This window comes from Rhodococcus sp. DN22 (assembly GCF_036669995.1).
Taxonomy (GTDB): domain Bacteria; phylum Actinomycetota; class Actinomycetes; order Mycobacteriales; family Mycobacteriaceae; genus Rhodococcus_F; species Rhodococcus_F erythropolis.
The window spans coordinates 4,841,849-4,955,782 of record NZ_CP133326.1 but is presented as its reverse complement, the minus strand read 5'-3'; the positions used below and the strand labels follow the sequence as shown (position 1 = coordinate 4,955,782).

General features: G+C 62.8%; 113 protein-coding genes (2 of these 113 only partly in view). 61 read left to right on the top strand and 52 right to left on the bottom strand.

Annotated features, from left to right (window positions below; all coding sequences use genetic code 11):
- Positions 1-273, bottom strand: the 5' end (the start) of a protein-coding gene (locus RA302_RS22590; RefSeq protein ID WP_030535364.1) for a hypothetical protein. Its footprint begins 276 nt before the window's first position; the window shows 273 of its 549 coding nt (coding positions 1-273); its start codon is at positions 271-273; the stop codon falls past the left edge of the window.
- A 70-nt stretch (positions 274-343) separates the two neighbouring features.
- On the opposite strand from RA302_RS22590, the gene RA302_RS22585 reads away from it, so the two are divergent.
- Genes RA302_RS22585 through RA302_RS22575 form a run of 3 tightly spaced genes read left to right on the top strand, consistent with a single transcriptional unit; the run spans position 344 to position 2,046 of the window.
- Entirely contained in the window at positions 344-934 is a 591-nt protein-coding gene (locus RA302_RS22585; RefSeq protein ID WP_030535365.1) for a TetR family transcriptional regulator C-terminal domain-containing protein, read from the top strand.
- A 48-nt stretch (positions 935-982) separates the two neighbouring features.
- A complete protein-coding gene (locus tag RA302_RS22580) occupies positions 983-1,789 on the top strand; it encodes an RNA methyltransferase (RefSeq protein WP_003939731.1) in 807 nt (268 codons plus the stop codon).
- Positions 1,786-2,046 carry a DUF2537 domain-containing protein gene (locus RA302_RS22575; protein WP_030535366.1) on the top strand — a complete coding sequence of 87 codons (261 nt, stop codon included), beginning with the start codon at positions 1,786-1,788 and terminating at the stop codon, positions 2,044-2,046. Before RA302_RS22580 ends, RA302_RS22575 begins: the two co-directional genes overlap by 4 nt.
- Before the next feature lie 20 nt (positions 2,047-2,066).
- On the opposite strand, the gene RA302_RS22570 is transcribed toward RA302_RS22575, so the two are convergent.
- The 4 genes from RA302_RS22570 to RA302_RS22555 form a co-directional block, all read right to left on the bottom strand.
- Positions 2,067-2,852, bottom strand: coding sequence for a hypothetical protein (locus tag RA302_RS22570; RefSeq protein ID WP_030535367.1), 786 nt, complete (start codon positions 2,850-2,852; stop codon positions 2,067-2,069).
- A 52-nt stretch (positions 2,853-2,904) separates the two neighbouring features.
- A complete protein-coding gene (gene sepH / locus RA302_RS22565) occupies positions 2,905-3,846 on the bottom strand; it encodes a septation protein SepH (RefSeq protein WP_030535368.1) in 942 nt (313 codons plus the stop codon).
- Positions 3,847-4,046: 200 nt separating this feature from the next.
- A complete protein-coding gene (gene serC / locus RA302_RS22560; RefSeq protein WP_007733484.1) occupies positions 4,047-5,168 on the bottom strand; it encodes a phosphoserine transaminase in 1,122 nt (373 codons plus the stop codon).
- A 63-nt stretch (positions 5,169-5,231) separates the two neighbouring features.
- Positions 5,232-6,359, bottom strand: a complete 1,128-nt coding sequence (locus tag RA302_RS22555; RefSeq protein WP_003940025.1) for a citrate synthase 2 — start codon at positions 6,357-6,359, stop codon at positions 5,232-5,234.
- 244 nt (positions 6,360-6,603) lie between these two features.
- Here RA302_RS22555 and pdxH point away from each other — a divergent pair, with 244 nt between their 5' ends.
- From pdxH to RA302_RS22530, 5 genes are all read left to right on the top strand, one after another.
- A complete protein-coding gene (pdxH, locus tag RA302_RS22550; protein WP_007733483.1) occupies positions 6,604-7,317 on the top strand; it encodes a pyridoxamine 5'-phosphate oxidase in 714 nt (237 codons plus the stop codon).
- On the top strand, positions 7,314-8,579 hold the full coding sequence (locus RA302_RS22545) for an MFS transporter (protein WP_021332219.1): 1,266 nt from the start codon (positions 7,314-7,316) through the stop codon (positions 8,577-8,579). Before pdxH ends, RA302_RS22545 begins: the two co-directional genes overlap by 4 nt.
- Before the next feature lie 41 nt (positions 8,580-8,620).
- Complete coding sequence (locus tag RA302_RS22540; protein ID WP_003939677.1) at positions 8,621-9,568, top strand: aldose 1-epimerase family protein; 948 nt, start codon at positions 8,621-8,623, stop codon at positions 9,566-9,568.
- A 358-nt stretch (positions 9,569-9,926) separates the two neighbouring features.
- Positions 9,927-11,225: a citrate synthase gene (locus RA302_RS22535; RefSeq protein ID WP_003940509.1), complete on the top strand. Its 1,299-nt coding sequence runs from the start codon at positions 9,927-9,929 to the stop codon at positions 11,223-11,225.
- A 37-nt stretch (positions 11,226-11,262) separates the two neighbouring features.
- A complete protein-coding gene (locus tag RA302_RS22530; protein WP_003940440.1) occupies positions 11,263-11,625 on the top strand; it encodes an FKBP-type peptidyl-prolyl cis-trans isomerase in 363 nt (120 codons plus the stop codon).
- Positions 11,626-11,717: 92 nt separating this feature from the next.
- On the opposite strand, the gene RA302_RS22525 is transcribed toward RA302_RS22530, so the two are convergent.
- Together RA302_RS22525 and RA302_RS22520 are read right to left on the bottom strand one after the other, a co-directional pair.
- Positions 11,718-12,479 carry an ABC transporter permease gene (locus RA302_RS22525; protein WP_007733480.1) on the bottom strand — a complete coding sequence of 254 codons (762 nt, stop codon included), beginning with the start codon at positions 12,477-12,479 and terminating at the stop codon, positions 11,718-11,720.
- Positions 12,476-13,429 (bottom strand): ATP-binding cassette domain-containing protein, encoded by a 954-nt coding sequence (locus tag RA302_RS22520; protein ID WP_030535369.1) that lies wholly within the window; start codon positions 13,427-13,429, stop codon positions 12,476-12,478. Before RA302_RS22520 ends, RA302_RS22525 begins: the two co-directional genes overlap by 4 nt.
- A 93-nt stretch (positions 13,430-13,522) precedes the next feature.
- Between RA302_RS22520 and RA302_RS22515 the strand changes: the two genes are divergently transcribed.
- The gene (locus RA302_RS22515; protein ID WP_007733476.1) at positions 13,523-14,326 is read left to right on the top strand and encodes a TetR/AcrR family transcriptional regulator C-terminal domain-containing protein; all 804 of its coding nucleotides are present in this window, start codon (positions 13,523-13,525) and stop codon (positions 14,324-14,326) included.
- On the opposite strand, the gene RA302_RS22510 is transcribed toward RA302_RS22515, so the two are convergent.
- Positions 14,261-15,244 (bottom strand): sugar-binding domain-containing protein, encoded by a 984-nt coding sequence (locus tag RA302_RS22510; RefSeq protein WP_007733475.1) that lies wholly within the window; start codon positions 15,242-15,244, stop codon positions 14,261-14,263. The genes RA302_RS22515 and RA302_RS22510 overlap by 66 nt on opposite strands.
- Before the next feature lie 239 nt (positions 15,245-15,483).
- Between RA302_RS22510 and RA302_RS22505 the strand changes: the two genes are divergently transcribed.
- The 3 genes from RA302_RS22505 to RA302_RS22495 all read left to right on the top strand — a co-directional run bounded on the left by RA302_RS22505 (position 15,484) and on the right by RA302_RS22495 (position 19,648).
- Complete coding sequence (locus tag RA302_RS22505; RefSeq protein ID WP_003940085.1) at positions 15,484-16,311, top strand: MIP/aquaporin family protein; 828 nt, start codon at positions 15,484-15,486, stop codon at positions 16,309-16,311.
- Between the two features lie 64 nt (positions 16,312-16,375).
- On the top strand, positions 16,376-17,884 hold the full coding sequence (gene glpK, locus RA302_RS22500; RefSeq protein ID WP_003939742.1) for a glycerol kinase GlpK: 1,509 nt from the start codon (positions 16,376-16,378) through the stop codon (positions 17,882-17,884).
- Between the two features lie 48 nt (positions 17,885-17,932).
- Positions 17,933-19,648, top strand: a complete 1,716-nt coding sequence (locus RA302_RS22495) for a glycerol-3-phosphate dehydrogenase/oxidase (protein ID WP_030535370.1) — start codon at positions 17,933-17,935, stop codon at positions 19,646-19,648.
- A 67-nt stretch (positions 19,649-19,715) separates the two neighbouring features.
- Here the strand turns inward: RA302_RS22495 and RA302_RS22490 are convergent, their stop codons facing one another.
- Genes RA302_RS22490 through RA302_RS22475 form a run of 4 tightly spaced genes read right to left on the bottom strand, consistent with a single transcriptional unit; the run spans position 19,716 to position 22,892 of the window.
- Complete coding sequence (locus tag RA302_RS22490; RefSeq protein ID WP_030535371.1) at positions 19,716-20,993, bottom strand: HAMP domain-containing sensor histidine kinase; 1,278 nt, start codon at positions 20,991-20,993, stop codon at positions 19,716-19,718.
- Entirely contained in the window at positions 20,990-21,667 is a 678-nt protein-coding gene (locus RA302_RS22485) for a response regulator transcription factor (RefSeq protein WP_030535372.1), read from the bottom strand. Before RA302_RS22485 ends, RA302_RS22490 begins: the two co-directional genes overlap by 4 nt.
- A gap of 12 nt (positions 21,668-21,679) precedes the next feature.
- Positions 21,680-22,243, bottom strand: coding sequence for a hypothetical protein (locus tag RA302_RS22480; RefSeq protein WP_007733471.1), 564 nt, complete (start codon positions 22,241-22,243; stop codon positions 21,680-21,682).
- Complete coding sequence (locus tag RA302_RS22475; RefSeq protein ID WP_003939689.1) at positions 22,236-22,892, bottom strand: hypothetical protein; 657 nt, start codon at positions 22,890-22,892, stop codon at positions 22,236-22,238. Before RA302_RS22475 ends, RA302_RS22480 begins: the two co-directional genes overlap by 8 nt.
- 253 nt (positions 22,893-23,145) lie before the next feature.
- On the opposite strand from RA302_RS22475, the gene RA302_RS22470 reads away from it, so the two are divergent.
- From RA302_RS22470 to RA302_RS22440, 7 genes are all read left to right on the top strand, one after another.
- Complete coding sequence (locus tag RA302_RS22470) at positions 23,146-23,712, top strand: hypothetical protein (protein ID WP_030535373.1); 567 nt, start codon at positions 23,146-23,148, stop codon at positions 23,710-23,712.
- Between the two features lie 63 nt (positions 23,713-23,775).
- Entirely contained in the window at positions 23,776-24,237 is a 462-nt protein-coding gene (locus RA302_RS22465) for a hypothetical protein (RefSeq protein WP_003940038.1), read from the top strand.
- Between the two features lie 236 nt (positions 24,238-24,473).
- Complete coding sequence (locus RA302_RS22460; protein ID WP_042451488.1) at positions 24,474-25,397, top strand: thiamine pyrophosphate-dependent dehydrogenase E1 component subunit alpha; 924 nt, start codon at positions 24,474-24,476, stop codon at positions 25,395-25,397.
- A gap of 10 nt (positions 25,398-25,407) precedes the next feature.
- Complete coding sequence (locus RA302_RS22455) at positions 25,408-26,457, top strand: alpha-ketoacid dehydrogenase subunit beta (protein ID WP_007733466.1); 1,050 nt, start codon at positions 25,408-25,410, stop codon at positions 26,455-26,457.
- Between the two features lie 2 nt (positions 26,458-26,459).
- The gene (locus RA302_RS22450) at positions 26,460-27,977 is read left to right on the top strand and encodes a 2-oxo acid dehydrogenase subunit E2 (protein WP_030535375.1); all 1,518 of its coding nucleotides are present in this window, start codon (positions 26,460-26,462) and stop codon (positions 27,975-27,977) included.
- A gap of 6 nt (positions 27,978-27,983) precedes the next feature.
- A complete protein-coding gene (gene lpdA, locus RA302_RS22445; protein WP_030535376.1) occupies positions 27,984-29,381 on the top strand; it encodes a dihydrolipoyl dehydrogenase in 1,398 nt (465 codons plus the stop codon).
- 106 nt (positions 29,382-29,487) lie between these two features.
- Positions 29,488-30,726, top strand: a complete 1,239-nt coding sequence (locus RA302_RS22440) for a helix-turn-helix domain-containing protein (protein WP_030535377.1) — start codon at positions 29,488-29,490, stop codon at positions 30,724-30,726.
- Positions 30,727-30,736: 10 nt separating this feature from the next.
- Here the strand turns inward: RA302_RS22440 and RA302_RS22435 are convergent, their stop codons facing one another.
- Positions 30,737-31,948 carry a low temperature requirement protein A gene (locus tag RA302_RS22435; RefSeq protein ID WP_030535378.1) on the bottom strand — a complete coding sequence of 404 codons (1,212 nt, stop codon included), beginning with the start codon at positions 31,946-31,948 and terminating at the stop codon, positions 30,737-30,739.
- 192 nt (positions 31,949-32,140) lie between these two features.
- Between RA302_RS22435 and RA302_RS22430 the strand changes: the two genes are divergently transcribed.
- Positions 32,141-32,365 (top strand): flavin reductase, encoded by a 225-nt coding sequence (locus tag RA302_RS22430; protein ID WP_230587458.1) that lies wholly within the window; start codon positions 32,141-32,143, stop codon positions 32,363-32,365.
- A gap of 10 nt (positions 32,366-32,375) precedes the next feature.
- Positions 32,376-32,666, top strand: coding sequence for a hypothetical protein (locus RA302_RS22425; RefSeq protein WP_030535380.1), 291 nt, complete (start codon positions 32,376-32,378; stop codon positions 32,664-32,666).
- A gap of 9 nt (positions 32,667-32,675) precedes the next feature.
- On the opposite strand, the gene RA302_RS22420 is transcribed toward RA302_RS22425, so the two are convergent.
- The gene (locus RA302_RS22420) at positions 32,676-35,093 is read right to left on the bottom strand and encodes a lysylphosphatidylglycerol synthase transmembrane domain-containing protein (RefSeq protein WP_007733454.1); all 2,418 of its coding nucleotides are present in this window, start codon (positions 35,091-35,093) and stop codon (positions 32,676-32,678) included.
- Between the two features lie 210 nt (positions 35,094-35,303).
- Between RA302_RS22420 and ppk2 the strand changes: the two genes are divergently transcribed.
- A complete protein-coding gene (gene ppk2 / locus RA302_RS22415; RefSeq protein ID WP_003940295.1) occupies positions 35,304-36,269 on the top strand; it encodes a polyphosphate kinase 2 in 966 nt (321 codons plus the stop codon).
- Positions 36,270-36,282: 13 nt separating this feature from the next.
- On the opposite strand, the gene mgrA is transcribed toward ppk2, so the two are convergent.
- Positions 36,283-37,314: an L-glyceraldehyde 3-phosphate reductase gene (gene mgrA, locus RA302_RS22410; protein WP_007733451.1), complete on the bottom strand. Its 1,032-nt coding sequence runs from the start codon at positions 37,312-37,314 to the stop codon at positions 36,283-36,285.
- 324 nt (positions 37,315-37,638) lie between these two features.
- Between mgrA and RA302_RS22405 the strand changes: the two genes are divergently transcribed.
- Positions 37,639-39,915, top strand: coding sequence for a bifunctional SulP family inorganic anion transporter/carbonic anhydrase (locus RA302_RS22405; protein WP_030535382.1), 2,277 nt, complete (start codon positions 37,639-37,641; stop codon positions 39,913-39,915).
- Between the two features lie 4 nt (positions 39,916-39,919).
- Here RA302_RS22405 and RA302_RS22400 read toward each other — a convergent pair whose 3' ends face one another.
- Genes RA302_RS22400 through RA302_RS22390 form a run of 3 tightly spaced genes read right to left on the bottom strand, consistent with a single transcriptional unit; the run spans position 39,920 to position 42,580 of the window.
- Positions 39,920-41,263, bottom strand: a complete 1,344-nt coding sequence (locus tag RA302_RS22400) for a HAMP domain-containing sensor histidine kinase (RefSeq protein ID WP_030535383.1) — start codon at positions 41,261-41,263, stop codon at positions 39,920-39,922.
- On the bottom strand, positions 41,260-41,964 hold the full coding sequence (locus RA302_RS22395) for a response regulator (RefSeq protein ID WP_003939853.1): 705 nt from the start codon (positions 41,962-41,964) through the stop codon (positions 41,260-41,262). The genes RA302_RS22400 and RA302_RS22395 overlap by 4 nt, the downstream gene beginning before the upstream one ends.
- Positions 41,965-42,004: 40 nt before the next feature.
- Positions 42,005-42,580, bottom strand: a complete 576-nt coding sequence (locus tag RA302_RS22390) for a TetR/AcrR family transcriptional regulator (protein WP_029256004.1) — start codon at positions 42,578-42,580, stop codon at positions 42,005-42,007.
- 89 nt (positions 42,581-42,669) lie between these two features.
- Between RA302_RS22390 and RA302_RS22385 the strand changes: the two genes are divergently transcribed.
- Positions 42,670-43,665: an ABC transporter permease gene (locus tag RA302_RS22385; protein ID WP_338478047.1), complete on the top strand. Its 996-nt coding sequence runs from the start codon at positions 42,670-42,672 to the stop codon at positions 43,663-43,665.
- On the opposite strand, the gene RA302_RS22380 is transcribed toward RA302_RS22385, so the two are convergent.
- Positions 43,662-44,039, bottom strand: a complete 378-nt coding sequence (locus RA302_RS22380) for a DUF952 domain-containing protein (protein ID WP_030535385.1) — start codon at positions 44,037-44,039, stop codon at positions 43,662-43,664. The genes RA302_RS22385 and RA302_RS22380 overlap by 4 nt on opposite strands.
- A 76-nt stretch (positions 44,040-44,115) precedes the next feature.
- Here RA302_RS22380 and RA302_RS22375 point away from each other — a divergent pair, with 76 nt between their 5' ends.
- Complete coding sequence (locus RA302_RS22375) at positions 44,116-44,703, top strand: TetR/AcrR family transcriptional regulator (RefSeq protein ID WP_030535386.1); 588 nt, start codon at positions 44,116-44,118, stop codon at positions 44,701-44,703.
- 10 nt (positions 44,704-44,713) lie between these two features.
- A complete protein-coding gene (locus RA302_RS22370; protein WP_030535387.1) occupies positions 44,714-46,060 on the top strand; it encodes a deoxyribodipyrimidine photo-lyase in 1,347 nt (448 codons plus the stop codon).
- A 4-nt stretch (positions 46,061-46,064) separates the two neighbouring features.
- Here RA302_RS22370 and RA302_RS22365 read toward each other — a convergent pair whose 3' ends face one another.
- The 3 genes from RA302_RS22365 to RA302_RS22355 all read right to left on the bottom strand — a co-directional run bounded on the left by RA302_RS22365 (position 46,065) and on the right by RA302_RS22355 (position 48,409).
- Positions 46,065-46,433, bottom strand: coding sequence for a VOC family protein (locus RA302_RS22365; protein ID WP_003939994.1), 369 nt, complete (start codon positions 46,431-46,433; stop codon positions 46,065-46,067).
- A gap of 156 nt (positions 46,434-46,589) precedes the next feature.
- Complete coding sequence (locus RA302_RS22360) at positions 46,590-47,036, bottom strand: hypothetical protein (protein WP_021332236.1); 447 nt, start codon at positions 47,034-47,036, stop codon at positions 46,590-46,592.
- Between the two features lie 134 nt (positions 47,037-47,170).
- Positions 47,171-48,409 carry an MFS transporter gene (locus RA302_RS22355; RefSeq protein WP_003940229.1) on the bottom strand — a complete coding sequence of 413 codons (1,239 nt, stop codon included), beginning with the start codon at positions 48,407-48,409 and terminating at the stop codon, positions 47,171-47,173.
- Positions 48,410-48,522: 113 nt separating this feature from the next.
- On the opposite strand from RA302_RS22355, the gene RA302_RS22350 reads away from it, so the two are divergent.
- Positions 48,523-49,113: a TetR/AcrR family transcriptional regulator gene (locus RA302_RS22350; RefSeq protein ID WP_007733425.1), complete on the top strand. Its 591-nt coding sequence runs from the start codon at positions 48,523-48,525 to the stop codon at positions 49,111-49,113.
- On the opposite strand, the gene RA302_RS22345 is transcribed toward RA302_RS22350, so the two are convergent.
- Positions 49,071-49,691, bottom strand: coding sequence for a GNAT family N-acetyltransferase (locus RA302_RS22345; protein WP_051720802.1), 621 nt, complete (start codon positions 49,689-49,691; stop codon positions 49,071-49,073). The genes RA302_RS22350 and RA302_RS22345 overlap by 43 nt on opposite strands.
- A 57-nt stretch (positions 49,692-49,748) precedes the next feature.
- The gene (locus RA302_RS22340) at positions 49,749-50,333 is read right to left on the bottom strand and encodes a TetR/AcrR family transcriptional regulator (RefSeq protein WP_030535389.1); all 585 of its coding nucleotides are present in this window, start codon (positions 50,331-50,333) and stop codon (positions 49,749-49,751) included.
- Positions 50,334-50,420: 87 nt separating this feature from the next.
- Between RA302_RS22340 and RA302_RS22335 the strand changes: the two genes are divergently transcribed.
- Complete coding sequence (locus RA302_RS22335; RefSeq protein WP_030535390.1) at positions 50,421-50,807, top strand: DUF1304 domain-containing protein; 387 nt, start codon at positions 50,421-50,423, stop codon at positions 50,805-50,807.
- A gap of 7 nt (positions 50,808-50,814) precedes the next feature.
- On the opposite strand, the gene RA302_RS22330 is transcribed toward RA302_RS22335, so the two are convergent.
- From RA302_RS22330 to RA302_RS22320, 3 genes are all read right to left on the bottom strand, one after another.
- Positions 50,815-51,324, bottom strand: a complete 510-nt coding sequence (locus RA302_RS22330) for a hypothetical protein (protein ID WP_230587459.1) — start codon at positions 51,322-51,324, stop codon at positions 50,815-50,817.
- Between the two features lie 301 nt (positions 51,325-51,625).
- The gene (locus tag RA302_RS22325) at positions 51,626-52,471 is read right to left on the bottom strand and encodes a mycofactocin-coupled SDR family oxidoreductase (protein WP_020970454.1); all 846 of its coding nucleotides are present in this window, start codon (positions 52,469-52,471) and stop codon (positions 51,626-51,628) included.
- A 92-nt stretch (positions 52,472-52,563) separates the two neighbouring features.
- On the bottom strand, positions 52,564-54,480 hold the full coding sequence (locus tag RA302_RS22320; RefSeq protein ID WP_030535392.1) for a propionyl-CoA synthetase: 1,917 nt from the start codon (positions 54,478-54,480) through the stop codon (positions 52,564-52,566).
- Between the two features lie 177 nt (positions 54,481-54,657).
- Between RA302_RS22320 and RA302_RS22315 the strand changes: the two genes are divergently transcribed.
- On the top strand, positions 54,658-55,929 hold the full coding sequence (locus RA302_RS22315) for an MFS transporter (RefSeq protein WP_037125810.1): 1,272 nt from the start codon (positions 54,658-54,660) through the stop codon (positions 55,927-55,929).
- Positions 55,930-55,933: 4 nt separating this feature from the next.
- On the opposite strand, the gene RA302_RS22310 is transcribed toward RA302_RS22315, so the two are convergent.
- From RA302_RS22310 to RA302_RS22285, 6 genes are all read right to left on the bottom strand, one after another.
- A complete protein-coding gene (locus tag RA302_RS22310) occupies positions 55,934-56,974 on the bottom strand; it encodes a hypothetical protein (protein ID WP_007733419.1) in 1,041 nt (346 codons plus the stop codon).
- Complete coding sequence (locus RA302_RS22305; protein ID WP_003940141.1) at positions 56,971-58,458, bottom strand: carboxyl transferase domain-containing protein; 1,488 nt, start codon at positions 58,456-58,458, stop codon at positions 56,971-56,973. The genes RA302_RS22310 and RA302_RS22305 overlap by 4 nt, the downstream gene beginning before the upstream one ends.
- 94 nt (positions 58,459-58,552) lie before the next feature.
- On the bottom strand, positions 58,553-59,746 hold the full coding sequence (locus tag RA302_RS22300; RefSeq protein WP_007733417.1) for an ABC transporter permease: 1,194 nt from the start codon (positions 59,744-59,746) through the stop codon (positions 58,553-58,555).
- Positions 59,743-60,639, bottom strand: a complete 897-nt coding sequence (locus RA302_RS22295; RefSeq protein WP_003939757.1) for an ATP-binding cassette domain-containing protein — start codon at positions 60,637-60,639, stop codon at positions 59,743-59,745. The genes RA302_RS22300 and RA302_RS22295 overlap by 4 nt, the downstream gene beginning before the upstream one ends.
- A gap of 43 nt (positions 60,640-60,682) precedes the next feature.
- A complete protein-coding gene (locus RA302_RS22290) occupies positions 60,683-61,228 on the bottom strand; it encodes a hypothetical protein (RefSeq protein ID WP_003939943.1) in 546 nt (181 codons plus the stop codon).
- The gene (locus RA302_RS22285) at positions 61,221-61,544 is read right to left on the bottom strand and encodes a helix-turn-helix transcriptional regulator (protein ID WP_003940147.1); all 324 of its coding nucleotides are present in this window, start codon (positions 61,542-61,544) and stop codon (positions 61,221-61,223) included. The genes RA302_RS22290 and RA302_RS22285 overlap by 8 nt, the downstream gene beginning before the upstream one ends.
- Before the next feature lie 109 nt (positions 61,545-61,653).
- On the opposite strand from RA302_RS22285, the gene RA302_RS22280 reads away from it, so the two are divergent.
- The 3 genes from RA302_RS22280 to RA302_RS22270 all read left to right on the top strand — a co-directional run bounded on the left by RA302_RS22280 (position 61,654) and on the right by RA302_RS22270 (position 63,134).
- The gene (locus RA302_RS22280) at positions 61,654-62,070 is read left to right on the top strand and encodes a hypothetical protein (protein WP_003940252.1); all 417 of its coding nucleotides are present in this window, start codon (positions 61,654-61,656) and stop codon (positions 62,068-62,070) included.
- Between the two features lie 74 nt (positions 62,071-62,144).
- Positions 62,145-62,558, top strand: coding sequence for a VOC family protein (locus RA302_RS22275; RefSeq protein WP_021332241.1), 414 nt, complete (start codon positions 62,145-62,147; stop codon positions 62,556-62,558).
- Positions 62,559-63,134, top strand: coding sequence for a TetR/AcrR family transcriptional regulator (locus tag RA302_RS22270; RefSeq protein WP_007733408.1), 576 nt, complete (start codon positions 62,559-62,561; stop codon positions 63,132-63,134).
- A gap of 12 nt (positions 63,135-63,146) precedes the next feature.
- Here RA302_RS22270 and RA302_RS22265 read toward each other — a convergent pair whose 3' ends face one another.
- From RA302_RS22265 to RA302_RS22255, 3 genes are all read right to left on the bottom strand, one after another.
- Positions 63,147-63,986: an aldo/keto reductase gene (locus tag RA302_RS22265; RefSeq protein WP_030535394.1), complete on the bottom strand. Its 840-nt coding sequence runs from the start codon at positions 63,984-63,986 to the stop codon at positions 63,147-63,149.
- Positions 63,987-64,131: 145 nt separating this feature from the next.
- Positions 64,132-65,763: an ABC-F family ATP-binding cassette domain-containing protein gene (locus tag RA302_RS22260; protein WP_030535395.1), complete on the bottom strand. Its 1,632-nt coding sequence runs from the start codon at positions 65,761-65,763 to the stop codon at positions 64,132-64,134.
- 66 nt (positions 65,764-65,829) lie between these two features.
- On the bottom strand, positions 65,830-66,426 hold the full coding sequence (locus RA302_RS22255) for a class I SAM-dependent methyltransferase (RefSeq protein WP_030535396.1): 597 nt from the start codon (positions 66,424-66,426) through the stop codon (positions 65,830-65,832).
- Positions 66,427-66,556: 130 nt separating this feature from the next.
- Here RA302_RS22255 and RA302_RS22250 point away from each other — a divergent pair, with 130 nt between their 5' ends.
- Complete coding sequence (locus tag RA302_RS22250; protein WP_030535397.1) at positions 66,557-67,405, top strand: aldo/keto reductase; 849 nt, start codon at positions 66,557-66,559, stop codon at positions 67,403-67,405.
- 64 nt (positions 67,406-67,469) lie between these two features.
- Here RA302_RS22250 and RA302_RS22245 read toward each other — a convergent pair whose 3' ends face one another.
- On the bottom strand, positions 67,470-68,621 hold the full coding sequence (locus tag RA302_RS22245) for an NADH:flavin oxidoreductase (RefSeq protein ID WP_007733403.1): 1,152 nt from the start codon (positions 68,619-68,621) through the stop codon (positions 67,470-67,472).
- Positions 68,622-68,823: 202 nt separating this feature from the next.
- Here RA302_RS22245 and ctaD point away from each other — a divergent pair, with 202 nt between their 5' ends.
- From ctaD to RA302_RS22230, 3 genes are read left to right on the top strand one after another with little or no spacing between them, the layout of a single operon-like run.
- Positions 68,824-70,578, top strand: a complete 1,755-nt coding sequence (gene ctaD, locus RA302_RS22240) for a cytochrome c oxidase subunit I (protein ID WP_243617291.1) — start codon at positions 68,824-68,826, stop codon at positions 70,576-70,578.
- Positions 70,579-70,623: 45 nt separating this feature from the next.
- Positions 70,624-71,097 (top strand): MarR family transcriptional regulator, encoded by a 474-nt coding sequence (locus tag RA302_RS22235; RefSeq protein WP_003939892.1) that lies wholly within the window; start codon positions 70,624-70,626, stop codon positions 71,095-71,097.
- A 55-nt stretch (positions 71,098-71,152) separates the two neighbouring features.
- On the top strand, positions 71,153-71,572 hold the full coding sequence (locus RA302_RS22230) for a DUF5313 family protein (RefSeq protein ID WP_042451127.1): 420 nt from the start codon (positions 71,153-71,155) through the stop codon (positions 71,570-71,572).
- 9 nt (positions 71,573-71,581) lie between these two features.
- On the opposite strand, the gene RA302_RS22225 is transcribed toward RA302_RS22230, so the two are convergent.
- Positions 71,582-72,604, bottom strand: a complete 1,023-nt coding sequence (locus RA302_RS22225) for an NAD(P)/FAD-dependent oxidoreductase (protein WP_030534952.1) — start codon at positions 72,602-72,604, stop codon at positions 71,582-71,584.
- Positions 72,605-72,643: 39 nt separating this feature from the next.
- Between RA302_RS22225 and RA302_RS22220 the strand changes: the two genes are divergently transcribed.
- Both RA302_RS22220 and RA302_RS22215 read left to right on the top strand, forming a co-directional pair.
- The gene (locus RA302_RS22220; protein ID WP_007727793.1) at positions 72,644-73,270 is read left to right on the top strand and encodes an XRE family transcriptional regulator; all 627 of its coding nucleotides are present in this window, start codon (positions 72,644-72,646) and stop codon (positions 73,268-73,270) included.
- A gap of 56 nt (positions 73,271-73,326) precedes the next feature.
- Positions 73,327-73,785, top strand: coding sequence for a GNAT family N-acetyltransferase (locus RA302_RS22215; RefSeq protein ID WP_030534950.1), 459 nt, complete (start codon positions 73,327-73,329; stop codon positions 73,783-73,785).
- A 12-nt stretch (positions 73,786-73,797) separates the two neighbouring features.
- Here RA302_RS22215 and RA302_RS22210 read toward each other — a convergent pair whose 3' ends face one another.
- The 6 genes from RA302_RS22210 to RA302_RS22185 all read right to left on the bottom strand — a co-directional run bounded on the left by RA302_RS22210 (position 73,798) and on the right by RA302_RS22185 (position 79,440).
- A complete protein-coding gene (locus tag RA302_RS22210) occupies positions 73,798-74,334 on the bottom strand; it encodes an AAA family ATPase (protein ID WP_007727786.1) in 537 nt (178 codons plus the stop codon).
- A 63-nt stretch (positions 74,335-74,397) separates the two neighbouring features.
- Complete coding sequence (locus RA302_RS22205; protein WP_003939865.1) at positions 74,398-75,192, bottom strand: MHYT domain-containing protein; 795 nt, start codon at positions 75,190-75,192, stop codon at positions 74,398-74,400.
- Between the two features lie 40 nt (positions 75,193-75,232).
- The gene (locus tag RA302_RS22200; protein WP_003940118.1) at positions 75,233-75,820 is read right to left on the bottom strand and encodes an ATP/GTP-binding protein; all 588 of its coding nucleotides are present in this window, start codon (positions 75,818-75,820) and stop codon (positions 75,233-75,235) included.
- The gene (locus RA302_RS22195; RefSeq protein WP_007727785.1) at positions 75,801-76,175 is read right to left on the bottom strand and encodes a DUF742 domain-containing protein; all 375 of its coding nucleotides are present in this window, start codon (positions 76,173-76,175) and stop codon (positions 75,801-75,803) included. The genes RA302_RS22200 and RA302_RS22195 overlap by 20 nt, the downstream gene beginning before the upstream one ends.
- Before the next feature lie 5 nt (positions 76,176-76,180).
- A complete protein-coding gene (locus tag RA302_RS22190) occupies positions 76,181-76,597 on the bottom strand; it encodes a roadblock/LC7 domain-containing protein (protein ID WP_003940329.1) in 417 nt (138 codons plus the stop codon).
- Positions 76,594-79,440, bottom strand: a complete 2,847-nt coding sequence (locus RA302_RS22185) for an ATP-binding protein (RefSeq protein WP_230587430.1) — start codon at positions 79,438-79,440, stop codon at positions 76,594-76,596. The genes RA302_RS22190 and RA302_RS22185 overlap by 4 nt, the downstream gene beginning before the upstream one ends.
- A 378-nt stretch (positions 79,441-79,818) precedes the next feature.
- On the opposite strand from RA302_RS22185, the gene RA302_RS22180 reads away from it, so the two are divergent.
- Positions 79,819-80,328, top strand: coding sequence for a hypothetical protein (locus tag RA302_RS22180; RefSeq protein WP_030534948.1), 510 nt, complete (start codon positions 79,819-79,821; stop codon positions 80,326-80,328).
- 4 nt (positions 80,329-80,332) lie between these two features.
- Here the strand turns inward: RA302_RS22180 and RA302_RS22175 are convergent, their stop codons facing one another.
- A complete protein-coding gene (locus RA302_RS22175) occupies positions 80,333-81,775 on the bottom strand; it encodes a phospholipase D-like domain-containing protein (RefSeq protein ID WP_030534947.1) in 1,443 nt (480 codons plus the stop codon).
- Positions 81,772-82,875 carry an NAD(P)-binding domain-containing protein gene (locus RA302_RS22170; protein ID WP_020970433.1) on the bottom strand — a complete coding sequence of 368 codons (1,104 nt, stop codon included), beginning with the start codon at positions 82,873-82,875 and terminating at the stop codon, positions 81,772-81,774. The genes RA302_RS22175 and RA302_RS22170 overlap by 4 nt, the downstream gene beginning before the upstream one ends.
- Positions 82,876-82,987: 112 nt before the next feature.
- Here RA302_RS22170 and RA302_RS22165 point away from each other — a divergent pair, with 112 nt between their 5' ends.
- The 3 genes from RA302_RS22165 (at position 82,988) to RA302_RS22155 (ending at position 87,478) form a co-directional block, all read left to right on the top strand.
- The gene (locus RA302_RS22165) at positions 82,988-83,719 is read left to right on the top strand and encodes an enoyl-CoA hydratase (protein ID WP_003940192.1); all 732 of its coding nucleotides are present in this window, start codon (positions 82,988-82,990) and stop codon (positions 83,717-83,719) included.
- A 62-nt stretch (positions 83,720-83,781) separates the two neighbouring features.
- The gene (locus RA302_RS22160; protein WP_030534946.1) at positions 83,782-84,897 is read left to right on the top strand and encodes an MBL fold metallo-hydrolase; all 1,116 of its coding nucleotides are present in this window, start codon (positions 83,782-83,784) and stop codon (positions 84,895-84,897) included.
- Between the two features lie 76 nt (positions 84,898-84,973).
- Positions 84,974-87,478, top strand: a complete 2,505-nt coding sequence (locus tag RA302_RS22155; protein ID WP_030534945.1) for an HAD-IC family P-type ATPase — start codon at positions 84,974-84,976, stop codon at positions 87,476-87,478.
- 6 nt (positions 87,479-87,484) lie between these two features.
- Here RA302_RS22155 and RA302_RS22150 read toward each other — a convergent pair whose 3' ends face one another.
- Positions 87,485-88,627, bottom strand: coding sequence for a GGDEF domain-containing protein (locus RA302_RS22150; protein WP_003940053.1), 1,143 nt, complete (start codon positions 88,625-88,627; stop codon positions 87,485-87,487).
- Between the two features lie 180 nt (positions 88,628-88,807).
- Here RA302_RS22150 and RA302_RS22145 point away from each other — a divergent pair, with 180 nt between their 5' ends.
- From RA302_RS22145 to RA302_RS22090, 12 genes are all read left to right on the top strand, one after another.
- Entirely contained in the window at positions 88,808-88,999 is a 192-nt protein-coding gene (locus RA302_RS22145) for an antitoxin (protein WP_003940164.1), read from the top strand.
- Between the two features lie 121 nt (positions 89,000-89,120).
- Complete coding sequence (locus RA302_RS22140) at positions 89,121-90,767, top strand: Na+/H+ antiporter (RefSeq protein ID WP_003939739.1); 1,647 nt, start codon at positions 89,121-89,123, stop codon at positions 90,765-90,767.
- A gap of 15 nt (positions 90,768-90,782) precedes the next feature.
- A complete protein-coding gene (locus RA302_RS22135) occupies positions 90,783-92,000 on the top strand; it encodes a lipase family protein (protein ID WP_030534944.1) in 1,218 nt (405 codons plus the stop codon).
- Positions 92,001-92,004: 4 nt separating this feature from the next.
- Entirely contained in the window at positions 92,005-92,391 is a 387-nt protein-coding gene (locus RA302_RS22130) for an MmcQ/YjbR family DNA-binding protein (RefSeq protein ID WP_007727762.1), read from the top strand.
- On the top strand, positions 92,388-93,605 hold the full coding sequence (locus tag RA302_RS22125) for a histidine kinase (protein ID WP_030534943.1): 1,218 nt from the start codon (positions 92,388-92,390) through the stop codon (positions 93,603-93,605). The genes RA302_RS22130 and RA302_RS22125 overlap by 4 nt, the downstream gene beginning before the upstream one ends.
- 12 nt (positions 93,606-93,617) lie before the next feature.
- Positions 93,618-94,448: a LytTR family DNA-binding domain-containing protein gene (locus tag RA302_RS22120; protein ID WP_202425847.1), complete on the top strand. Its 831-nt coding sequence runs from the start codon at positions 93,618-93,620 to the stop codon at positions 94,446-94,448.
- Complete coding sequence (locus tag RA302_RS22115) at positions 94,445-94,816, top strand: membrane protein (protein WP_003939880.1); 372 nt, start codon at positions 94,445-94,447, stop codon at positions 94,814-94,816. Before RA302_RS22120 ends, RA302_RS22115 begins: the two co-directional genes overlap by 4 nt.
- A gap of 10 nt (positions 94,817-94,826) precedes the next feature.
- The gene (locus RA302_RS22110) at positions 94,827-96,578 is read left to right on the top strand and encodes a cation acetate symporter (protein ID WP_030534942.1); all 1,752 of its coding nucleotides are present in this window, start codon (positions 94,827-94,829) and stop codon (positions 96,576-96,578) included.
- Between the two features lie 162 nt (positions 96,579-96,740).
- Complete coding sequence (locus tag RA302_RS22105; RefSeq protein ID WP_003939976.1) at positions 96,741-97,103, top strand: DUF485 domain-containing protein; 363 nt, start codon at positions 96,741-96,743, stop codon at positions 97,101-97,103.
- Positions 97,100-98,737, top strand: coding sequence for a cation acetate symporter (locus tag RA302_RS22100; RefSeq protein ID WP_003939876.1), 1,638 nt, complete (start codon positions 97,100-97,102; stop codon positions 98,735-98,737). The genes RA302_RS22105 and RA302_RS22100 overlap by 4 nt, the downstream gene beginning before the upstream one ends.
- Positions 98,738-98,811: 74 nt before the next feature.
- A complete protein-coding gene (locus RA302_RS22095) occupies positions 98,812-99,243 on the top strand; it encodes an SRPBCC family protein (RefSeq protein WP_003939735.1) in 432 nt (143 codons plus the stop codon).
- A 120-nt stretch (positions 99,244-99,363) separates the two neighbouring features.
- Positions 99,364-101,016: a substrate-binding domain-containing protein gene (locus RA302_RS22090; protein ID WP_338478017.1), complete on the top strand. Its 1,653-nt coding sequence runs from the start codon at positions 99,364-99,366 to the stop codon at positions 101,014-101,016.
- Between the two features lies 1 nt (position 101,017).
- Here the strand turns inward: RA302_RS22090 and RA302_RS22085 are convergent, their stop codons facing one another.
- Positions 101,018-101,923: a transporter substrate-binding domain-containing protein gene (locus RA302_RS22085; RefSeq protein WP_030534940.1), complete on the bottom strand. Its 906-nt coding sequence runs from the start codon at positions 101,921-101,923 to the stop codon at positions 101,018-101,020.
- Positions 101,924-101,988: 65 nt separating this feature from the next.
- Positions 101,989-102,261, bottom strand: coding sequence for a WhiB family transcriptional regulator (locus RA302_RS22080; RefSeq protein ID WP_050654722.1), 273 nt, complete (start codon positions 102,259-102,261; stop codon positions 101,989-101,991).
- 115 nt (positions 102,262-102,376) lie between these two features.
- On the opposite strand from RA302_RS22080, the gene RA302_RS22075 reads away from it, so the two are divergent.
- Positions 102,377-104,659 (top strand): ATP-dependent DNA ligase, encoded by a 2,283-nt coding sequence (locus RA302_RS22075; RefSeq protein WP_030534939.1) that lies wholly within the window; start codon positions 102,377-102,379, stop codon positions 104,657-104,659.
- Here the strand turns inward: RA302_RS22075 and RA302_RS22070 are convergent.
- Positions 104,559-106,100: an MFS transporter gene (locus RA302_RS22070; RefSeq protein WP_030534938.1), complete on the bottom strand. Its 1,542-nt coding sequence runs from the start codon at positions 106,098-106,100 to the stop codon at positions 104,559-104,561. The two genes, RA302_RS22075 and RA302_RS22070, sit on opposite strands and share 101 nt — an antisense overlap.
- Positions 106,101-106,177: 77 nt before the next feature.
- Here RA302_RS22070 and RA302_RS22065 point away from each other — a divergent pair, with 77 nt between their 5' ends.
- Positions 106,178-106,825, top strand: a complete 648-nt coding sequence (locus RA302_RS22065) for a TetR/AcrR family transcriptional regulator (RefSeq protein WP_003940096.1) — start codon at positions 106,178-106,180, stop codon at positions 106,823-106,825.
- Between the two features lie 4 nt (positions 106,826-106,829).
- Here RA302_RS22065 and RA302_RS22060 read toward each other — a convergent pair whose 3' ends face one another.
- Positions 106,830-107,552, bottom strand: coding sequence for a MerR family transcriptional regulator (locus tag RA302_RS22060; protein ID WP_030534937.1), 723 nt, complete (start codon positions 107,550-107,552; stop codon positions 106,830-106,832).
- A gap of 107 nt (positions 107,553-107,659) precedes the next feature.
- Here RA302_RS22060 and RA302_RS22055 point away from each other — a divergent pair, with 107 nt between their 5' ends.
- Complete coding sequence (locus RA302_RS22055; RefSeq protein WP_080712667.1) at positions 107,660-108,883, top strand: erythromycin esterase family protein; 1,224 nt, start codon at positions 107,660-107,662, stop codon at positions 108,881-108,883.
- Positions 108,884-108,888: 5 nt separating this feature from the next.
- Here RA302_RS22055 and RA302_RS22050 read toward each other — a convergent pair whose 3' ends face one another.
- Complete coding sequence (locus tag RA302_RS22050; RefSeq protein ID WP_030534935.1) at positions 108,889-110,013, bottom strand: serine hydrolase domain-containing protein; 1,125 nt, start codon at positions 110,011-110,013, stop codon at positions 108,889-108,891.
- Positions 110,014-110,263: 250 nt separating this feature from the next.
- Between RA302_RS22050 and RA302_RS22045 the strand changes: the two genes are divergently transcribed.
- From RA302_RS22045 to RA302_RS22030, 4 genes are all read left to right on the top strand, one after another.
- Positions 110,264-110,797 carry an NlpC/P60 family protein gene (locus RA302_RS22045; RefSeq protein WP_029255974.1) on the top strand — a complete coding sequence of 178 codons (534 nt, stop codon included), beginning with the start codon at positions 110,264-110,266 and terminating at the stop codon, positions 110,795-110,797.
- A gap of 65 nt (positions 110,798-110,862) precedes the next feature.
- The gene (locus RA302_RS22040; RefSeq protein WP_003940586.1) at positions 110,863-111,549 is read left to right on the top strand and encodes a response regulator transcription factor; all 687 of its coding nucleotides are present in this window, start codon (positions 110,863-110,865) and stop codon (positions 111,547-111,549) included.
- Complete coding sequence (locus RA302_RS22035; RefSeq protein ID WP_007727705.1) at positions 111,546-112,541, top strand: HAMP domain-containing sensor histidine kinase; 996 nt, start codon at positions 111,546-111,548, stop codon at positions 112,539-112,541. Before RA302_RS22040 ends, RA302_RS22035 begins: the two co-directional genes overlap by 4 nt.
- 107 nt (positions 112,542-112,648) lie before the next feature.
- Positions 112,649-113,934, top strand: the 5' portion of a protein-coding gene (locus RA302_RS22030; RefSeq protein ID WP_030534934.1) for a DUF4173 domain-containing protein. 217 nt of this gene lie beyond the right edge of the window; 1,286 of the gene's 1,503 nt are visible here — the first part of the coding sequence; it begins with the start codon at positions 112,649-112,651; its stop codon lies off the right edge, out of view.

Here is a 113,934-nt window from a genome sequence, read left to right as displayed (position 1 = left end):
GGCGAACCTGGCGTCGGCCCAGGAGATGAGGCTGTGTCCGAACGCGACGGAGAATCCGATGTAGGCCGCGGCAAGCCCATGGGTGAAGTTCGCCTCGCCACCGCCACGAAGATCGAGGGCTGTGGCGACGAGCAGTACGACATCCACCAGGGGCGCGCAGATGAGCAGTGCGGCGCCCAGCGTTTTGCGGCGCAGTAGATAGCGGGCCGCGAGACCTGCGGCGATGAACACCCAGAACATGATTTCGCACGCGATGATCAAGTGGACGATCATGACATCAGCTCATTTCTAGTACGACTGTGTTAGTGATTGAAAACTAGCACAGCTGTGTTAGTTTTGTGAAGTGGTGAAACGTAGCAGTCCGGATGAGCGGCGTGAAGAGATCGCCGAGGCCGTGTGGCGTGTGATCCGTCGAGACGGTGTGGCGAGCGCCAGCGTCCGGGCGGTCGCGGACGAGGCGAAGATGTCGACGGGGTCGCTACGGCACTTCTTCGCGACGCAGTCCGAACTCTTGCTGTTCGCGATGACGCTCGTGACCGTCCGGGTGGAGGAAAGGATTGCCGGCATCGACTTCGATCCCGACATCCGCCGCGCGATACGTCAGTTCACCGATCAGTTCGTTCCCCTCGACCAAGATCGGCGTGAAGAAATGCAGGTTTGGGAGGCCTTTGCTGCTGCCGCCCAAGCCGATTCGGCGTTGACGGCCGTGCGTGACGAGACAGACCGGACCTTGTTCGAGCACTTTCGTTCGTTCGTGGAAGCGGCGCATCGAGCGGGTTTTCTACGGCCGGGTGCCTCGGTCGACATCGAGGCGATGAGATTGCATGCGCTCGCCGACGGGCTCGCGTCGCACGGCGTCGACAATCCCGAGCGAACCAATCCAGAGGTGATCAGCCAGGTGCTCGACGCGCATTTTGTCACGCTGTTGCGTTAGGTCGGGAGTAGTGGTGGGGGCTCGCGGTGCGTACGGCACGATAGACCCGTGGTTCACGTCATCGACATCTCAGATCCCGCCGACCCCCGGCTGGATGACTTTCGCGATCTCAACTCTTCGGATCGGCGCCCCGACCTCCCGGAGGGCAAGGGACTGGTCATCGCCGAGGGAGTGTTCGTCACTCAGCGACTGCTGACTTCGCGGTTCGAGCCGATCAGTCTCCTCGGCGTCGAACGACGGCTCCTGGAGCTCGCTGACGATCTCGACGGGGTGGACGTGCCGTTCTACCGTACGAGCGCCGAAGTGATGGCCGAGGTCGTCGGATTTCACCTCAACCGCGGCGTCCTCGCTGCAGCAGCACGCCCGGCACCGCTCGCGGTCTCGGACGTGTTGAAGGACGCGAAGACCGTCGTGGTTCTCGAAGGCGTCAACGATCACGAGAATCTCGGCTCGATGTTCCGCAACGCGGCGGGGCTCGGTGTCGATGCAGTTCTGTTCGGGAAGGGTTGTGCCGACCCGCTGTACCGGCGGTCGGTCCGTGTGTCGATGGGGCACGTGCTGCGAGTGCCCTTCGCGCATGTGGCAAAGTGGCCACACGACTTGGATGAGCTGCGTGGCAACGGTTTTCAGCTCATTTCCTTGACTCCGAATCCGGAAGCGGTCACTTTGGCCGAAGCGATGACCGGGGAGAAGGTAGCGCTACTGCTGGGCGCCGAGGGGCCAGGTTTGACCGAACATGCGATGCGGGCCACCGACATTCGTGCCAAGATACCGATGGCGCCCGGCACCGACTCGCTCAACGTCGCGACCGCAGCGGCGATGGCCTTCTACGAACGTGTCAGGACCGGCCGGTGACTCAGGACCGCACGCCCTGGTTCACCGGAATCGCGGTGTCGGTGTTCGCAGCCATGCTCTCGACCAGTGCCGTCGCGGCGTTCTGTGTCGCGCTGGGCAACGTGAACGTGCTCCTGGCGGTTGTCGTCAATGTCATTGCGGTAGGCGGACTTGCGCCGACCGTCTGGCGCTGGCGAGCCGTCCCCGTCTGGCGATGGGTGGTCTACGGCGCGGTAGCCGGCGTACCGCTCGGGTGGATCGCAGCGATAGCCGCGTGAACCTGTGAGGCTGCTCGGCGCTACTTGAAGCCGAAGTACCGAGCGAGGCGGCCGCGCGGCTTGGCCACCGGTGCGTCGTGGATCGGCGGCATGTTTTCGGGCATGGGTACCTCTGTCGGCGCCTGCTCGGGCATCGGCGCGGGGGCTGGTGGTGCAGGTTTGGGTGCCTCGCCGGGTCGGTGAATCTTGAAGCCCCACAGGAGAATCTGCGTTGTGTCGAGTTCGTGTTCTCGCGGCGCGCCGGTGTATCGAAATCCCAGCCACTCGAGGTTGGCGGACTCCGCGAACTGTTGCGGGTGGAACGGAAGTGACTGCGGATCAGGCAGGATCCCGGGCGGGTAACGCAGGGGATGGTTGCCGGCCCAGAATTCCAGTTCCCAGGTCTGTGGGATCCCCAGATTTTCGACGATGTCGATCGGGATGGCACTGAACGAGCGTCGTAGCTCGCCGTCCTCCCACAGTGCAAACGAACCGTGCGCGGTTTCGGGGACGGAGCTGATCAACAGCGTCGAGCCCCCCTCTGCCGAAAGGTGCCAGGAATCAGGCAGTTTCGAGGGGACGAAGGTGCTGAGTTCGGAGCTGCAGACGACACTCACTCGACCGTACGCGCCGACGAAGACGTAGCCGGGGCTCACCGTCGCGGCCATCGACAGCGGCTGAGGCCCGAGCGACTCGAACTCCTTGTCCGGGTACAGCGACATGGCGATTTTCAGGGCCTCGGTCTGATCCGGCTGTGGGTACCTGCTCAATTCGGTGCGAGCGTCTGCGCCGCCCAGAAACCAGATCGTCGATACCCGTGCAGCCACCGGCAGCCCTCTCTCCTCAGCCTCGCTCGAAAGAAGAATACTTTCCTTCGGGTCAGCGACCGCTGCTGCGGACCCCGAGGAGTACGTCGTCCCACGAGGGAAGAGCAGGCCGTCCGCGCTTGTCCTTGGTCTGCGTCTGCTGCGGAGCGGTTTTCGGGGTCACATCCGGTGCGGGTTCGGGAACCTCTTCGGTGACGACGGTTTCCGGCTCGACAGCAATCGGTTCGGGCGCCACGATCCGTTCCGCCACCACCGTCCGCTCGGGGACTACTGTGCGCTCGGAAACTGCTGTCCGCTCGGAAACTGCTGCGGGCTCGGGCTCGATCTCCGCCACCGGCTCGACGTCGAATCGGGACAGTTCGAGCTGCTGCGGCTCGTTCGAGACCACCGGTACCAGGCCGCGGAGTGGGCGACCGAAGTCAGGATCGATCAAGTCGAATGCCGCGTCGTCGAGTGCGACGATCGTTCCGCCGTGCGCGTCGGGCTGGTAGCGCCAGTGCGCGGCGTTGGTGGTGCGGCCGGCCTGCCACTGCAGCTGGGCGACCCACTGATTGTCCTCGTCGCGCCAGGCATCCCAGGTGGCCTCGTCGATACTGTGGCCGCGGGCGCGGAATGCGTGGGTCACGATTTCGGAGAGGGTGGGAACTGTCGGACCGTTGTCGCGCACCGGGTGTCCGCCCTGCGCCATTTCCGCGGCGCGGGAGCGCTCGAGCAGAACGGGGTACGCAAAGCGCTCGACCTTGCTGATGGGGATCTTCGCTTCTTCGGCGACCTGCTCTACGGAGGCACCGGAACGAATGCGCGCCTGAATTTCGCGGGGACGGAGTTGGCTTTCCATTTCGATCTCAATCTGGCCGAGTCGAGCCACGTCTCCGCGGGAAGCTGCACGAAGTTTGTCATCGGCGGGAAGCCGGAATTTCTGGCCGGTTTCAGCATCTGCGCACACCACATGCGATCCATCGGGTTCAAGTCCGATCACTCGAAGCTCTCGCACATTGACCTCCTTATCGCGCCGGCTCGCGACTTTGCGCCGCGCTCAACTGTAATTCATTCGTGACCATGGACTCGGCAGGACACGCAGGGCGAGATGACCTCGGATCCGCCCACCGGTGTGGTAGCTCACAAGGCCTGGCGCAAACGACGCTCGGCCCCCGACGTCATGCCGGGGGCCGAGCGGTGAAGCAAATGTGAAAATCAGCCGAGCTGAGAAACGACCCAGTCGATGCTCTTGGTGAGAGCGGTGACGTCATCGGGGTCGATGGCCGGGAACATGCCGACGCGCAGCTGGTTGCGGCCGAGCTTGCGGTACGGCTCGGTATCGACGATTCCGTTGGCGCGCAGGATCTTTGCCACCTCGGCAGCGTCGACGTCGTCGTTGAAGTCGATGGTGCCGACAACCTGCGAGCGGTGTGCCGGATCAGCGACGAACGGCGTTGCGAACTCACTGGCCTCGGCCCAGTTGTACAGGCGCGAGGACGAATCCGCGGTGCGAGCGGTAGTCCAGTCGAGGCCGCCGTTGCTGTTCATCCACTCGATCTGGTTGGCGAAGAGCAAGAGGGTGGCCAGGGCCGGGGTGTTGTACGTCTGATCCTTGGAGCTGTTGTCCACGGCGATGGGCAGCGAGAGGAAGTCAGGCGTCCAGCGTCCCGAATCCTTGATCTCCGCGACGCGTTCGAGGGCGGCCGGGCTCATCAGCGCGATCCACAGTCCGCCGTCTGCAGCGAAGCACTTCTGCGGAGCGAAGTAGTAGACGTCGGAATCGGCGACATTGACCGGAAGTCCGCCGGCGCCCGAGGTGGCGTCGATGGCGATCAGTGCGTTCTCCGAACCCGCGGGACGCGAGACGGGGATCGACACACCGGTGGAGGTCTCGTTGTGCGCCCAGCCGATGAGATCGACGGACGGGTCGGAGACCGGCACCGGTGCGCTGCCCGGATCGGCGGAAACGACGATCGGGTCACCGATGAACGGGTTGGCCTTGGCGACCGAAGCGAACTTGGAGCTGAATTCGCCGTTGGTCAGGTGCAGCGACTTCTCGCGGATGAGGCCGAATGCGGCCGCATCCCAGAACGCAGTGGTTCCGCCGTTGCCGAGGACGACCTCGTAGCCCTCGGGCAGTGAGAACAGATCGGCGAGGCCGGAACGAATGCTGGCCACAACGTTCTTGACCGGCTTCTGGCGATGGCTGGTGCCGAACACCGAAGCGCCCACCTCGACCAGGGACTGCAGCTGCTCGGGGCGAACCTTGGAAGGACCGCAGCCGAAGCGTCCGTCGGCGGGCTTGAGGTCGGCGGGGATGATCGGTGTGGAGGTCATCGCTTCTTTCTGTTCCTTCACTTGTGTTCTGTACTACCGTGATTGGCGAATTCGAGCGGGGTACTACGCGTGGCTGATCTGGTCCCAGCCCTCGACCGACTCCGGAGTACGGGGCGCCGGGCCGGTGTAGATGGCGGCCGGGCGTACCAGTTTACCGAGACGCTTCTGCTCGAGGATGTGTGCACACCAGCCGGCGGTGCGGCCACAGGTGAACATGGCGGGCATCATGTGCGCGGGAACCTCGGCGAAGTCGAGGATGACGGCGGCCCAGAACTCGACGTTGGTCTCGATCGCGCGATCGGGACGACGCTCACGCAGTTCTGCCAGTGCAGCCTGCTCGAGAGCTGCGGCAGCCTCGTAGCGGGGAGCGTTGAGGCGCTTCGCCGTGGCGCGGAGCACGCGTGCACGGGGATCTTCGGCGCGGTAGACGCGGTGTCCGAAGCCCATGAGCTTTTCCTTGCGGTCGAGGATTCCCTTGACCAGTGCGCGGGCGTCGCCGGTCTTCTCGGTCTCTTCGATCATCGGAAGAACTCGGGCCGGTGCGCCGCCGTGCAGCGGGCCGGACATCGCGCCGATGGCGCCGGAAAGCGAAGCCGCGACGTCGGCGCCCGTGGAGGCGATGACGCGGGCCGTGAAGGTGGAGGCGTTCATGCCGTGCTCGGCTGCCGAGACCCAGTACGCGTCGATTGCCTCGACGTGTGCCGGATCGGGCTCACCCTTCCAGCGAACCATGAAGCGTTCGGTGACGGTCTTGGCCTCGTCGATGCGGCTCTGCGGGACTGCCGGCTGGTAGATGCCGCGAGCGGACTGCGCGACGTACGACAGCGCCATGACGGATGCGCGGGCGAGCTGGTCGCGGGCGGTCTCGTCATCGATGTCGAGGAGCGGCTGGTAGCCCCAGATGGGAGCCAGCATCGCCAGTCCGGCCTGAACGTCGACACGGACGTCGCCGGTGTGAATGGGGAGGGGGAACGGCTCGGCCGGCGGGAGGCCGGGGCCGAAGCGGCCGTCGACGAGAAGGGCCCATACGTTGCCGAAGGTGACCCTCTGGCCGACCAGGTCTTCGATGTCGACTCCGCGGTAGCGCAGTGCGCCGCCGTCCTTGTCGGGTTCTGCGATATCGCTGGTGAAGGCGACGACGCCTTCGAGTCCGCTCACAAAATCGTCCGGTATTGCTGCGCTCGCTGCCATTCTCGTGGACTCTCCTCGTTCGAGTGCGCCAGGTCTACAGTCGCACTGCCTCAGCTTCAGTGACTGCGCCTCGGTGCTCGCAGGGATGAGCACGCACCGTGTTTTGTACTGCGCAATCGTCTCGTCCCGATTCGGCGCTGTCGCTGGTGCGGCTCGCGGTCCGGGTCGGGTCTAGCCACGGCAAACTTTAGCGCGTGCCGCGTAGCCGTTGGCCAGTGAGTACCCGGGAGTAGCGTTCTCGGCTGTGTCGAATGAACGTCAGGACCCGCAGGCGGTGGACAACGAACTCGCGGCCATGCGTGTGGGCTATCCGCAAGCAGGCAGCGAATCGGAGTCCGTCGAGGACCGCATGAGTGCGGAATTGGATACTTCGGTTGTCGAAACCGGTTGGCTGCCCCTCATGCGCCAATGGCTCGTGGACGCCGTCGAAGCTGACGCGCCGGAGCCCAACGCCATGACTCTGTCGACGGTGGACGACGGTGGCCGTCCGGCGTCGCGCACCGTGCTCTGCAAAGGGCTCAGCGAGGACGGCGTCCTCTTCTTCACCAACTACGGATCCGACAAGGCTCGTCACCTCGACGCCCACCCGTACGCGTCGGCGAACTTCACGTGGCTGACCCTTGCCAGGCAGGTGATCGTCCGCGGCACCACCGAGCGGGTGAGTGCTCAACTGACGCAGGAGTATTGGCGAACCAGGCCTCGAGGTTCACAGCTCGGCGCGTGGGCGTCGTCGCAGTCTCGTCCGATCGACTCGCGTGCCGATCTCGACGAGCAACTGCGTGAGGTCGCTGCTCGATTCGGCGTGGACGGTGAGATTCCGGTGCCACCGAACTGGGGCGGGATTCTGATTCGGCCCGAGTCTGTCGAGTTCTGGCAAGGACGCGCGAACCGCATGCACAATCGAGTTCGCACGAGCCTGGTCGACGGACAGTGGTCCGCCGTCCGTCTCCAGCCGTGAGCCGGCTACTCGCGGACACGACTCCGCTCGAGAATCGCGACTATCGACGGCTGTGGACGGCCGGCATCGTCACCGTCATCGGCGCTCAGCTCAGCGTGGTCGCCGTACCGCAACAGGTGTACGAGATCACCCGAAGCTCGGCCTACGTCGGTCTGACGGGAATCTTCGGTCTGGTCCCGCTGGTCGTTTTCGGTCTGTGGGGCGGCGCACTGGCCGACGTCATGGATCGACGACGGCTGTTGATGATCACCTCGATCGGACTCGGCGTCACGTCGGTGCTGTTCTGGATCCAGGCTGCCCTGAACGTGAACAACGTGTGGTTGGTGCTCGGATTGTTCTCGGTTCAACAGGCGTTCTTCGCGGTGAACCAGCCGACGCGAGCGGCGATCATCCCTCGGTTGATTCCGGGCAGGCAGTTACCTGCCGCGAACTCGCTGAACATGACTGTCGTGCAGTTCGGTGCGATAGCCGGCCCGCTACTGGCGGGTGTCCTCATACCGTCGGCCGGTCTGCAACTGCTGTACCTGCTCGACTCGATCTTTCTTCTCGCCACACTGTGGGCGGTATGGAAGCTCCCGGCGATTCCGCCGACCGGAACGTCTCGGCGAGCCGGATTGAGCGAGGTCCTCGGCGGTTTCACGTATCTCGCGACGCAGAAGGTTCTGCTCGCGTCGTTCGTGGTGGACATCATCGCGATGGTGTTCGGGATGTCGCGAGCACTGTTCCCGGAGATCGCTCACGAATCCTTCGGTGACCCCGCCAGCGGCGGTTTTGCGCTGGGACTGCTGTTCGCGGCGATGTCGGTGGGAGCCGTTCTGGGCGGAGTCTTCTCGGGTTGGTTGCCACGGGTTCAGTACCAGGGGCGAGCCGTTCTGGTCTGCATCGCGCTGTGGGGGCTGTCCATGGTCGGCTTCGGCGTTGCCGTGTACTTCGCGAGTCCCGGTTCCAGTGTGATTCTGCTCTGGGTGGCGGTCGCATTCCTGGCATTCGGCGGAGCCGTCGACATGGTCTCGGCGGCTTTCCGCAGCACGATGCTCCAGCAAGTGGCAACCGACGACATGCGCGGACGACTGCAGGGCGTGTTCATCGTGGTCGTGGCGGGTGGTCCGCGTATCGGTGACGTGCTGCACGGCGGTGCAGCCTTCCTGTTCGGGACCGGTGTCGCGGCAGCGGGCGGCGGCTTCCTGGTGATTGTCGGTGTTGTCCTTTCTGCCCTCGCATTTCCGGCATTCGTTCGCTACAAGGTGGGACGCGCCGTCTGACGTCCTGGTTAACCGGTCGCTCGTGGTGGAAACTGGTACGTATGACTGCGCCGCACAGCACGGGTAGGGGAGGGTTCGAGATCCGTGGTGGAGGCTATCGAGCCGAGATCGCCGCGGCCGGTGCCGGGTTGCGGCTACTCGATCACGAAGGACCGAACGGTCAGCGCGCGCTGACCGAGACCTGGGCACTCGGATCGAAGCCACCGCTGTCGGCCGGATTGGTTCTCGCGCCGTGGCCCAACCGAATTCGCGACGGGCACTTCATGTTCGACGGGATCGAGCATCAACTCGAGATCACCGAACCTGCGCTGGGGAACGCGAGCCACGGGTTCGTCCGGCGTCGCAATTGGAGCCTCGTGGACCACACGTACGAGCGCGTCGAACTGTCGGTCGACGTGGGACTTCACAAGGGTTGGCCCTATCCGTTGCAGCTGACGGTCGCCTACGAGGTCGGTGCCGACGGACTGACCGTCACGCACACGGCCACGAACAAGGGTGCGACCTCGTCGCCGTTCGGGCTCGGAATGCACACCTTCATTCGCGCCGGCGACTTTCCGCTCGACGAATGTGCTCTGCATCTGGCAGCAGGCACGCGGTTGCCGATCGATCCGGCGAGGATGCTGCCGAACGCGTATTCGCAGGCAGTCGCCGGTACGGACTACGACTTCCGGACACCGAGACTGCTTGCCGGGGTGCAGTTGGACACTCCGTACAGCGCATTGGACGTCGTCGACGGCAGTGGTCGCACGCAACACGAGCTGCTGGCTCCGGATGGAACGGGCACTGCCCTGTGGACCAACCGCGAGTTCCCGTGGATTCAGGCCTTCATCGCAGATCCCGCCAACGACAAGGGGTATCCCGATCGCGGCCGCGCATTGGCTTTGGAGCCGATGACCTGCCCGCCTGACGCCTTCAACTCGGGCATCGATCTCCTGGTGCTTCATCCGGGTCAGACCTGGACGGGTAGCTGGGGCATCAAGGCGCTGTGATCCGGCTCTCATACCGTGGGATCGTGTAACACCAGGTAGGCATCAGCCGATAACAATAGGTTTTCGGTACCCCGTGTCAGTGGTCCGGAAGGTCCGACGTTGCTCCCGTTCTTGAATTGCAGCCGAGATTTGCAGATCAGTGTGGGTAAATGCGCGATTCCGTAGACTGGAGTACCGGTCACGCGAATGGGAAAGCCCAGACTGGAACATGTTTCAGTTTCGGTGGGTATGTCGGGTTCGTGAGTACCCGAAAAATAGCCGTGGAGCGACCCTCCTTCGGCACGATCTCTCCCGTGCGACTAGTTTCTAGTTGATCGCATGTAGTTACTCGTTGGTTCGAGCTTGAGAGGGATCCTTCGTGCCCGCTGACAATGACACAAAGCCCACGCTTACTTACCCCGGTGGTGAGTACACGATGTCCATTGCCAGGGCAACAGAGGGCAATGACGGCATCGAGCTGGGAAAGCTGCTGGCCACAACGGGGTACACCACCCTTGACCCCGGTTTTGTGAACACTGCATCCACCAGTTCTGCAATCACCTACATCGACGGTGAGAAGGGAATCCTGCGTTACCGTGGATATCCCATCGAGCAGTTGGCAGGTAAGTCGACGTTCATCGAGGTCAGCTACCTGCTGATCTACGGCGAACTGCCGACCGACGCCCAGCTCGAGTCCTTCACGGACCGCATCCGTCGACACACCCTGCTTCACGAGGACCTCAAGCGGTTCTTCGACGGATTCCCGCGCAACGCTCACCCGATGCCGGTTCTCTCGTCCGCAGTGAACGCATTGTCGGCGTACTACCAGGATTCGCTCGATCCCGAGGATCCGGAGCAGGTGGAACTGTCCACCATCCGTCTTCTCGCGAAGCTGCCGACCATCGCTGCGTACGCGTACAAGAAGTCCGTCGGACAGCCGTTCCTGTACCCGGACAACTCGTTGAACCTGGTCGAGAACTTCATGCGTATGACGTTCGGCTTCCCCGCCGAGCCGTACCAGGGTGATCCCGAGGTCGCCAAGGCACTCGACATGCTGCTGATCCTGCACGCCGACCACGAGCAGAACTGCTCCACGTCGACCGTGCGCATGGTCGGCTCGTCGGACGCCAACCTGTTCACCTCCGTCTCGGCCGGCATCAACGCACTGTGGGGCCCGCTGCACGGCGGCGCCAACCAGGCAGTGCTCGAGATGCTCGACGAGATCAAGGCCAGCGGCAGCACCGCAGCCGAGTTCGTCCGCAAGGTCAAGAACAAGGAAGACGGCGTGAAGCTCATGGGCTTCGGGCACCGCGTCTACCGCAACTACGATCCGCGCGCTGCGCTGGTCCGCGAAACCGCGCACACCATCCTCGCCAAGCTCGGCGGCGACGACGAACTGCTCAACATCGCAATGCAACTCGAAGAGGCCGCCCTCACGGACGACTACTTCATCGAGCGCAAGCTCTACCCGAACGTCGACTTCTACACCGGCCTCATCTACCGCGCGATGGGCTTCCCGCCGCGCATGTTCACGGTGCTGTTCGCCATGGGCCGTCTGCCCGGCTGGATTGCGCACTGGCGTGAAATGCACGAGGATCCGGCTACGAAGATCGGCCGCCCGCGCCAGATCTACACCGGCTACACCGAGCGTGACTACAGAGACATCACGTCCCGCTAGCCCCTGCCCCCAATTTTCGCCTCAACGAGGAGGACCCATGAGTAGCAAGCCCGTAATCGAGTTCCAGGAAGGCCCCGCGCCGACCGATCTGGTCATCAAGGATCTGGTTGTCGGAGAAGGCGCCGAAGCCGTTCCCGGTGGCACCGTCGACGTTCACTACGTCGGTGTCGAGTTCGAGTCCGGCGAAGAGTTCGACTCTTCCTGGAGCCGTGGCGAGTCCATTCAGTTCCCGCTTCGTGGCCTGATCAAGGGCTGGCAGGACGGCATCCCGGGCATGAAGGTCGGCGGACGCCGTCAGCTCACCATTCCGCCGGAGCTGGCATACGGCCCCGCCGGTGCAGGGCACCAGCTTTCCGGCAAGACCTTGGTCTTCGTGATCGATCTGCTGGACGCCAAGTAATCCACTGTGCGCCTTTACTAACCCCCCGCGGTTAATAAAGGCGCACAGCACAAGCAGCCCCGCACCGTCAGGTGTGGGGCTTTCTTGTGTGGTCAGCTCGCGGTCTTTCGTCGGTAGAGCCAGTTCGACCACACGAATCCCACGGCGGCGATGCCCAGGCACCACGCGAGGGCGATGGCCGCGCTGTTCCCGATCGGCGTGCCCATCAGGAGTCCGCGCACAGTCTCGATGATCGGAGTCACCGGTTGGTGCCGGGCAAACCCCTGCAGCCAGGACGGCATGGTCTCAGCCGGTACGAAAGCAGTGCTGACGTAGGGCAGGAACATGATGGCGAAGGTGAATCCGCTTGCAGCCTCCGGGTTCTTGGCCAAGAGTCCCAAAGCTGTCGAGAGGTACGACATGGCAAAGACGAAGGCGACGATCACAGCGGCGACGCCGAGCCAGCGCAACGGATCGCTGGTCGGGCGAAATCCCATGATCAGCGCAACCACGACCACGATCGCCGTAGTCAGGACGTTGCGGACGACGCTGGCCAGTACATGACCGGTCAGGACCGACGGCGGAGATATCGCCAAGGTCCGGAAACGGTCGATGATCCCGTCCTTCATGTCGCTCGAGACGCTGACCGCGGTGGTCGAGGCGCCGAAACCGGCGCACAGAAGGATGATTCCGGGCACTACGTAGTCGATGTACTCGCTACCGGTGTTGATGGCGCCGCCGAAGACGTAGACGAACAGCAGCATGAGCATGACCGGAAGGGCTATCGCGGTGATCATCGAATCCGGACTGCGCAGAACGTGTTTGAGATTCCGGCGGAGCATCACCGCGGAATCGATTGCAATGGTGGAGGTCATCGAACGCTCGCAATCTCGGGTTGGCCTGATCCGGTGAGCGCGAAGAACACGTCGTCCAGATCCGGAGTGTGAACGGAGAACTTCTCGACGGTGATCGACGGATCGTCGATCGAGTCGAGGATCGCTTTGATCGACGGAACTGCCCCGTCGGAAGGGATGTGCAGGGTCAAGGTCTCGGCATTCGAATGCGCCTGCGGCAGTGATGCCGCGGCGAGTTCGAGTTGGGCCAGGTTCTCGAATTGCAGTGCGACGTGGCCGCCGGGAACAAGGCGTTTGAGTTCGTCCGGTGTTCCCTCGGCGACGATGCGGCCGCCGCTCAGCACGCCGACCGTATCGGCCAATTCGTCTGCCTCGTCGAGGTATTGGGTGGTGAGGAAGATGGTGACGCCTGACGCTGTGAGTCCTCGAACGATCGACCACATGTCGTGGCGGCTTCGCGGGTCCAGGCCGGTGGTGGGTTCGTCGAGAAAGACGACGTCCGGTCGGGCGACGAGGCTCATTGCGATGTCGAGTCGTCTGAGCATGCCGCCCGAGTAGTTGCCGGCGCGTTTGTCGCCGAAGTCCGTCAAAACGAACTGGTCGAGCAATTCCTCGGCACGGCGACGGGAGTTCTTCCGGCCCAGGTGATTCAGTTCGCCCAGCAGGGTGAGGTTCTCGAATCCGGTCAGCAAGGTGTCGACGGCTGCGTACTGCCCGGTCACGCTGATGCGCCGCCGAACGTTCTGTGGATCTCCGGGCAGTGAATGCCCCGCGACCATGACCTCACCTCCGTCGAAGGGGATGAGGGTGGTGAGAATTCTTACGGCCGTGGTCTTTCCGGCGCCGTTCGCGCCGAGGAGGGCGTACACCGATCCGGCCGGGACCGACAGGTCGAGTCCAGCCAGTACCTGTTGATCGCCGTAGCGCTTACGGAGTCCGCGGACCGAGATTGCGGGGATCGTTCCTGACATCGAGACCTCCAAGTAAGAACTGTGTATGTAATAAACTCGTGTTTATAGCGTACACAGTTCTAGGATGATGGCAAGAGTGAAGAGTGGGAGCTTATGGATCGCGGAGCGCTACCGAGAGCAGTTGAACTGGCCTGGGGACTGGACCAGCCGGGAACGCGGGGTCCGAAGAAGGGGCTCAGTCTCGAGCAAATTCTCGACACCGCGATCGAATTGGCCGACGCAGAAGGCGTCACCGCTCTGTCGATGGGCCGCGTGGCCAAAGCGCTCGGGTTCACGACCATGTCGCTCTACCGCTACGTGGCAAGCAAAGACGAACTGATCGAACTGATTTCGGATCGGGTGATCGGGCCGCCGCCGGTAATTCCCGACGGCGTGACCTGGCGCGTCAAGCTCGAGGCGTGGGCGAATCAGGAGTACGCCACGATGCTGAGTCGACCGTGGTGGCTCAAGCTGCCCATCACGGCTCCACCGACCGGGCCCAACAACATGGCGTGGCTCGACGCGGGTCTGAGCGCCCTCGACGGGGTCGCCCTGAGCGCCGCGTCGAAGTTCCAGGTGGTGACCAACGTGTCGTTGTTCGTCATCGGCCGCGCTCGATTCTCGGCTGACCTGGCGTCTCGTTCAGCGCAGTCGGCAGACGACGACGTCGCATACGGTGCTCTCATTGCTCGTGTCATCAATCGGGAGGGATTCCCCTACCTGAGTGCCGCAATCGAGGAAGGCGGCTTCGAGGACGGCAGCCCGGAGGGTGAGGCCGCCGGCGACGATGCCTTCGATTTCAGTTTCTCGCTCGGCTTACTTCTCGACGGAATCGAGAAGCTGGTGCAGCGGTCAGGACACCAGCGCGGTGGCGCTGACGTCGTCGATGATCAGATCGGTGATCAGCCCGCCCCGTAGTGCTCCCTCCAGGGCCGGCAGTTTTGCTGTTCCGGCGACGATGCACACGCGTCTGGCGACCTTCTCGAAAAGGTCCAGTCGCGGGCCGCTCGCGCGCTCGTTGAGTTCGATTCCGCGGTAGCTCCCGTCCGACCGGAAGAAGACGGTTGCGATGTCGCCGACCACTCCGTCGCGTCGAAGTGCTTCTGCTTCATCGGGTTCGAGGTATCCGGCGGTGTAGACGTGACTCGGTACGTTGCCGCCCGGTACGCCGATGCTGAAGACTGCCAGGTCCATTCGCTTCTGCATGTCCAAGACGCGTTTGATGCTTCGTTCGCGCCACAGTTGCTCCCGGGTTTCCGGGTAGTCGAAGAAGGCAGGCACCGGAAATCCTTGTGGCAGAGCACCGTAGGCGTCGGCGATGGTTCTGATGATGTCGCTGGCGTAAGAGATTCCGGTGGTGCGAGTATTCGCGGCGCCGTTGAGTTGCACGACGTACGAGTTGTACGTGCGTTTGGGGGCAAGGTGCTTGCTGACTTCACTGAGTGTGGTTCCCCAGGCGATCCCCATCACCATGTCGCTGTCGAAGAACGACGCCAGCAGGCGTCCTGCAAAGGTTGCGACCTTTTCGAGTCGCTCGAGATCTCCCACCAGTTCCGGCACGGTCACCACGTGGGCGCGCACTCCGTACCGTTCCGAGAACTCGCGTTCGATGCGAGGAGCCTGGCCGTGCGGGGTGCTGATCTTGATCTCGACGAGACCCGAGGTGCGCGCGTAGGTGATCAATCGGGAGACGGTGGATCGGGACACCCCCATGTCGCGGCCGATGGCAGCCATGGTCTGGTCCTGGAAGTAGTAGAGGCGTGCGGCCTGAACTGCGTCGGCGATGCGCGGGTCCGCCGGATCGGAGGTAGCGGAGTCCGAAGTGGGAGTTTCCATGGGTTCGTCCTGTCTGCACGTACGTGCAAGAGCATTGAACCGAATCTTATCCGAGTAGGCCCAGGCCGAGGCGCTCGATCACGCAAAGTCCCAGAAGTGTGTCTGTTACCCGCGTTACGGTGCGCAAATGGGGCATTTGCACATATGTGCACGAGCTATGCGTGAATGTGCAAACGGCCTTACGCTACGGGTGCAGCAATCCAAACTATGACATGCATCACAACGAAGTGAGGGTGGGGATGGAGAAAGCCAAGCGATTAGGGCTTCCAGGCGAGTTGGCAGCCGAGTTCGCCGGAACGATGATCTTGATCTTGTTCGGCGTCGGAGTTGTGGCGCAGGTTGTGTCCGGCGGGAGCGGTGGGGGTCTCGGCGGACACGACAGTATCGCGTGGGCCTGGGGACTCGGCGTCATGTTCGGCATCTATGTCGCAGGCCGGGTGACGGGTGCTCATCTGAACCCCGCAGTGACCTTCGCCTTTGCGATCTTCCGGGGATTCTCCTGGCGCAAGGTCCTGCCCTACACGCTGGCGCAGACCGCTGGAGCCTTTGTCGCGGCCCTGATCGTCCGGTGGAATTACAACGACATGCTCAATGCCATCGATCCCGGACACACAACGGCGACTCAGACGATCTTCTCGACGATGCCCGGAAACGGAACGCTCCCGGTCAGTCTGGGATCAGCGCTGATAGATCAGATCATCGGCACGGCGATCCTGTTGTTCCTCATCGTTGCGGTGACCGATACTCGGGGAACTCCGCCGCTCGCGAATCTTGCGCCCTTCGTCGTCGGTTTGATCGTGGTGGCAATCGGATTCGCATGGGCGACCAACGCGGGTTACGCCATCAATCCGGCCCGTGACTTCGGTCCGCGGCTGGCGTCGTATCTCACCGGTTACGGCAGCGCCTGGCGAGATCAGTACGGGAGCCTGTATTTCTGGGTGCCCATCGTGGGGCCGCTGATCGGCGCTCCGATCGGGGTGTTCCTCTACGACAAGCTGATTGGTCGATTCCTGCCTGACGAGTCGGTGGAGAAGGCAGCCGAGGAGCCGGCCACGATACCGGCCTGATGGCGAATCATCATCTCTGACAGTAAATCTTTCGCACTTTCTTCGACACCAAAGGGGTAGCACGATGGCGCAGTTCGTAGCCGCGATAGACCAGGGAACCACCTCCACGCGATGCATGATCTTCGATCACAGTGGGCACGTAGTCGCTGTCGAACAGCACGAGCACACACAGATCTTTCCGCAGGCAGGCTGGGTCGAACACGATCCGATCGAAATTTGGGACAACGTCCGCAACGTCACCGCGGGCGCCTTGGCCAACGCAGATCTGACCGCGGCCGACATCGCATCCGTCGGCATCACCAATCAGCGTGAGACGGCAGTGGTCTGGGAACGAGCAACCGGAAAGCCCGTTTACAACGCCATCGTCTGGCAGGACACACGCACCGATCGAATCTGTACTGCACTCGCCGGCGAAGACGGCCCCAGGAAGTACACCGAAGTCACCGGATTGCCGTTGGCCACGTACTTTTCGGGCCCCAAGGTCAAGTGGATTCTCGACAACGTCGAGGGCGCGCGTGAGAAGGCCGAAGCAGGCGAGTTGTGCTTCGGCACGATGGACACCTGGGTGCTGTGGAACATGACCGGCGGCGTCGACGGCGGAGTGCACGCTACCGACCCCACCAACGCGTCGCGCACTCTGTTGATGGATCTCGACACTCTCGCTTGGGATTCGGCGATCTGCGCCGACATGGGCATCCCCGAATCGATGCTCCCCGAGATTCGCAGCTCGTCCGAAACTTTCGGATTCGTGCGCGAACGCGGAACGTTGTCCGGCGTGCCGATCGCCGGAATCCTCGGCGATCAGCAAGCAGCGACTTTCGGTCAGGCCTGCCTCTCGCCCGGAGAAGCGAAGAACACCTACGGAACCGGCAACTTCGTGCTCCTCAACACCGGCACCGAAAAGGTGATGAGCAAGAACGGCTTGTTGACGACGGTCTGTTACAAGATCGGTGAGCAGCCAACGGTTTACGCACTGGAAGGATCGATCGCCGTGACCGGTTCGCTGGTCCAGTGGCTTCGGGACAACCTCGGCATGATCGACAACGCGGCCGACATCGAGGTGAACGCGCGCTCTGTGGACGACAACGGTGGCGCGTACTTCGTGCCCGCGTTCTCGGGCCTGTTTGCACCGCATTGGCGCGCGGATGCACGCGGTGCGATCGTCGGTCTGACAAGGTTCGTGAACAAGGGGCACCTTGCCCGGGCGGTGCTCGAAGCGACTGCGTACCAGAGTCGTGAGGTGATCGAGGCGATGAACCTCGACTCGGGTGTCGACTTGAAGGTTCTCAAGGTCGACGGCGGAATGGTCGCGAACGAACTCCTCATGCAATTCCAGGCCGATCTGCTCGACGTCGAGGTGATCCGCCCTGTCGTTGCGGAGACCACGGCATTGGGCGCTGCGTACGCCGCTGGTCTCGCGGTCGGGTACTGGGAGAGCGAGGACGACATTCGCAGCAACTGGGCGAAGGACAAGAGCTGGACGCCGTCGATGGATTCGGCCGAGCGTGAGCGCCTGTATGCAGGCTGGCAGAAAGCCGTCACTCGGACACTCGACTGGGTCGACGCAGACTGATCGCGGCGCCCCCATTTCTACCTATTTTCAAGTGAAGGAACAGTTTTCATGAGCACAGCACAAGCATTGAGTCCGTCCTCGCGGGCGGAGTCGCTGAAGAAGTTGGAAGAAACCGAACTCGACGTCCTCGTTATCGGCGGTGGCGTGGTCGGAGCGGGTAGCGCGCTCGACGCCGCAACTCGCGGTCTGAAGGTGGGCTTGGTGGAGGCTCGCGACTTCGCGTCCGGAACCTCGAGCAGGTCGAGCAAGCTGTTCCACGGCGGACTGCGTTACCTCGAGCAGTTCAATTTTGCGCTCGTGTTCGAGGCACTGCGTGAGCGGTCGCTGGTTCTGAATTCGCTGTGCCCGCATCTCGCGAAGCCGGTGCCGTTCATCTACCCACTCGAGAAGTTGATCGACCGGCCGTACGTCGGTCTGGGCATCGGCGTCTACGACGTGATGGGCGCAGGCCGCGGGGTTCCCTCACACCACAAGCATGTGGGCAAGAAGAAGACTCTCGAATCGTTCCCGTCCGGAAAGCGCTCTGCTATCCGGGGTTCGGTCAAGTTCTACGAGGGTCAGGTAGATGACGCCCGCCACACGATGATGCTGGCGCGCACGGCGGCCGAGTACGGTGCGCTGTGCGTCAACAGCACCCGCGTAATCGGCTTTCTCCGTGAGGAGGACCGCGTAGTCGGGGTGAAGGCCGTGGATCTGGAAACAGGTCGCGCGTTCGAGATCCGTGCTCGTCAGGTCATCAACGCCGCCGGTGTGTGGACTGACGAGATTCAGGAAATGGTCGGTGGTCGAGGACAATTCCAGGTTCGCGCTTCGAAAGGTGTGCATTTGGTCGTCCCGCGAAACCGCATCAACTCTGCGACCGGAATCATCACGCGGACCGAGAAGAGTCTGCTGTTCGTGATTCCGTGGGGAAGCCACTGGATCATCGGTACGACGGACACCGACTGGAACCTCGACCTCGCCCATCCGGCAGCGAGCCGAAGCGATATCGACTACATCCTCGGACATGTCAACAAGCTCCTTCAGGACGAGTTGACGCACGAGGACGTCGTCGGTGTGTACGCGGGGTTGCGTCCGTTGCTGTTCGGCGAATCGGATTCGACCAGCACTCTCTCGCGTGAGCATGCGGTGTCGAGTCCGGTCCGAGGTTTGACGGTGGTCGCCGGTGGCAAGTACACCACTTACCGCGTGATGGCCAAGGACGCTGTCGATTCCGCGGTGCACGGATTGGAACAGAAGGTGCCGAAGTCCTGCACCGAGCGTATCCAACTTGTGGGTGCCGACGGCTACTTTGCCGCGCACAACAATCGGCATCTCACCGCTGAGCGCACGGGACTGCACGTTTCGACCATCGAGCACCTACTGGGTCGGTACGGCACTCTGGCTGACGAGTTGTTCGAACTCGTCGAGGCGCGACCGGAACTGGGGCAGCCGTTGGACTCCGCCCCCGAGTACCTCAAGGCGGAGATCCACTACGCTGCGAGCCATGAGGGTGCGCAGCATCTCGACGACATCCTCACCCGTCGTACCCGCATCTCCATCGAGGTTACCGATCGCGGCGATGCGGCAGCTACCGAAGTGGCGGAACTGGTTGCGCCGGTGCTGGGTTGGACTCCCGAGCACATTGCCGAGGAGATCGAACACTACCGGTTGCGTGTTGCAGCCGAGCGGGAATCTCAGGAGCAGCCCGATGACCTGACCGCTGATGCGGCGCGCCTCGGTGCACCGGACGTTCGAACCGGAGTCACTGTCGGACAGGTTTGAGTCCGGGACACCACCAATGATCGGCCGGGGCACTGCGTCCCGGCCGATCGGCAGAACTGGCTCGGTGTCAATCGAACTCGTCTGACGGGCATTCAGGGAGGTCGATCGTCACCACCGCGCCCCCGTTCGGATGGTTCGAGAAGTTGATACGAGCGCCGATGACCGCCGCTTGTCCCACTACGATCGTCAAGCCGAGGCCCAGGCCTGAGTTCGGGCCGCGTTCGACGGAGTTGGTCTGAAATCTCCTCGGCCCCTGACGAAGCCACTCTTCAGTGAACCCGATGCCCCGATCCCGCACCGTGACGCGGGAGTGGTCGACGTCGACATTGATCGGCGGCTTACCGTGATTTCGAGCATTCAAGATCAGGTTGGCGATGATCCGCTCGAGCCGACGTGCGTCGGTGTGCGACACAGGGGTCCCGTGAACTCTCACTTTGCACTCCACCCCGGTGGTGGAAATCGCGTGGTGAACCACCGGTGCCAGTTCCACCGATTGGATGTCAGCCTGCTCGGAGGTGGTGTCGAGGCGGGCCACTTCGATGACGTCCTCGGCGAGCCTCCTGAGTTTGTGGACGCCGTCGCGCACCAATTCGGTTGGCCTACCGGGTGGCAGGAGCTCTGCGGCGCCGACCAGTCCGGAGATGGGTGTTCTGAGATCGTGCGCGATGTTGGCTGTCACGCGCTTCTCGGCGTCCAGTTGTCCCCGCAGCGCATCCGACATTGCGTCGACCGCATCCGCCAGCTCGGTGATCTCGTCGTCGAAGAGTGACCAGGTGACCGAGCGGACGCGGATGTTCGCTCCGGTAGACACTTTGCGGGCCGCACGGGCGGCCGAGCGCAATCGATACGACATCGCGAGTCCAAGCAGCACACCCAGGACGGCACCCGCTGCGATCACTGCGATGGTGGCGTTGCGAAGTGTCCGATCGACGCTGGCGATCGATTCCCGCTGCGCGGTGTACGGGACGCGAATCGCCACCACCTGAGTGTTGACGTCGGCAGCAGCCCAGACAAATGGCTGGTCCCCGCTGTCGACAAGGTAGGTGGCACGTTTGCCGCCCGCCACGGCCTGACGCAACTCTTCCGGAACGTCGAGACCATCTGTGGTGGCGCGGAACAGCGCACGCATGCTGCCCGTTTCGTCCTGCAGCACCAGTTGGAGATTGCGATCAGCTGCCGCCCGCGCTGCATCCTCTTGGTTGTGTGAAAAGGTTTGATGCATCACGGTACTGAGCGTGATCGAGGCGACGGCGATCACGAACGTGATGGCCGCCGCGATCTTCCACTGAAACGACAACCGCCTCCCGGTGGACGGGAGCTTGGCGGCGAGATCCCGCGATCTCACCGATGGTTGTCCATCGTGTAGCCGAACCCCCGGACGGTCCGGATCTGTTCGGAGCCGATCTTCGTGCGCAATCGCTGAACGTGAACGTCGACGATGCGCGTATCGCCGCCCCAGTCGTAATCCCAGACGTCCGAGAGCAGTTCGGAGCGAGACCAGACTTTGCGCGGCACACTCACCATGACCAGGAGCAGCTTCATTTCGGTGGGCGTGAGAGCCACTTCGGCGCCCGAACGCGTGACGGTCACCAACTCGCGATCGATCTCCAGATCGCCGAGAGTCACGATGTCTTTCTCCGTACCGGAATGGGATTCGACCCGCCGGAGCACACTTCGGATACGGGCCACCAGGACACCGCTGTCGAAGGGCTTGGTGACGTAGTCGTCGGCACCGGCTTCCAATCCGAGAACGATGTCGACCGGGTCGTCGCGCGCGGACAGCATGATGACCGGCACCGACAGTTCCTCACGAATGCGTCGGCACAGGCTGATTCCGTTCAGGTCGGGAAGCATCACGTCGAGGACGGCGATATCCGGCTTGGTGTCGACCGCCATATCCATTCCGGTCAACCCACCCGATGCGGTGATCACCCGAAACCCGTTGCGTTCGAGATTCAATTGCGTTGCTTCGCGTATGACAGCGTCGTCTTCGACCAGCAAAATCAACGGATCGGTCATCGGCCTTCGCTTTCATGGGAACGGAACACTCTCAAACCCTTCACCGGTCCACTTGTATGCAGTCGACGATTGACAGAACTCCGGAATGCCGGGGTCTTTGCACAGGTCGACCATGACCGACAATCCTCCGGTTGAGCCGACGACGTAGCGTCCTGGGTCTTGCACTCCGAAGACTTTGTGAGCGCCCGATTCGTCGATCTGGTAGACGAATCCGGCGACCATGAAGCTGACCGGTGGGGCCGGTCGTCCCCAGATGCCGACAGACTCGCAGGTGAAGACATTGACGACGGCATCTTGCCAAACGGCGCCTGTCACGGGGGAATACCGGATTTCGAAGGGGAAGTTCGCATCACCGCACAGTCGGAGACTGTCCTTGACCGCATCGGACACTTCCGGGTCTGCTCTGAGGAGGGCAACAGGATCGATGCTCAAGCCCTGTGAGAGATCCGAGGGGTCGAGTGATGCTGCGATATTCGGAGTGGGTTCTGATTCAGGCTCGGTGGAACAGGAGGCGAGAGCAAACGCGACCGGCAGGCAAACACCGGCGAGCATTGCGCGGCGACGGCGATCAATCACGGATGAACTCCATTCCATCCCAGTGGAACTCGGTCCGAAGCGGTGGACGGGGGCAACATTCGAACTCCGGTGGCCGCGGATCCGTTTCCAGGACAGACAAACTCGCGGCGCGTTGACCGCTGACGATGAACTTTCCGCGCTCTTCGACGGAGAACAGGCGCTCACCCAGTTCGGGATCGTCTTCACTCGAACCGGCCTTGCCGCTGCGGTAGACGTAGCCGGCAAGGTTGACCGAAATCGACACTCCGGTCCCGGGTTGGTGGGCCGGTTGGCACGGATACACATTCATGACGACGAGTTCGGTCTCCGGCACGATACGCGGTGCGCCTGGATCGAGAAGGATGGACCCGACCGAGATCGGATACCAGTCAGGGCACGACCGAAGTTCTGTCTTCACTCCCTCGGACACCCCAGGATCGTCGAGGAGCGCCCGGCCCAACCTCGAGTTTTCGGCAACCCGTCTGGCCAGGTCTGCAGGTTGTGTGACGGGCAACCCGGTGGAAGCGACATCGCCTTCGATCACAACGCCCTGGGTGGACGCGCAGCCGGTGATCACGGACGCTCCGAGGGTTGCTGCCGCGAGCGCTGTACCGAACAGGCTGCGAGTACGGTCTGATCGACCGCCGCAGATGTCACTCCGATACAACACGTTCCCCTCCCCGGCCGCTGCGAACCCTCTCATCGGCATGTGCGTTTTCATACGATCACAGGTGATCTCGATATCGGAGTTTTGCCACCCACCGTTACGTAATCGTATGAATGTCAGGACCGTCGAGAGTTGGTACGCGACCGACGGAATTCTGTTACGAAACCGATGGAATCAGGCTCCTAGAGTGAGTCACGTCGGTGTTCACCGCTTGGGCGGAACGAGCTGATCCGCGTATCGAGGAGTGTGAGAGCAAATGCCTGAAGTATTGCTGACCAACAAGACTCGGCGTCTGCGAGTGCTGCTCGCCGTACTGACGATCGGGGTGGTGTGCGCGATGACAGGGTGTTCGAGTGATGACAACAGCGCTCCAGGAGACGAACCGACGACTACATCGGTGGTTGCGGCGTCTACGACCCCACCGCCGCTGACCGCAGCGACCACTTCGGAGACAGTCGAAAGCTCCAACTCGGTGGGCGGCGGTACGGACGCATCCACCCCCGGAGTCCCGGCGGGCGGAGCAGCGCCGGCCTGGACCCCGGTCTCGACCAGCGCGGTTGCCCCTGCGGCCCCTGGTCCGGCTACCGAGTCGACCAAGTGCACCGATCAGATCAATTATGTGGGTGACCCTCGTTCGAATGCGGAGATCAACAGCATCGGAGAGCAGATGGGTTCATGCCCGGCGCCGCTCCCGCCCGATGCCGTCGAGCCCTCCGAGAAGTGCACCGACCAGATCAACTACGGCGCTGACCCTCGTTCCAACGCCGAGATCAACATCATCGGGGAACAAACCGGGATCTGCCCCGAGCCGATACGCCCCTAGCGAGTTCAAAACCTGAGCAGTAGTCGGGAATTCGACCAAGAGCCGAAGCAGGGGGAGATCGGAATGACAAGCAGGGCAGGTGGACGTTCGATCGACAGTGTTGCCGACGATGCGTCCCGAGGGGATCGGGACGCGATTGCAGAACTCCTTCAACGCATCGTGCCTCTGGTGACGCGGCGCTGTCGTGCCGAGCTGCGACCGCTCGACGCTGATCGTATTGCCGTCGGTATCTGCCGATCCGTCCTGTCCGACATTCGGCGACGTAGACGTGCCGGAGAAGCGTTCCTCGCGCATCTGTACGACGCGATCAGTCGCGAAATCGATTCGCTACCCGCCTCCAGTCGACTCACTCTGCCCTTCGGTGATCTGTCGGCCGCAGAACGCAACGTCTTGGTAGCTCGCATCGTTGTCGGCTTCGACGTGCGCGAGACGGCGCTGTCACTGAGAACGACAACGAGCGCCGTCGAACTCGCCCAACACCGCGCGCTGGCCAAGATCAGACGCGGCAGCCTGAGCGGCGCCTGAATCAACGCTCGAAAGTTAACAGCTGCAACCCTTCGCAACTCCCGGCAACCTCACGCAACTCTTTCCCTTCGCCCGTGACCTACACGACACTGCATGGCGACGAGTGATCGAGAACGAGGAGTGTGACTGTGGTTCAACGGACGGCGCAGAAGCCGACAACCCCAGGATCGAAAAAGACCGGGGCCAAGCCTCATTCAGGGCTGGACCGGGATGCATTGCTGAAGGCGTACGAGAAGATGTCGCGCATCCGCGCGTTCGAGGATCGATTGCACGAAGAGAATGCAACCGGTGACATCCCCGGCTTCATTCACCTCTACTCGGGCCAGGAAGCCATCGCGGTGGGAGTGTGCGAGAACCTGAGCGACGCCGACTACATCGGATCCACTCACCGCGGTCACGGGCACTGCATCGCCAAGGGCTGCGATCTGAACGGCATGATGGCCGAGATCTTCGGCAAGGACGACGGCTTGTGCCGCGGTAAGGGTGGGTCGATGCACATCGCCGACCTGTCCGTGGGAATGCTGGGTGCCAATGCGATTGTCGGCGGAGCCCCGTCGTTGGCGATCGGCGCTGCACTGAGTGGCAAGACACTTCGAAACGGCGTCATCGCAGCGTCGTTCACGGGAGACGGTGGATCCAACCAGGGAACCGTCTTCGAGGCGATGAACATGGCTGTGGTGCTGGACCTTCCGATCGTCTTCGTGATCGAGAACAACGGATTCGGTGAGGCCACCGGAACCGACTACGCAGTTGGTGCACCCGACATCGCCGCGCGCGCCGCATCCTTCGGCATGCCTGCCGTCAAGGTGGACGGCACCGACTTCTTCGCGGTCTACGACGCGATGGCGGAAGCATCCGAGCGCGCCAGGATCGGCGGCGGCCCCACCACGATCGAGGCGGCGGCATTCCGTTGGCACGGTCACTTCGAGGGTGACGCGCAGCTGTACCGCACGGCGGAACAGGTTGCGCAACTACGGGAAACCAAGGATCCGCTCAAGAATTTCCGTAGCAGCGTGGATGTGAAGAAGGTCAGCACCGCTGATCTGGACGCGGTGGACGAGCAGTCGCGAGTGCTGGTGGACGAGGCGGTAGCGAAGGCGCGTGCCGCGGCGTATCCACCCGTCGAGAATCTGCTGACCGATGTCTACGTGTCGTACTGAGGAGCCCGAGATGACAAGCGTGGAAGCCGAGAACGTGTCGAAGAAGACCTACCGCGAGGCCGTCAAAGAGGCCATCGCCCAAGAAATGCAACGCGACCCGAGCGTCGTTCTCATCGGTGAGGACGTACGGGGTGGGCATGCCGGTACCAATCCCGATCTGGAGACGAAGAAGATCGAGGCATTTGGCGGTGTCCTGGGTGTCACCAAGGGATTGTGGACGGAGTTCGGATCGGAGCGTGTAATCGATACCCCGATCACCGAATCCGCGATCATCGGAATGGCTGCCGGAGCCGCACTGACCGGACTGAGGCCGGTCGCCGAGCTGATGTTCATGGACTTCTTCGGAGTCTCCTACGACGCGCTCTACAACCAGGCTGCCAAGTTCCGCTACATGTTCGGTGGCAAGGCCAGAACCCCGCTGGTGGTGCGAGGCATGATCGGCGCAGGGTTCTCCGCCGCTGCACAGCACTCTCAGTCTCCGTACAACGTGTTCGCGGCGGTGCCTGGTCTGAAGGTAGTCGCGCCGTCCAATGCCTACGACGCCAAAGGCCTTCTCATCCAAGCCATCCGGGACGACGATCCCGTCGTCTTCTGTGAGCACAAGGTTCTCTACGACCTCAAGGACGAAGTGCCGGACGAGCCGTACGCGATTCCGTTCGGCGTCGCCAACTACACCAGGCAGGGCGACGACGTCACGATCATCGCGTTGTCCGCAATGGTGAACCGCGCCAACGACGTAGCAGACAAGCTGGCCGCCGAGGGTATTTCGGTCGAGGTTGTCGATCCTCGTACCGTCTCTCCCTTGGACGAGGACGGCATCCTCGAATCCGTCGCATCGACTGGAAGGGTCGTGATCGTCGACGAATCCGCCGCCCGCTGCGGTTTCGGGCACGACGTAGCCGCGCTGATCGCCACCAAGGGATTCAACTACCTGAAAGCGCCGATCGAACTGATCACGCCGCCGCACACGCCGGTTCCGTTCTCCCCAACCCTCGAAACTGCCTGGCTGCCTGACGCGGCGCGCATCGAAGAGTCGGTTCGCAAGCTGGTGAGAGCCTGATCATGGCTGACATCAAAGCTATCGACATCCCCAAATGGGGGCTCTCCATGGAGGAGGGGTTGGTCAACGCGTGGCTCATCGAGGAAGGTGACTCGTTCACCAAGGGCCAGTTGATCTGTGAGATCGAGACCAGCAAGATCACCAACGAGCTCGAGGCGCCGTTCGACGGTGTTCTCCGCAAGATCGTCGGCACGCCTGGGCAGACTCTGCCCGTCGGCGCCGTGATCGGTGTATCCGCCGATGCGTCCGCGACGGATGCGGAGATCGAGCAGTTCCTCGCCGCCCGCGGCGCAACCGCGCCGGCGGAAGAGCCGGCACCGTCACCAGCTGCTGCGCCGGCGGCTCCCGTGACACCTGCGGCTACACCGGCTGCGAAGGTGGTTGTTGCACCGAAACCTGCAACAACCGGTTCCACCGTCGTACCGAGCGTTCTGCAAGGCACGACGCAGGACGATGTGTTTGCGAGTCCTCGCGCACTCCGACGTGCGGAATCGCTCGGAATCGATCTCGCCGCCGTAGTGGGTACCGGTCCCCTCGGGCGGATCAGTGTCCGCGACATCGACGACGCGATTCGTGACGCCGGTGGCACTGTTGCGCCGGTAGTGCCGGCCGCGAGATCCGGCCTCCCGCTGCGATCGACCGCCGACGACAGTGCCGTGCCTGCCACCCCGGTCGCACGCAGAACTGCCCGATCACTGGGGGTCAACCTGCATGACTGTCGTCCGACGGGTTCGCGGGGGCGCGTCTGCGTCGCCGACGTGCACGACGCCGCTCGTTCCGCGCAGCTCCTGCCCGAGGCGGCGGCTGAGACCGAATCTGTTGCGGCCGAACCCGAGTACGACACAATTCCTTTCACCCCCATGCGATCGGCAATCGCCGGTAGGTTGCAGGCGTCCAAGCAGCAGGCACCCCATTTCCGGCTCACCGCAGACCTCGAGCTCGATGCGCTTCTCGCTCTGCGCAAGGAGATCAATTCGACCGTCCCGGCGGTCAAGCTGTCGGTCAACGACTTCATCGTGAAGGCTTGCGCCGCTGCACTGATGAAGGTGCCGGACGTGAACGTCCAGTTCGATGCCGCGAACGAATCGGTTCTTCGATTCGCGTCGGCGGATGTCTCGGTGGCAGTTGCACTTCCGACCGGGCTGATCACGCCCATCGTGCGTAGCGCGAATACCAAGTCGTTGGCGGACATCTCGGGTGAGGTGCTCTCGTTGGCCACCAAGGCGAAGACCGGCAAACTTCGTCCCGAAGAATTCCAGGGCGGAACCTTCACGGTGTCCAACCTCGGCATGTTCGGGATCAAGGCATTCGACGCGATCATCAATCCGCCCCAGGGAGCGATCCTTGCCGTAGGTGCGGGGGAGAAGCGCGCGGTGGTGGTCGGTGACAGTGTTTCTGCCCGGACCGTGATGACCGTGACCCTCTCGTGCGATCACCGGGTTATCGACGGAGCCCTGGGTGCGACCTTCCTTCGGGAGCTCCAGCGCTTTGTCGCTTCTCCCGCGCTGATGTTGGTGTAAGGGGCTGTGGTGGAAAACAATACGTCGCATAAGTATGACGTTCTTGTCATCGGTGGCGGCCCCGGTGGTTACGTGGCGGCGATCCGGGCTGCCCAGTTGGGGTTGAACGTCGCGCTGGTAGAACGTGATCGCCTCGGAGGTATCTGCCTCAACTGGGGTTGTATCCCCACCAAGGCGATGCTGCACGGCGCGGACGTCGCGCATACCTTGAGTGAACTCGACACATACGGATTCAGTTCGGCGTCTGTCCAGTTCGACATCTCGAAGTTGGTATCGTTCAGCCGAGGGGTTTCGGAGAGGTTGTCCGGCGGTGTTGCCTATCTGATGAAGAAGAACGGCGTCGACGTCATCTCAGGCGCCGCGAAGTTGGTGGACAAAGGCGTCGTATCCGTGGGAGGACAGACGTATCGAGCCGACCACGTGATCATTGCAACCGGTGCCCGGCCGCGTTCGATTCCCGGCGTTGCCCCCGACGGTGATCGGGTGTGGACCTACTTCGACGCGCTCGTCCCGAAGGAACTGCCGAAGTCGCTGCTCGTGATCGGGTCCGGCGCGATCGGAGTCGAATTCGCCAGCCTGTACCGCGATCTCGGAACCGAGGTGACCATCGTCGAGATGGCACCACACATCATGCCGGTCGAGGACGAAGAGATCTCGGCCTTCGTTCGCAAGCAGTTCGAGAAGCGTGGCATCACGATTCACACCGGAGCCTCGGTGTCGGCGGTGACCGTCGGCGACGACGCCGTCCAGGTGAATGTGCAGACGAGCGACGGTGTCGAGTCGTTGACCGTGGACCGGGTGTTGGTGGCGGCCGGAATCACCGGCAACGTCGAGGATCTGGGGTTGGAGGCTCTGGGCGTCGAGATCGAGCGCGGTGCGATCGTCACCGACCAGTGGTGCCGTACCAGCGCTTTCGGGATCTATGCGATCGGTGACGTCGCGGGCGCTCCATGTCTGGCGCACAAGGCAAGTCACGAAGCTGTCCTGTGCGTCGAAAAGTTGGCAGGCGTGCCCGACGTTCATCCGCTCGATCGCGACTACGTTCCGGGATGCACGTATGCCCGCCCACAGGTGGCGAGCCTGGGTCTGACGGAGAAGCAGTGCGCCGGTACTGGTCGCGCGCTGCGGGTCGGACACTTCGACCTGCAGGCGAACGGCAAGGCACTGGCGATCGGCGAGGCCGAAGGCTTCGTCAAGACGATCTTGGACGCCGATACCGGGGAACTTCTCGGCGCGCACATGGTCGGTCCGGATGTGACCGAGCAGATTCAGGGTTTCGGTATCGCTCGATCCCTCGAAGCCACCGGCGAGGATCTCGCCGAGGTCGTGTTTGCTCATCCGACGCTCTCGGAGGCAATGCACGAGTCTGTGCTCTCGGCGCTGGGGAGACCCCTCAACGCGTGAGCACCGTTCGCGTGCGTGAACGCCGTCCTTTCGTTCACGCACGCGAACAACTCTGCAACCGGGTGCAACGCTCGCTTTCGATGACCCCGTCACATAGGACTGGAGTGTGATCGGCGAAACGAATCGACTCGAACCGGCCCTGGCCAGTGGTGAAGACCCGGCGCAGTACGCACGTGTTCTCGAATCCGTGTATGAAGCAACGATGTCGGGACGCAAGCCGCCTGCGCGTCCGCGCTCCGTCATCGCGAATTCGTGGTCGCGTTTGCGTGCGCTCGGACTCGATCCGGACCGGTGCTCGATCACCGAGACGGGCCGCGAATCCGAGATCGAAGAAGGCAGACGCGCAGCCGGCATGGCGGAGATCTTCGACGAGGCGGTGCACGGTCTGGCACCACTCGTCGGCCCGGACGACGCGAATCTGATCGTGGTGGCGGACCGCTACGGACGCATCCTCTGGCGACACGGGTCCAGTCGAATGCTGGATCGGGCCGAACGGCTCGGGATGATCGAGGGTGCGTCGTGGACCGAGGAAGCTGTCGGTACCAACGGGATCGGTACTTCCTTGGCATCAGGTTCGGCAGTGCAGGTGTTCTCGGCCGAGCACTACTCGCGCTCGCAGCATCCGTGGACCTGCTCCGGGGCGACGGTTCGAGATCCGCGTAGTCGCCGGGCGATCGCCGTCGTGAACGTCGCCGGCGCAGCAGACACGGTCCACCCGTCGACTCTCGCTCTGGTGGACAGTGTGGCCAGGCTGGCGGAATCCGCACTGCGGGAGAAGCATCGAATCGGATTGGATCAGCTCCGGATGATCTCGGCATCGACGCTGGCTCGTGCGAGTCAGCCGACAGTGGTCGTGGACCGCAGTGGCTGGGTCGCGGCGGTGGACTCGATGGCGCCGATCTACAGAATCGCACTGCCGAAAGTGATGAGCAGCGGCGAGCATTGGCTCCCGTCGCTCGGACTATGTATGTGCGAGCCGCTTCCGGGTGGTTGGCTCGTCCGCCCTCAGATGGATCCGGCGTCCGGAACGGTTTGTGCAGAAGTCGAATTGGATGTGCAAGATCCGAATGCGATGGAATTGCGGTACTCCTCGGCAATGGGGAGCTGGAGTATCGACCTCAGCCCGCGCCATTCGCAGATCCTCGTGGCTCTGGCACAGGCGCCCGAGGGCCTCACGGCCTCGCAGCTCGCCTCACAGTTGTTCGGCGATCCACGCAAGACGGTGACCGTCCGGGCCGAGATGTCGAGGTTGCGTAAGCGATTGGCCGGAATCCTGTTGGCTCAGCCCTATCGCTTCGACCCGGCGGTGCGGGTAAAAACCGCCCCTGCTGTGCGCCTTTATTAACCGCGGGGGGTTAATAAAGGCGCACAGCAGAGCGGCGCGAACGCCGCACCTGCGCGTACTCGTAGCCGTTCTGCCAGGTCACGGTGGCCACCAGCACCCAGATGATCCACGTGGCGCTCATGTGCGTGCCGACGATGCCCATGACGATGGGGACGGCGGTGCACGGGAGCGCCCAGCCGAGCAGCCACCGTCGGTCCGATCGCGCGAACAGCCCTGCCACCAGGCTGATTCCGAAATAGACTGCGATGCTTCCGCACAACAACCACCGCAGGTTCGCGGGCGTGTGCTCCGCGCCGTGTTCGGTTGCCGCTCCGAGCCCCGCGACCAGAACCGCGATAGCGCCGGTGGTGAAACAGTGCAGCGCCATGTCGATGCGAGCGGGAAACTTCTCGGGCTGCAGGTGCGGAACACCGGCGTGGCCGTAGAGAAGCGAGAGTGCCCACATGCCCGAGAGCAGGACAAACGATCCGACTGCGAGGCTGACCACCGTCGAGTCCCAGGTGAGCTTCGAGGCCGCAGAAATCACGAGGATCACACCCTCGCCCAGCACGATGATGACGTACAGGCCCAAGCGCTCGGCAAGGTGAGCCCGATCGGAGTGCAGGGCTTCGAGTTCGGGCATCCGGTCGTCCTTGAACCCCCGAACCTTGATGATGCGGTCGAGCTTTTCCTGCGCGTCTTCCATGATCGCACTGCCGGAGACGACGAACATGATCAGCAGGTCGATGGTCACACCGGCGGTCCAGAGCCAGAACCGAGTTTCGCCCTCGAACCAGAACGAGACGATCCACGGGATCACACCGAGAGACATCTGGGCGATCGGCCAGTCCACGACTATCTGGCCGTTGTGCCACACCCGACTCGCCAGCAGACGTACGGCCACGTAGGCGACAGCGAAGGCCAGCGCATGGTTGTCGTGGATGCCGGCCACGGCCGCCATCATGACGGCCAGTCCGAACATGGCGATCAGCATGCTCGGAATTCGGACCCGGTCGCCGGCAACGTTGCCGTACATCGTGAACGTCGCCCACGCGGTCCAGAACGCGAGATAGAGCAACGCGTAGAGCGCGACATCCGACCACGACGGCGAACCGTGGAGCAGGTGAGCCAGCTGACCGATACCGGCAACCACGACGAGGTCGAAGAACAATTCGATCCATGACGCGTGTCGCTCGAGCACCGCCTTCTGCTTCGAGTCTGGTTCATTTCCGAGTTCCGACATACAGCTCAGTATCGGCTATCGGCATCAACAGTGCTGGTAGGCGGCGAAGTTGTCCGTTTTTTCGAAGTAGTGTTTATGCTGTCCGCGCTCACGCGCGCGCCGTCAGGGAGGGGCATGCGAAGGCGCAAGTCGACGCCGTCGACCACATGACAAAGAAGTACGCACAAGAGTTGGCAGACAAGGGCTGACATCGTGAATGTCCCACAGGGCAACCGGGCGTTGTGTTTTCGAGAAGCCATGGCGCACGTGTGCTCACCGAGACTGCCGGACGCTCCCATCTGGATCGTGTGCACCGTGGACGGTGGTGATCACAAGATCGTGACAGGATCGGTGGACGAGGTCGAGCACCGCGAGTCGAATCCACTGACCTACCACCGGCGTGTATTCGGTACGCACGCACCGACGTCAGTGCTCTAGGAAGGAAGGCATGTATGTACTGGTGGACGACGGCCGCGTCAGCATCCACGATGTGGACAACCTGAAGGCCTTTCACGTCGAGGTGAGTGCCCACATCTCCGAAGCCGAACTGGACGAACTCTTGCGCCTTCAGGATTACGGATACGTCAGCGGTGGTAGTGCATTCGTCTCGGTAGCCCGCGTTCGCGAGAGCACCACGGACGTCGAAGGTGTTGCCGCGATGGTCGACTACGCCCAGAGCAAAGGCTGGGTGGACGAGGACGGCGAAGCACTGCAGGCTCACGTCGTTCGCCAAAAGTAGCGGAACGGCTCAGACCATGTCGTTCTTCTGCAGCCACCGCAGTGTCGGCCAACCGCAGAACACCGGGAGCCAGCAGGTCAGCACTCGGTAGAGCAGGACCGACGGGACCGCGATACTTGCCGGCAGTCCGAATGCGGACAGACCACCGATGAGGGCGGCCTCGACGGCTCCGACGCCACCCGGTGTCGGAGCCGCCGAGGCGAGCGTCCCACCGATCATCGTCACGATGGTGACGGTGATGAACGTCGTTCCGCCGCCGAATGCTTCGACGCTCGCCCACAGAGCCAGGGCGGCACCGAGAGTTGTTGCGGCGCTGCCGCCCACGATGATGAGGAAGCGGGTCGGGTTTCGCGCGAGTTGGCTCAGTTCACCCAACACCTCGGTGATCTGAGGACGCAGATCGTCGCGCAGCCACCCACGGAGTTTCGGAATGAACATAAATGCACCGAGAACTCCGAGTGCTACGCCGCCCGCCAGGTACAGAACAGTGGATCCCGGGATGAAGTGCGAGAGGTTCGTATCACGTCCGGCGACGATCGAGAAGAAGATCAGCAAGCCGACGTGGGTGACCACCTGAACCGTCTGTTGCAGCGCGACTGCGGCCGTTGCGCGGACGGTACCGAGCCCGCCCTTCTGCAGGAACCGCACGCTCAGCGCTAGCCCGCCGACTCCGGCCGGAGTTGTCGTCGCCGCAAAGGTGTTGGCCACCTGCATGATCAAGAGGTTGCGGTAACTGACCATCGACGACGCACAGGCCCACAGGGCCGCTGCCGCGCCGACGTACGTCAGTGCGGAGACGCCGAGGCCGAGCAGTGCCCACCACCAGTTGGCCGTCTTCAGTTCGGTGATGAACGCGGGGACCTGGCTGATGAAGGGGTAGGCGACGTAGACCAGACCGATGAGCAGAACGAGCTGGATCAGCTGGTTGCGACTGAATCGGGTGACCTGTGCGGGAGCGACCTTTTCGATCCCGTTCTTGGCACCGACCTCGTCTCGGATCTCGGTCATCAGTTTCGCGGAATCCGTGACCGTTCGCCGAATTCGGTTGGGCAATGCAGCGGTGGTCAATCGGCCGGAGGCGGCGAGAATCGTGTCTGCGCCTTGCGCTCGAATCGCGGCGTCCACCGCTGCATCGACCCCGAACAATGATGCGGTGGCGAAGAGAAGTTGTGCGTTGTCGGACTGCATCTGAACTTCGGTGGCGCCGAATTCGGAGTACGCGTACCCGCCGAAGAGGATGGTTCCGCCTTCGACACGAATCTCGGAAGCGCGCAGGTCGCCGTGCGCCATCTGGTGCACGTGAGCGGTATGCAGTGTTTGCCACAGCGCGTCGATCAGTTTGGTGGATTCTTCCTCGCCCGCCTGGTTCTCGACGGCGACGGCAAGGGGGATGCCACGAGGACTCGGGCGCGCGTACATCTCCCACCCGCGATCGAGTACCGAGATTGCGACGGCCTTGGAACTGGCCAGACCGATGTCGGCGAACGCGATACCCATGAGCGCTCGGTGTTCGACGGCGCGACGAAGTGATCCGTAGGGCGGCGGAGTTTCACGGTTCCGGAACGAGATCCAACGGAACGTCTGTCGAATTGCTCCGCTGCTTCGCTGGTTCTGTCCGTACAACTCGACGACGAGTTCGTCGAAAGGTTCGTCGTCCGGTGCTTGGTCGATGGCTGCGGACATGACAAGAGGCCCGATTCCCGAGGGACTCACGACGCGGAACGCGGTGACGCGGTAACCGCGCCGCGCGAGTACGCGTACTGCCGAGTCCAACGGCACTTCGAGGGCAGGGGTGCCGACGGCGAGAACGATCACCGCGCCGATCAGGTAACCGACGGCGAGACCCAGCATCGATCGTGCGGGAACGATCGAGCTGACGATCAGATGGATGGGAGCGAAGAGCAGAAGCAGCGTCCACCAGGCTCGTCGCCACTTCTTCGGAAGCCACGGGCCCGAGACGGTGAGCACCGCCGCGAGCATCGCGATCCATCGCGGATCGTCGAGGAATTGCGACAGGAAGGTGGCGTCGAGTCGGTCCGGCACGTCGAGGTGCCATTTCGGTGCCGCCAGGCCTGTTCCGGTGAAGGACAGCGCGACACCGGCGCACAGGCCGGCGGCGGCGTATCCGGCCAGCAACTTCCACCGGCGCCCGACGATCAGGCCGATCAGGATGGCGAACGGTAGCGCCAGAATTGCGATGCCGTAGAGCAGGTACACAGTGTCTGACAGGCTCGGCGACAGAACACCGACGATGTTGGACACCGACGTTTCGAGCGCGTCCCACTGACTTCGAGTGATCAGAGATCCCGCGATCACGCCGCCGAGCAGCACAGCAGCGATCGCAACCCGCATGATGTCGCTCGTACGGCGGTGCAGTGGTGGCAGGAGGCTTCCCGTTACCGGGATCTCCCGTCCGTCTACTCGCATCTCGCCAGAACTCTCTTCTCTCGGGGTTACCGACCGTCTCAGTTACCTCGATCAAGGTACCGCGTGTGGGTTCGGCGACTGGGAAGCCGGACCTGTCGTTACCTCCTCGATGCCAAGCAACATTCTCTTCGGACCCGCGGGAGCGGGCTTCGGCGCGTAAAATTCACTTTCCGGACGTTCGTTCATTTCGACGACAGGGAGTGCGTATTCATGAGCCCCGACGCCAGCGGTGTGGACGGTCGGGTTCCTGACCTGCCGACCCCGTCGACCAGAATTTCCGTCACCGAGGATTACGCGGCCGAGATCGACGAGCTGTCGAGTCTCAAGCACAAGCTCGGCGTGCTGGAGCCTTCGGAGTTCGCGGATGCCTGGAAGCAGGGTTACCCCTACGAGAAGAAGATGTCGCGCCGCGAGTACGAGCGGAAGAAGCGGCGTCTGCAGATCGAGCTGCTCAAGCTGCAGTTGTGGGTCAAGGAAACCGGTCAGAAGGTGCTCATCATCTTCGAAGGTCGCGATGCTGCCGGTAAGGGCGGGTCGATCAAGAGATTCACCGAGCATCTCAATCCCCGTGGAGCCCGCGTGGTCGCGCTCGAGAAGCCCACCGACATCGAGCGGACGCAGTGGTATTTCCAACGCTATGTCGCACACCTACCCAGCGGCGGCGAGATAGTGATGATGGACCGGTCCTGGTACAACCGCGCCGGCGTCGAACGAGTGATGGGTTACTGCACGCCGACGCAGTATCTCGAGTTCATGAGAGAGACCCCGGACTTCGAGCGGATGCTCGTCAACTCCGGGATTCATCTGCACAAGCTGTGGTTCTCGGTCAGCCGCGAAGAGCAGTTGGCGCGGTTCGCGGCCCGCCGAACGGACCCGGTGCGTCAGTGGAAGCTCTCACCGACCGATCTGGCTTCGCTCGACAAGTGGGACGACTACACCCAGGCCAAGGAAGCCATGTTCTTCTACACCGATACCGGGGATGCGCCCTGGACGGTGATCAAGAGCAACGACAAGAAGCGCGCTCGCCTCGAGGCGATGCGTCACGTGCTCGCCAGCTTCGACTATCCCAACAAGGATCACCGGGCTGTCGGTACTCCGGATCCCTTGATCGTCGGGCCGGCGTCGGCCGTATTCGAAGAGGGCGAGCACGTGAACGTGGAGTTGCCTCAGCTCTAGCGCAGGTGATCGCTCAGATCGAACTGGCCTCTGCCCACAGATTGATTCCGCTGTCCTTGGCGTGCTGATCTATGGAGGCCAGTTCGGCTGCGCTGAATTCGAGATTGTCGAGCGCGCCGACGTTGGCTTCGAGTTGGGCGACACTGGACGCACCGATCAGTACCGAGGTGACCCGCGAATCGCGGAGTGCCCAGCTCAGTGCCAGCTGAGCCAGCGACTGGCCGCGGTCTGCCGCGATGTCGTTGAGCGCGCGGATGTGGGTGAGAGCGTCGTCGGTCAACCACGACGGATCCAGTGACTTACCTTGAGCTGCACGGGAATCCTCGGGGACGCCGTTCAGATAGCGATCGGTGAGCATGCCTTGAGCGAGTGGTGAGAACGCGATGACGCCGACGCCGAGATCGTCGACAGCCGACAGCAGGTCCTGCTCTATCCAGCGGTTCAGCATCGAATAGCTCGGCTGGTGGATCAAGAGCGGAACCCCCGCAGCGGCGAGCAGTGCGGCGATTTCACGGGTGCGCTCCGGCGAGTACGAACTGATACCCGCGTACAGGGCCTTGCCCTGCTGGACAGCGCTGATCAGGGCGCCTGCGGTCTCGTCGATCGGAGTTTCGGCGTCAGGGCGATGGCTGTAGAAGATGTCGACATAGTCGACGCCGAGTCGTCCGAGCGACTGATCGAGGGACGACAGCAAATACTTGCGGGAACCACCGAATCCGTAGGGGCCGGGCCACATGTCCCAGCCGGCTTTGGACGAGATGACCAATTCCTCGCGGTACGAAGAGAAATCCTCACGCAGGATCCTGCCGAAGTTCGTCTCGGCGCTTCCGTACGGGGGACCGTAGTTGTTCGCAAGATCGAAGTGGGTGATTCCGAGATCGAATGCCCGCCGCAGAACTGCGCGCTGGTTCTCGATCGGTACGTCGTCGCCGAAGTTGTGCCAGAGGCCCAGCGAGATGGCCGGGAGTTTGAGACCGCTCCGACCGGTTCGGCGGTACGGCATGGCTTCGTAGCGGTCCTGCGCGGCGACGTACTGATCGGACATGGTGCCTGCCTTCACATCGTTGTGTTTGCGGTTGAGCGTTCACTCCCGACCATTATCGCCGACGGCGCTCAGGTGTGCCGGCCGCTGGAGGTGTGTCAGTCAAAATGCTTGCGGTTTAAAGCAATTCGATCGATATTTTGGACCGATGTTCAGGTTCGAGTCACAGTGCCGGGCGGCGGTGACGTCGACCACGTCTGGGCTCGCATCTAAGGGAACGGTAAGGAATCGCGGTTACCATGGTCACAGTCGATCGGCGATACCGATCGCCGATTCGCTTCGAACATGTTGCCCAGCAGCCGGATCCGGGGTCCGGCGAGGAGATCTATGTCGACGCAGTCCGTAGTGCACGCACAATCATCCGCAGACGAGAGCGTCGTGGGGGATTCGTCTCCGCCGGGTGGTGGAAGCCGGCGATATCTCGAGCAACTGATCAGATACGACGTGCCGGCGTCGCTGGTCGTATTCCTGGTGGCGCTTCCCCTGTCATTGGGAATTGCGATCGCCTCCGGGGCGCCGATCATGGCAGGTCTGATCGCCGCAATCGTCGGCGGAGTGGTGGCCGGAGCTGTGGGAGGTTCACCGCTGCAAGTCAGTGGTCCCGCAGCCGGCCTGACCGTGGTGGTCGCCGAACTGATCGGCAAGTTCGGGTGGAAAGTCACCTGCCTGATCACCGTCGGCGCCGGAATTCTGCAGATCGTGTTCGGGCTCAGCCGAATTGCCCGTGCGGCGCTGGCTATTGCTCCAGTGGTGGTGCATGCGATGCTCGCCGGTATCGGCATCACCATTGCGCTACAACAGGTTCACGTGTTGTTGGGTGGAAGCTCGGCCAGCTCGGCGCTGGACAATCTACGGCAGTTGCCCGCACAGATCGGTGCCTTGCATGTCGAGGACCTGATGATCGGACTCGTCGTCATCGCCACCCTTCTCGGGTGGCGCTATCTCCCTGCCGGTGTCCGCAAGGTTCCGGCGGCGTTGGTGGGCATCGTATTGGCAACTCTCGCTTCGCTGGCGCTGCCGATCTACGTCGAGCGTATTGCTCTCGACGGATCTTTGCTGGACTCGATCGGACTCCCCGCTCTGCCCGACGGCCAGTGGCTCGGCGTCGCAACCGGCATCCTCACCATCGCCCTGATCGCCAGTGTGGAGAGTCTGCTCTCGGCCGTGGCCGTGGACAAGATGCACTCGGGCCCGCGGTCGAACTTCGATCGCGAGATGCTCGGCCAGGGCACCGCGAACATGGTGTCCGGGGCCATCGGCGGCCTTCCGGTCACCGGGGTGATCGTGCGCAGTGCGACCAATGTCGAGGCCGGGGCGAAGTCCCGCGCGTCGTCGATCATGCACGGCCTGTGGATTCTGCTGTTCTCGGCTGCGCTCGCCGGGTTGGTCCAGCAGATTCCGAAGTCTGCATTGGCCGGACTGTTGATTGTCATCGGTATTCAACTGGTCAAGCTGGCGCACATTCGGTTGGCGCGACGGACCGGTGATCTGTGGGTGTACGGCATCACGGTGGTCGGCGTCGTGTTCTTGAATCTGCTCGAGGGCGTCCTGATCGGGTTGGCGCTGGCCATCGCCCTCCTGGTGTGGCGTGTCATCCGCGCAACTGTCACCGCAGAAGAGTTGGGCGACAACGATTCCGGGAAGTGGCGCGTCCTGGTCGAAGGCTCGTGCACCTTCCTGGTGCTGCCCAAGCTGACGTCGGTGCTCGCCGGACTCCCACCGCGGTCGGACGTCACCGTCGAGCTGTCTGTCGACTTCCTCGACCATGCCGTCTTCGACGTCATCGAAGAGTGGGCGAGGCAGTACGAGTTGGCAGGTGGTTCGGTGATCATCGACGAAGTCGGCTCGGTGAGTATGGAGAGCGCGACCACCGGTCCGCCGAAGCGCGGCGCCGCAGTCACCGACCTGCGCGGCTTGCTCGCGCCGTGGGGCAGTTGGCAACCACAGGCTTCGGGGAGGAATCTGAGCAGCCCGCCGGCCTTGCGGCCCATTCTCGACGGGGTGTCCAACTATCATCGCCATCGCGCCGAAGCGATACGGCCGCACATGGATCAGTTGCGCGACGGGCAGAACCCCGACTCCCTTTTCCTCACCTGCGCAGATTCGCGAGTGGTGCCGAACATCATCACGAGCAGTGGCCCCGGTGACCTGTTCACCGTGCGCAATGTCGGAAACCTGGTTCCTGCCGGCGGCCGCGATACGTCGGTGGAAGCGGCACTGGCCTTCGGGATCGACGAGTTGGGTGTCAGTTCGGTGGTCGTGTGCGGACATTCGGGCTGCGGCGCGATGCAAGCACTCCTGACCAACGGTCCGTCGGAATCGGGAGTCGTCGGTGAATGGCTGCGGCATGCGGAGACGAGCTTGCAGGCCTATACGAGTGGCCATCCGGTCGCGCGTGCTGCGGCCGAGGCAGGTTTCTCGGAGGTCGATCAGCTCGGAATGGTCAATGTCGCAGTCCAATTGCAGACTCTCGAACGCCATCCTCTCGTCGGTCAGGCCCGTGTGGATGGTCGCCTGCGTATCGCCGGACTGTTCTTCGACATCGGCTCGGCTCGGGTCATCGAAGTGACAGCGTCGGGGATCGGCCAGTTGATCGAGACCTGAAGGGCTATTCGGGTCCGGGCTGATCCCTGAGTTCGACCAGCAGGCGAGCCCCGCCGAGTGGACTGTCGTGAAATGTCGTCCGTCCGCCGTGCAGGGCCGCCTGCTGCGCCACCAGCGCCAGGCCCAAACCGGAGCCTGTCTTGCCTGCCGTCGATCCGCGAGTGAAGCGCTCGAACACGCTCGAGCGTTCCTCGGCCGGTATTCCGCAACCGTTGTCGTCGATCGTGATCGTGACGGTGTCCGGTGAATCGGCCGGGCGAGCGAGGGTGATGCGCACCGCGCTCGCGCCGCCGTGGCGGACTGCATTGGTGATCGCGTTGTCGAGGATCAACCGGATTCCGCCGGGAAGGGCCCGGATGCAATAGGGGAGTGGGGAATCCACCGTGACGACGCCGACGTTGAGCCCAGGATGATGTCGGCGTGCGTCGTCGGCAGCGATGTCGCAGACCTCGGTCAAATCGGTGTCCTTGAAATCCTCGGCCGTCGAGAGTTCACCCTTCGCCAGGCGCTCGAGGTCTCTCAGAGTTGACTCGACGCGGCCCTGCGCGCGGGCCAGATCTGTGAGGATCTCGCGTCTTTGTTCGTGATCGAGGTCGTGAATGGACAACACTTCGATGTCGGTTCGCATTGCTGTCAACGGAGTTCGGAGTTCGTGAGCCGAGGCGGACGCAAAATCTCGGGCGGCGGCAAGGGCGGAGTTGGTTGCGGCTTGCGCTCGAGCGACGTCGCTGAGCATCGATTCTGCTGCTGCGGCAAGCTCGTCCGCTTCACGGATTCCGGAAACCTCGGTGGCGAGATCGGGATCGCGCCTGGCGATCCGGCGGGTCAACTCCACGAGGGGGCGCACCGCCGGGCCACCGAACAACCATCCCAACGCAGCTGCGGCCGCTACGGCCCCGACGCCGAAGAACGCAACCTGTCGCTGTTGGTCGACTGTGATGTCTCGCGCTTCGGCATAGGGAACCGCCAGCGAGACAAGGGCATTGATCCCGTCGGCCTCGGCGGTATATGCCCGGTACTTCGTACCGTCCACGTCGACGGTCGCCGAGCCGACCGGTAGTTCGGGCAGTCGCGTCGGGGTACTGGATTTGACGGTTCCGTCGGTATCGGAGCGGATGGTCACGGAAAAGGCGCCGCCGTCTCCGAACGCGCCGAGAAAAGGTCCCGCTGTAGCCGCATTGGCCACGATGACCGTCGATGCCGTCTCGAGTCGGCGGTCCAATTGCGCTAGATTATTTCGTGCGATAGCCAGTGCAACGACCACACCGAGTGCGATGACGATGAACGTCGCCCCCAGTGCCGCGGCCGCGGCAACGCGAGTTCGTAGTGAGAAGCGGCGACGCTTCACGGGTTCTCCCGAAGCACAAACCCGACGCCGCGAACCGTATGCAGCAGACGAGGTGAACCACCGGATTCGAACTTTCGACGCAGATAGCCGATGAAGACGTCCACGACGTTCGTGTCGGCGACGAAGTCGTAGCCCCACACCAGTTCGAGGAGACGTTCGCGAGTGAGCACGATGCCTGAATTGTGTGCGAGCACTTCGAGTAGCTCGAATTCGCGTTTGGTGAGCGGTACTTCCTTGCCGTCGACACGAACCCGGCGACCGGAGAGATCGATGTCGAGGTTTCCGACCCGCAGGGTATTCGTACCCTCGGAGTGATCGCCGGCCGGAGTGTTGCTGCGACGGAGCATTGCGCGGATCCGTGCAACCAGTTCGGCAAGAACAAACGGTTTGACCATGTAGTCGTCTGCACCGGATTCGAGCCCGGCGATGCGATCGTCGACCGAGTTGCGCGCACTGAGCACGCAGATCGGGATTTCGTTGCCGGCGGCACGAAGCGCCGTCACCACACCGGTGCCGTCGAGCACCGGCATGTTGATGTCGAGGACTACCGCGTCCGGTCGTTTGTCGGAGATCACTCGGAGCGCGTCGGCGCCGTCCACCGCCGTCAGTACGGTGAATCCCGAGAGCCGCAATCCGCGTTCGAGTGAGGTCAGGACGTCTGCGTCGTCGTCGACTACGAGGATTTTCGGTATCTCGGTCACAGCCCCATTGTGCCTTGCCTGGTACGTCGGGTTTCGCCGATCAGACCGGCAAGTCGGTACCGTCCGGACGCAGACCGGCCATGAACACCGCGACCAACCGCGGGACCAGGTTCGGCATGGCTTCGTCGGACAACTCGATTTGCGGGCGCGTCAGTTTGGCCAGAGCCATGACGAATTCGAGCGGTTGCAGATCGGCGCGGACCAGTCCGGCGCTCTGAGCGGCGCCGATCGTCGCGGTCATCTTCGTTTTCGTCACCTCACGCACCGCGAGAACTTCGGGCGCCAGCTCGGTGAAACTGCGTTCCACCAGTGCAGGAATGAGCGCACCCAGGCGCAGTTCCACGAGGCGGTCCACCAGCGTGTGCCACGCGTTTGTCGGATCGGTGGACATTGCCGTGAGTGCGATGTCGGCAGCCTCGCGGACATCGGTCAGTGTTGCGACGGCGACGGCGGTCACGAGGTCCTCGCGCGTCGGAAAGTTTCGATACAGCGTGGCGATGCCCACTTTCGCGAGTTCTGCGACTGCATCGAGCGGCGCGTCGTGCCCGCGTTCGGTGAACACCGCTCGTGCGGCGTCGACTATTGCGTTTCTGCGTTCACGTGCATCGGCTCGCACATCCACCTCCGGTATTGACAGTTCATCATAACCGGAGGAATATCTTCCACAAATAGTGGAGGAAAAACTTCCACTTAGGGAGGGTAGTTATGAACGCCGAAGTTGAAGCACAGGACCGCAAGAAGTTGGTGGCTGTGGTGTTGGGCTTGTCCGCCGTGATCGGGCTGATGCTGCTTGCCTTCGTACTGCCCTCGGTCAACAGTGGCCCGCACGAACTGAAGTTGGGCATCACCGGTCCAGTTGCGGCAACCGAACAGATCAGCACCTCGCTCGAGGCGAGTAAGCAAGGCGCCTTCGATACTCGAGAATTCGCCGACGCCGACGCCCTGCGTGACGCGATTCGGAATCGCGACGTGGTCGGCGGAATCGCCGTTGATGCCAACGGTCCTCACGTGTTGATCGCGACTGCAGGCGGAACCCCGATCGCCCAGACCCTGACCGGGGTGGCCAACGGCCTCTCGGAGGCCTCGGGGGCAAAGGTTCCCGTCGAAGACGTTGTGCCGTTGACGGCGGACGACCCGACCGGTGCTGGGCTCACGGCATTGGCCTTGCCCTTGATGTTCGGCGGAATCATGCCCGCTGTTGTTCTCGTGCAACTGTTTCCGCGCAGCATCGTCAAGCGAGTGTTGGGCGCTGCCGGCGTCGCGGTGGTCGCGGGTTTTGCACTGACTGCCATTCTGCAGTTCGGCACCAACAGTCTTGACGGAAACTACCTGCTCACCGCGCTCGCACTCACCATGGGCATGTCGGCCATCTCGCTTCCCATTTTGGGGCTCGAATCCCTGCTCGGGATGAAGGGGTTCGCGTTGGGCGCCGTCACGATGATGTTCATCGGAAACCCACTCTCGGGGATGGCGACAACTGCCGCGTGGTTGCCCGCAGGCTGGGGCGCATTGGGGCAGCTGCTCCCACCTGGCGCCGCAGGAGCATCCGTCCGTTCGATGGCGTTCTTCGACGGCCATGGCGCCACCACGCCACTTCTGGTGCTGGTGTGCTGGATTGCCGTCGGGATCGCGCTGTGCGTGGCTGCCGGCCGGAAGAAGGCGTCGGCGCCGGTTATCGAACCGGAGGCTGCGCTGGTCTAGCCGGCGCAGCTTGCGTACGGGGTCAGGTCGGGAATCGGCCAGACCCCGTCAACGCGTTCCACGGCCAGTTCGGCGACCACGGTGTCCTCGTCCATCGGTAGAGGTCGGAGGATTCGGGGCTTTTCCGCCTCCCATTCGACGTCGATGCCCGCGGAGGTCAGGGCGTCCTGATCGATGACGGCGACGACCAGCGGCAATGTGAGGTCGCCGAACACCAGATCGAGCACCGAAGTGAGTGCGTCCGGGGTCGTTGCGCGAATGAATCCTGCCTCGTCGTAACTGATTCCGCGCGTCGAGACCTCGTACTCACCGAAACGCTTGCATGCTTCCCAGTCGTCGGCGATAGCGACGTGGACGAGTCGTTGTCCGGTCATGCAGTGCTCCTGTAGTATTCGAATTAATGAAACGTCAACGTAGCATTAATTTACCGGCACGGTAACAGGGGACTTTATGGAGCAACCGCGCAGACGTGGGAGAACCAGTGACGCCGAACGCGCCGAACGACGCAACGAGATTCTCGACGTCGCTGTCGACTCGTTTCGAGATGTCGGGTTCGCCCGAACTACCATCGAGGGCATTGCCACGGTGGCCGGCGTCGCCAAGCGGACCGTGTACAGCTACTTCGGCGACAAGTCTGCGGTCTTTGCAGCTGCGGTTGCGCGTCAGCACGCGTACGTCGACAATGCCGGCGAGGGCCAGTCCGACCTGCTCGCCGCTGCAGTGGACATCGTCATCGCCCTGCACAGCGAAAACTCGATTGCGCTGCACCGCATGATGATCGGCGAGGCCGTGCAGTTCCCTGAATTGGCCGCAGCGTTCTACAAATCCGGCCCGGCCAAGTCGATTGCCTTTCTGGAGAAGATTTTGATCGATCAGCACGGCCAGAAGGCTGCGCTGTGCGCGGATCAGTTGTACACCTTGCTGCTCGGGGAGGAGCACCGGCGGCGACTGCTCGGGCTCACCTCCGAACCGACAGCCGAAAGAGCGGCGCAACTGGCGGCCCGCGCGGTGGGATGCGTTCTGAGATCTGATCGGTAGGCTCGACTGGGTGAGTAACTCTGTGATCTGGTTTCGACGCGATCTGAGGGTCGGTGATCTTCCGACTCTGACTGCAGCGGCGGATGCCGGCGGACAGACGTTGGGTTTGTTCGTCCTCGACGAGAAGTTGCTCGGACCGGCAGGCTCACCCCGCCAGAATCAACTGTTCGCCAACTTGTCGGCACTCGACAACCAGCTCGACGGACGATTGATGGTTGTTCGAGGTGATCCGGCAGACGTGGTGCCCCGCGTGGCGGAATCCGTTGGCGCCGAAGAAGTTCACATCAGTGCCGACTACGGGCCCTACGGCCGACGGCGCGACGCGGCCGTGGCCGAGAAGGTGGAGTTGATCGCCACCGGGTCACCATATGCCGTGGCGCCCGGACGCGTCACCAAGGCGGACGGTGATCCGTACAAGGTGTTCACGCCGTACTTCCGTCAGTGGATGGAACATGGTTGGCGGGGCCCCGCGTCGACCGATGCGGGGACGGTCCGTTGGTTCGATCCGAGAGAGAAGGACGGTGGCCCGCGCCGGGTGAGTATCCCCGCGCCGTCCGGCACCGTCAGCGATGTCGTCGGTGAGACCGGTGCGCTCGAACAGTGGAAAGAATACTGCGAGAACGATCTTGACCGGTACGATGACGAACGAAATCGCCCCGACCTCGACACCACGAGCCGGATGTCGATCCCGCTCAAGTACGGCACGATTCATCCGAGAACCATGTTGGCAGATCTCTCCAAGCGACTCGGAGACGGCGCTCAGGCGTACCGTCGCCAGCTTGCTTGGCGAGACTTCTACGCAGACATCCTGTTTCAGCGCCCCGACAGCGCGCGGAAGAACTACGACGACAAGTTCGACCGTTTACGTCACGACGAGGGAGTCGACGCAGACGCCGCCTTCACGGCCTGGTGTGAAGGCAAGACCGGCTTCCCGATCGTGGATGCCGGCATGCGGCAACTCGCCGCCGAGAACTGGATGCACAATCGGGTCCGAATGATCGTCGCGTCATTCCTGGTGAAGGACCTGCACATTCCGTGGTGGCGCGGCGCACGGTACTTCATGTCGCAACTGGTGGACGGTGACTTGGCCTCCAATCAGCACGGGTGGCAGTGGACTGCCGGGTCGGGTACGGATGCTTCGCCTTTCTTCCGCGTCTTCAACCCGATCACGCAAGGGGAGAAGTTCGATCCCGACGGCACATACGTCCGTCGGTGGGTCCCCGAACTTCGCGATGTTCCCGGGAAGGCCGTCCACTCGTTGAAGGCGATGCGCCCAGTCGACTACCCGGACCCGATCGTCGATCACGCGCACGAGCGTGAGGAAGCCTTGCGCCGGTACGGCGAGATCAAAGGCTGAGTGCTCAGTGATCTGCGGGCGCTACGCGGACGCGGTTTCCGTCCAGATCTGAAATGACGAACGTCAGACCGAAGACATCTTCGTTGGGTTCTTCGACGACCTCGACTCCCTTGGCCACCCACTCGTCGTGGATCGCCCGAATTTCGTTGCTCCCGCCGTCGACCAAGATGCCGACTTCGAAATTGCGCGGTGTCGCGGGATCGAGGTCGCGGGACTTGCCGCTCCACAGTGCAAGGACCACACCGCCGCCGAGGTCGAAGGTCATGTACCGAGGGCTGAGGACCTCAGGCTTCGCGTCGAACAATTCGCCGTAGAACGCTGCTGCGGAGGCGGCATCGCTGACGTAGATCAGAAACTGGTTGGGTAGTCGCACTGTGGTTTTCCCTCTCCCGTTGATGTTCGGGCCACCGGCAACGGGGCGTGTGCCTGGTCGTGCGGGGCTGCGTTCAACAATCCCCGCGCGCCGGACGAATGTCCAAGAACAAGTGCGTCTGAGAGGCAGATGGATTACTTATGACGACTGCTGCAGTCACACCGCACTGAGGTGGTACCCGACGCTCAGGTTCGGGTAGTAGCCGTCGATGTAGCTCGAGATGAAGTAGTGATCAGGGTCGGTGGTGCGGGTTCCGTCGGTGTCGAACTGCGGATAGTCGTTGGCCATGAAGACAGCTTGTCCGCCGCCGGGAGTGGAATAGACGACGTCGACCGTCAGGCCGCGCGGGTCCTGGTTGTACGCCGTGACGATTTCGGTCTCGTGGGGCGCGAGCGACTGGCGTGGGCTCTGCATCCACTGTCCGTAGGGGTTGTCGGCGCCTTCGAGATGAATTGTCTGTTCGGTGTCGTTGCTGATCGTCATCGTGATGCTGTTGCCGGTTGTGGGAAGGGTTCCGGCACTGGCGATTCCGCTCAATCCCAACGTGAGGGCGCCGGCGGCCAGAGCTGTGATTGCGGCAACTACGTAGCGTGGGTTCGTCATCGACGGTGTCCTTTGTCCGGGTGAGCGTTCGGTTGGCTCTCTCGAAGACAACTATGTCGGAGCAGATCGATGTCGTATGTCCACTCCCCGGACCCTGTGCAGGCGGAACGGTGTGTCCACCGATCGGGGGACACCTACTCCGACACCGAGACGGCTTCGACCTTTCGCTCGCCGGTGACCAGCAGTCCGATCAGTGCGGCCGCCGCGAGCACCATGACGAGTGCTCCGTAGCCACGCGTCGTATCCACCAATCCGACCTTGCCGACCAGGTAGCCGGCCAGCAAGGCGGGAAGACTGTTGGCCAGATATGCGATGACGTAGACGGTGGACAACAAACCCGCGCGTTCGTGGTTCTCGGCCAGCGGCATGACGGTGAGGATAGTTCCTTGGAATCCTGCTCCGAAGCCGATACCTGCAACAGCCGTACCGACCAGAATCAATACGGCAGAGGATGTTTCAGCACCGATGAGTGTGACGGCCACCCCGAGCACCAAGGCGGTGGTTCCGATCAGCATCACGGTCCGGCCGCCGAGTTTGCGGAAGGTGAGTACTGCTGCCGCTCCGAATCCTGTCAGTGTTGCAACCATGATGGCACCGATGAGGGAGCTGTGAACGTCAAGTGCGTTGCGCGCCAATGCAGGTCCGAGTGAGAGGTAGAAACCTCCCAGCGCCCAGACCGCGATCAGGCACGGTGCGGTCAGGGCAATCATCGTGCGCGCCTGACGAGGAACGGCCAGTGTGGGGCGCAGGGACTGCCAGGCTCCGGGGCGTCCGCCCGAAGTCTCGGGAGCGGCCCATACTCCGAAGATCTCGAGAATGACAAGCACGAGAAGGACCAGGTAGACAGTGCTGGTGGGCCGGGGCAGGTGCTCGCTGATGAGGCTCGAACCCACTGCTCCGACTGCAAGCCCCATCGTCGGAGCGACGCTGTTGATGATCGATCCTCGGCCCGGAGTGCGTTCGAGGTCGATCAATGCCGAACCCAGAGCACTGATTGCAGCGCCGGTGGCAACACCCTGTACGACCCGGGCGATGAGCAGGATGGTCAACCCGTCGGCCGAGGCGAACAGCGCGAGCGAGACTGCCTCGAGCGCGAGTGCTCCGAGCAGGACCGGGCGCCTGCCGATGTGATCGGACAGGGATCCGGCGGTCAGGAGCGTGGCGAGCAATGCGAGAGCGTAGATGCCGAACACGAGCGTCGACGCCAGCGAGGAGAATCCCCACAACTGTTGATAGTGCTCGTACAACGGTGTCGGGGTCGCGGATGCGCCCAGGAACGTAGCGATGATGACGGCGATGAGTGTGAAAGCGACGCCTCGCCCAAGGCGTGGGCGTGAAGTGCTCTCGGTCTGAGGTGAAACGGTCGTTGTCATTGTCGTAGCGCTTCCCGTGCGGGTGGTGAAGACTTCAAACGCAAATACTTTGCGTTTGGGACGCTACGCCTGGCCGTAGCCTAATGCAACATCTTTGCGTTAGTATTGGATTTATGAGTCCGTCCGCAGGTCCGCGCCCCGGTGGCCGTAGTGCGCGCATCCAACAGGCCGTGCATGCGTCGGCGCGCAAGTTGTTGGAACAGCGTGATCGGGCAGAGATCACGGTGCCGATGATCGCGACCGATGCGGGAGTGACCCCGTCGACCATCTATCGGCGGTGGGGTGACATCAACGAAGTCTTTGCCGACGTCTCGATCGAGAGATTGCGCCCGGACGCCGACCCGCGTGAAACGGGCTCGCTCCGAGGGGATCTGACGATTTGGGCGCAGGAGTACCTCGAGGAGATGTCTGCGCCTGTCGGTCGTGCTTCGTTGCGTGACGTGTTGATGAGCGACGATCAGACGCATGCACCGGACGGTACGAAGAAGTTCAAGTGTGCCTTCTTCTGTCGGACGCAGATCGACGTGATCCTCGCGCGTTGGCCGGAAGCTGCCGGCGTGGATGGTGATTCGGTGGTCGACCATGTAGTGGCGCCGATCATCTACCGAATTCTGTTCGACCTCGAACCGGTTGTGCCGCAGCGAGTTGCGGAATTGGTGGATCAGACGCTTGCCCTCGCGGCGCGAGTCGTTGCCGAAGGCTGATCGCTACGTAGTCGGGCGTGGACGTGCATGTCGTGCCAGCCGTCGGCGTGCCTGGCGGAGCTTCGTCGAACACCTTCTTCGCTGAACCCTGCTTTGGTGGCGACTCGGCACGATCGTGGGTTGTGGATCGAGTGCTCGAGTTCCAGTCGATGAAACCCCGCTTCGCGGAATGCCCACTCGGACAGTGCGGTTACAGACTGGGTGCACAGTCCGCGGCCGCGCGCCGCTGGGGTCACCCAATACGCGAGCTCGGCAGTGCCGTCCCACAAATTCACCCCCTTTGCTGCGATTCGGCCGAGGAGTTCATTTGTCTCGGGAGCGGCGATCGCCCAATGGCATTCGGATTCGCTTGCCCACCCGTCTCTCCACTGGGTGAGCCAACCCAGTGCTTCGTCGATCGAGTCGGCGCGGCGGATGTGCCAACGCTGAATCGACGGATCGCGAAAGGCTTCCATGACGGCCGGTGCGTCGTCGCGGGTCCAGGGTCGGAGAATCGCGAAAGTCCCGACGTGGATCGAGGGTTGGTCCATTCCCCGGAGATATCCAGCGGCGATAGCGGGCGTGGTCAACTTGGGCACGTGAAGCATCATCGCCTACCCGCCTGATGGCGGGCAATGGCGTGAGCTCTCCGGTCATTATCCCTGCCACTCTGCGTTCAGTCGGCGCGCAGATTCGAGAGTTGCGATGGCCTCTTCGGTGTCAACTCGTGCGAGTACCAATGCACTTACCGTGCAGGAGAGAAGGATTCGAGTGCGATCTGAGAGCGTGGCGTCTGTCTCGGTTGGAAACGCGGCGTGTAATCCACTGTTGATCGCGTCGGCGAGTTCTCGGCGGTACGCGCGGATCACTGCGGCCGCCGCATCGTCGTGCGCGCCGAGTCCGGCAGCCGTATTGAGAAGTAGGCAACCGCGCCGAGGCGAGTCGGCGGTCATGGTGCCGATCGCTTGCGCAAGCGAGGAAAGGTAGTCGTCGACTGCGTCTGCCCCGGGATTTGTCGTGAGGCTGCGCAGACGTGGCCGGATGACATGGTCGAGGTACATCTGCACGGCGGCGTCGAACAATCCGCGCTTGTTGGTGAACGAGTTGTAGAGACTTGACCGACTCAGCCCCGTCGCGGATTCGAGGTCGCCGAGTGAGGCACCTTCGTATCCGCGTGCCCAGAAAACGTCCAAAGCGGCAGCGACCACGGCTGTTGTGTCGAATTCTTGTGATCTGCCCATCAAAGCCTCGCTCTTTCTGTATCGTTCGGTCCAGTATATATTGGACCGAACGATACAGAATTCACTCGAAGCAACAGGAGCTCACCGATGAACGTCGCCGGCTACATCTTCGCGGGACTGGCCGCAGCAGTGCACGTATACATTTTTGTCCTCGAATCGATTCTCTGGACGGCCCCGAAGACCCGCGCCGCGTTCGGCGTGAAGTCCGAGGAAGAGGCGATCACCACGCAGCCGCTGGCCTTCAACCAGGGCTTTTACAACCTTTTCTTGGCGATCGTATCGGCGGTCGGCATCGTGATTGCGGCGACCGGCTCCGCGTCGGTCGGAATTGCCCTCGTCCTGGCAGGCACAGGATCGATGGTTGCCGCGGGATTGGTGCTGATTCTCTCGTCTCCCGACAAAGCCCGCGCAGCCGTCGTACAGATGCTTTTCCCAGCTATTGCCGTTGTTCTGCTGGTAATCCACCTGCTTTGAGTGGTCTCTATCCGCCGCCGAGCACCAGTGATTCGATCAACGCAAAAGCCCCGTTGAGTGCTCCGCAATCGAAGGCTTCGGCCAGGGCGTAACCGATGACAAGTTCGTCGGTGCTCGGCGTGCTCGACCAGACTGCGTCGGTCTGTCTGGGATCGGATTCCTCGTTCTTGGAGAAGTGCCCGATCCGCAATCCGTCGCGGGTGAATGCACTGTTCGCGTCGTCGACTGGGGCGAAGTTCAAACTCACGCCGTCGACGAGTGCCGAGACAGAGTACGAGCGACGGGACAGAAACCCTTTGCCGACAGTGAGTTCGACTTCGTCGCCACCGACAGTGAAGAACAAGTCGGCGGTGGCGCGCGTTCCGATGGGTGTGCCTTCACGGCGCGGGGCATCGACTCGACGCGTCAACAGAGCGTGTGAGTTGCCGTTTCGGACGTCGACGACCCCCGTGTCGACATCGAACGAGATCTCGACTTTTCCGTGAATCGGGTCCATTACGGCGTATTTGACCGTCACTGTGCCTACCCCCTGTAAGTGTGAACTCGGGTCCATAATACGTGGTGGGAGCGTTGTCCAGTATGCCCGAATCCAAAAAAATAGTGCCGAATGACGCGCGTTTGCGGCCAAATGCTTCTACGCTGGGTCTTGGGTTTGTTGCGCATCCCACAACGGTTTTTCCCACGCCAGACGAGGAGCGCCTATGAGGTTGTCGACTACTTGTTCTGTTGCTACGAAGGCTTGATCAAGCCGGAATTGCCTCTGCCGGATGGTGCTCGAGACCCATCCGGCAGAGGCAATTCTGCATCAGTTCGGGCCTTCAGCCGCCGGCGAATTTTTCCGAGGTGCCGAGATCGATCGGCAACGCGATGCCGGTGATCCCGCGCCCGGCCGGCCCCACCAGATAGAACACCGCATCCGCAATCACTTCGGGGTCGACCCACGGGTGGGGCAGCAGATTCAGCTTCGACATGATCGGAGCGGTATCGGCGAGGACAGGATTCTCCAAGTCTGGACGGAACGCACGAACCATCGGTTCGTTGTCGATCATCGTCGTACGCACATTGCCCGGGTGTACGGAGTTGACTCGGATGTCTGCCCAGCCGAGTTCGTTGGCCAGAGACTTCGCCAACCCCCGAACGGCGTGCTTGGACGCGGAGTAATGGGCAATCCCCGGCACGCCTCGAAGCCCGGCCATCGAGCTGATCAACACAATGGATCCACCTCGATTGCCGTTCATGATGTGCGGAATCGACACCTTGGTCGTCAACCAGACGCCGGTGACGTTGATGTCCATCAGCTCGCGGAACTCTTCGGCGCTCAGGTCCCAGGACAATTTCGCCGACGCCGCGATTCCCGCGTTGGCGATCACGATGTCCAGTCGGCCGAGTTTCTCGACTCCGGCGTCGACCGCTGATTTCAGGGCATCAAGGTCGCGAGTGTCCGCGACGGACGCGACGATGCGCCGGCCCTGAGCTTCGACCAGGGCGACGGTCTGGGCGAGGTCGGCTTCGGTGGCCATGTCGTACCCCGCCGTTGCGACCGGCGCGCAGAGATCCACCGCGATGATGTCCGCGCCCTCGGACGCGAGCTTGACGGCATGCGCGCGCCCTTGACCACGCGCCGCTCCGGTGATGAATGCGACCTGACCGTCCAAATTGCCCATCGAACTTCCCCTGCCCGTGTGAATCGCCGAAACTGGAACGTGTTCATACTGCTACGTCCGGAGGCAGACAGACAGGGGAATTCGCTGAATCCTTATCCGCGAAGGAGTTTGGACAACTCGTCCAATACGCTCGCGTCCTCGATGGTCGACGGGACCGTGTACTCCTCGTTGTCGGCGATCTGCCGCATGGTCTTGCGGAGGATCTTGCCGGAACGAGTCTTCGGTAGTGCGGCGACGACGGTGACGTCCCGGAACGTGGCGACGGCACCGATCTGGTCTCGCACCCGCGCGACCAGTTCCTGTCGGAGTGTTTCGGGATCGATGTCGACGCCGGACTTGAGCACGACGTAACCGCTCGGCCGTTGCCCCTTGAGTTCGTCGTGAATGCCGATGACCGCGCATTCGGCGACAGCCGGGTGGCCGGCGACGACGGCCTCCATGCTTCCGGTCGAAAGGCGATGTCCGGCAACGTTGATCACGTCGTCACTTCGTCCGAGCACGAAGACGTAGTTGTCCTCGTCGATGTACCCGGAGTCGCCGGTGAGGTAATACCCTTCGAAAGTCGACAGGTAGGACTTCACGTACCGGTCCTCGTCACGCCACAGTCCGGCGAGTGTTCCGGGAGGAAGCGGCAGGCCGATCACGATGTTGCCCTCGGTGCCCGGACCCACGAGTTCGCCCTTGCCGTCGACGATTTCGACGCGGTATCCGGGGCAGGCGACGGTGGGTGAGCCCGCTTTGATCTCCATCGGTTCGAGGCCGCGCAGATTCGCGCAGATGGCCCAACCGGTTTCTGTCTGCCACCAGTGATCGACCACCGGGCGATCGAGAATCCGAGTAGCCCACTCGTAGGTGTCGGGATCCAAGCGCTCGCCGGCCGCGAAGAGTGTGTCGAGCGACGAGATGTCGTACTTGGCAAGCTCTTTTGCGTCCGGGTCGGCCTTGCGGACCGCGCGGATCGCTGTCGGAGCGGTGAAGAGTGCCGACACGGTGTATTCGGAAATGATGCGCCAGAACGCACCGGCGTCGGGGGTGCCGACGGGCTTGCCTTCGTACATGACCGTCGTGGCTCCGGCGAGCAACGGTCCGTAGACGATGTAGGAGTGGCCGACCACCCAGCCGACGTCGGAGGCGGTCCACCACACCTGTCCTGGGCTGATGTCGTACAGATTCTTCATGGTCCACGTCAGCGCAACGGCATGGCCACCGTTGTCCCGGACGACGCCCTTGGGCTTACCGGTCGTTCCCGAGGTGTAGAGGATGTAGAGCGGATCCGTCGCGGCGACCGACACCGGGTCGGCCGGGGTGGCGTCGGCGATCAGCTCGTCCCAGTCGAACCAGGCTGCGGCACTTGACTTGTAGTCGGAAGCTGCACCGGGAATCTGCTCGCGATTCTTCACGATCACGGTGTGCGCGGGAGTGGCGGACAGTTGCAGAGCCTTCTCGACCATCGGCAGGTACTCGATTGTTCGTCCGGGTTCGAGGCCGCCGGACGCCGTCACGAGCACCACTGGACCGGCGTCGTCGATACGGGTTGCGAGCTCCTTGGCCGCAAAGCCGCCGAACACCACCGAATGCACCGCGCCGATTCGCGCACACGCGAGCATCGCGATCGCAGCCTCGGGGATCATCGGCATGTAGATGATCACGCGGTCGCCCGCCACCACACCCTGATCTTTCAAGACGCCGGCGAAGAGTGAGACCTGCTCGAGCAATTCGGCGTAGGTGTACGTGGCCTTGGTGGGGACCATCGCGGAGTCGAAGATCAACGCGGTCTGATCGCCGCGGCCGTCGCGGACGTGCCGATCGAGGGCATTGAAGCTGGTGTTGAGCGAAGCATCCGGGAACCAGCGATAGATCGGCGCGGCAGAGTCGTCGAGAGCCTTGGTGGGCGCGACATCCCAGTCGACGGCCCGCGCAGCGTCGAGCCAGAACTTCTCCGGCTGATCCATGCTCTCGCGATATGCGTCGGCATACGTGGTGTGGGACGCCTGCTCGGAAGAGCTCATCGACGTGTGTCCTCTCGTGAACTTCGCTTACCGGTGACCTGAAACACCTTAGGTCACCGTCAGTGCGGTGCGCCTCAGTAGCGGTGGGGGTACCGTCCCTTTGCGCCGGGCGGGCCTGTCCCGTCGGCCAGTGGCGCGTAGGGGTGGGATAAGCCAGGGACGGAAAGGGGGATCGATGTGACAGGTGCAGCGCAACGCGCAGGCTTCTGGGGAGTCCTCGCTCTGCGTGACTTCCGACTTCTGTGGACTGGCGACGCAGTCAGCGGTATCGGAAACGGTGTCACGACCGTCGTACTGCCGCTGATCGCGCTTCGCGAACTGGACGCGAGTAGCTTCCAGATCGGTGTGCTGGCATCAGCAGTGTGGTTGCCGTGGTTGATCGTCGGACTACCAGCCGGTGCCTGGATCGACCGGCTGCCTCGGCGCCCGATCATGATGATCGCGAACGCTGCGTGCGCGCTGTTCTTCGCGAGCCTCGCGATCGCCGGCTTCCTGGAGGCGATGACATACGGCCACCTGCTCCTGGTCGCGCTGCTCACCGGTACAGCCACCGTCTTCTTCCAGGCGGCCTATCACTCGTATCTCCCCACGGTGCTCGCCGAAGCGGATCTTGTCGAAGGGAACTCGAAGATTCAGGGCGCCGAGGCCGCAACTCGGGTGATCGGCCCAAGCGTCGGTGGGCTGGTGGTTGCAACTGTCGGGCTCGCGGCCGGTCTGGTTGTCGACGCGTTCACGTTCGCCTTCTGCTTCGTATGCATCTGGCTGATTCGTGTGCAGGAGACCGTCCATCGCGGACAGAATCAGCGAGAACCGTTGCGACGCCAGATTGCGCTCGGACTGCGATTCGTCGCCGGTGATCCGTATCTGCGGTCGATCGTCGTCTACGGCACTCTGCTCAATTTCGGTCTCACCGGGTACTCCACGATCCAGATCGTGTTCCTGGAAAAGACGGTTGGCGTGGGGGAGTTCGGACTCGGGCTTCTCCTGGCGATTGCCGGGGTGGGCGGAATTGTCGGATCGATGATCGCGCGCCCGCTCGGCCGCAGATTCGGCACTGCCCGAAGCGTTCTCACCTGTCAGTTGGTGACGGGACCGTTCATCCTGTTAGCACCTCTGACGACGTACGGTGCCGGCCTGTTCTGGTTCTGCATCGGCGGCATGGTGATGGTTGCGGGCGTCGTGTCGTGCAACGTGGTGCTCGGCAGTTTCCGTCAAAGTTACTGTCCGCCGGACCGCCTCGGACGAGTGGTGGCAACGAGTATGTTCCTGCTGCACAGCAGCATTCCGCTCGGTGCGCTGACGGCAGGCTACCTCGGCGACGCAGTGGGACCGCGCGGGACGATGTGGATCATGGCCTGCCTGATCGCGCCGTGCGGATTGGTCCTGCTCTTCAGCCCGCTCCGCGGGATCCGCGATCTACCGAGTCGGCCTGCGGTCCCACTGCGGTAGAGGATTACTGCGGTAGAGCTGCGGCGGACTCTTCGCTTCGAATCGCGATGCGAAGTGTCGCGAGCATGAACAGTGACACTGCGAAACCGAAAAGCGCGCCGAACTGGTCCTGCGTGAACAGATAAACCTGCGTCACCAGGAGACTCACGATGAGGGATGCACGCAGGAGTCTCAGGGCTCGCAGGTACGGACCGCGGAAGAGGAACCACACTCCCAGAACCACAAGAACTCCGGTTGCGACGGTGGAGATCTGGACCACCAGGTCGGAGACGTCGTCGGCCTCGACGACGTTCTCGGAAACCAACGCGTAGATCACCTGGACAATCGCCAGAAGAGCCTGCAGTACGAACAGGGTCAGTACCAGTCGGCGGACGACCCGGTGCCGGAGCAGTTCCTCGGCACGGTGGAAGAACGCGTTGCGGCCACGAGTGATCTTCGATTCGATACCGCCGGTCGGCGGAGTCTGTGAATGCAGGCCGGCTTTGATCGAATCGACGAGGTCGGTGAGGCTGCGGTCTTCGACGCCGTCGAGTACGCGGAGGGCGTGGTTGTACTGGATCTCGTCGAGCTGACCGAGAGCGAGGTCCGAGAGCGCTCGCGCCCCGATGGCGAGCCGATGACGATCATTCATTCCGCGCCGAATCACCACCTCGCGCGCGGCAAGATAGAAGAGAACGAAGACGACGTACATGATCGCGATGGCAGGCTGGTAGAAGTAATCGACGTCGGCGGTGACGAATTTTCCGACCTCGTCAATGAAGAGACCGAACCCGATTCCGCCGACGAGCGTGGCCAGGTCACGCGTGCGAGAGCCTTCGGTGATGGCGGTCGCCACGATGGCTACGGCCATCAGCAATCCGCCCCAGAGAACGTGTGCGATGTGGAGGGCGCCGCCCCCGATCTGGGGATAGCCCGTTGCCGCCAGATATGCGCGGGTGATCAGCACGGTGGCGATGCCCGCGAACAGGAACAATTCGAAACGAGCGAGTGCCGCGCGGTCGTAACTGTGCGGCAGCGTCAGCGCATTCCGGTCCTTCGTCGTCATTGCGGAACTCCCAGGTTTCGATAGCGCGCGATACGGGAGGACTGGCGATCGGTGTCCGACTCTTCGGCAAGCACGAAGAGTTCGTGCGCTATCGCAGCCCCTACCCTCTTGGAGAATTCCACGGGTTCGTCGGCCGCGTCAGGCGTTTCGGGAATGATCGCGTCGATCACGCCGTCTCGAAGCAGATCCAACGAACGAATGCCCTGCGCTGCCGCCATCTCCGGTGCGTGACTGATGTCGCGATGGACGATCGCGCTTGCGCCTTCCGGCGGCAGGGGAGCGAGCCACCCGTTCTGTGCCGCGAGTACCCGATCGGCGGGCAGCAGCGCAAGCGCCCCGCCGCCTGTTCCCTGGCCGAGCAACACCGACACTGTCGGGGTCTTCAGCGTCACGAGGTCGGCGATGCAACGGGCGATCTCAGGGGCCAGTCCACGTTCTTCAGCTTCTTTGGACAGCGACGCGCCCAAAGTGTCGATCACGAGGACAAGCGGGAGTTGTAGTTCTTCGGCAAGTTTCATGCCCCGTCGCGCTTCCCTGAGCGCGGCCGGTCCCATCGTGGTGAGCGCGGATTGGCCACTGCGGTCTTGGCCGAGCAGGATGCACGGAAAGCCTCGGAAGCGGGCGAGCGAGAGCAAGATCGTCTTGTCGGTTTCACCCTGCCCGGTGCCGCTGAGCGGTACCTGTTCAGTTGCGGCATGGCGGAGCAACTGCCGGATGCCGGGTCGATCGGCCCGGCGCGAGAGCATCACCGACTGCCAGGCGGGAACATCGGGAATCTCGGGTGAGGGAATCGGGTCCGTGGCCGCCGGGGCCGGGGGATCGGTGAGCACGCACAACGCTCGGTTGACCAGCAGACGGAGGCGGTCGACGGGGACGACGCCGTCGATCACGCCGTTGCGATACAAGTTTTCGGACGTCTGGATACCGTCGGGAAACTTTTCGCCGTACAGCGATTCGTAGACACGGGGTCCGAGGAATCCCACCAGAGCACCGGGTTCCGCGACGGTGATGTGGCCGAGGGATCCCCACGAGGCAAAGACTCCGCCGGTGGTGGGATTGCGCAGGTAAACCAGGTAGGGCAGGTGTGCCGCTTTGTGAACAGCCACTGCCGCAGCGATCTTCACCATCTGAACGAAGGCGACGGTGCCCTCCTGCATCCGCGTTCCGCCGGAGGTGGGCGAGGCGAGCAGCGGGAGTTGTTCTGCCGTAGCACGTTCGACGGCGGTCACGATCCGCTCGGCCGCGGCGACTCCGATGGAACCGGCGAGAAAGCTGAATTCACAGGCAATTACCGCGACCCGACGGCCCCGAACCGTACCCACACCGGTGACGACGGACTCGTCAACTCCGCTCTTCTCGCGGGCCTTCGCCAGGTCTTCCGCGTATTTCGCGCCAGGTCCGACGTCGACGGGCGGGGAGTCCCAAGAGACGAAGCTCTCGGGATCGAGTACCGCAGTGAGTAGTTCTTCGGCCGAGATTCGCACAACGTCCTCCAAGTAAGCAGCACCCCGTCCAGGATGAACCTACCTGGACGGGGTGCTGCCGGGATCGTGTGGCGTCAGTTGTGTGCCGGATAAATCAGCGTCCGAACGCCTCTTTCCACGAAACGACCTTGCCGATGCGAAGGATGGAGCGCTGGTAGATCTTTGCCGCGATCATCGACAGCGCAGCGGTCACCACCAGCATCAGCAGAATCGTTCCCACGATCTGGAACGGAGAAGCAACACCGGCGGAAATGCGCAGGGGCATGAGGATTGCCGAGAACGGCGGAATCCAACTCAACACGTTGCTCAGGGTTCCTTCTGGATTGCTCACCGAAACGAAAGCCACGCTGACCATTGCCATGACGAGCAGCGCGAGAGGCATCGCGGTGGCGTTGACGTCCTCCTGTCGCGAGACCATGGACCCGGCCGCGGCGTACAGCACGGCGAAGAAGAGGAAGCCGAGAATGAACCACCCGAGAGTGCCGAACAGAACGCCGATTGCGGTGCCCGTCACGGTCAGGACGCCCGTCGCCAGTCCGGTGGCGACGCCCGCGACGGCATAGGCAGCCATCTGCATCAGGCCGACAGCACCGATTCCGAGAACCTTGCCCCACAACAACTGCAGTGGACGGAGAGTGGAGAGCAGCAACTCGACGACACGGCTGGACTTCTCCTCGACGACGCCCATCGCCACGTACGTTCCGAACAACAGGATCTGCATGTACAGGAGCACCACAGCAGCGATCGACATCGCTATACGTTGGCCCTGTTCGGGATCCGGGGGATCGATGGCATCGATGGTGACCACTGCGGTGGACGTGGCTTCGGCGAGCTGAGCCGGGTCGATCCCCGCAGCGGAAAGCGCATTCGATTGTGCCTGCTGTGCAACGGAACTCTCGATGACGGCCCGCAGATTCGTGGCTACTTCCTTCTTGGTCACGACAGTGACGCCGCCGCCCGATCCAGCGATCACGGCCACGTCGAGGTCGCCGTCCTTGACTTGATCACGCGCGGTGCCGTCGTCGGAAACCTCCGTTACCGTCACCGGATTTCCGAGGGTGTCGCCGATGGACACCATCGTGGCACTGAGTGATTGGTTGCCGACCAAGCCGATCTTCGACTTGTCCTCGTCGCCGCCGGAGAAGAGCGAGAAGGCGATGATGCCGCCGATGATCGCGACCAGAATGATGACGTTGCTGATCACAAAACTCTTCTTCGAGATCTGCGTCATGAATTCGCGTCGGGCGACCAACCCGATGGCTCGACCTCCGCTCAACTGGTTGCTCATGCGGCTACTACCTCTCGGAACAGATCGGTCAGTGACGGACGTCGTAGCGTGAACTCGTGCACCGGTCCGGTTTTCAATGCTGCGTGCAGGATCTGCTGATCGTCGGCCGTGCCGTCGACGCTCAGGAGCGTTCGGCCGTCGAGGTGGCTCAGTGTGGTGACACCGATCAGATGGTGTGCCCAACCGACCGGCGCGTCAGGGGCGAAGACTTCGATTCGGCCGTCGCCCTTGCCTCGTAGCTCGTCGACGGTTCCGATCTCTCGCATGCTGCCGCGGCTGATGATGCCCACGCGATCGCACAAGCGCTCCACCAGATCCAGCTGATGGCTGGAGAAGATTACGGGAACACCGGTGCGAGCCTTCTCGACCAACACGTCACTCATGACATCGACCGCTACGGGGTCGAGGCCCGAAAACGGTTCGTCCAGAACGAGTACCGATGGGTCGTGAACCAGCGCCGCCGCGAGCTGCACACGTTGCTGATTGCCGAGGGACAGGGAATCGACGGTGTCCTTGACGCGTTCGGCGATGCCCAGACGTTCGGTCCACCGCTCAGTGGCCGCGTGCGCGTCGGCCTTCGAGAGTCCGTGTAGCTCGGCCAGATAGGAAAGTTGCGCTCCCACCTTCATCTTGGGGTAGAGGCCGCGTTCCTCCGGCATGTATCCGATAGTGCGACGCACGTCGAGGTCGACGGGTTTGCCGCCGAGGCGAACTTCTCCCGAATCTGCTCCGAGCACACCCAGCGCAATGCGCATCGTGGTCGTCTTGCCGGCGCCGTTACTGCCGACGAATCCGAAGATCTCGCCTGGGCGCACTTCGAAACTCAGGTTGTCGAGTGCGACGACGTCGCCGTAGCGTTTCGAGATGCCGTCGATCGTGAGGGTGGCTGACATGGGTCCTTCCCATCGGTCGAGTGGTGCGCTTCGGTAATACGGGTCAGAGATCGAACTCTTCCGAATCAATCGGATCCGGGTCTGGATTGGTCCACGAGAGAATCATCGCGGGCGTGCACGCTCCGATCAGCATTGCAGTCAGTGCCAATAAACCTCCCGTGTAAGGCAGCCTCTCTACATTCCACTGCACCGACGAGGTGAAAATGAGGAAAATGGCGACAATGAAGACCAACGTTTGGGTCACGCTGAGCCCGACGGAGCGAGCGTCGTTGCGTTGCTGGATCTCCCATTCGTCCAACGCCTGCCGCGGAGCATCCCCTTGCCGGCCCGACACGATTTGAAGTGAGGACCACGTCGGCAGGAACAGCAGGGTGAGGACCGGCCATGCCACGGCGAAGAGCGGATTGAACAGGCATGCTGTGCTGACGGCAACCATCGTGGTGAACAGGACCGCCAGGGCGACGACGAGTACGCGCCGACGTCGACGGGTTCGCCAATTCGGGAGCCAATGTCGGAACGTCTCCTCGTTCTGCAGGAACCGCCGAGTGCGGTGGGCCTGGTAGCGGTCGATCAGATTTGATTCAGGCACTTGGCTTTTCACTCCCCTCGGTAGTGCGGTCAGATCGGTAGACCTCCGTCGACGGTGCATTCCGGTAGACCTCCGTCGACAGCGGCCCGAACTCCGTCCGGGAGAACACCGCCTCCACCGGGAGGTCGAACACCCAGCAGATTCGGAATGCAAGATCCAGGCTGGGGTAGTGGTCACCGCGTTCGAGTGCCCCCACCGTCTGCGGATTCACGTCGACGAGTTGCGCAAGCTGTGCCCGGCTCATCTTCCGCTCGGCGCGAAGCACTCCGATGCGATTGAAGATGGGGAGCGCGTCTCCCCGCCGGACTGGGCTCATGCATCAAAGTGTTGTAAAAACCCAACAGTTTGTCAACACGAACCGCGATTGTTCCGCTTCTGGGGCGTGCCGGCGGATAAGGTTCGGGCAACGGAAGGGGCTTGGCATAGTGGTCGAACAGTTGGTGCTCGAAGAGTCCGGCCTGGTCGTGCAGGTGCGCGAGGATGGTAGCTACTGCGTGGGACCGCAAGGGCGCGAAGCGGTCTGGCGCGATCCGATGGAGAAGGGTGCAGTCATCGGTATCGGGCAGCACACTCCGGGGGATGTGGAAGGCGAATCGTGGTGGGTCGTGTACGGCCAGTCGGACATCGGGGCGGACGTCACCGTTCGACTCGAGGACGGGTCGCACGTGCCGGTTTCGCGCCTCGGTGAGATCTTCGCCAGTGAATGGGTGAGTACCCCGCAGCAGGCGTTGCTGTACCGGTCCGATCGCCCGGTGGAGTCGCAGCCCACTAAACTGTCTGTGCTGTTCGCCAGGCCGAAGTTCATGCCCAAGGCGGCGTTTCCGGAGAATGATCGCTTGTAGTTGCAGCGAGCTGCCGTCGGGAGGCTGGCAGCCATCTTCTCGAAACATTACGGTACGTACTGTACTGTTTTGGAATGACAACTTGGCCGAACGACCTCGCAGTAGTGCAAGTGCGCGTAGCGCGACCCACCGACAGGCTCGACGACGTGATTGCGTTCTATCGCGACTGTCTGGGATTGCCAGAGCTCTACCGGTTCTCCGGTCATGCCGGGTACGACGGAATCATGCTGGGTCTGCCGGATTCGAACTATCACCTCGAATTCACGACCCACGAAGACGGAAGCCCGTGCCCGGCGCCGACGCAGGACAACCTGTTGGTGCTCTACTTCGCCGGCGAGTCGGCGATGTACGAGGTAGTTCAGAGGTTGGGGGAAGCAGGGCACGAACCCGTTGGCGCCGAGAATCCGTACTGGGAGGAGAATGCGGGGATGACTTTCGAAGATCCCGACGGCTGGCGTCTGGTGCTCATGCCGCGGCCGGTGCTGTAGATGGTGCGCGCCCGCGACGAGCGGATCGACGACGCCGTTCTGGCGGCAACCCTGGAGTTGTTGGGGGAGAACGGATATGCGGAGCTGTCGATCGGTTCGGTGGCGACGAGAGCGGGCGTGCATCGACCCGCCATCTACCGGAGATGGCCGTCGAAGCGGCATCTGGTGGTGGACGTCGTCGTGGCGCACATCGGCACTGATCCAACGCCGGACACCGGCGATCTCAGGGCAGACCTGGTCGCCGGCATCACGACATTGGTTGTGGGGCTGAGCGAAACGGTAGTCGGGCGGATCCTGCCCGCGTTGGTCGCGGATCTGGCGGCGGACCCGGAATTGGCGCGGGATTTCCAGTCGGCATTCTTTCAGCCTCGACGCGATTCCACTGCGGCAGTGCTGGAATCGGCGCGCCTACGCGGCGACATACGGAGCGACTTCGACCTGGACTTCGTCCTGGACGCGCTGGCGTCGCCGATCTATTACCGAGCGTTGTTCCGTCACTTACCGCTGGACGCGCTCCTGGCCGAGCAGTCCGTCGATTCTGTGCTGCTGACGTTGACTCCCCACGAAAATTCTTGAAGCCGTTTCGATTCAGTTCAATTCGACTGGATCAGGCCCGACACGGCTGTCGGTGTTCAGCGCTGCGATGGCCGCTGACTCGTCGGCATCGAGTGCGAAGTCGAAGATTGCGGCGTTGTCGCGCATGCGTGCAGGCGTGACCGACTTCGACAGAACGGTGTGACCCTGTTCGAGATGCCAGCGCAGAATTATCTGTGCCGGGCTCTTGCCGTGTGCTGCAGCAATTTTCCCGATGGCCGGGTCGTCGAGGATGGTTCCTTGTCCCAATGGGCTCCAAGCCTCGATTTCGATGCCGCGACTTCGCGCGTACTCCCGTGACGCGTGCTGTTGCAGTCTGGGGTGCAATTCGATCTGGTTGACGGCCGGGGTGATCGAGCTGTGCTCGGCCAGCAGTTCGAGGTGCTCGGGCAGGAAGTTGGACACACCGATCGCCCGGGTGCGGCCGGAGGCGAGAATTTGCTCGAATGCCGCCCAGGTCTCGACGAACAGGCCCTTTGCCGGCGCGGGCCAGTGAATCAGATAGAGGTCGACGTAGTCGAGTCCGAGCTTGTCGAGGCTGGTGTCGAAAGCGGCGAGTGTTCGGTCGTGGCCCTGATCGTCATTCCACAGCTTGGTGGTGACGAACAGCTCTGACCTAGGGATATCCGAACCTGAGATGGCGCGGCCGACCCCGGCCTCATTTCCGTAGATCGCGGCCGTGTCGATGTGGCGGTAGCCGATCTCGAGAGCTGCGGCAGTGACCTCTTCGGTCTGTGCGTCCGGTACCTGGAAAACGCCGTACCCGAGTTGCGGGATGGTGATCGGCTCGCCGGTGGTTCCGTGAGTCAGTGTGCGGTCGGGGATCGACAACATTGAAGAGTGCCTTTCGGGACTGGGATGTGGCAGCTCGACGGGGGATCATGTCATCCGCGGGCCACCTATGCCGCGCATGCAACTATTGCGTGCGCCTGATAAATAGTTGCACACGCGGGTTGTCTGCGCAAGCAGAGTCGATCGGCTACTCCTCGAAGAGCTGTCCGTTCTCCATTCGCCACCGGCGCGTGCTTCGGGTGGACTGCAGCATGCGTCGATCGTGAGTGACCAGAAGGAGGGTTCCCTCGAACGACTCCATTGCCTGCTCGAGCTGTTCGATCGCCGGAAGGTCGAGATGGTTCGTCGGCTCGTCAAGTACCAGTAGGTTCACGCCGCGAGCCTGGAGCAAAGCAAGTGCAGCCCTTGTTCTCTCGCCGGGGGACAGGGAAGCGGCAGATCTGAGTACGTGGTGTCCGCGCAGGCCGAACTTGGCGAGGAGAGTGCGGACATCGGCATCGGGCCAGTCCGGAACCTGTGCCCCGAAGGCCTCCACGACTGGTTGATCACCTTCGAACAATCCACGCGCCTGATCGATCTCACCGATCGCGACACCGGAACCCAGCGACGCGATGCCCTCGTCCGGGACGAGTTTGCCGAGCAGGACGTTGAGGAGGGTGGTCTTGCCTGCCCCGTTCGCGCCCGTGACGAGAATTCGATCGCCCCAGTCGATCTGCGTCGTGACCGGACCGAACGTGAACTGACCGCGAGTTACCTTGGCGCCGTTCGTGGTTGCGACAACGGAACCGGACCGCGGCGCCGCCGCGATCTCCATGCGAAGTTCCCACTCCTTGCGCGGTTCCTCGACGACTTCGAGTCGCTCGATGCGACGTTGAGTCTGGCGGGCCTTCGCGGCTTGCTTCTCCGTCGACTCGGTCCGCAATCCGCGTCCGATCTTGTCGTTGTCCTTGGCTTTACGACGCGCGTTGCGGACGCCGTGTTCCATCCAGTTGCGCTGCATCTGTGCGCGATCTTCGAGATCGGAGCGGGTGCCTGCGTATTCCTCGAACGCCTCGCGTGCGTGCTGGCGGGCGATCTCGCGTTCGGCGAGGTACGACTCGTAGCCGCCGTCGTACACGGCGATGTCCTGTTGTGCCAGATCGAGTTCCACGATTCCGGTGACGGTGCGCGAGAGGAACTCGCGATCATGGCTCACGACAACCAGTGCTGCGCGCGTCTCGGCGACAAATCGCTCCAACTGCTCGAGACCGCGTAGGTCGAGATCGTTGGTGGGCTCGTCCAACAAGAGAATGTCGTAGCGCGAAAGCAACAGTGACGCGAGGCCGGCGCGCGCGGCCTGACCGCCGGACAATGCCGTCATATGTGCATCGAGTGGAACTCCGAGACCGAGTTCTTCGACCACCTTCTCGGCGCGCTCGAGCAGGTCGGCGCCGCCGAGAGCGAGCCAGCGTTCCAGTGCCGGGGAGTACAGATCCTCTTCGGCTTCGGCCAGGGTTTCGGCTGCGGCGTTCATGACTTCCTCGGCGTGGGCGACGCCGGTGCGGCGGCCGAGGAACTCGAGGACGGTCTCACCCTCGATGCGATCGGGTTCCTGCGCGAGGTAACCGACCGCAGCATCCGGCGGGCTGAGGATGATCGAACCCTCGACGTCGGCGGTTCCGATTCCGGCCAGTGCGGTGAGAAGCGTCGACTTGCCGGCGCCGTTCGCGCCGACGAGGCCGATGACGTCGCCGGGGGCAACGGTGAGGTCGAGGTCGGAGAACAGAGTGCGTTCTCCCCGGGAAGCAGAGAGGCCGCTGATGCGCAGTGTTGCAGTCACCTGAGAAGTATCCCCGGTGCTGTGCGCCTTTATTAACCGCGGGCGGTTAATAAAGGCGCACAGCAGTCAGCCACGGACCAGGTGATACCAGCACGGATGTGCCGCACGGACCGGAAGTGGCGATTCACTCACGTCCGCGGCCATGCTCGAGGCCATCGACCAACCGTCGAATGCTCGCATGACGTCCTCCTCCGAGACGCCGTGTGGCATCGGCCAACGGTGCCCCGGTCCGAATGCGAACATCACCATGGACGCCCCGGGTGCGGTGATCGCGTTTACGGATCTCCCGTAGTCCCGTCGTTGATGATCGGTGAGCCCGTGAAAACAGCCGATGTCGAGCACCAGCATGTGCCCGCCGTCGACAGCAATGTGCAGGTCTGCCGCGTCCTCGTGGAGGAACCGGACGTCGACGTGTGCTTCACGCGCGTGTATGCGCGCTTTGTCCAGCGGTTCCTGTTCGGCGTCGACGCCGGTGACGTGCCACCCGCGTTGCGCCAGCTCGATGGAATGGCGTCCGGTGCCGCAACCGATATCGAGTGCACGGCCACCTTCCGGGACGGGAATCGCATCCAGAAGGCCGGACAGTTGAGCGTCGAACCCGTGCCCGGTGTGCTCCCACGGAGTGACACCGACCTTGTAGGCGAGACGATATGAAAGATTCATCGCTCTCTCTTTTCTCGAGGCGATTCCAATACTTGTCTTCCAAGGTAGACCGGCATTTCGGGCGGTACAAGGGCACTGCCCGGAGGTTCGGCGGGGAATGCCTCCCGGCCCTCGCGCGTTGGATCCATATATGACCGAGACCAACGATGTGACCTCTGTACCGACCATTGTTCTGAACGACGGTAAGACGATCCCCGCACTCGGATTCGGTGTGTTCCAGGTTCCGGACGACGAGACGCAGGAGGCCGTCTCCACAGCCCTGAAGACCGGCTACCGCAGTATCGACACCGCCAAGATCTACGGCAACGAGGTGGGCGTCGGCCGCGCGATCGCCGAATCCGGCATCGCCCGCGAAGACCTCTACATCACGACAAAACTGTGGAACGACGACCAAGGCTACGACTCGACGCTTGCGGCATTCGACGCCAGCCTCGACAAGTTGGGTCTCGAGTACCTCGACCTGTACCTGATCCACTGGCCGGTTCCGTCCAAGGACCTGTGCGTCGAGACGTTCAAGGCATTCCAGAAGCTCAAGGCCGACGGACGGGTTCGATCCATCGGTGTCTCCAACTTCACCATCGAGAACCTCGAGCGTGTCATCGGTGAAACCGGTGAGGTGCCGGTCCTCAACCAGATCGAGCTTCACCCCAAGTTCAACCAAGCCGAACTGCGCGCCTTCCACACCGGCAAGGGAATCGCGACGGAAGCGTGGAGCCCGCTCGGACAGGGAACCGTTCTCGGCGACCCCGTCATCACCGCTATCGCCGACGCTCATGGCGTCACCGCGGCTCAGGTGATTATTCGCTGGCACCTGCAGATCGGAAACGTGGTGATTCCGAAGTCGGTGACCCCCGAACGTATCGCCGCCAACTTCGATGTCTTCGGATTCGAACTGACACCGGAACAGATCAACGCGATCGGTGCTCTCGACGACCCGGCCGGCCGCATCGGCCCCGACCCGGTCACGCTCGGCAGCTAGTACTTCCGGCAGACCCACAAACGGCACTCCCACAATTGCGGGAGTGCCGTTTTGTCGTGCGAGGTCAGTTCAGGTGTGTGCGATGTTCTGCGGTGAATGCGATGTGCTCGTCCGCGCGTCCGGTGCGGAGCTTCTCGACCCACTCGGGATCGGCGAGCAGCGCGCGCCCGATGGCAACCATGTCGAATTCACCCCTCTCGTACTGAGCTTCGAGACGCTCCAGTCCGGTGACAGCAGATGCAGCTTCGCCGGTGAATGCCGTCGTGAACACGGAATCGAGTCCGACCGAACCGACGGTGATGGTCGGCAACCCGGTCAGCTTCTTCGTCCAACCGGCGAGGCCGAGTGTGCCGTCTTCACCGTCGAGTTCAGCGAATGCCGGTTCCCAATGACGCCTCGTGGACGGATGCAGAACGTCGACGCCGGCGTCGACCAGGGGAGTGAGGATGCGGCCGAGTTCTGCCGGGCTCTGGGCGATACGAGCGTCGTAATGGCCGGACTTCCACTGCGAGAATCGGTAGACGATCGCGAACTCGTCCCCGACGGCCTCTCGGATTGCGGCGACGACCTCGGCCGGGAAACGGGTGCGGGCCTCGAGTGATCCGCCGTAGCCGTCGGTTCGGACATTGGTTCCCGCCCAGAGAAATTCGTCGAGCAGGTAGCCATGTGCTCCGTGCAACTCGAGACCGTCGAACCCGGTGTTCTTCGCGTTGAGTGCGGCGTCGACCCACGACTGCTTCAAGTCGTCGAGGTCAGAGGTGGTGAATTCTCGTCCCAGGCGGGTGCCGTCCAGTGCCAGGCCGGAGGGGCTGACGGTTTCGACCTCGGGGTTCAGGCGTGAGTTCTCGCCGCGTTCGACTCCGAGGTGCCACAGCTGAGGAATGATCGATCCGCCTTCGGCGTGGACGGCGTCGACAACCGACTTCCAGCCACCCAGGCTCGAATCGCCGTAGATGCGCGGTACGCGGGTGTGCGGGCCGGCTGCCGGGTCCGGGATGTACGTGCCTTCGGTGATGATCAAGCCGACACCACCTGCTGCGCGACGACGGTAGTACTCGGCTACGTCGGCGCCGGGGATTCCGTCCGGCGAGAAGGCGCGCGTCATCGGGGCCATGGCGAAACGGTTACGCAACGAGAGTGATTTGACCTCGAAAGGCTCGAAGAGGCCGCGCAACGCGGAGGCCTCGGGTGCTGTCGATGTGTCGGGAAGAGTCACGGGTTTGTTCAACGCGGCGGACCCTCGACCTATTCCGCCGCCTGACTTTATCTCACCGAAATCTGCAAAAGGTTGCGTACGTTCGGTTTTCGATAGTTGCTCACGTCGGCCACACTTAGTTTGTGCATTAACTATTAACATGCGATATGGTCGTGCGGAAAGTTCTTGAGGCGGTATCGAGCACGAAAGAGGACGCGCGAGCATGACGACAACGGTGCCGGACGAGCGGACCGGAGAGTTGGAGCCGATTCCGGAGCGGCCGTACCCGAAGCGCCGTGATCCCAAGGGGTCGTGGATGTTCGACATGATCAAGACCACCGATCACAAGAAGATCGGGATCATGTACATGATCACGGCTTTCGCGTTCTTCCTGATCGGCGGCCTGATGGCCCTGTTCATGCGTGCGGAACTGGCTGTCCCCGGGATGCAGTTCCTCTCGAACGAGCAGTTCAACCAGTTGTTCACCATGCACGGCACGATCATGTTGCTGCTGTACGCGACGCCCGTCGTTTTCGGCTTCGCGAACTACATACTTCCGCTGCAGATCGGTGCCCCGGACGTGGCGTTCCCGCGTCTGAACGCATTCGGGTTCTGGCTCTTCACTTTTGGTGGTCTCATCGTTCTCGGCGGATTCCTCACGCCGGGCGGCGCTGCCGACTTCGGTTGGACCGCGTACACCCCGTTGTCGGGTGCGGTGCACAGTCCCGGCGTCGGCGCCGACCTGTGGGTCTTCGGTCTGACGGTCGGTGGCCTCGGCACCATTCTCGGTGCGGTCAACATGATCACCACCGTGATCTGCCTGCGCGCACCAGGTATGACGATGTTTCGGATGTCCATCTTCACGTGGAACATCTTCATCACCAGCATTCTGATCTTGATGGCGTTCCCGCTGCTGACCGCTGCGTTCATGGGTCTGTTCGTCGACCGTCACCTCGGTGGACACATCTTCGACCCGGCGTCGGGTGGAGTTCTGTTGTGGCAGCACCTGTTCTGGTTCTTCGGTCACCCCGAGGTGTACATCATCGCGCTGCCGTTCTTCGGTATCGTCTCGGAGATCTTCCCGGTCTTCAGCCGTAAGCCGATCTTCGGGTACACCGGATTGGTCTATGCGACACTGGCGATTTCAGCTCTGTCGATCGCGGTGTGGGCTCACCACATGTACGCGACGGGTGCTGTTCTCCTGCCGTACTTCTCGTTCATGACGTTCCTGATCGCCGTGCCGACAGGTGTGAAGATCTTCAACTGGATCGGCACGATGTGGAAGGGGCAGTTGACCTTCGAGTCGCCGATGCTGTTCTCGGTCGGCTTCTTGATCACCTTCCTGTTCGGTGGTCTGTCGGGTGTCATTCTCGCGAGCCCGCCGATCGACTTCCATGTCACCGACACGTATTTTGTCGTCGCCCACTTCCATTATGTGGTCTTCGGTACGGTCGTGTTCGCCACGTACGCCGGTATCTACTTCTGGTTCCCGAAGATGACCGGTCGCCTGATGGACGAGCGTCTCGGCAAGTGGCACTTCTGGACCACGTTCGTCGGTTTCCACGGCACGTTCCTCGTTCAGCACTGGCTCGGCGGCGAGGGGATGCCGCGTCGCTATGCCGACTACCTGCCCTCGGACGGGTTCACGGTTCTGAACTCGGTGTCCACGATCTTTGCCTTCGTGCTCGGTGCCTCGACGCTTCCGTTCATCTGGAACGTCTTCAAGAGCTACCGCTACGGCGAAGTTGTCACCGTCGACGATCCGTGGGGTTACGGAAACTCGCTGGAGTGGGCAACCACCTGCCCGCCGCCGCGTCACAACTTCACCGAGTTGCCGCGCATCCGCAGTGAGCGTCCGGCGTTCGAGCTGCACTACCCGCACATGGTGGAGCGAATGAGGGCGGAAGCGCACGTGGGTCTCACCGGGCAACCCACGTCGACGTTGGAGAAGAGTGACGATCGTCGCCAGATTGATTAGTGCAATAATAGTTGCTGCACTAATTAATCTGATAATATCGGATTCATGACGACGAAGGCTCCGCAGACGCAGATGGATGATCCGCTGGCTCTCGACCGGCAGGTGTGCTTTGCACTTGCGGTCGCGAACCGGGCGGTGCTGTCCGTCTACCGGCCACTGCTCGAGCCGATGGGCCTCACGCATCCCCAGTACCTGGTGATGCTGGCACTGTGGGGAAAGTCGCCGATGGCGGTCAAGGAAATCGGGCAGGCACTGCAACTCGATTCGCCGACGCTGTCGCCGCTCCTCAAGCGACTCGAGGCGTCCGGGCTGATCACGCGAACCCGTAGCCGCGCCGACGAACGGCAACTGGACGTGGACCTCACCGAAGCCGGTGTGGCACTGCGCGCGGAGGCGGAGAAGATCCCGCCGGCGGTTGTCGCGAAGCTCGGCGTCAGCCTCGCCGAACTCGAAGAACTCCACAATGTTCTGACGCGGGTCAACGAGGCCGCGCTCCGCGCCGGAGCCTTGGACCAATGAGAGAAATGTGATGACTGCATCCGAAAGAAACGTGATGACTGCGTCAGTACCGTCGATGCGTACCGAACAGGTGACTTCCGTGACTTCCAAAAAGCAACGTACGAGCCCGAATCCTCTTCAGTGGTTGGGTTATTCAGTGGGGCGCAAACTGCCCGATTCGATGCAGGACTGGGTACGAAACGACCTGATCGGTGACTGGGCCGTGCCGCGTCACCTGATCCGAAGCATGGTGCCGTTCATTCCAGTGTTCGCGGCCTTCATGCTCTTCCCCGGACCGTGGGCCCTGCGGGCATCGATGGTGCTGCTCGGAGTGCTTCTGGCACTGTTCTATTCGGTCTCCTACATGGCTCAGAACAGGTCGCGCCGCCTCGAGCGTCACGGTTTGCCTTCCGACCTCGAGAACCCGAAGAAGATCTCGCGCCACGACGCCGAGAAGGCCGCCTACGAGAAGTTGCACGGCGGCCCCGCGACGTAGACGCCTCGGTCACAAGCCGTGGAGGGCGCTGCCGCCGTTCAACTCGCAGACGCGTTGCTCCACGGTCGCCGAGAAGCCCCCTTCCGGCTCGGTCGAACGAAGAGCCGATTCGACATCTTGCTCGACCAGATATCCGTTGATCGCGATTGCCGCGGTCGAACCTGCCGCCGCAGCATTGATTACCTGGGCGCGAGGGTCGACGACGTTGCCGGCGCCCCAGATACCAGGAACACTGGTGGCGCCGGAACGATCGACAGCCACGAATCCCGTGGGGCTGGTTTTGCAGCCGAGTCGCGTCAGATGTGCGTCGTTCGGAACGAAACGCGGCGCAACGAACAGTGCTGAGCGCGCAACAAGTTGGCCGTTGTCGAGTTCGACGGCTTTCAGTTTGCTTTTCTCGCAGACCAATCCAGATACCGATCCGTCGGCAACCGTCACTCCTCGGGCAGCCAGTCGCGCGCGTTCGTCGGGGGTGAGCGAGATCTTGTCGGGGAAGAACGTCACATCCGACGACCACTGTCGGAGTAGAAACGCCTGGTGAAGTGACATCTCGCGAGCGTCGCCGCCGAGAACGCCGATCGGTTGGTCGCTGATCTCGTACGCATGGCAGTACGGGCAATGGAGCACGCTTTGTCCCCAAAGCTCCTGGATGCCTGGTATTTCCGGGAGTGAATCCCGTAGACCGGTGGCAACCAGCACAGTACGAGTTTCGAGCGTCGTGCCTCCTGAAAGTTCGACGACAAAGCCGGGTTCGATACCGCGCCAGGAGATGTCGACTACGTCATCTTGTGTCAATTCCACTCCGTACGTCTGCAATTCGCTGCGTCCGACGGCGAGCAACTCACGTGGCGCCATGCCGTCGCGCGAGAGGAAGCCGTGCATGTGTGCTGCCGGTGCGTTGCGCGGTTTGCCGGAATCGATGACGGCGACCGAGCGCCGAGCACGACCCAACACCAGGGCTGCGCTGAGTCCGGCGGCGCCACCGCCGACGATCACGGCGTCGAGGATCTCAGTTTCAGTGTGTGTTCGCATGAGCACAGATTGCTCGCGGAGGGGGTTCTTCAGCAACTAATGTTGCCATTTCTGGGAATCGTCGTCAGACTCGGCACCATGAATGTCAACGGTCCGCACATCGATGCCGCCATCTCGCAGATCGGCGCGCGCCTCAAACGCATTCGTACACAGAGGAACGTCACGCTCACAGCGCTGTCCGAGTCCACCGGTATTTCGAAGAGCACCCTGTCGAGGCTCGAAGCGGGGGAGCGTCGCCCGAGCTTGGAGTTGCTGCTTCCGATCGCGCTTGCCCACCAAGTGCCGTTGGACCAACTGGTGGCGGCACCGCAGGTCGCCGATCCACGCATCCAGAGTGCGCCTCGAAGCGTCAGTGGGCGAACGGTATTGCCGCTGACTCGGCAACCGGGTGGGTTGCAGGCATTCAAGATGACCATCCCGGCAAGCCAGACGGAACCGGATCCCCAAGTGCACGACGGCTACGAATGGCTGTACGTGTTGTCGGGGAGGTTGCGGTTGGTGTTGGCCGATCACGACATCGTGATGGGTACGGGTGAAGCTGCTGAATTCGACACCCGAAACCCGCATTGGTTCGGCAGTGACGGGCGCGGCCCGGTCGAGGTACTGAGTCTGTTCGGCCCCCAAGGAGAACGCATCCACGTTCGGGCCAGGCCTTCGGCGAAGTGACGGACAGTCATACTTTCATTCGATGCTGCCGGAAGCGAAGAGGACAGTGAGGGTCTGTGCGAATCGAAATTGACGACCTGAGTCGGGATGCGGTCCGTGCTCTACTCACCGAACATCTCGCCGACATGCACGCGACCTCGCCCGCGGACAGCGTTCACGCGCTGGACGTCACGGGGCTGATGGATATCTCTGTGACCATGTGGACGCTGTGGAGCGAAGGTGACGAGTTACTCGGTTGCGTCGCGCTCAAGGAACGGTCGTCGGCGGGCGGCGAGATCAAGTCGATGCGAACGTCATCGGCAGCAAGGGGGCGTGGCGTGGGAACGCGACTTCTTCAACACGTCGTGGACGAGTCGAGACAACGAGGTTACCGGCAACTCGAATTGGAGACCGGTACGCAAGAGTTCTTCGATCCAGCTCGCCGGTTGTACGCGAAATTCGGGTTCGTGCCTTGTCCACCGTTCGGGAACTACCGCGAAGACCCGAACAGCGCATTCTTCGTTCTCACCTTGTGAGCAGCTCGCACGCTACAGCATCTTTGCTGTGATGCGTCGTACTGCACTGTCGGAGTCCATGATTGCGGTGTCGAGCACCAGCCGTTCCGTAGTCCACGGCTCGTAGTCTCGATCCAGAATTTCCTGCCACGTCGGTAGTACGAGATCCGGGATGTCGACGACTCGCCGTTCAGCGCGTCTGCGATGCTCGTCGGGATCCGAACAGATGACCTCGACACCGAGCAGGCGCGCCGAATTATGTTGTGCGGTAGCGGACCAGGCGTCTCGTGTCGCCTCGACGGGGTTGACGCATTCGACCACGACCGAAAGTCCGAGTCGCAATTGTTCGGCGGCGAGCGCGTACCCGGTGATGTATCCGGCGGTCCCGGACCCGTCAGCGATACCGCTGCGGATCAGCGCCTGTTCGATGGTATCGATCCGCACGAAGGGGATTTGGTGACGCTGCGCAAGCGCCCGCGCGATCGTCGACTTGCCGGTGGCCGGCAAACCACCGATCACGACGAGCGTTGCGCGAGTCGATGGCTGGGGGTTGTGTCCGGCATCCACCATCCCCGAAATGTACGGGGCGTTGTCGATTTACGTGAACTCGCCCCGTACTCGCCCCGTACTCGCTCAGTTCGAGATCGCGAACTCTCGTGCTTCGAACGCCAGATCGTCGGCGGCGGATTCCATTCGTGCCGTCGCGCGGTTGGGTGCTGTCAGCACTGCGACAATCGGAACTGCCAACGCCAGCAGGCCGAGAACGAAGACAGGGAAGAGGAACGAGAACACTTCGAGTCCCTGTGGCGCCGGGGCTGCCGCGTCGTGAACAACCTCGACAGCGGCCATTCCGGTGTAGTGCATACCGACGACAGCGATGCCCATGATGATTCCGGCGACAAAACGCAGAATCGTGGACTCGAGCACCATGGTGAACCACAGTGCAGCGGTTCCGGCGACGACTGCGATCAGAACCGACAGTGCAACGAAGAGCAGGTCGTAGTGGATCTCGCCCTGAAAGCGCAAGGCGCGCATACCCGTGTAATGCATGATGTTCACGGCGAGACCGGTTACCACGCCCCCGATCAGAAGCCGCGTCCAGCGAAATTCGGTCCCGATGATCAGCAGGCCGACAAACACGGCCCCTACTGAGATGATCGCGGAGATCACGGTCCATCCGAGGTTGTATCGAATGGGACTGCCGGGGACCGCGAAGCCGAGCATGGCGATGAAATGCATGAGCCAGATGGCGACGCCACCGATCGACAAGGCAGCCATGGCGAGCCATCGCATGCGTGTGGCGGTTGTCGTCGCCGACGCTGAATGCCTGGTGCACGCCAGGCCGACTACCGACCCGACCACGGACACGACGTAGGCGAGTCCGAGCAGCCAGATTCCCATCGAGAAATGGTGCATTTCATCCGACATGCCAGTTCCTTTCGGCGACGATTCGCATCTGGTGATTCATCTAGACGACTGCTTCAGCTGCAAGTCGTTCGAGGGAGTATTCGGTGACGGCGATCAGCGCGCGTTTGGCTGATTCGCGGTTTCGGGCGTCGATCTCGATCATGGGAACCCGGTTGGGTAGAGCCAACGCCTGGCGGAGATCGCTCGCCGAATGGATTGGCGCGCCGTCGAAACGGTTGACCGCCACGATGAACGGGAGGCCTCGCGCCTCGAAGAAGTCGACTGCGGCGAAGCTGTCTTCCAGGCGACGCGTGTCGACCAGAATGACCGCACCGATCGCACCGGTGATCAGGTCGTCCCACATGAACCAGAAGCGGCGCTGTCCCGGGGTTCCGAACAGATAGAGGACCAGGTCGTCGGCGAGAGTGATGCGCCCGAAGTCCATCGCGACCGTCGTGGTGCTCTTGTCGGGAGTGGATCCGAGATTGTCGATACCGTCGCTGGCGTCGGTGACCATGGCCTCCGTGCGAAGGGGGACGATTTCGGAGACGGTCCCCACAAGTGTTGTCTTGCCAACACCGAAACCCCCGGCGATCACGATTTTTGTCGATTTCACGCGAGACGATGAGTCAGAGTGCCCGAAGTCCACTGAGGGTCCTTTCGATCAGTTCGCGTCGCTCGACTCGAGATGCGTCGCTTCGCAGAGTGGCATGTATTTCCAGTGATCCGGCTACTACGAGGTCGGCGACCAGTACCCGCACGACTCCGATCGGAACACCCAGGTGGGCAGCGATCTCGGCAACCGAGATCCGCTGCTCGCAGAGTGCGACGATCGATGCACGAATATCCTGCGGTGCAAGATTGTTCGAGACCGCGTCTTCGATCGTCGCGATGATCGCTTCGAGTGGGAGGTCGATGGACGGCAGGGTCCGACCTTCGGTGAGCGCGTACGGCCGGACCAAGCTCGGTTCGGCGTCGTCGTACTCGGATTGATGGTGAGGCATCGAACTCAAATACCCTGCGATGTTCTCGGGGCAATGTCCATGGTGGTGCCGACGCGATCGACGAGAGTCGCCATTTCGTAACCGATCTGGCCGATGTCGCATCCGGCGACAGCGAGAGCAGCAAGGTAAGCGCCACTACCGACGCCCATGAGAAGCAGGTAGCCGTTCTCCATCTCGACGACGGACTGCATGACGGCTCCACCGTCGAAGAGGCGTGACGCCCCCGCGGACAGGCTGGCGAGTCCGGAAGTGACAGCGGCTAATTGATCGGCCCGATCGAGCGGAAGATGTGTGCTCGAGGCCGTCAACAACCCGTCGGCTGAGACGATGATCGCGTGACTCACACCCGGCACGTCTCGGGCAAAAGCCGATACCAGCCAGTCGAGTGCGCGGGGAGTCTCTTGGGCTCCGACAGTGTTCACTGTTCTCCTTCATCGTTGTGCAACATCGTGGACGATTCGAAAGACTGTCCGCCATCGGGCTGATGGTCGGCAGCGCGCCGACGCCCTCGTTGTACTCCGGATTGGTAACTGCTCCAACCACGTTGGACGTCCGCCGGATTGGATGCATGGCGCTGTGTCGTTCCACCTCTCCCGACTGCGCCGGGAACCAGGCGGGCTCCGCGGTCTCGAATGGGAAGTCCGGAATCGGCGATCTTGGTGACCGGCATCTCGAACGAGGTCCGAGCGGCCAGCCAGCCTTGATCCGCGTCGGTGGTCCACGCACTGCCGGTGGAAGCAGCTGACGTCTCCGCCGTCGGGTCCACGAGCCACTCGGACACCATCCGGGCGAAAATCGGCATCGTGGTCGGGGCAGCGAGTACGCCGTTCGAGTTGCCGTCTCCCGCGCCGTCAGCGCGCGCCGATGCGCGAGCAGAGAGCCCGTCGCGGGTGCGCGAGGAGAAGAACGCCGCAGTGTTTGTCGGCGTCGGGGCTGAGAGCCGGTGCCGTGGCGGCGGGGTTGTCGACGGGTGTGGACCCACCGGGATCTCGGGACCCTGTGCCGGCGAGGTGAATTCCGGCGAAGGAGTACGCACGGGAAGGGACGTCGATGCGCTTGTGCCTTCGGGATCGGGCAGAGGAGCGAAGGACGACACGGAGGTGGCGGGTGCAGCAGTGGTCGGAGTCGAGGTACTGACCGCCGGTACTCCACTTGTGCCCGGAGTGCGACGTGGCAACCCCGAAGGCGCTGTTGTCGTGGGAATGGATTGCGGTGTGATCGGGGCGAACGTCTCAGTCCGGTCGGTGCTGTTGCTGGGCGTTCGACGCGGGAGATCTGCGAAACTTCTGGTCGCAGGCTGCGGGGGTGCCAATTCGGTCGGGACGGGCTGTGACCAGGACGGTTCAGACGGTGCGGGCGGCGGAGTCCGATCGAGCGTGGGCACGGGTCCGGTTCGCGGCGTGCGGATCTCGGGTCCCCGAGAAGAATCGAGTATCGACGTCGGTAGGAGCACCGTTGCGGTGATGCCGCTGTGCGTCGACGACGTTGCCGTCGGGCGCAGGCGCACAGAGATGTTGTAGCGACGACTGATTCGGCTCACGACGAACAAACCCATGCGACGCGCTGTATCCGCGCTCATCTCGCCGCCGGCGGCGAGGCGCTCGTTGGCATCGAGGATATCGGCAGGCGACATGCCGATACCGAGATCTGCGATCTCGACGATCATGGAGCCGTCGATGGTGCGGGCAGCGTTGATGGAGACGGTGGTCTCCGGCGGGGAGTACCGCAGAGAATTGTCGAGCAGTTCAGCGATGAGGTGAACGACGTCCGGGGCAGCATGACCGGTGACGACTCCGGGCGGTATCTGCCCGAGTTCGACGCGTCGATATTCCTCGACGCCTGATACCGCCGCACGAAGGATATCGCCGAGAGCGACGGGGGCGGTTCTGGCGCGGCGTACATCGGTTCCGGCGAGAACCAACAAGTTGTCGCCGTTTCTACGCATTCTCGCGGCGATGTGGTCGAGCCGGAACAGATTCTCGAGGCGACGAGGGTCGTCTTCGTCCTGCTCCAACTGTTCGATCAAACCGAGTTGCTGGTCGACGAGGGACTTGTTACGCCTCGACAGCGTTTCGAACATGTCGTTGACCTGGCGCCGCAGGGTGGCCTGCTCGCCGGCCAGCGTGATGGCCTGACCGTGCATGTCGTCCACCGCGCGTGCAAGCTCGCCGATTTCCTCGTGGGTGCGGATCGGTACACGGGCGAAGTCGACGTCGTCGATACTGGCACCTGCGCGAATTCGTTCGATCGCGTCGGGGAGTCCGCGTCGTGCTGCTTGCAATGCGGCAAATCGCAGCCGACGGATCGGATCGATGAGCGATCGGCTGATGACGAGGGCGATGGCCAGTGCCAGCAGGACCGCGCCGAGCACGATTGCAGTGTCACGAAGTGCTGCGGTTCGTGCTGCATTGGATTCAGCGGTGACGGTATCGCCGAACTCGGTGACGGTGGTGTCGGTCAGGCTGTTGTACTGGTCGTTTCCGGATTTCAGATCGGTACCGACGCGGCTCCCCAGAGGAGAGGTCGACGGGGTTGATCCGAGTGCGTTGATCCGGTTCTGAGCAGAGTTGCTGAGGGTCCGGACGGTGTCGTTGCTCCCGTCGATGGCGAGAATGTTGTTCAGAGCGACCAGTTCGGCACCGGCGGCACTGACCATCGAGGTACGAGCCTGCTGGTCCGGATCACCTGACCCGAAGAGGATTCGTTGTTCGGCCAGTGCTCGTCGCGCATCCCAGAGTGCTGAGAGTCGGCCACCCTCTTCGCGCAGCGCCGGACGCTGAGAATGCTCGACGACGCTGGTGAAGGTGCTCGAGAGTGCGCGAGAGACTTCGCCGACCCGCGAAACCAAGCGTGCGGGAGCCACCGCGCCGGCGGCGACCTCCTCCGTGATGGAACGGCTCTCTGCGAGCGCCGAAGTCACTTGGTCGTTGAGATCGTCGTCGGACTGGAACGCGCGCGCGGCGTCGACCAGTTGATCCATTGCGTCCGAAACCGCTTGTGTGGCGGGGCCGGTGTCAGCGCGTGCCGATGCGGCTTCGGCGAGCTCGTACAGCGCGGATTCGAGATTGATCGCGGCGGGCACAGCGAGGGCGCGCTCGGACGAGGAACTCAGCTGTGCGGCTTCTTCGAGTTCCGTCTGAACGCGAAGGGCTCCGAGGACGACGGCGACGATCATCGGCAATGCGAGAACGGCGATGACCTTCCATCCCAGGCGCCATTCGCCGATCGACCACCAAGAGGTTGTCGTGTGTGAATCGTGTTTCATGCGGAACATGGCCCCTTCACGTCAACCCCCCGTGGGTCATTGCCCGAACCCCTTCGATCCGGTTTGACCAGAAGGGGTAGTTAGCTGAACGGTAACAGACTGTTCGCTGGCTCGCTACATCCCAGTTGGCTTCTCGGATCGCCGATGACTATATCCGGATTGTAAGGCCAGGTGAAAGGGTAAACGGACAAGTGCGGCGAATGGGATAGCCGGAAAGTCCAATTTGGTAGCTCGGCGAGCGGTGCTGCCCGGGGATTCGTGGAACTCACGGCAAGCATCTGGCTCGTGTCCCGACATCGAGGACACGTCCGAACGAGGCGCACACGCATGTCAGAATGTGGAAACCGCACCGATGACCGAATTGAACTTGGAGCCATAGTGAGTGGAACTGCTCGCGACGCGTTGCGCGCGATCGCCGAACTGCTCGCCCCTGACAGCGCTGTTGTCATCGATCGTGTGACTCTCGCGATCGACCAACCGGAACGGTATGTCGAAGTGCAGAACGAGTTGTACTCACAGACGCTCGAGAAGCCACACCCGGAAATGGCGTGGTTTGCTCTCGTCGACGCATTGCACGAACAAGAACGCCTGGTCTGGGTGGACTGGAACGAGGATGCTGCCGAGGTTCTGGGTCAGCTGCGAGTGCTCACGTCGGCGCCGGCGGGATCGTGGGAGTGGGCGGACAGTCTTGTCGTGGCCTTCGATCGAGCTGCTGGACTCGAATCGCTTCTCGCCCGTATCGGCGACAACATCACCGATACGGGCGTTTCACTTGCCTGGCTCGACAGCGACAGCGATACGTTTCTCCTCGCGCTCGTCCCGAGTGTTCACGGTGCAACGCTCGTCGAACTCGCGCTGGCAACCGGGCACTGCGTGCGCGTGTTCTAGAGTCTCAGCGTTTGCCGAGCAGGCGGCGCAATCCTTCGATTCGATCGCTCAGTCTGGGCGGCGTGCGCTCGGGATCCATCAGTGCATTTTCAGCGAGCACGTGGTCTTCGCCGTCGACTGTGTTCCGGTCGAATTCGCGCAGACTGCGAGCGTCGGAGGTCGAGAGAGCGCGAACCGTCGACAACAGTGACTGCTCACCCGACGCGTCGTCGACTTCTTCCTCGGTGACGTCGAGGTGCTCGCTGAGTAGCCGGCGCCTCAATCCGATGATCGAGGCGCGCAACTCGACATCTGCGTCGTCGTCGGATTCGACGGCGATGTCGCACTCGGTGTCGAAGCCCATCGAACGGTTGTTGAGATTCGACGACCCGATTCGCAGGAGCCGATCGTCCATCACGAGAACCTTGGCGTGTACGTAAATAGGTGCGCCAGAAGAGGTCACGGGATAAAACGCACCGAAACGGTCGTGGGTATCGGCCGACCACAGCAAATGCAGCAGGTCGTGGCGTGCCCCGTCCATCGCCTTTTGTTCGAGCCATCCATCGGCATTGCGGGGAATGACCAGAACGATTTCCGGCCCGTCGGCCTCACGTAGACGCGCGGCAATCGCCTCGGCCAGCGTGCGTGATGCGAGGTACTGGCTTTCGATGTACAGCGTGTGTTCGGCGCCGGCGATGGCCGCGAGATACAGCGCCTCGATCTCACGAACCTCCGCGCGCTCGCCGAGTTCCGGCAATGTTCTGGCGACGGCTACGTCGACCACCCGCAAGGTGGGAGCCAAATTGACGGGCCACGGAGTCGCAGTGCTCTTGACCGGTGTCAGATCCTCGCCGGTTGCGGATTTCCAGCGTGCCCGCGCCAATTCGCCGATGGCCACAGCCGCATTGCCGTCGACCGCCGTGGTTGCGTCATGCCAAGGGCCGTAACGCCTTCCGCTGGGCGTGATTCGATAATCGTTTCGGTCGACGTGATCCGAGGTGTCCCAGCGGTCCACAGTCATGTCGATGCCGCCGCAGAACGCCAGAGCGTCGTCGATGACGATGATTTTCTGATGGTGCGCCGCACCAACCGGGTGGGCGCCGTCGATCTCGAACCGTAGGCGCTCGTCGGTCAGCCAGTTGGACACGAAGACGGGAGTCATGCCGCGGCCGATTGCGGTGAACGCGCCGATGTTCCATTTGAGTACGAGGATTTCGAGGTCGGGTTTCTCGCGGACGAGCCAGCGGAGGAACATTCCCAACCGGTTGGGGCCGTCGAGAGTCTGCTCGCCTGGTTCGAGTTTGATGCGCGTGTCGAAGTCCCAGCCGATCAACATGATTCGCTTTTCAGCTTGCAGCATTGCGGACTTCGCATGATGAAAGTAGTCAGCGGCGTCGACGATGCAGGCAAGATTGTCCGCCGGTTCGATGCGCCAGCAGGTTTCGCCCGGAACAAGGATTCTGTTCATTCGCCGATTCCCAGGTACGCGGTCAGTTCGCGCGCTGCCGCTTGGCCGGCGCGGTTGGCTCCGATCGTCGACGACGACGGTCCGTATCCCACCAGGTGCACGCGAGGGTCGGCTTCGACCTGCGTGGCGAGGCGCCCGGTCATCGGAATTCCGCCACCCGGTCCGCGCAGGTGCAACGGCGCCAGGTGATCGAGTGAGCTACGAAAACCGGTGCACCACAAGATGACATCGGCGTCGACGACGGTACCGTCGGCCCACTTCACGCCGTTCGGAAGAATTTCGGAGAACATCGGCAGTCGATTCATCACACCACGCTCTCGCGCTGCCCGGATGGCAGGCGTTACCGGGAGGCCGGTCACCGAGACAACGGATCCCGGTGGCAGGCCGCGTCGTACACGATCTTCGACCATGGCAACCGCAGCGCGGCCGATGTCCGGCGTGAACGGCTCGTCGCGGAACTCGGGTTCGCGCCGCGTCACCCAGGTAGTGGTCGTGACGCGTGAGATCTCGTCGAGCAGTTGGACGGCCGAGATCCCGCCGCCGACCACGACGACATGTTTGCCTTCGAACTCGGCAGCGGTTCGATAGTCCTTCGTGTGCAGTTGTCGGCCACGGAACGACTCGGCCCCGCGATAGTGGGGGATGAAGGGCCGCTCCCAGGTCCCCGTCGCGTTGATCAAGCCTCGCGCCGCGAATACTCCCTGGTCGGTCTCGATCCGCAGGCGCTCTTCCCTCGGACACACCACTCGCGTGTGTACCGGGCGGTGGACGGGAAGTTCGAATTGCTTTTCGTACAGTTCGAAGTAGTGGGGGACCGCCACCGATGCAGGCACCTGTTCGGCGTCTGTACCGGTGGTTTCCGCGAAGGACATTCCCGGGAGGTCATGGACGCCGTTGACGGTGCTCAGTGTCAGGCTCGGCCAACGGAACTGCCACGCCCCGCCCGGCCCCGACGCATGATCGAGCACCACGAACCCCGATTCGGGCTCGATTCCGAACTTGCGCAGGTAGTAGGCGGCGGAGAGTCCGGCCTGTCCGGCGCCGATCACCACCACGTCAACCGGGTGTGGTTGCTGTGCGGCAAGGTCGTCTGTACTCATCGGTAATCTAACCTCCTGATGTACAGAACTTAGCTGCAGAGAAGTATGCGGACGGTATCGGCGCCTCGGAACATCCCTGTGTCGAGCCTTCCAGAAACGAAAGTGAGCGGACATGATCGGGTTCTCCCGTGACGGCAACGTCGTGACCATCGAGTTGCAGCGTCACGAGCGTCGTAATGCGCTCAGCGCGGAACTCTGCATCGCAATACGGGACGCGATGAACGCGGCGGTAGCCGAGCACGCGCACGTCGTCGTCATCACCGGTGAGGGATCGGCGTTCTGTGCAGGCGCGGACCTCTCCGGCGACGTCTACATGGAGGGCTTCACCGATCGCCTGTTCGAGATGCTTCGCTCTATCGACACGGCGCCCATCCCCGTCATCGCTGCCGTCAACGGTCCGGCTATAGGCGCGGGCACGCAACTGGCCATCGCGTCGGATCTTCGCGTCGTGGCGCCGAGCGCTCGCTTCGGAATCCCGGCCGCCACCCTCGGTGTCTCGGTGGACAAGTGGACGATGCGTCGGCTCGCGTCGCTGGTCGGCGGCGGTCCCGCGCGCACCATTTTGCTCGGCATCGAACAGATCGGCGCCGAAGAAGCCTTCACTCGCGGCCTCGCCAACAAAATCGGAACCCTCGACGACGCTCAGGAATGGGCACACCGCATCGCGAATCTCGCACCGCTGTCGTTGCGGCACATGAAGATGGTTCTCAACGACGACGGCACCATGGAGGAGCAGTCTCCCGAGCAGCTCGACGCGCTTCACGCCGCCTGGCTCAGCGAGGACGTCCAGGAAGCCCGCGCTGCCCGCATCGAGAACCGCCCTCCCGTATTCAAGGGTAAGTAAAGCTGGTTGCAGGGAAAACAGGCGCCGGGCACGCAGGGCAGATAGTGGCTACGCTCGTCTGAATGAAGAAGACGACGGTTCTCGGAGTTGCTGCTGTTGCCGCGGCGACGGGGTGGGTGGCGCGAGCCGCATGGGGCATCCCGACGCAGATCGGGGCCTCGCGAAACACGGTGCAACCGTATGCGGCGATGTCCCCGCGATACCGGGACCGCCAGTTCCACAACTCGGAGCCCAGCAGCACACTGGTTCCGGGCACCGATGTCGGAATGTTCAAGTCGATGGCCACGCGAGGGTCGACGGGTCGGCCGCGTCAGCCGATTCCGTTGGCCACTCCGCTGGCACCGGCGGCAGCCGGCGACGCGGCGGTGACGTGGTACGGCCATTCGAGCGTTCTCGTCGAGGTCGACGGCTACCGCGTTCTCGCCGATCCGGTGTGGAGTGAACGCGTATCACCCTCGGCCACAGTAGGTCCCGCGCGCATGCACCCCACTCCGGTGGCTTTGACCGAACTGCCTGCAGTGGATGCGATAGTCATCTCTCACGATCACTACGACCATCTCGACATGGCTACGGTCAAGACCCTGACTCGTACACAGACCGCCCCGTTCGTCGTGCCGATCGGTATCGGTGCGCACCTGCGGCACTGGAAGGTGCCCGAGAACCGGATCGTGGAACTGGACTGGGACGAGTCGACCAAGATCGGCGACCTGGTCCTCACGTGCACGGAGGCTCGTCACTTCTCCGGTCGTGGCCTTGTCCGGAACACGACCCAGTGGGCGTCGTGGGTATTCGCCGGGCCGAAGCACCGGGTCTTCTTCGGTGGTGACAGCGGATACACATCACGTTTCGAACAGCTGGGTGAAACCTATGGGCCTTTCGATCTGACGCTTCTCCCCGTCGGTGCGTACGACGTGCGCTGGCCGGACATCCACATGAATCCGGAAGAGGCAGTGCAGACGCACATCGACCTCAACAAGGGCGACGGGTCGCGCGGTGTCTTCGTCCCGATTCACTGGGCGACGTTCAACCTCGCGTTTCACTCGTGGTCGGAGCCGATCATTCGCCTCGACGAGTCGGCTGCAGATGCGGGCACAACAGTGTCGGTCCCGATGCCGGGCGGCAGGATCGACGCGTTGTCACCGACACCGCCGTCGAAGTGGTGGATACCGCTGGGCTGAGCGGCGAAGTGTCGCGGACGTGGTTGCCTGTCGAGTCGTACCCTGATTAGTTGCTCCGGGTGCGTAATCTTTGACCATGGCTCACGAGCACACCAGTTCAGAAGAGACAGCAGTGGCGGTAGCGCCTGAGCGATTGCCGGACGACGTCGACGTCGCCCGCGGTCTGACCGCCGATCAGGTTGCGGCCCGGATCGCGTCGGGACAAACCAACGATGTACCGGACCGGGCGTCCCGCTCGGTAAAGGACATCATTCGCGGCAACGTCTTCACTCGCATCAACGCGATCCTGACCGTGTTGTTGGTGATCGTGCTCGCGACGGGTTCGATCATCGACGGCATGTTCGGACTGCTGATCATCGCGAACAGCGGTATCGGCATCATCCAGGAGATCCGCGCCAAGCGCACGCTCGACGCTCTGGCCATCGTGAGTCAGGCCAAGCCCATGGTCAGGCGTGACGGCGTCGCCGTGGCGATGGTGCCCAAAGATGTTGTGCTCGACGATATTATCGAACTCGGATCCGGTGACCAGATAGTCGTCGACGGTGAGGTGGTCAGTTCGGCTGCACTCGAGGTCGACGAATCGCTGCTCACCGGTGAGGCCGATCCGGTTCACAAGGCGAGTGGCCAGCAAGTGTTGTCGGGCAGTTTTGTTGCCGCGGGCAGCGGTGCATACCGCGCCACCAAGGTCGGCGGCGATGCATACGCGGCCAAGCTGGCCGAAGAGGCGAGCAAGTTCACCCTCGTGCATTCCGAACTGCGCAGCGGCATCGACAAGATCCTGAAGTTCATCACCTACCTGATGATTCCGGCGGGTGCGCTGATCATCTTCAATCAGCTCTTCACGATCGGCCTGCCGATCCGACCGGCACTCAACGGCATGGTGGCAGCTCTGGTTCCGATGGTTCCCGAAGGCCTTGTGCTCATGACGTCCATTGCATTTGCGGTCGGTGTGATCCGGTTGGGCAAGCGCCAGTGCCTCGTTCAGGAGTTGCCGGCGATCGAGGGTCTGGCCCGTGTCGACGTGGTGTGCGCGGACAAGACCGGAACGCTGACCGAGAACGGCATGCGCCTGTCCGAGGTCGACGTCGCACCGGGTGGATCGGGGGAGACTGCGGTCAAGTCCGCGTTGAGCGCGATGGCCGCGTCCGACCCTCGCCCCAACGCGAGTGTCCTGGCGATTCGCGAGTCTCTCTCCGACGACTCCGGGTGGGGCGAAGCGACAGCGGTGGCGCCGTTCTCCTCGGCGAAGAAGTGGAGCGGCCAGTCGTACGGCAGTCACGGCAACTGGGTACTCGGTGCCCCGGACGTGCTGCTCGATCCCGACTCGGAAATGGCCCGCAAGGCCGAGGAAGTGGGTTCGAGCGGACTTCGTGTCCTCATGCTCGGCAGCAGCGACCTCCCCGTCGACGACGCCGACGCCCCTGGCACCGTCACCCCCGAAGCTCTGGTCGTGCTCGAGCAGAAAGTGCGCCCGGACGCCCAGGAGACGTTGGAGTACTTCGCCAGCCAGAAGGTCGCGGTCAAGGTCATTTCCGGCGACAACGCGGTTTCCGTCGGCGCCGTTGCCGGATCCCTCGGACTCGAAGGCGGCGACCGCCCCATCGACGCGCGAGAGCTGCCCAGCGATCAGGAAAAGCTGGCGGACACTCTCGACGGAGCAACGACGTTCGGTCGAGTGCGACCGGATCAGAAGCGGGAAATGGTCGCGGCCTTGCAGTCTCGCGGACATACCGTCGCGATGACCGGTGACGGCGTCAACGACGTGCTCGCCCTCAAGGACGCCGACATCGGAGTCTCGATGGGGTCGGGCAGCCCGGCTACCCGAGCCGTGGCCCAGATCGTGCTGCTGGACAACAAGTTCGCGACGCTCCCGTACGTCGTCGCGGAAGGCCGCCGAGTGATCGGCAACATCGAGCGTGTGTCGAATCTGTTCCTGACCAAGACCGTCTACTCGGTGGTGCTTGCGTTCCTGATCGGCATCACCGGCGTCCTGTCCCAGGTATTCGACTTCGAACCGCTGCCGTACCCGTTCCTGCCCCGCCACGTCACGATCGCAGCGTGGTTCACGATCGGTATCCCGGCCTTCATCTTGTCTCTGGCACCCAACAACGAGCGCGCGCGAACCGGTTTCGTCTCGCGCGTGATGCGTCTGGCGTTGCCGTCGGGCCTGATCATCGGCATCACCACGTTCATCTCCTACGTATTGGCTTACCAAGGCCCGGACCAGACGGAAACCCAGAAGATCCAGGCCGGAACCAGTGCGCTCATCACGTTGATCATGATCGCCGTGTGGGTTCTGGCCGTCGTGGCTCGGCCGTACGTCTGGTGGAAGCTCGTTCTGATCGGCGGGTCGGTGGCCGGATACCTCATCCTGTTCGCGCTGCCGTTCACCCGCGAGTTCTTCAAACTGGATCCGAGCAACGTCGCTGCGACGACGCTCGCGATCACCCTCGGCGCGATCGGCGTTGTACTCGTGGAACTCTCGTGGTGGATCAGCGCACGCCTGCACGGGGAGAAACGAAAGATGTTCGCGACACCCGACGACCTGCCCGGCGAGCATCACCATGCCCACAGTGGGTGAGTAGTTTCAGCGCCTGAACATCTGCACCCAGGCAATGCGATCGCCGCCGCGCTTCTTGGCTCGGTACATCGCATTGTCTGCGTGCTCGATCAGTTCGTTTACAGCTCGATCCGGTAAGTCCGTCTCGGGACTCAGATAGACGCTGACGCCGGTACTGGCGGACACAGGATAGGGATCGGAGTCGGACGAGACCGCCGAATGTATCTCGGTGGCGACCTGCTCGATGTCTCCTCGATCGACTCCGCGCAGGACGACGAACTCGTCTCCACCGATTCGAGCCACCACCGCATCGGGTCCGGCGGCAGCGATGAGGCGGTCGGCGACAGCGGTCAACGCGTCGTCGCCCGCGACGTGGCCGTGTGTGTCGTTGAGGTTTTTGAACGAGTCGACGTCGATGAGTAGTGCGATCAGAGCCTGCGTTCGATCACTGCGCAGCAGATGCTGTGCCTCGTCCTGGAGTCCGCGGCGATTGAGTGTCGCGGTGAGGTAGTCCCGGTGGGCGTTGCGTGCGTCGTCGGTCAGGCGCAGCCAGACGATCTGCAGAATCCATGCGGTGGAGAAAACCACACCAGCAACCATCAGATAGAGATTCACGACCACCCAGTCGTCGTTGACCGGCTCGGACATCGCCATGGCAGCGAGCGTCGTGCAGACAGCAAGAGCCCAACCGATGTGGCTGATGGCAACGCGAGGGCTGTGAACTATCGCCGCATAGAAGCCGATCATGATGAACAAGATGCAGCCGATGGTTCCGACGAAAGCGGTGCGTACGGCGAAGAAGAGAGTGACGGCGAGCCACAGGTCGGCCCAGACGACAAAGGCCACGGATTGTCGCCAAGTTGGCCACGATTCATTACGCGCCCAGCGGTAGCCCGCATAGGCGCCACTGATAGTTCCGAGGGCGAAGATCGACCGCGCCAGGGCGGTGTCGGAACCGAAGCGGCTCAACTGCATGGTCGCCGCGATCAGGGCGAAGAGAAAACACCACACCGCGACCAATTTGCGTCCGGGAACGGTCAGCCCGCGAGTGTCGAGGAATCGGGGGAGCCAGGTGTAATCGGTGCGATCCGACCACCACCGGGACAGCAGTTCACGCGTGGGGTAGGGGTCGCTCCCCGTCCCGCGCAGTCCTGCATTCAAACCGGGCACCTGTCGATGTCGATGGGTGGTCAATCAGCTATTGGCGGGTTAACGCTACCTCGAGTTGCGCACGGCTCGAACGCACGGACCTGCTTTCTGGCGCAGAGGCCGTCGACCTGTGAGAATCGAAGGGCGCGGAGGAACGATTCCGCCGAAGGATGTGCGTCAGCACCGGGAGAGGACACGGACATGGGTTTCTTGGACAACGTCAAGGGATTGGTCGAAAAGGGCCAGGAGCTCGCAGCGGAGAACTCCGACAAGGTTCACGACGCTATCGACAAGGTCGCCGACATCGCCGACGACAAGACCGGCAACAAGTACGGCGATCAGATCGACAAGGCAGCTGAGGCCGCCAAGAAGGCTGTTCCCGAAAAGCAGTAATACCGGATTCGGCATACCGTTTTTCGGTAGCACCGTTGCTCAGGGGCCCGTCACCGAAAAGGTTGCGGGCTTCTGTGCGTCCGCTAGGTGAACTCCCAGGGTCGGCGGGCAGAATGAACGCGTGAACTTCACCTGGATTCTGCTGGTCGTCATTGCCGCCATCGCAGTCACCGGGCTGTCCAATCGACGAAACCTGCAGGCTCCGCTGGTTTTGGTGACGGTAGGTTCGGTCGCATCCTTCATACCCGGTATGCCGCGGCCGGAACTCGATCCCCACGTCATTCTCGGTGTGGTCCTGCCGCCGCTTCTCTACTCGGCCGCTCTGAAATTCTCGGTGGCGACCTTCAAACGCAACTTGGCCCCGATCTTGCGCCTCGGCGTCGGAATGGTGTTGGTGACGGCGTTCGTGGTTGCCTTCTTCGCCGAATGGATGGTGCCCGAGTTCACGATCGGCGCCGCCCTGGTGCTCGGGGCCGTGATCGCGCCGACCGACGCCGTCAGCGCGGTGGCGGTCGGTCAGAAGCTCGGGCTCCCGAAACGGGTGATCGCCATCCTGACGGGCGAGGGGCTCGTCAACGACGCCACCGCGCTCACGCTCTTCACCGTCGCCGTCGCAGCAGTGACCGGAACGCGAATTGCCACCGATTCGCCCCTGTTGTTCTTCGCGTACGAAGTGATCGGCGGCGTTGTCGTCGGCTTGGTGCTCGCGTTTGTCGTCAAGTTCGTTCGTGCCCGCATGTACGACTCTCCACTGGAAACCGGCTTGGGGTTGGTGCTTCCGTTCGCTGCCTACCTGGCCGCCGAAGAACTACACGCGTCCGGTGTTCTGGCCGTTGTGGTCGCTGGTCTGGTGATCGGGCACTATTCGACGGACGCGTCGATCATGACGCGATTGCAGGAGCGCTCGGTGTGGTCGAGCCTGGACACTCTTCTCGAGATGTTCGTCTTCGCGTACATGGGGCTCCAGCTGAGCTTCGTGATCGACGATGTTGTCGCCGACGGACTTCCGGTGCTTCACGTGTTCGCGTACGGTCTCGCAGTCCTGGCCGTTGTCATCGTGATTCGGCCGGTGTGGCTGTTCCTGAGCTACTCGCGTGTGCGATTCGGTGTAACCCTGCGCCGTGATCGCGAGAATCAACTGACGTGGAAACAGAATCTGGTGGTCTCGTGGGCGGGAATGCGCGGCGTCGTCACTCTTGCTGCGGCCGGCGGTATCCCGTTTGCACTCTCGTCCGGCGAGCCGTTCCCCGGACGCGGCGTCATCCAGGCGATCGCGTTCATCGTCGCGGTCGGGACATTGCTCATCCAGGGATCTACCTTGCCGTTCATGATCCGTCGCCTCGACGTCGCGGATCCTTACGAGCAGTTGCGCACGCAGGAACAGATGGAGTTGGCCCGCAACATTTCTCGCAAGGCGGGAGAGAAGGCGTTGGCAGACGCGGCCGCGCACCCTCCGCCGGGGATCGACGGGAAGGAACTGCAGGCGATCGTCGAACGCGTACGACGCTCGATGCAGGCGAGGCTTCAACTCCAGGAGGTCGACGAGGACGCCGATCGCGAGGCCGCCTTGTGGAATGCGGGAGCTCTGTTCGACAAGTTCCGGCATCAGTCACTGCGCTCGCAACGAGTTGCGCTGATCGCCGCACGTGACGACGGAGATCTCGACGACGAGGTATTGCGTACCGTATTGGAAGGACTCGACATCGAAGAGGCCGCAGCAGAGGAACGTGTCAGGCGTCGCCGAGCAGGTAGCGGTGCAGGCAAATAGAGGGGAACACTGCGTATGACTGTTCGGAGTTCGAGGGTTCGCGCAGTCTGGGGAGTCGTGGTGGCGAGCGCACTTCTCGTGAGCGTCGGCTGCGGATCGGATGCCTCGCCGGATGTCTCCGTCACCGACACCTCGACCACGACAACCCCGTCGGTCGAGAGCAGTGCGCAACGTGGCGTCGTGTTCGACAGTGAACCCTTCACCAGCACAGCCGAAGTGGCGGCGTCCGGAGCAAGCGCGGTGAAAATCCTGTACGGCTCCACCTCCGGTATCGACGGCCGAGAGACTCAGGTGTCGGGAACGGTGTTCACGCCGCCTGGAACTCCGCCGGAGGGCGGTTGGCCGATCGTCTCCATCGGCCATGGCACGACGGGTATTTCGGACGACTGCGCGCCGTCGGCCTCGCCGACCCTGTTCGGCACGATCGGCCTGGTCGCGCCGTTCCTCGACTCGGGATACGTGGTCGCTGTCTCCGACTTCGAGGGCCTCGGCACTCCGGACCCGCATCCTTACCTGCAACCGGACACCGCGGCGTTCAACGTCATCGACGCGGTTCGAGCGGCGCGCAACGTCGTTCCGGACACCTCGACTCGTTGGGCAACTCTGGGGCTGTCCCAAGGCGGGCAGGCATCCTGGGCGGCAGCCGAGGAAGCCGACACCTACGGCGACGGACTCGAATTCGTCGGTGCAGCAAACCTGTCCCCGGCAGCGGACATCTCGCCGATCATCTCGAGTGATTCCGAGGTGAATCTGTCACTGCCTCAGCAACTGCTGCTGCCCTATGTACTCGAAGGGCTGTCCCTCACCCATCCGGACCTCGAACGAACCGACTACGTGCGCGGCGCATTCGAGCAGAACTACGACCTGCTCACCTCGTGCCTGACCTCTCGGGCGACGGAGAAGTTGGGTCTGGTCGGAAAGGTGACGCCCGCCGACACGCGGCCGGCTACCGCCGAGGATGCGGACCGAATTCACGCGTGGCTCAGCGATGTTGCTCTTCCCCGTCAACGCGCGAGCGGTCCGATGTACGTAGTCGTCGGTACCAATGACAACCTGATCCGTCCGGAATGGACCGAGGCGGCAGTCGAACGCGCCTGCGCCGACGGTGACGTCATCGAATTCCAGGCGCGACCGGGTGAAGGTCATGCGGACGGCGCCGCTGTGCCGGGAGCTGTCGCGTGGGTGAAGGATCGATTTGCAGGTGTTCCGGCACCGAATACCTGCGGGTCGTGAATCGATGACGCCGTTGGAGCGAATCCGCGCTCTTGCACTGGCATTGCCGGAGGCGACCGAGCGGGTCAGCCACGGTGAAGCGTCGTGGTTCGTGCGCAAGGCGCCGCAGTTCGTCACCATGGCAGATCACCACCACGACGATCGCGTCGCGATCTGGGCCGCGGCCCCACCTGGGGCGCAGGCAGATTGGGTCAGTCGTGACCCGTCGAGGTTCTTCGTCCCTCCGTACGTGGGTGGCCGGGGATGGATCGGCGTGTACCTCGACGTTCCGAGTGCCGACGAGACCGAGGACGAGAAATTCTGGAACGACGTAGCCGACGTCGTCGAAGATGCGTACCGCACGGTGGCTCCGAAAACACTGATACGGAAACTGGACGAGGACTCGCCTTGAGTCCGGCCGTGGTCGCGCTTCTCAGCGTGCTGATTCTCGCAGTGGCCGGGGCGCTGACGGCTGTGTGGATGCGCACCAGACGTGAGGTGACCACCCCCACCGAACGTGCAGTCCATGCCGCTCTCCATACGGCTTCGCTTGCCGCGCGGCCACTTCGGCGTGGACTCGACGAGAATTCGGCCGCGGAGGCGGCGCCTCACCTACGCGAGCTGACCGGCGGCTCCGGTCTGGGCCTGGCAGACGCGTCGGGAAACCTGTTGGCGTGGGACGGCCGTCACGAAGCGTTGTCCGAACAATTCCATGACGCCGCCATTCGTGCGATCGAAGGCGAACGCCGGGTACTCGTCACGCACTCGGACCTGGTGCGCGGACCGAGCGATCACCATGTGCGAGCGCTGATCGCTCAGCCCCTGCTGATCGAGGACATCGGCGTGGTCGGCGTACTGGGAATCGTCACCAGCGAGGACCCGTGGCCGGGAATGCTCGGAGCGGTCACCGAGGTCGCACGATATGCCTGCAGTCAGATCGAACTCGCCGACCTCGACGCGTCCAGAGCCCTGTTGGATCGAGCCGAAGTGCGTGCCCTGCGCGCACAGATCAGTCCTCATTTCATCTACAACGCGCTCAACACGGTCGCATCGTTTGTTCGAACCGATCCGGCGCGGGCCAGAGAACTGATCCTCGAGTTCGCGGACTTCACGCGGTACTCGTTCCGATCTGCGGGTGAGTTCACCCTGCTTGCCGACGAGCTGCGCAACATCGATCGTTACCTGACCCTCGAACGCGCGCGATTCGGGGAGGCTCTGAACGTCCGCCTTCAGATAGCACCCGAAGTGCTCAACGTGGTTCTTCCTTTCCTTGCCCTCCAGCCGCTGGTCGAGAACGCGGTTCGTCACGGCATTTCGAGTAAGCCGGAGGGCGGGACCGTGAGCATCGTGGCTGCGGACGAGGGACCGGACTGCATCATCAGCGTCGAGGACGACGGTGTGGGGATGGACCCCGAACTACTGCGCTCCGGTTCGCTCGACGCCATCGAGTCGGGATCGGGGCGACCCAGCGCACGAGAAGCTGCTCACGTCGGTTTGGCCAACGTCGACGACAGACTTCGTGCCGCGTTCGGCAACGACTACGGACTCGTGGTGGAGACAGCGCCGGGTGCCGGTACGAAGGTCAGCATGCGTGTTCCCAAGTTCAAGCAGGGTATTCACGTCTGATTCTCGCCTTCGATGATCAGGCTGAAACCGTCGTGGGAACATGGACCTGTTGTGAACGAGACTGACACTGATGCCCAGCTGACCGTCCTTGCCGTCGACGACGAGAAACCAGCCCTCGACGAGCTGGCCTTCTTGCTGCGCGCCGAGGACTCGGTGGCGCACGTTCACACGGCATCGGATGCGACGACAGCGTTGCGGATACTGCGCGGTGGAAGCATCGACGCGGTGTTTCTCGACATCAACATGCCCGGACTCGACGGTCTCGAACTGGCCGGCATCCTCTCCAATTTCGCGACGCCACCGCCCGTGGTGTTCGTGACAGCGCACGACGATCGAGCGGTTGACGCATTCGATCTCGGCGCCGTCGACTACCTACTCAAACCGCTCCGGGAGGAGCGTCTCGCTCAGGCCGTTCAGCGGATCGTGGGGCTCGCCGGGCGCACCAAGAGTGAGAGCAAACCCGAAGCTGCGCCCACGGACGAGGTGATCCCGGTGGAACTGGGCGGTGTCACGACGCTCGTTCAGCGTTCCTCGGTGGAGTGGGTGGAAGCCGACGGGGACTACGCGCGTTTGCACACCGCTGGAAAGTCGCACCTGGTGCGCATCCCGATCTCGACGCTCGAATCACGCTGGGCCGACGCGGGCTTCTTGCGTGTGCACCGCTCCTACCTGGTGTCTCTGGCGCTGGTCACCGGCATCCGCACAGTAGGCAGTGGATTGGTGGTCTGTCTGCGCCCGCACGGTGACAAGCCTCCCGTCGAGCTTCCGGTCAGCCGCAGACACACCCGTGAACTCAAGGATCGACTGGTTCGTGCGCCCAAGCAGAGTTGGTTGTCGCGGTGACGTCGCAGTCCGATCCTCCGCAGCGTGAGCGCGTTGTGTTGGCGCAACGTAGTGGCGCACGGATCGTGCGAACGCGGGTGGAGGTGCAGGAACAGACCGAAGTCGGCGACGCCATGATCCGCGGTCTCGTTCGCGCGCAGTTGGGACTGGCGATTCGCCTTGCCGTCGTCGCAGCCGGACTCCTGTGTGCGGTGCCGCTTCTGACGCATCTCTTCCCGACGCTGTCGGAGGTCGCAGTCCTTGGCATCCGGTTGCCGTGGCTCGTAATGGGCGGCGCCGTGTATCCCTTGCTGTTGACCACAGGCTGGGTGTTCGTGCGTCGTGCGGAGCGAAACGAGCAGGACTTCAACGACATCGTGGACGACTGAGCGCGGCGCTGTGGGAGGACAACCTATCCCGGTGCTGACGGTGCTCGGCATCGTTGCGGCGGCCGTGGCAACCGTGGCTATCGGAATCTACGGCGTTCGGCTCGCTCGTACCACCTCGGACTTTCTCGTCGCGTCCAGAACCGTCAGCGCGCGGTGGAATGCGACGGCCATCTCCGGCGAGTACCTCTCTGCTGCTTCGTTTCTCGGTGTTGCGGGGCTGGTCGCCAAGTACGGCGCCGACGCCCTCTGGTATCCCATCGGATTCACCGCCGGATACCTCGCCCTGCTGCTGTTCGTCGCAGCACCGCTTCGGCGTTCCGGTGCATATACCGTCCCCGATTTCGCCGAATTCCGTCTCGGCTCACCGCGATTGCGCAAGCTCGCAATGCTCGTCGTCGCGATGGTGTGCATCCTGTATTTGATTCCACAGTTCCAAGGCGCGGGACTGACGCTCAACATTCTGCTCGGGGTTCCCAGCTGGATCGGCGGCGTTGCTGTCGGGGTCATCGTCATCGCCAACGTCGTCGGCGGCGGGATGCGCTCGATCACCTTCGTTCAGGCCTTCCAGTACTGGCTGAAACTGACTGCCGTCGCGATTCCCGCTGTGGCACTGACCTTCTACTTCTTCGGCGATCACCACGACGTCGGCGCGTCGATGCCGCCGACGGTCACCACTGCGACGACCGTCGACATCACCACCGACGTCGTCGTCCAGGTGTCCGAGCCGGTGACGGTCAGCGGCGGCACAGTCGACGGGCGAGCGGTCGAAGGCACGATGACCCTGGGGCCGGGGGAGCACACTCTCGGTGAAGGCATGTCCATGGTCCTCGACGCGGGAGCCGCTGTCCCTGTCGTCGCCGGAGCGCCCGCGCAGAACTCTGACTGGATCACCCCGGGTTGGGGTTTCGGTGGGCCGCACCCGATGTACCAGGTGTACTCGCTGATGCTCGCGACCTTCCTCGGAACGCTCGGCCTTCCTCATGTTCTCGTCCGGTTCTACACCAACCCCGACGGCCGGGCAGCCCGTCTGACGTCGCTCGCCGTTGTCGGTCTGGTCAGCGTGTTCTACCTGTTTCCGACACTCCTCGGTGTTTTCGCTCGACTGTACGTCCCGCAACTTCTGATCACCGGCACCTCTGACGCGGCGGTGCTGCTGTTGCCGGGCTCGGTGTTCTCGGGGTGGGGCGGACAACTGCTGGCAGCCCTCGTGGCGTCCGGTGCCATCGCCGCTTTCCTGTCGACGTCGTCCGGATTGCTCGTCAGCATCGCCGGCGTCGTCAGTACCGATGTTCTCCGTGGTCGAGTTCGAGACTTCCGTATTGCAGCGCTACTGGCCGGGGTCGTTCCTCTCGTGCTGTCGCTGGCGGTGGTGTCGGTCGACCTCTCGAGAACCGTCGGTTTGGTGTTCGCAGTCGCTGCGTCGACGCTCTGCCCACTGCTCGTATTGGGTATCTGGTGGCGCGGTCTGACTGCCGTCGGCGCGGGGGCGGGGATGGTTGTCGGTGGATGTGTTGCGGGCACTGCCGCTACTGTCGCCGTCCTGGGTGGTTTGTCGGAGGACGTCCTCGGTGGCTGGCCGGCAGCCATTTTCGCGTTCCCGGCCGCGGTGAGCGTGCCGCTGGCGTTCCTCACGATGATCGTCGTGAGCAAGGTGTCGTCGAAGCAGATACCGGCAGATATTGCGCGAATCTTCACGCGGATGCACGCCCCGGAACGTCTCGGAATGGGCTCCGATCGCGAAGACGATCTCCGCCAACCCTGACTTTCACCGCCCGAACCCTCTGCCGTTGGTCGCGCCTGCCTGACCGTTCGGCGCAGCGCGCGACTGCTCACCGTGTGACTGGCGCCACAGCGTCTTCATGTGACTCCGATCTCACTAACGTCTGTGCATAGTTCACTTCACACGCGAGGCGAGGAGCCGGCAGTGTCCACAGCAGAAATCAGTGAGGGGTCGCCGCAAGAGCGACGCACCCCGGATGCCCAGGCATTCATAGACATGCAAGCGAGTCCCGAATTCCAGGAACTCCGAACGCGTCTGCGCAAGTTCGTTTTCCCCATCACTGCATTCTTCCTGCTCTGGTATGCGGTGTACGTCGTCCTGGCTACCTATGCCCACGACTTCATGGCCACCAAGGTCCTCGGCAACATCAATCTCGGCATCATCCTCGGCCTCGGGCAATTCGTCACGACCTTCGCCATCACCGCGTGGTACGTGAAGTTCGCCGGTCGTGAGCTCGATCCCCGCTCCGCCGCCATCCGTGAAGAACTGGAAGGTCCCGCACAGTGATCACCACACTCGCCGCGTCCGGAACGGACGTAGGAAACCCAGCCTTCAACATCGCGATCTTCCTCGCTTTCGTCGTCGTGACCATGACGCTGGTGATCCGCGCCAGCCGGACCACCAAGAAGGCGTCCGACTTCTACACCGGCGGTGGGCAGTTCACCGGCCCGCAGAACGGGTTCGCCATCGCCGGTGACTACCTCTCGGCGGCATCGTTCCTCGGTATCGCAGGTGCGATCGCCGTGTACGGCTACGACGGCTTCCTGTACTCCATCGGCTTCCTTGTCGCCTGGTTGGTTGCACTGCTCCTGGTCGCCGAATTGCTCAGGAACACGGGCAGATTCACGATGGCCGACGTCCTGAGCTTCAGGCTGAAGCAGCGTCCGGTGCGCATGGCGGCGGCCCTGTCCACTCTGGCGGTTTCCCTCTTCTATCTTCTTGCCCAGATGGCCGGCGCCGGTGGACTTGTCGCGCTGCTGCTCAACATCGACGGCAAGGTGGGACAGTCGATCGTCGTCGCGATCGTGGGTGTGCTGATGATCGTGTACGTCTTGGTCGGCGGCATGAAGGGCACCACCTACGTACAGATGGTCAAGGCAGTTCTGCTGGTTGCCGGAGCCGGAATCATGTTCGTACTCGTTCTGTGGGCAGTGCGCGGCAACTTCTCTCAGTTGCTCGCCAATGCGCAGGACATGGTCAACAGTTCCACCACCAAGGGTGTGCAGGGACGCGACATCCTCGGCCCCGGTGCCAAGTACGGTCTTTCCGGAATGACGAAGCTCGACTTCATCTCTCTCGGAATCGCTTTGGTGCTCGGCACCGCGGGCCTGCCGCACGTGCTGATGCGTTTCTACACGGTGCCCACTGCCAAGGAAGCTCGCCGCTCGGTGACCTGGGCGATCGCGCTCATCGGTGCCTTCTACCTGTTCACACTGGTTCTCGGCTACGGCGCGGCCAGCATGGTCGGACCGGACAAGATCTTGGCAGCGCCTGGTAAGGAGAACGCGGCCGCTCCGCTTCTCGCCTTCGAGCTCGGTGGCACCATCTTCCTCGGCATCATCTCCGCGGTGGCGTTCGCGACCATCCTCGCCGTCGTTGCCGGTCTCGCGATCACTGCTTCTGCGTCGTTCGCTCACGACATCTACGCCAGTGTCATCAAGCGCGGCAACGCAACCGAGGAGCAGCAGGTTCGAGTTTCTCGAATCACCGTCGTGGTCATCGGACTCGTCTCCATCGTTCTCGGCATCATGGCGATGGGGCAGAACATCGCCTTCCTGGTGGCCCTCGCCTTCGCAGTGGCGGCCTCGGCGAACCTGCCCACCCTGCTCTACTCGTTGTTCTGGAAGAAGTTCAACACCACCGGTGCGCTCTTCAGCATCTACGGCGGTTTAGTCAGCTGCTTGACGCTGATCGTGTTCTCCCCGGCAGTGTCGGGCAAGCCGTCGTCGATGTTCCCGAACTCCGACTTCGCATGGTTCCCGCTCTCGAACCCCGGCATCGTCTCGATTCCGCTGGCATTCGTCCTCGGCATCGTCGGTACGTACATCGGACGTAACAAGATCGAAGATCCGGCAAAGCAGGCGGAGATGGAAGTTCGCTCCCTCACCGGCGTCGGCGTCGAAAAGGCTGTCAGCCACTAAGAGGGGCAAAGCCCCCGTGCGTCTTTCTGGTACCTCTGGTTACGGAAAAGGCGCACGGGGCTTATTGTTCTGCCATGGCAAAGCTCACAGTGAAAATCGACGTTCCGCTTCCTCCTCAGGAAGTGTGGGACAAGGCGTCCGATCTCAGTGGATACGAAAACTGGCTCGTGGTTCACGACGGATGGCGCAGTGAACTTCCCGAACAACTGGGTGTCGGCACCGAGATCAGCTCGGTCGTGACCGTGAAGGGCCTGCGCAACCGCGTTCGGTGGACCATCAAGAAGTACGACGTCCCGAAGGCGATCTCGCTCAAGGGAGACGGCAAGGGCGGGGTCAAGCTCGGTCTCGAACTCGACGTCAAGGCAAAGGGCGACGGGTCGGAACTCGCGCTGACAGTCGAGTTGGGCGGCGCGCCGTTGTTCGGCCCGATCGGTTCGAGTGTGGCGCGGGCGCTCAAAGGCGATGTGGAGAAGTCGCTGGCCCAGTTTGTCCAGATCTACACCTAAGTTGTAGAGATTTCCACATCGAGCTACTTCACCGCTAACATGAGTTAGGATTCTTTTCGGCGGGATAAACCGGGCATCGGTTGGTTATTGATGCGGGTCCCGCCGGAAAGGATTCGATCAATGTCGTTTCGTCATGGGTACGGCGCACCACCTGCGTCCATGCCTCGATCCGTGCAGGTTCTGATCGGACTCTTGGCAGTAGTCGCAGTCGGTGGAACCGCAGCATTCGCCGTGACGTTCAAAAGCGTCAGCGACAAGGGAGAACTCGGTGTGGGTGCTGTCACAGCTGCGACGGCAACCAGCTGTGAGAACCCGGGGACCGTGACCGTGGCCGCCGATCCGTCGATCGCCTCGGGACTCGAAGCTGTCGCCGCTGCCATCCCCGCTACGGAACTCGGGTGCAGCTCGCTCAGCGTGACGCCGCAAGATCCCGTGCTCACCGTCGCGGCGATCGCCGACGGTTCGGCGCCCGCACTGTGGATCCCTGATTCGAGCGAATGGCTGGACAAGGTTTCGGCTAGCGGGCAGGAGATTCGCCGGATCAGCAACTCGGTCGCGTCCACCCCTGTTGTCACTGTCTCGGCGCCGGGTAGCGAGGCACCCGCCGCTTGGACGGATGTCCTCGGCGGTCCAGCACTGCACATCGGCGATCCCCTCACCAGTGCCGTCTCCAGCGCACCGATCGTGGCAGCCTTTGCCGAGGCCCAGTCGCGGGGCGGTGACCTCACGTCCATTTCGGCAGCCCTGGTCCCGGTGGCGCAAGCGCAGTACAGAAATCTGAAGGAAACCGGTTCGACCGCACGCATCCAAACCGTGGACGCGGACGGCGGGACCGCGGTGACGACCGAGCAGACCTTCGAGGCTTATCTCGCCGCACATGCGGACAGTCGACTCACCGCGTCGGTACCGTCGTCCGGTTCGGTCTTCATGGACTACCCGATGGCAAGTGTGGGTGCAGACTCGTCGGCGGCCGACGCCGGCAAACTGCTGGCGGCAGCGCTGACATCGGACACCGGGCGCTCCGTACTTGCCGGCCTCGGGTTCCGCGGCGCGGATCAGGCCCCACCGGTAGCCGGTGGAGTGGGAAAGGTTGGCTCGCTGGTGCCGTCCGATCCGTCTGTGGTCACCAAAGCGCTTGCGCGGTACGAGATTCTGTCCAGGCCTTCCCGCGCGCTGGCAGTTGTCGACGTCTCGGGGTCCATGGACTACATGCAGGACGGGGTCACTCGAATGGCCGCGACGGCGCAGGCCGGTGACATCGCGATCCGAATGTTTCCTGCCAACGCACAATTGGGTCTCTGGGCGTTCTCCGTAGACCTCGGTGACGGGACGGACTACCGCGAACTCGAACCTGTCGCCCGTATGGATGCAACTGAAGGTGGCACGGATCATCGGAGCAAACTGCTGTCTCGGATCGACAACCTCTCTTCGATCGTCGGCGGCGGAACAGGTTTGTACGACAGCGTTCTCGCCGCGTATCGGTCCATGCAACAGTCCTGCGATCCGGCCTCGATCAATTCGGTGATTCTGCTTACCGACGGTGCCAACGACGATCCGTCGGGTATCGCCCTGCAGGAACTTCTCGACACCCTGACTCGCGAGCAGGACCCGACGCGGCCGGTACCGATCATCACCATCGGTGTCACCGATGATGCCGATACCGATGTGCTCGAGCAGATTTCGACTCTCACCGGCGGTAACAGTCACTTCGCTCCGACACCGGCAGACATCCCGAAGGTCTTCGTCGGCGCGATCAGTGGGCGCGCCGGCTGAACTACTCGAGGACTGGCGCGTCGGCGCTGTCCGTGATCCATTCGGTTGCGAGTCTCTCGAGGGTGCCGTCGGCGTAGAGCGCATCCACGGCGGCAGAGACGCACGCCGTCAGAGGACTGTTCTTCTCGAGCACGAACCCGAAGAATTCGGTGACCGCGTTGGGCCGCGGAAACTGACCCACGATGACCGACCCGGGCAGTTCGTTCTCGGTGATGTGAAATCCGGTCGGGATGTCGACGACCAATGCGTCGATCTCGCCCGCGGCCAGCGCAGCTTTCGCGTCGTCCGTGGTCGCGAACTCGCGTGGCGCAGTGGTCGGAACAATCGTGTCGGTGATCGCCGCGAGGCTGGTGGAACCGGTCTGAGCGCCCAAACGGTAGCCGGCCAGATCCGCAAGATTCTTTGCCTCAGCGGCTTTGCTCCCGCGCGAGGCGATCACCGACTGCGCCACTGCGTAATACGGCGAGCTGAAGTCGACGTTCTCGCGGCGATCCCCGGAAACCGTGAACTGATTGACGTCGAAGTCGAAATCCTTGGGGCCTGGTTTCAGTGCGTCGTTGAAGGCGACCGTGGTGAAGCGAACCTGATCGGCGTTGTACCCGAGTTTGTCGACGACGGCCCGGGCCACCGCCCCCTCGAAGCCCTTGCCGTTGGACGGAGTGTTGTCGACGAACCACGGCGCGTACGCCGGCGAATCGGTGGCGATGGTCAAGACACCGTCTTCGAGGGTGGTCCCGCTCTGGGGTCCGCACTTGTCCACGGCGGTGGTCGAGGGCAGTTTGGTGAATGCCTCGGGAACCGTGGTCGTGGTGTCCGCTGCCGCAGGTGCCTCCGGCTGCGACGAACACGAGCCCAACAAGATCGAGCAAGCGAAGATCGCGGTCACGGCAACAGCGCGTCGTGTCATAGGCACAAGGCCATCTTGCCTGTTTGTCCGGTACGGACGTGACGGGGGTCTCGTGTGAGCGGAGTTCACGCAGCTGAGCGTCGTAGTGCAAGGCGCTCCGACGGTGTCGTCCCACCCCATACTCCGTGTGGTTCAGCGGTGTCGAGTGCAAAGGTCAGGCAGTCCCGAATGACCGGGCAGCGGAAGCACACCTGCTTCGCGGAACTCTCCCGTGCAGCCCGATTGCGTCCGCGCTCTTCACCCGGCGAATAGAACACCGCCGGGTCCACTGTTTTACAGGTGGCGAACATCCGCCAGTTGTTGTCCACCAACGGCTCCACGGAACTGCGAACTGTCATCGTGGTCTCCTCTCCCATCGAGAATCCAGTCTTGCCCGTGGCCTGGCGCAGCGGCAGGTTTCCGATCCATCAGATTTCTACTGCCAGACGCAGCGCTATCCAGCACAATGAGGAGATGGCAACGACGGATCGGGGTCAGATCACGCTCGATGGCACAACGGTGTCCGTGACCAATCTGGGCAAGATTCTCTACCCCGAGAGCGGCACCACGAAGGCCGAAGTCATCGACTACTACACCCGTATCGCCGCAGTCATGCTTCCGCATGTCGTCGGTAGACCGGGTACTCGAAAGCGTTGGCCCAATGGCGTGGACGGTCAGTCCTTCTTCGAGAAGAACCTGGCGTCGTCTGCCCCGCAGTGGCTCACGCGTGCGTCGCTGCAACATTCTGATCGTGTCGTCACTTACCCGGTCTTCGATTCCGTTGCATCCCTGGCGTGGCTGGGGCAGCAGGCCGCACTCGAATTGCATGTTCCCCAATGGCGATTCGACGGTTCCGAGCGTGGTCCGGCGACACGGCTGGTATTCGATCTCGACCCGGGCGAAGGCGTCGGATTGACCGAGTGCGCCGAGGTGGCGAGGTCGATTCGAGATCTGGTCGCAACTCTGGGGTGGACTGCCTATCCGGTAACCAGTGGTAGCAAGGGAATTCACCTCTACGTTCCACTGGATCGAGCCTTGGACGGCAGCGGTGCGTCGACTGTCGCCAAGCAGATCGCCACCGGACTCGAGAAGCTTCACCCGGATCTCGTCACCGCGACGATGGCTCGAAATGTGCGGGCAGGCAAGATTTTCGTGGACTGGAGTCAGAACAACGCAGCCAAGACAACCATTGCGCCGTACTCGATGCGCGGTCGCGATCAACCCTATGTTGCCGCGCCGCGCAGTTGGGACGAACTCGACGATCCGAAACTACGGCATCTGTTGTTCGACGAGGTTCTGGAGCGCGTCGAATCCGATGGTGATCTGCTGGGCGATCTGGATCCGCCGGTCTCGGCGGCTGTAGCCGACACGTTGACGCACTATCGCAACAAGCGGTCGGCCGACCGGACGCCGGAGCCGATCCCTGCTGCGGTGACGAAGGAGACAGCGGGCAATACCTTTGTGATTCAGGAACATCACGCCAGACGATTGCATTACGACGTTCGTCTGGAGCGGGATGGTGTGCTCGTGTCCTGGGCTGTTCCGAAGGGCGTGCCGACCAGTGCCGGAGAGAATCGGTTGGCCGTGCACACCGAGGATCACCCGCTCGAGTACGCCACGTTCTCGGGCACGATTCCGAAGGGGGAGTACGGCGGCGGTTCGATGACGATTTGGGATTCCGGGACGTACGAGACCGAGAAGTGGCGTGAAGACGAGGTGATCGTGCGCCTCAGTGGGAAACGGGTGCAGGGACGCTTCGCGCTGATCCGGACGAAGGGTGACCAGTGGTTGATGCATCTGATGAAGGATCAGAACGCGAGTTTCGGAACGGAGTTTCCCAAGAATCTCGAGCCGATGCTTGCCACCGCTGGAACGCTCGAAGGTCTCGACTCGCAGGAGTGGGCTTTCGAAGGTAAGTGGGACGGGATCCGAGTGATTCTCGAATATCATTCGGGCACAATGTCACTTCGCAGTCGCGCGGGTAACGACAAGACCGGGGACTATCCCGCCCTTGCCGGGTTGGCCGAGGTGCTGGACGGTCATGACGTGGTTCTCGACGGTGAAGTGGTGGCGTACAACGACGCGGGGGGCACCGATTTCGGTCTTCTCCAGCGAGGTGGGGAGCCGGTGTTCCTGGCCTTCGATCTTCTGTACCTCGACGGAGTGTCTTTGCTGCGGAAATCCTACTCGGACCGGCGCACCGTGTTGAATGCGTTGGCGGGCAAGGTCGGTGAGCTCGAGGTACCTCCACAGATCGAGGGCACGGCGGAGAACGCGTTGGAGGTGAGTACCGATGCCGGATGGGAAGGGATTGTCGCCAAACGTCGTGCATCGGTCTACCTTCCGGGGCGGCGTGGGTCGAGTTGGATCAAGGTGAAGAACTGGCGCACTCAAGAGGTGGTGATCGGAGGGTGGCGCACCGGGCAGGGCAATCGAGCACAGGGGATCGGGGCGCTGCTCATGGGAATTCCGGGTGAGGATGGATTGACCTACGTGGGACGCGTCGGTACCGGCTTCAGTGATCGCGACTTGGAGTCTTTACTTGCGACACTGGAACCGCTGCGTCAGAAGGAAAGTCCGTTCGGGGAGGAACTGCCCGCCGACGACCGCAAGGGAGCAGTGTGGGTGAAACCGGAACTCGTCGGTGAGGTGCGGTTCATGGATTGGACGAAGACCGAGCGTCTGCGTCATCCGAGTTGGCGAGGTCTGCGGGAGGACAAGAAACCGGGCGACGTGGTGCGGGAATCAGTGCAATGACGGCCAACGCACCGACGAACGCGACTGCGGCACAGATTTGGATTCCGGTACTCATTGCCGAGGTGTAAGCCTGGTTCGCTGCGTCGGTCAAGGCACTCGCGGGGGGAGCGCCGGCATGGATCTGCGCCGGATCGGCTGTGGAAGTGTCGACTCCGGGTTCGAAGCGGGACCGGAAAACGGTGGCTACGACCGTCCCGATGACGGCGACGCCCAGAACTCCACCCAACTCTCGCACGACGCTGTTGATCGAACTGGCCATCGAAGCCTGCTGGGGCGCAACCGAAGACATCGACGTGGTTGTGGCCGGAGCCATGACCAACCCCATCCCCGCGCCGACCAGTGCCATGATCGCAGCCAGGATTCCGAACGGTGCGTACCTATCTGCTGCGATCGACAAGACCAACAGTCCCGCGGACATGACTGCGAGACCGCTCGCGATCGAACTGCGCACGCCGAATCGGCCGACCATACGATCGCTGCTGGAGGCGACAGTCGCCATCACTATCGCAAACGGAACTGCACCGACGCCGGCGACCAATGGACCGTAACCACGAACTAATTGGAGGTATTGCGTGTACGTGAAGAGAACTCCGAAAAGGGCGAAGAACGTTACGGCCAAGATGGCATTGGAGATGCTGAACACTCGGCTGGTGAAGATGCGCACGTCTGTCATCGGCGCCGGGGCCCGCAGCTCCCACCAGACGAACCCGGCGAGAAGTGCTGTTGCGCTGACGATCTCCAGCACCGTGATGGGCGACGACCATCCGCGAAGGCTTGCCTGGGTGAGGGCATCCACGATCAAAGCCAGTCCGCCGGCGGACAACAGGAGTCCGGGGATGTCGAAGGAACCCTTGATCATTCCTCCTACTGAGGGCACAAGAGAAACCGTCGCGGCTATCACAACGGCGACCAGTGGGACGTTTATCCAGAAGACGCTTCCCCAACTGAAATGTTCGAGAAGTACGCCACCGGCCACGGGGCCGATCGCGATTCCCAGTCCGGCGGTTGCAGACCAGATTCCTATCGCCCGGCCTCTCTCGTGCGGGGCGAACATCGAGACGACAAGTGACAGCGTCGCCGGCATGACCAGTGCGGCGGCTGCCCCCATCACTGTTCTCCAGCCGATCAGCTGCAACGACGTGTGAGAGAGGGCAGCGAAGGCTGACCCGAGAGCGAACAAGGTGAGGCCGGTCAGAAGTATCCGACGGTGACCGAATCTCGCGCCGAGTCCACCTGCCGTGATGAGCAAGGCGGCGAACGCCAATGTGTATGCGTTGGTGATCCATTGCAGGTCGACGGTGGTCGCCCGCAGTTCGCGGGCAAGGGTCGGGATAGCGGTGTTGAGGATGGTGTTGTCGATCGTGACTACGACGAGGGATGTGCAGAGGGCGCCCAATGCTGCCCATCGTCGCCGGTCAGTGGGGTCGAGGGAATTCATCATGTCCTTACGAATGTAACCTTACGAATGTTTAGTGATGAGAACGTACCCCCTCGCCTTACATGTGTAAAGTTTGTCGGGTGAGTGATGTTTCCGAAGATGCCGATGAAACTGGGACGAGTGGTTCTCGGAGTACTCGCGCCCGAAATCCGAGAGGAAGCGGCGCACGGCTCCGCGGAGAGATCGTCGCCGCAGCGGCGACGCTCATCGCCCGCACCGGATCGGATCAGGCGGTGACGCTCCGATCAGTCGCTCGCGAAGTCGGGATATCCGCACCATCTATCTACGGACACTTTTCCGATCGCGATGCCATTGTCGAAGCGGTGGTCTCCGAATCGCTGGAGCAGTTGCATCTCGCCGTGGCCGACGCCGTTTCCGCACACCCCGACCCGGTCGAGGGTCTGTATGCCGGGTGCTCGGCATACGTCGAGTTCGGCATTTCCGAGCCCGCTCGGTATCGGGTCTTGTTCGGGTGGTCCAGGCCGAAAGGTCAGTCACCACAATCGGATACGCGAGGACTGGCCGCCTTCAACACGCTGGTGACCAACCTCGACGCGTGCGTCGCCGCTGGGAGGTCGGCCAGCACAGACACTTTTGTCGATGCGGTATCGATCTGGACTTCGCTGCACGGACAGGTGATGTTGCGGGCCGATCTTCCGGAATTCCCGTGGCCGTCGACCGACACCGTCGGTGAGATGGTGAGGAGCCTTGCGCGGCTTGTGAACTGACGCCTCAACCGTTTGCTGATCGGCAACCAGGCGAGGTCTGATCCAGCATCGTGAGATAGGCATCGAGCTGAGCCGCGCCGGCGAGAAGGTTGCGACTGCGTGTGGTCAGCCGGTCCTGCCAGGATTCGAGGAACGCTGACAATGCGTCTGCTCCGCCGGCCTCGCGCAGCGAATCGAGAAACTGGGCGACTTGCGACAGCCGATAGCCACCGCGCCGCAGCTGCCGTGCGATCTCGGCGTCGCGCACACACTCCGAACCGTATTCGCGATAACCCGTTGCCTGTTCGCGCTCGGGGCGCAGGATGCCATGCTCTTCCCACGTGCGCAGTGTCGCCGGGTGAACGCCGAGACGGCGCGCCAGCTCACCCACCGTCAGCGCTGGACCGTGCACCAGTGCCGGTGCCATGGTGGACAGAGTCCCCAGCGCTGTGGCTACCTCGGTGCGAGTTCCTCGCTCGGCGAGCAGCGTCACGTGCGCACTGTCGATCAGGCGGTAGGCGGACTCGGTGTCGCCCTGGTTGGTTGCCCGCATGATTTCCGTGGCCCGCTGGTGCCCGTGACCGCCGCGCAATGCGAGGAAAGTGCGCAGGGCTTGCGCGTGCACTGGGGTGTATCGCCGGTAGCCGTAAGTGCTGCGCTCGGTCGGAGGGAGGATGCCGGCATCGTCGTAGTTGCGGATCGCCTGTGCGGACAACCCGTGTTCACGGGCAAGGTCGATGGGCCGCACTGATCACCTCCGATTGAGGCTTTTCACGGTATACCCCAGGTAATTGTTGTAAAAGTTTCACTCGAATCTTCAACGATACTGTCGAAGGCAGTCCACCTTCGAAAGGGATGATCATGTCCACTGCCCCAGCGCTGAGTGAGTTCGGCCGCCAACTCGAAGACGCGGCAAGTCTTGGTCGTGCGGTCGACGAACTGCTCGCCACGCTAACCGAGGTGCCGACTCTGCTCGCCCTCGGCGAGCCGACTCATGGGATCAAGGCTTTTCCGTTGCTGCGCAACGAACTTCTCGGCCAACTGGTCGAACGAGGATATCGGTCGATCGTGCTCGAAACAGATGTCTTTGCGGCTTTGCTCGTGAACGACTACGTGAACGGGGGAGAGGCGGACATCGAGAAGGTGCTCGACACAGGCTTCAGCCACGGATTCGGTGCGGTACCGGGTAACCGCGAACTCGTCGAATGGCTACGCGAGTACAACCACGGCCGCGCTCCGGCTGACCGAGTTCGCTTCTACGGCTTCGACGCTCCGGTGGAGTACTCCGGTGCACCGAGCCCGCGCCGCGCACTGTCTGCGGCAGGTGACTTCCTGCCCGCCGCGTTGCGGCCACAATCTCTCGACGACGCCGACCTTTTACTGGGTCAGGACGCCGACTGGACCAACCCGGCGGCGATGTTCGATCCGGCTGCGTCCGTCGGCAACTCCGATCATGCTCGCGCTCTGCGCATCATTGCGGACGACCTCGGCAGCGTCCTGCGGCGCGCCGCACCAGTGCTGCGACCCGACGACCCGGCCGGGTACGACCTGGCCCTTGCACATTCACGCACCGCTCTGGGGCTCTTGCGCTATCACTCCGCGATGGCGAGTTCCGCTCCTGATCGCATTGGAACACTGCTCAGTCTGCGTGCCGAGATGATGGCCGAGAACCTGCTGGCGGTCGTCGCCCAGGAGCAGCGACGCGGGCCTAGCCTGCTGTTCGCACACAATGCCCATCTCTTGCGAGTGCCGTCCGACATGCCGGTCAACGGCGACGTGGTCAGTTGGGGGAGCGCCGGCTCACTTGTCGGACTTGTCCTCGGGGAGCGTTACGTATTTTTGGCAACCGACGCCAACCCCGACAGTGATCCGGGCACTCTGCAGGGAGCGTTGGCCGATGCGACCGGTCGGCGTGCCCTGTTCTCGACTCCGGCCCTGCGAGCCGCGCTCGGCCCGTCGATCACCGCGGGAGAAGCGATCCTGCCAGGGCATCTGCCGCTGAAACCTTCGGAGTTGGACGGCGCCGACGCGGTCATCTTCGTCGCGGATACCGACGGGCAGCGTCATCAGTACTGGTAACAGCGTCAGGGGCAGAGCGCGTGCGAGAGTATCGCGACGGTGTCCGGCTGGTCCTTCGGCGTCGACGTCAGCGTCACAGTGAACGCGCGGTCCGGCGTCGCGCCGGACAGTGTGTAGTACCCGTAGATCCCGCCACTGTGGCCGGTATAGGTGACGCCGCAGGGAAGTTCGGTGGCGCCGACGCCCATCCCGTACCCGAGTCCCTCGGCTTCGGTGGCGGCGACCTGAGGGGTGGTCATCTCGGCAAGCTGCTCGGCCGGCACCACCTGCCCGTCGAGTAGTGCACGCCAGAAGGTGTTCAGGTCTGTGCCCGTCGAGACCATCGCTCCGGCAGACCAGGGGATCGACGGTTCCGTGCGGGAAACGTCGGTCAGGCCACCGTCGAGATCCTGATAGCCCGTCAGGTGATCGCCCCTGATGTCGAGCTCACCGGCCGGCGGGAGGTACGTGTCTTCCAAGTCCAGCGGATCGAGTATCCGAGACCGGAGTTCATCGGCGTAGCTGCGGCCACTCACGGATTCGACGAGCATTCCGAGAACGATGTAGTTGGTGTTGGTGTAGACGAACGACGTTCCGGGGACGAATTGCGCCGGTTTGCCGAGGGCGATGGCGACCGCGGCGGACGGCGTCAGCGTTCGGTTCTCGTTTGCGGCAATCCATTCGTCGGCGCCGGGTTCTCCGGCGAACTCGGGTAGGCCGCTGCGATGTTGCAACAGTTGCCGCACGGTGATTGCGCTACCGTCTGTGCCACTGCCGTCCATGTCACTGCCGTCCATGTCACTGCCGTGCAGTAGGCCCGGGAGGTACTGCTCGATCGGTGCGTCGAGGTCGACCTTGCCCTCGGCGACCAATTGCAGAACGAGCGAAGCTGTGAATGTCTTTGTCACACTTCCGATCCGGACGCGATCATTCTTGCCGATCGAATCGCCGTTGGTCCGGTTGGGCACGCCGCTGGTCATGACAGCCGTCGTGGTGCCGTCGTCGAGTGTTGCGATCGACCCGACGACACCCGACCTGGTGAGCCCGTCGAGATCCGATTGAATCTCCACTGCGCGCTGGAGCGTCGAGCAACCGATCAGCGCCGTGGTGGCTCCGATGATGACCGCGGCGACAAGGAGGTATGAGCGCATGATTTCGAATCTAGGGATCCGCCGGCTCCGACGGATCCAGGAAATCCCCGATTATTCCCTGATCTTTGCCAGGCCGGGACGTAAGGCCTGTTTGTCGAAAACCGACAAATGGGATCAATGATTCCTGTCCGAACACCACGTCTACGCCGTTAACATCCGAACGAAGTGTTTGTTTTCACGTGTCTTACCAGTTCACGGCTATCGAGGTGCGCTGCCGCGCGCCGAAACGACTCCCACGAAGGACGGATGCATGAAGAAGTCGACACTCCGCACGGGAACGGTCGCTGCTCTGCTGACCGGAAGCGTCCTGTTGCTCTCCGCTGCCCCCGCCTCGGCCGACCCGGGGAGCCTCGGCAGCGGCGGCAGTAGCGGGAGCTCCGGCAGCCTGGGAAGCGCAGGAAGCATCAGCAGCGGATCAGCCGCCCTCCCCATTCCGAGTCCGGCAGGCCTGATCGCGCTGGCAGCAGCGAGCACTCAGACCGGAAAGCCCTACCAATGGGGCGGAGTCGGGCCGAACTCGTGGGACTGCTCCGGGCTGGTGCAATGGGCGTTTCGGCAGGCCGGAGTGAATCTGCCAAGGACCAGCCAACAGCAGGCCAACGTCGGACAGCCGGTTCCTCGGTGGGCCCTCGCGCCCGGCGACGTCATCACCTTCTACCCCGGTGCGACGCACGTCGGCATCTACGCCGGATTCGGAATGGTGTTCAACGCCTACGGAGTTGGTGTTCCGACCGGACTGACGCCGCTGGCGGATCTGCCGATCAACAACATCCGCAGATTCTAGAACCTGCACAGAACCTTCACAAGTCCTCCCAGGTTCATCCACGAGGGCCGAATACAGTCAGTTCCATGAGTCAGCGAAGAGTGCTCGTGGTCGACGACGAGGTCAGCATCTGCGAGTCCATCGCGGCGAGGCTGCGTGCCGAGGGCTACGACGTCGAGCTGGCGTTCGACGGTCCCAGCGCGGTGGCCCGCTGCGAGCAGATGGATGCCGACCTAGTGGTGCTCGACGTGATGATGCCGGGATTCGACGGCCTCGAAGTTTGCCGCCGCATCCAGGCCGTGCGCCCGGTGCCCGTGCTGATGTTGACCGCTCGCGCCGATGAAACGGACATGCTGATCGGTCTCGGCGTCGGGGCCGACGACTATCTGAGCAAGCCGTTCAGCATGCGTGTGCTCGTCGCCCGGGTGCAGGCTCTGCTTCGGCGTGCGGATCGCGCGGAGCACGCTGCTCGCCCGGTGGCCGACCTCCTCGAGTTCGGTGACGTCGTGATCGACCTGACCGAACGTCGAGTGCGCCGTGATGCGCAAGAAGTTCACCTGACTCGCACCGAATTCGATCTCATCGCCTATCTGGCGGAGCGGCCGCGAGCCGCGATCCCGCGGGAGTCGCTGCTCGAGGAGATCTGGGGCTGGGGTGAGGGAGCGGGCAGTCGGACCGTCGACAGCCACGTCAAGGCGCTGCGACGCAAGCTCGGACCTTCCGTGATCCGGACCGTTCACGGCGTCGGGTACGCCTGGGACGTGCCGCGATGAGCGTCGTCGACCGTCTTTTTGCACGGTGGCCGCGGCCGCTGGACCCGATGCGGTCCTTCAAGGTGAAGGTCGGCCTCCTGGTTGTCGCAGCACTGGTGTTCGCCGCGGGTGGTTTCTGGCTGACGTCGCAACAACCGTTTCGTTTTGCTCTACTGACGGCGTTGGTTGTCGCTCTAGGCGTTACGCAGGTGCTCGCACACGGGATGACGTCACCGCTTCGCGAGATGACGGCCGCGGCGAAGGCGATGGCGCGCGGCGACTATTCGCGGCGAGTACGAGCGACTTCCAGAGACGAAGTAGGCGAACTCGCCCATGCGTTCAATCGGATGGCCGAGGACCTCGGGGCCGACGACCGGTACCGCCGCGAGTTGATCGGCAACGTCTCCCATGAACTGCGCACGCCCATCACCGCTTTGCAAGCCATGCTCGAGAACGTCGTCGACGGTGTCGAAGAACCGGATCCGGCGATGATGAAATCGGCGCTGCGGCAAACGGAACGACTGGGCGCGCTGGTAGCCGACCTTCTCGATCTCTCGAAACTCGAGGGTGGCGCAATGCCGTTGAAACGCCGCCGTTTCGAGGTCGAGCCGTTCCTACGCGAGCTGTCGAGTGTGAGTGCGGGCGACATCGAGATAGACGTCAAGCCTCCACAATTGTCCGTGGTCGCCGATCCGGATCGCCTCCACCAGGTGGTGACCAACCTGGTGGACAACGCGGTTCAGCACGGGAACGTCGACACCAAAGTTGTGATCCGAGTACGTACCGGCAGCGCGGGGGAGTTGGTGCTCGACGTCCACGACGACGGCCCCGGCATCGAACCACAGGCCCGTGAGCGAGTGTTCGACCGCTTCATCCGCGGCGGCTCGACCGACGGAGGCACCGGACTCGGCCTCGCGATCGCGAAGTGGGCGGTCGAATTACATGACGGCAGGATTGCCGTCGTCGATGCCCCGTCGGGTTGTTGCATTCGAGTAGTGCTGCCGCAGAACTGAATCAAAGTCCCTGACGAGATCGAGAGATCTCGCGATGGCGCGTGTCTTCATCGGCATTCGTCTGTACTTCCGACCCTGAAAATTGAACCAGACACATAGGAGATCACATGAGCGCTCCGATAGTAATTCCACCGAAACCGCCGATGCCGGCCGTAAAACCCAAGCGTCCCAGCCGGTTCTGGCGTCCCGATCGCACGTCGATGGCCACCCGCTCGATGCTCCTCGGCGCGGCCGGAGTAGGGGTGCTTGCGGCGCTGATCCTCGACCCAGGGTTCGCGAGTATCGCGTACGTGATCGTGGGTGCCGGTGTGGTGATCGTCTTCGGGATTCTGACGCCGCCGCGGATGACCGTGACGCAGTGGGTCGCCGCCATCGGGATGCTCGCACTGCTGGGTGTTGCCGCCGTTCGCGGTGCGGAGTGGTTGGTGTTCCTCTGCGTCGTGGTTGCGTGGGTTCTGTTCACGTGGACTCTGATCGGCGGGCGGACGTGGACCGGGATACTTCTGGGAACGTTCGCTCCCTGGCGGGCACCGCACCGGACGGTCAACTTCGTTCGTCGTCGAAAGCTCGCTACCCGCTCTGCTCCGCGGGTGCCGGCGGCGCGAGTTGTCGTCGTGAGCGCAGTATCGATTCTTCTCCTGTTGATTTTCGGATCTTTGTTCGTGAGTGCGGATCCGGAGTTCGCGAAGATCTTCGACGGCTTCGCTCCTGCCATCTCGGTGTCGAACCCGGGAGCACGGATCTTTGCCGGCGTCGTGATGGCGTTCGGCACGCTGGTTGCGGTGTATCTGCGCCGCAGAACGCCGACGGTGGACGCGTTTGCACCTGCGCAGGCGACGCCGTTGCCGATGTGGGAGTGGGCGGTCCCGCTCGGAGTACTCAACGTGCTGTTCCTCGGTTTTGTTGCAGTACAGACGAAGACGCTGTTCGGGGGAGACGAGCACGTACAGGTGACCGATGGACTGACCTATGCGGACTATGCGCGTGAGGGTTTCTGGCAGCTCATGGCGGTTACCGTGCTGACGCTGCTCGTCATCGCCGTCGCAGTGCGGTACATCGACCGCCGCGACGCTGGATCGAGGCGTCTTGCCCGCGGACTGCTGGGTGCCCTGTGTGTTTTCAGCCTGGTGATCGTGGCGTCCGCTGTGCACCGGATGTGGTTGTACGAGAATCAGTACGGTTTCACGGTGCTCCGGGTCAGCGTCTTCGCGACCGAGCTGCTTCTTGGCTTCGTGTTCGTGTTGTTGCTCGTCGCAGGTATTCGGATGTCCGGGAAGTGGCTGCCCACAGCTGTTCTCGCCACTTCGGCCGTCGCGCTGCTGGCCTTCGCGGTGTTCAACCCCGACGCGTACATCGCGCAAAAGAACGTGGAACGGTTCGAGGGCGGCAAGAG

Coding starts and splice junctions, on each gene's coding strand:
- RA302_RS22130 (WP_007727762.1), top strand. CDS start 92,005: ATGACGCCGTTGGAGCGAATCCGCGCTCTTGCACTGGCATTGCCGGAG.
- RA302_RS22355 (WP_003940229.1), bottom strand. CDS start 48,409: ATGACAACGACCGTTTCACCTCAGACCGAGAGCACTTCACGCCCACGC.
- RA302_RS22510 (WP_007733475.1), bottom strand. CDS start 15,244: ATGGAAACTCCCACTTCGGACTCCGCTACCTCCGATCCGGCGGACCCG.
- RA302_RS22195 (WP_007727785.1), bottom strand. CDS start 76,175: ATGCCTCACCATCAATCCGAGTACGACGACGCCGAACCGAGCTTGGTC.
- RA302_RS22205 (WP_003939865.1), bottom strand. CDS start 75,192: ATGTCGGATGAAATGCACCATTTCTCGATGGGAATCTGGCTGCTCGGA.
- RA302_RS22450 (WP_030535375.1), top strand. CDS start 26,460: ATGGCTGACATCAAAGCTATCGACATCCCCAAATGGGGGCTCTCCATG.
- RA302_RS22070 (WP_030534938.1), bottom strand. CDS start 106,100: ATGATGAATTCCCTCGACCCCACTGACCGGCGACGATGGGCAGCATTG.
- RA302_RS22420 (WP_007733454.1), bottom strand. CDS start 35,093: ATGCGAGTAGACGGACGGGAGATCCCGGTAACGGGAAGCCTCCTGCCA.
- RA302_RS22155 (WP_030534945.1), top strand. CDS start 84,974: ATGGCTCACGAGCACACCAGTTCAGAAGAGACAGCAGTGGCGGTAGCG.
- RA302_RS22310 (WP_007733419.1), bottom strand. CDS start 56,974: ATGACGACGAAGGACCGGAATGCGCTGACGCTGCCGCACAGTTACGAC.
- RA302_RS22085 (WP_030534940.1), bottom strand. CDS start 101,923: ATGACACGACGCGCTGTTGCCGTGACCGCGATCTTCGCTTGCTCGATC.
- RA302_RS22435 (WP_030535378.1), bottom strand. CDS start 31,948: ATGTCGGAACTCGGAAATGAACCAGACTCGAAGCAGAAGGCGGTGCTC.
- RA302_RS22275 (WP_021332241.1), top strand. CDS start 62,145: ATGACAACTTGGCCGAACGACCTCGCAGTAGTGCAAGTGCGCGTAGCG.
- RA302_RS22505 (WP_003940085.1), top strand. CDS start 15,484: ATGGAGAAAGCCAAGCGATTAGGGCTTCCAGGCGAGTTGGCAGCCGAG.
- RA302_RS22250 (WP_030535397.1), top strand. CDS start 66,557: ATGACCGAGACCAACGATGTGACCTCTGTACCGACCATTGTTCTGAAC.
- RA302_RS22285 (WP_003940147.1), bottom strand. CDS start 61,544: ATGAGCCCAGTCCGGCGGGGAGACGCGCTCCCCATCTTCAATCGCATC.
- RA302_RS22170 (WP_020970433.1), bottom strand. CDS start 82,875: ATGAGTACAGACGACCTTGCCGCACAGCAACCACACCCGGTTGACGTG.
- RA302_RS22255 (WP_030535396.1), bottom strand. CDS start 66,426: ATGAATCTTTCATATCGTCTCGCCTACAAGGTCGGTGTCACTCCGTGG.
- RA302_RS22455 (WP_007733466.1), top strand. CDS start 25,408: ATGACAAGCGTGGAAGCCGAGAACGTGTCGAAGAAGACCTACCGCGAG.
- RA302_RS22320 (WP_030535392.1), bottom strand. CDS start 54,480: ATGAGCTCTTCCGAGCAGGCGTCCCACACCACGTATGCCGACGCATAT.
- mgrA (WP_007733451.1), bottom strand. CDS start 37,314: ATGTCCGATCAGTACGTCGCCGCGCAGGACCGCTACGAAGCCATGCCG.
- RA302_RS22175 (WP_030534947.1), bottom strand. CDS start 81,775: ATGAACAGAATCCTTGTTCCGGGCGAAACCTGCTGGCGCATCGAACCG.
- RA302_RS22405 (WP_030535382.1), top strand. CDS start 37,639: ATGTCGACGCAGTCCGTAGTGCACGCACAATCATCCGCAGACGAGAGC.
- RA302_RS22300 (WP_007733417.1), bottom strand. CDS start 59,746: ATGAGCAACCAGTTGAGCGGAGGTCGAGCCATCGGGTTGGTCGCCCGA.
- RA302_RS22385 (WP_338478047.1), top strand. CDS start 42,670: ATGAACGCCGAAGTTGAAGCACAGGACCGCAAGAAGTTGGTGGCTGTG.
- RA302_RS22350 (WP_007733425.1), top strand. CDS start 48,523: ATGAGTCCGTCCGCAGGTCCGCGCCCCGGTGGCCGTAGTGCGCGCATC.
- RA302_RS22235 (WP_003939892.1), top strand. CDS start 70,624: ATGACGACGAAGGCTCCGCAGACGCAGATGGATGATCCGCTGGCTCTC.
- RA302_RS22045 (WP_029255974.1), top strand. CDS start 110,264: ATGAAGAAGTCGACACTCCGCACGGGAACGGTCGCTGCTCTGCTGACC.
- RA302_RS22080 (WP_050654722.1), bottom strand. CDS start 102,261: ATGACAGTTCGCAGTTCCGTGGAGCCGTTGGTGGACAACAACTGGCGG.
- RA302_RS22335 (WP_030535390.1), top strand. CDS start 50,421: ATGAACGTCGCCGGCTACATCTTCGCGGGACTGGCCGCAGCAGTGCAC.
- RA302_RS22340 (WP_030535389.1), bottom strand. CDS start 50,333: ATGGGCAGATCACAAGAATTCGACACAACAGCCGTGGTCGCTGCCGCT.
- RA302_RS22120 (WP_202425847.1), top strand. CDS start 93,618: ATGATCAGGCTGAAACCGTCGTGGGAACATGGACCTGTTGTGAACGAG.
- RA302_RS22525 (WP_007733480.1), bottom strand. CDS start 12,479: ATGACCTCCACCATTGCAATCGATTCCGCGGTGATGCTCCGCCGGAAT.
- RA302_RS22160 (WP_030534946.1), top strand. CDS start 83,782: ATGAAGAAGACGACGGTTCTCGGAGTTGCTGCTGTTGCCGCGGCGACG.
- RA302_RS22095 (WP_003939735.1), top strand. CDS start 98,812: ATGGCAAAGCTCACAGTGAAAATCGACGTTCCGCTTCCTCCTCAGGAA.
- ctaD (WP_243617291.1), top strand. CDS start 68,824: ATGACGACAACGGTGCCGGACGAGCGGACCGGAGAGTTGGAGCCGATT.
- RA302_RS22055 (WP_080712667.1), top strand. CDS start 107,660: ATGATCATGTCCACTGCCCCAGCGCTGAGTGAGTTCGGCCGCCAACTC.
- RA302_RS22470 (WP_030535373.1), top strand. CDS start 23,146: ATGCCTGAAGTATTGCTGACCAACAAGACTCGGCGTCTGCGAGTGCTG.
- RA302_RS22035 (WP_007727705.1), top strand. CDS start 111,546: ATGAGCGTCGTCGACCGTCTTTTTGCACGGTGGCCGCGGCCGCTGGAC.
- RA302_RS22075 (WP_030534939.1), top strand. CDS start 102,377: ATGGCAACGACGGATCGGGGTCAGATCACGCTCGATGGCACAACGGTG.
- RA302_RS22360 (WP_021332236.1), bottom strand. CDS start 47,036: ATGACGAACCCACGCTACGTAGTTGCCGCAATCACAGCTCTGGCCGCC.
- RA302_RS22220 (WP_007727793.1), top strand. CDS start 72,644: ATGTTGCCATTTCTGGGAATCGTCGTCAGACTCGGCACCATGAATGTC.
- RA302_RS22485 (WP_030535372.1), bottom strand. CDS start 21,667: ATGACCGATCCGTTGATTTTGCTGGTCGAAGACGACGCTGTCATACGC.
- RA302_RS22230 (WP_042451127.1), top strand. CDS start 71,153: ATGCGTACCGAACAGGTGACTTCCGTGACTTCCAAAAAGCAACGTACG.
- RA302_RS22515 (WP_007733476.1), top strand. CDS start 13,523: ATGGATCGCGGAGCGCTACCGAGAGCAGTTGAACTGGCCTGGGGACTG.
- RA302_RS22465 (WP_003940038.1), top strand. CDS start 23,776: ATGACAAGCAGGGCAGGTGGACGTTCGATCGACAGTGTTGCCGACGAT.
- RA302_RS22165 (WP_003940192.1), top strand. CDS start 82,988: ATGATCGGGTTCTCCCGTGACGGCAACGTCGTGACCATCGAGTTGCAG.
- ppk2 (WP_003940295.1), top strand. CDS start 35,304: ATGAGCCCCGACGCCAGCGGTGTGGACGGTCGGGTTCCTGACCTGCCG.
- RA302_RS22425 (WP_030535380.1), top strand. CDS start 32,376: ATGTATGTACTGGTGGACGACGGCCGCGTCAGCATCCACGATGTGGAC.
- RA302_RS22270 (WP_007733408.1), top strand. CDS start 62,559: ATGGTGCGCGCCCGCGACGAGCGGATCGACGACGCCGTTCTGGCGGCA.
- RA302_RS22225 (WP_030534952.1), bottom strand. CDS start 72,604: ATGCGAACACACACTGAAACTGAGATCCTCGACGCCGTGATCGTCGGC.
- serC (WP_007733484.1), bottom strand. CDS start 5,168: ATGACCTCCACACCGATCATCCCCGCCGACCTCAAGCCCGCCGACGGA.
- RA302_RS22040 (WP_003940586.1), top strand. CDS start 110,863: ATGAGTCAGCGAAGAGTGCTCGTGGTCGACGACGAGGTCAGCATCTGC.
- RA302_RS22495 (WP_030535370.1), top strand. CDS start 17,933: ATGAGCACAGCACAAGCATTGAGTCCGTCCTCGCGGGCGGAGTCGCTG.
- RA302_RS22135 (WP_030534944.1), top strand. CDS start 90,783: ATGACTGTTCGGAGTTCGAGGGTTCGCGCAGTCTGGGGAGTCGTGGTG.
- glpK (WP_003939742.1), top strand. CDS start 16,376: ATGGCGCAGTTCGTAGCCGCGATAGACCAGGGAACCACCTCCACGCGA.
- RA302_RS22265 (WP_030535394.1), bottom strand. CDS start 63,986: ATGTTGTCGATCCCCGACCGCACACTGACTCACGGAACCACCGGCGAG.
- RA302_RS22460 (WP_042451488.1), top strand. CDS start 24,474: ATGTCGCGCATCCGCGCGTTCGAGGATCGATTGCACGAAGAGAATGCA.
- RA302_RS22540 (WP_003939677.1), top strand. CDS start 8,621: ATGACTGCGCCGCACAGCACGGGTAGGGGAGGGTTCGAGATCCGTGGT.
- RA302_RS22050 (WP_030534935.1), bottom strand. CDS start 110,013: ATGCGCTCATACCTCCTTGTCGCCGCGGTCATCATCGGAGCCACCACG.
- RA302_RS22210 (WP_007727786.1), bottom strand. CDS start 74,334: ATGGTGGATGCCGGACACAACCCCCAGCCATCGACTCGCGCAACGCTC.
- RA302_RS22185 (WP_230587430.1), bottom strand. CDS start 79,440: ATGAAACACGATTCACACACGACAACCTCTTGGTGGTCGATCGGCGAA.
- RA302_RS22530 (WP_003940440.1), top strand. CDS start 11,263: ATGAGTAGCAAGCCCGTAATCGAGTTCCAGGAAGGCCCCGCGCCGACC.
- RA302_RS22295 (WP_003939757.1), bottom strand. CDS start 60,639: ATGTCAGCCACCCTCACGATCGACGGCATCTCGAAACGCTACGGCGAC.
- RA302_RS22375 (WP_030535386.1), top strand. CDS start 44,116: ATGGAGCAACCGCGCAGACGTGGGAGAACCAGTGACGCCGAACGCGCC.
- RA302_RS22555 (WP_003940025.1), bottom strand. CDS start 6,359: ATGGCAGCGAGCGCAGCAATACCGGACGATTTTGTGAGCGGACTCGAA.
- RA302_RS22145 (WP_003940164.1), top strand. CDS start 88,808: ATGGGTTTCTTGGACAACGTCAAGGGATTGGTCGAAAAGGGCCAGGAG.
- RA302_RS22380 (WP_030535385.1), bottom strand. CDS start 44,039: ATGACCGGACAACGACTCGTCCACGTCGCTATCGCCGACGACTGGGAA.
- RA302_RS22520 (WP_030535369.1), bottom strand. CDS start 13,429: ATGTCAGGAACGATCCCCGCAATCTCGGTCCGCGGACTCCGTAAGCGC.
- RA302_RS22090 (WP_338478017.1), top strand. CDS start 99,364: ATGTCGTTTCGTCATGGGTACGGCGCACCACCTGCGTCCATGCCTCGA.
- RA302_RS22325 (WP_020970454.1), bottom strand. CDS start 52,471: ATGGGCAATTTGGACGGTCAGGTCGCATTCATCACCGGAGCGGCGCGT.